General features: G+C 71.7%; 100 protein-coding genes and 4 tRNA genes (2 of these 104 cut by a window edge). 22 read left to right on the top strand and 82 right to left on the bottom strand.

Going from position 1 to position 113,434, the window contains the following annotated elements; translation table 11 throughout:
- Positions 1-498, top strand: partial view of a GH1 family beta-glucosidase gene (locus HEK131_RS05725; RefSeq protein WP_244333884.1) — the end only. 819 nt of this gene lie to the left of the window's left edge; 498 of the gene's 1,317 nt are visible here — the last part of the coding sequence; its start codon lies beyond the left edge, outside the window; its stop codon occupies positions 496-498.
- Between the two features lie 4 nt (positions 499-502).
- On the opposite strand, the gene era is transcribed toward HEK131_RS05725, so the two are convergent.
- Positions 503-1,456 (bottom strand): GTPase Era, encoded by a 954-nt coding sequence (era, locus tag HEK131_RS05720; protein WP_217463400.1) that lies wholly within the window; start codon positions 1,454-1,456, stop codon positions 503-505.
- Between the two features lie 181 nt (positions 1,457-1,637).
- On the opposite strand from era, the gene HEK131_RS05715 reads away from it, so the two are divergent.
- Both HEK131_RS05715 and HEK131_RS05710 read left to right on the top strand, forming a co-directional pair.
- Positions 1,638-2,930, top strand: a complete 1,293-nt coding sequence (locus HEK131_RS05715) for an ammonium transporter (RefSeq protein ID WP_244333883.1) — start codon at positions 1,638-1,640, stop codon at positions 2,928-2,930.
- Positions 2,927-3,265, top strand: a complete 339-nt coding sequence (locus HEK131_RS05710) for a P-II family nitrogen regulator (protein ID WP_161148726.1) — start codon at positions 2,927-2,929, stop codon at positions 3,263-3,265. Before HEK131_RS05715 ends, HEK131_RS05710 begins: the two co-directional genes overlap by 4 nt.
- Positions 3,266-3,286: 21 nt before the next feature.
- Here HEK131_RS05710 and HEK131_RS05705 read toward each other — a convergent pair whose 3' ends face one another.
- A complete protein-coding gene (locus HEK131_RS05705) occupies positions 3,287-3,637 on the bottom strand; it encodes a cytidine deaminase (protein WP_244333882.1) in 351 nt (116 codons plus the stop codon).
- Positions 3,634-4,449 (bottom strand): helix-turn-helix transcriptional regulator, encoded by an 816-nt coding sequence (locus HEK131_RS05700; protein ID WP_244451948.1) that lies wholly within the window; start codon positions 4,447-4,449, stop codon positions 3,634-3,636. The genes HEK131_RS05705 and HEK131_RS05700 overlap by 4 nt, the downstream gene beginning before the upstream one ends.
- A 154-nt stretch (positions 4,450-4,603) precedes the next feature.
- On the opposite strand from HEK131_RS05700, the gene HEK131_RS05695 reads away from it, so the two are divergent.
- The gene (locus tag HEK131_RS05695; RefSeq protein ID WP_244333881.1) at positions 4,604-6,019 is read left to right on the top strand and encodes an MFS transporter; all 1,416 of its coding nucleotides are present in this window, start codon (positions 4,604-4,606) and stop codon (positions 6,017-6,019) included.
- 2 nt (positions 6,020-6,021) lie between these two features.
- On the opposite strand, the gene HEK131_RS05690 is transcribed toward HEK131_RS05695, so the two are convergent.
- The 8 genes from HEK131_RS05690 to HEK131_RS05655 form a co-directional block, all read right to left on the bottom strand.
- The gene (locus tag HEK131_RS05690; protein WP_244333880.1) at positions 6,022-7,041 is read right to left on the bottom strand and encodes a S66 family peptidase; all 1,020 of its coding nucleotides are present in this window, start codon (positions 7,039-7,041) and stop codon (positions 6,022-6,024) included.
- A 44-nt stretch (positions 7,042-7,085) separates the two neighbouring features.
- Positions 7,086-7,445 (bottom strand): MmcQ/YjbR family DNA-binding protein, encoded by a 360-nt coding sequence (locus HEK131_RS05685; protein WP_217463395.1) that lies wholly within the window; start codon positions 7,443-7,445, stop codon positions 7,086-7,088.
- Positions 7,442-8,740: a hemolysin family protein gene (locus HEK131_RS05680; protein ID WP_217463394.1), complete on the bottom strand. Its 1,299-nt coding sequence runs from the start codon at positions 8,738-8,740 to the stop codon at positions 7,442-7,444. The genes HEK131_RS05685 and HEK131_RS05680 overlap by 4 nt, the downstream gene beginning before the upstream one ends.
- Positions 8,741-8,749: 9 nt before the next feature.
- Positions 8,750-9,247: an rRNA maturation RNase YbeY gene (ybeY, locus tag HEK131_RS05675; RefSeq protein WP_161148720.1), complete on the bottom strand. Its 498-nt coding sequence runs from the start codon at positions 9,245-9,247 to the stop codon at positions 8,750-8,752.
- 12 nt (positions 9,248-9,259) lie between these two features.
- Positions 9,260-10,339: a PhoH family protein gene (locus HEK131_RS05670; protein WP_244333879.1), complete on the bottom strand. Its 1,080-nt coding sequence runs from the start codon at positions 10,337-10,339 to the stop codon at positions 9,260-9,262.
- A gap of 252 nt (positions 10,340-10,591) precedes the next feature.
- Positions 10,592-11,746 (bottom strand): carbohydrate kinase family protein, encoded by a 1,155-nt coding sequence (locus HEK131_RS05665; RefSeq protein ID WP_374201487.1) that lies wholly within the window; start codon positions 11,744-11,746, stop codon positions 10,592-10,594.
- A gap of 116 nt (positions 11,747-11,862) precedes the next feature.
- Complete coding sequence (locus HEK131_RS05660) at positions 11,863-13,152, bottom strand: glucarate dehydratase family protein (RefSeq protein WP_244333877.1); 1,290 nt, start codon at positions 13,150-13,152, stop codon at positions 11,863-11,865.
- On the bottom strand, positions 13,149-14,099 hold the full coding sequence (locus HEK131_RS05655; RefSeq protein WP_244333876.1) for a 5-dehydro-4-deoxyglucarate dehydratase: 951 nt from the start codon (positions 14,097-14,099) through the stop codon (positions 13,149-13,151). The genes HEK131_RS05660 and HEK131_RS05655 overlap by 4 nt, the downstream gene beginning before the upstream one ends.
- 520 nt (positions 14,100-14,619) lie before the next feature.
- Between HEK131_RS05655 and HEK131_RS05650 the strand changes: the two genes are divergently transcribed.
- Complete coding sequence (locus HEK131_RS05650; RefSeq protein WP_244333875.1) at positions 14,620-16,104, top strand: MFS transporter; 1,485 nt, start codon at positions 14,620-14,622, stop codon at positions 16,102-16,104.
- A 73-nt stretch (positions 16,105-16,177) separates the two neighbouring features.
- Here HEK131_RS05650 and HEK131_RS05645 read toward each other — a convergent pair whose 3' ends face one another.
- The 5 genes from HEK131_RS05645 to HEK131_RS05625 all read right to left on the bottom strand — a co-directional run bounded on the left by HEK131_RS05645 (position 16,178) and on the right by HEK131_RS05625 (position 22,406).
- The gene (locus tag HEK131_RS05645; RefSeq protein ID WP_244333874.1) at positions 16,178-17,182 is read right to left on the bottom strand and encodes an adenosine deaminase; all 1,005 of its coding nucleotides are present in this window, start codon (positions 17,180-17,182) and stop codon (positions 16,178-16,180) included.
- A 29-nt stretch (positions 17,183-17,211) separates the two neighbouring features.
- Complete coding sequence (locus HEK131_RS05640) at positions 17,212-18,117, bottom strand: ribonuclease Z (protein ID WP_244333873.1); 906 nt, start codon at positions 18,115-18,117, stop codon at positions 17,212-17,214.
- A gap of 5 nt (positions 18,118-18,122) precedes the next feature.
- Positions 18,123-18,476 (bottom strand): histidine triad nucleotide-binding protein, encoded by a 354-nt coding sequence (locus HEK131_RS05635; RefSeq protein WP_244451947.1) that lies wholly within the window; start codon positions 18,474-18,476, stop codon positions 18,123-18,125.
- A 121-nt stretch (positions 18,477-18,597) separates the two neighbouring features.
- Positions 18,598-21,795 (bottom strand): S41 family peptidase, encoded by a 3,198-nt coding sequence (locus HEK131_RS05630; RefSeq protein ID WP_244333872.1) that lies wholly within the window; start codon positions 21,793-21,795, stop codon positions 18,598-18,600.
- 74 nt (positions 21,796-21,869) lie between these two features.
- Positions 21,870-22,406: a hypothetical protein gene (locus HEK131_RS05625; protein WP_244333871.1), complete on the bottom strand. Its 537-nt coding sequence runs from the start codon at positions 22,404-22,406 to the stop codon at positions 21,870-21,872.
- An 88-nt stretch (positions 22,407-22,494) separates the two neighbouring features.
- Between HEK131_RS05625 and HEK131_RS05620 the strand changes: the two genes are divergently transcribed.
- Positions 22,495-22,848, top strand: a complete 354-nt coding sequence (locus HEK131_RS05620) for a hypothetical protein (RefSeq protein WP_244333870.1) — start codon at positions 22,495-22,497, stop codon at positions 22,846-22,848.
- Positions 22,849-22,854: 6 nt separating this feature from the next.
- Here the strand turns inward: HEK131_RS05620 and HEK131_RS05615 are convergent, their stop codons facing one another.
- The 4 genes from HEK131_RS05615 to hrcA all read right to left on the bottom strand — a co-directional run bounded on the left by HEK131_RS05615 (position 22,855) and on the right by hrcA (position 26,931).
- Positions 22,855-23,601, bottom strand: a complete 747-nt coding sequence (locus tag HEK131_RS05615) for a 16S rRNA (uracil(1498)-N(3))-methyltransferase (RefSeq protein WP_244333869.1) — start codon at positions 23,599-23,601, stop codon at positions 22,855-22,857.
- A complete protein-coding gene (locus HEK131_RS05610) occupies positions 23,598-24,698 on the bottom strand; it encodes a nitronate monooxygenase (RefSeq protein WP_217463384.1) in 1,101 nt (366 codons plus the stop codon). Before HEK131_RS05610 ends, HEK131_RS05615 begins: the two co-directional genes overlap by 4 nt.
- A gap of 76 nt (positions 24,699-24,774) precedes the next feature.
- Positions 24,775-25,914, bottom strand: coding sequence for a molecular chaperone DnaJ (gene dnaJ / locus HEK131_RS05605; RefSeq protein ID WP_217463383.1), 1,140 nt, complete (start codon positions 25,912-25,914; stop codon positions 24,775-24,777).
- Positions 25,915-26,931, bottom strand: coding sequence for a heat-inducible transcriptional repressor HrcA (gene hrcA / locus HEK131_RS05600; RefSeq protein ID WP_217463382.1), 1,017 nt, complete (start codon positions 26,929-26,931; stop codon positions 25,915-25,917).
- Between the two features lie 158 nt (positions 26,932-27,089).
- Here hrcA and HEK131_RS05595 point away from each other — a divergent pair, with 158 nt between their 5' ends.
- Entirely contained in the window at positions 27,090-27,812 is a 723-nt protein-coding gene (locus HEK131_RS05595; protein WP_244333868.1) for an MBL fold metallo-hydrolase, read from the top strand.
- 34 nt (positions 27,813-27,846) lie between these two features.
- Positions 27,847-28,653: a DUF3097 domain-containing protein gene (locus HEK131_RS05590; RefSeq protein ID WP_244333867.1), complete on the top strand. Its 807-nt coding sequence runs from the start codon at positions 27,847-27,849 to the stop codon at positions 28,651-28,653.
- Between the two features lie 9 nt (positions 28,654-28,662).
- Here the strand turns inward: HEK131_RS05590 and hemW are convergent, their stop codons facing one another.
- The 4 genes from hemW to lepA all read right to left on the bottom strand — a co-directional run bounded on the left by hemW (position 28,663) and on the right by lepA (position 36,000).
- On the bottom strand, positions 28,663-29,895 hold the full coding sequence (gene hemW / locus HEK131_RS05585) for a radical SAM family heme chaperone HemW (protein WP_217463379.1): 1,233 nt from the start codon (positions 29,893-29,895) through the stop codon (positions 28,663-28,665).
- Positions 29,896-29,931: 36 nt separating this feature from the next.
- Entirely contained in the window at positions 29,932-31,797 is a 1,866-nt protein-coding gene (locus HEK131_RS05580) for a SpoIIE family protein phosphatase (protein WP_244451946.1), read from the bottom strand.
- A gap of 171 nt (positions 31,798-31,968) precedes the next feature.
- Positions 31,969-33,843 carry an AMP-dependent synthetase/ligase gene (locus tag HEK131_RS05575; RefSeq protein WP_244333866.1) on the bottom strand — a complete coding sequence of 625 codons (1,875 nt, stop codon included), beginning with the start codon at positions 33,841-33,843 and terminating at the stop codon, positions 31,969-31,971.
- Between the two features lie 279 nt (positions 33,844-34,122).
- On the bottom strand, positions 34,123-36,000 hold the full coding sequence (lepA, locus tag HEK131_RS05570) for a translation elongation factor 4 (RefSeq protein WP_217463377.1): 1,878 nt from the start codon (positions 35,998-36,000) through the stop codon (positions 34,123-34,125).
- A 228-nt stretch (positions 36,001-36,228) separates the two neighbouring features.
- On the opposite strand from lepA, the gene rpsT reads away from it, so the two are divergent.
- On the top strand, positions 36,229-36,495 hold the full coding sequence (gene rpsT / locus HEK131_RS05565; RefSeq protein WP_217463376.1) for a 30S ribosomal protein S20: 267 nt from the start codon (positions 36,229-36,231) through the stop codon (positions 36,493-36,495).
- 247 nt (positions 36,496-36,742) lie between these two features.
- Here the strand turns inward: rpsT and HEK131_RS05560 are convergent, their stop codons facing one another.
- From HEK131_RS05560 to HEK131_RS05525, 8 genes are all read right to left on the bottom strand, one after another.
- Positions 36,743-37,753 carry a CorA family divalent cation transporter gene (locus HEK131_RS05560; RefSeq protein ID WP_244333865.1) on the bottom strand — a complete coding sequence of 337 codons (1,011 nt, stop codon included), beginning with the start codon at positions 37,751-37,753 and terminating at the stop codon, positions 36,743-36,745.
- 320 nt (positions 37,754-38,073) lie between these two features.
- Entirely contained in the window at positions 38,074-39,063 is a 990-nt protein-coding gene (gene holA / locus HEK131_RS05555; protein WP_217463375.1) for a DNA polymerase III subunit delta, read from the bottom strand.
- Between the two features lie 176 nt (positions 39,064-39,239).
- Positions 39,240-39,485, bottom strand: a complete 246-nt coding sequence (locus tag HEK131_RS05550; RefSeq protein WP_161150010.1) for a hypothetical protein — start codon at positions 39,483-39,485, stop codon at positions 39,240-39,242.
- A gap of 72 nt (positions 39,486-39,557) precedes the next feature.
- Positions 39,558-40,448, bottom strand: a complete 891-nt coding sequence (locus HEK131_RS05545) for a YceI family protein (RefSeq protein ID WP_244333864.1) — start codon at positions 40,446-40,448, stop codon at positions 39,558-39,560.
- A gap of 117 nt (positions 40,449-40,565) precedes the next feature.
- Positions 40,566-41,357: an arylamine N-acetyltransferase family protein gene (locus HEK131_RS05540; protein WP_244333863.1), complete on the bottom strand. Its 792-nt coding sequence runs from the start codon at positions 41,355-41,357 to the stop codon at positions 40,566-40,568.
- Positions 41,358-41,438: 81 nt separating this feature from the next.
- Entirely contained in the window at positions 41,439-42,554 is a 1,116-nt protein-coding gene (locus tag HEK131_RS05535) for an FAD-dependent oxidoreductase (RefSeq protein ID WP_244333862.1), read from the bottom strand.
- A 231-nt stretch (positions 42,555-42,785) separates the two neighbouring features.
- The gene (locus HEK131_RS05530) at positions 42,786-43,313 is read right to left on the bottom strand and encodes a GNAT family N-acetyltransferase (RefSeq protein WP_432215613.1); all 528 of its coding nucleotides are present in this window, start codon (positions 43,311-43,313) and stop codon (positions 42,786-42,788) included.
- Positions 43,310-44,542 (bottom strand): XRE family transcriptional regulator, encoded by a 1,233-nt coding sequence (locus tag HEK131_RS05525; RefSeq protein WP_347881847.1) that lies wholly within the window; start codon positions 44,540-44,542, stop codon positions 43,310-43,312. The genes HEK131_RS05530 and HEK131_RS05525 overlap by 4 nt, the downstream gene beginning before the upstream one ends.
- Before the next feature lie 184 nt (positions 44,543-44,726).
- Here HEK131_RS05525 and HEK131_RS05520 point away from each other — a divergent pair, with 184 nt between their 5' ends.
- Both HEK131_RS05520 and HEK131_RS05515 read left to right on the top strand, forming a co-directional pair.
- The gene (locus HEK131_RS05520) at positions 44,727-45,176 is read left to right on the top strand and encodes an ATP-binding protein (protein WP_347881846.1); all 450 of its coding nucleotides are present in this window, start codon (positions 44,727-44,729) and stop codon (positions 45,174-45,176) included.
- Complete coding sequence (locus tag HEK131_RS05515) at positions 45,173-45,355, top strand: hypothetical protein (protein WP_244333858.1); 183 nt, start codon at positions 45,173-45,175, stop codon at positions 45,353-45,355. Before HEK131_RS05520 ends, HEK131_RS05515 begins: the two co-directional genes overlap by 4 nt.
- A 16-nt stretch (positions 45,356-45,371) precedes the next feature.
- On the opposite strand, the gene HEK131_RS05510 is transcribed toward HEK131_RS05515, so the two are convergent.
- From HEK131_RS05510 to leuS, 5 genes are all read right to left on the bottom strand, one after another.
- The gene (locus HEK131_RS05510; RefSeq protein ID WP_244333857.1) at positions 45,372-47,858 is read right to left on the bottom strand and encodes a ComEC/Rec2 family competence protein; all 2,487 of its coding nucleotides are present in this window, start codon (positions 47,856-47,858) and stop codon (positions 45,372-45,374) included.
- Positions 47,855-48,808 (bottom strand): ComEA family DNA-binding protein, encoded by a 954-nt coding sequence (locus tag HEK131_RS05505; RefSeq protein ID WP_244333856.1) that lies wholly within the window; start codon positions 48,806-48,808, stop codon positions 47,855-47,857. The genes HEK131_RS05510 and HEK131_RS05505 overlap by 4 nt, the downstream gene beginning before the upstream one ends.
- A 119-nt stretch (positions 48,809-48,927) precedes the next feature.
- On the bottom strand, positions 48,928-49,773 hold the full coding sequence (locus HEK131_RS05500) for a DegV family protein (RefSeq protein ID WP_244333855.1): 846 nt from the start codon (positions 49,771-49,773) through the stop codon (positions 48,928-48,930).
- A gap of 62 nt (positions 49,774-49,835) precedes the next feature.
- Positions 49,836-50,552, bottom strand: coding sequence for a hypothetical protein (locus tag HEK131_RS05495; RefSeq protein ID WP_244333854.1), 717 nt, complete (start codon positions 50,550-50,552; stop codon positions 49,836-49,838).
- 173 nt (positions 50,553-50,725) lie between these two features.
- Complete coding sequence (gene leuS, locus HEK131_RS05490) at positions 50,726-53,617, bottom strand: leucine--tRNA ligase (protein WP_217463367.1); 2,892 nt, start codon at positions 53,615-53,617, stop codon at positions 50,726-50,728.
- A gap of 402 nt (positions 53,618-54,019) precedes the next feature.
- Between leuS and HEK131_RS05485 the strand changes: the two genes are divergently transcribed.
- Both HEK131_RS05485 and HEK131_RS05480 read left to right on the top strand, forming a co-directional pair.
- Positions 54,020-55,270 (top strand): cytochrome b/b6 domain-containing protein, encoded by a 1,251-nt coding sequence (locus HEK131_RS05485; RefSeq protein ID WP_244333853.1) that lies wholly within the window; start codon positions 54,020-54,022, stop codon positions 55,268-55,270.
- Positions 55,267-56,877: an NADH-quinone oxidoreductase subunit NuoF family protein gene (locus HEK131_RS05480; protein WP_161145897.1), complete on the top strand. Its 1,611-nt coding sequence runs from the start codon at positions 55,267-55,269 to the stop codon at positions 56,875-56,877. The genes HEK131_RS05485 and HEK131_RS05480 overlap by 4 nt, the downstream gene beginning before the upstream one ends.
- A gap of 119 nt (positions 56,878-56,996) precedes the next feature.
- On the opposite strand, the gene HEK131_RS05475 is transcribed toward HEK131_RS05480, so the two are convergent.
- The 10 genes from HEK131_RS05475 to HEK131_RS05430 all read right to left on the bottom strand — a co-directional run bounded on the left by HEK131_RS05475 (position 56,997) and on the right by HEK131_RS05430 (position 62,210).
- Positions 56,997-57,069: transfer RNA gene (locus tag HEK131_RS05475), tRNA-Ala, on the bottom strand.
- A 108-nt stretch (positions 57,070-57,177) separates the two neighbouring features.
- Positions 57,178-57,411, bottom strand: coding sequence for a hypothetical protein (locus HEK131_RS05470; RefSeq protein ID WP_006136074.1), 234 nt, complete (start codon positions 57,409-57,411; stop codon positions 57,178-57,180).
- A gap of 3 nt (positions 57,412-57,414) precedes the next feature.
- Positions 57,415-57,588 carry a hypothetical protein gene (locus tag HEK131_RS05465; protein WP_202494484.1) on the bottom strand — a complete coding sequence of 58 codons (174 nt, stop codon included), beginning with the start codon at positions 57,586-57,588 and terminating at the stop codon, positions 57,415-57,417.
- Between the two features lie 247 nt (positions 57,589-57,835).
- Positions 57,836-57,908 (bottom strand) — tRNA-Ala (locus tag HEK131_RS05460).
- Between the two features lie 105 nt (positions 57,909-58,013).
- Positions 58,014-58,682, bottom strand: coding sequence for a histidine phosphatase family protein (locus HEK131_RS05455; RefSeq protein WP_244333852.1), 669 nt, complete (start codon positions 58,680-58,682; stop codon positions 58,014-58,016).
- A complete protein-coding gene (gene rsfS / locus HEK131_RS05450) occupies positions 58,682-59,125 on the bottom strand; it encodes a ribosome silencing factor (protein ID WP_217463364.1) in 444 nt (147 codons plus the stop codon). The genes HEK131_RS05455 and rsfS overlap by 1 nt, the downstream gene beginning before the upstream one ends.
- Positions 59,126-59,285: 160 nt before the next feature.
- Positions 59,286-61,001 carry a LytR C-terminal domain-containing protein gene (locus HEK131_RS05445; protein ID WP_244333851.1) on the bottom strand — a complete coding sequence of 572 codons (1,716 nt, stop codon included), beginning with the start codon at positions 60,999-61,001 and terminating at the stop codon, positions 59,286-59,288.
- 16 nt (positions 61,002-61,017) lie between these two features.
- Entirely contained in the window at positions 61,018-61,695 is a 678-nt protein-coding gene (gene nadD / locus HEK131_RS05440) for a nicotinate-nucleotide adenylyltransferase (RefSeq protein ID WP_217463362.1), read from the bottom strand.
- A 55-nt stretch (positions 61,696-61,750) separates the two neighbouring features.
- The gene (locus tag HEK131_RS05435) at positions 61,751-61,915 is read right to left on the bottom strand and encodes a hypothetical protein (RefSeq protein WP_217463361.1); all 165 of its coding nucleotides are present in this window, start codon (positions 61,913-61,915) and stop codon (positions 61,751-61,753) included.
- Positions 61,916-62,045: 130 nt separating this feature from the next.
- Positions 62,046-62,210: a hypothetical protein gene (locus tag HEK131_RS05430; protein WP_217463360.1), complete on the bottom strand. Its 165-nt coding sequence runs from the start codon at positions 62,208-62,210 to the stop codon at positions 62,046-62,048.
- Between the two features lie 98 nt (positions 62,211-62,308).
- Here HEK131_RS05430 and HEK131_RS05425 point away from each other — a divergent pair, with 98 nt between their 5' ends.
- Complete coding sequence (locus tag HEK131_RS05425; RefSeq protein ID WP_217463359.1) at positions 62,309-63,394, top strand: M48 family metallopeptidase; 1,086 nt, start codon at positions 62,309-62,311, stop codon at positions 63,392-63,394.
- Between the two features lie 11 nt (positions 63,395-63,405).
- Here the strand turns inward: HEK131_RS05425 and HEK131_RS05420 are convergent, their stop codons facing one another.
- The 5 genes from HEK131_RS05420 to proB all read right to left on the bottom strand — a co-directional run bounded on the left by HEK131_RS05420 (position 63,406) and on the right by proB (position 68,269).
- Positions 63,406-64,473 carry a hypothetical protein gene (locus HEK131_RS05420; protein ID WP_217463358.1) on the bottom strand — a complete coding sequence of 356 codons (1,068 nt, stop codon included), beginning with the start codon at positions 64,471-64,473 and terminating at the stop codon, positions 63,406-63,408.
- Between the two features lie 89 nt (positions 64,474-64,562).
- A complete protein-coding gene (locus HEK131_RS05415) occupies positions 64,563-65,129 on the bottom strand; it encodes a hypothetical protein (RefSeq protein ID WP_217463357.1) in 567 nt (188 codons plus the stop codon).
- 85 nt (positions 65,130-65,214) lie between these two features.
- The gene (locus HEK131_RS05410) at positions 65,215-66,501 is read right to left on the bottom strand and encodes a glutamate-5-semialdehyde dehydrogenase (protein ID WP_244333850.1); all 1,287 of its coding nucleotides are present in this window, start codon (positions 66,499-66,501) and stop codon (positions 65,215-65,217) included.
- 75 nt (positions 66,502-66,576) lie between these two features.
- On the bottom strand, positions 66,577-67,002 hold the full coding sequence (locus HEK131_RS05405) for a hypothetical protein (protein WP_217463355.1): 426 nt from the start codon (positions 67,000-67,002) through the stop codon (positions 66,577-66,579).
- Between the two features lie 160 nt (positions 67,003-67,162).
- Entirely contained in the window at positions 67,163-68,269 is a 1,107-nt protein-coding gene (gene proB, locus HEK131_RS05400) for a glutamate 5-kinase (RefSeq protein ID WP_244451945.1), read from the bottom strand.
- 174 nt (positions 68,270-68,443) lie between these two features.
- On the opposite strand from proB, the gene HEK131_RS05395 reads away from it, so the two are divergent.
- Both HEK131_RS05395 and HEK131_RS05390 read left to right on the top strand, forming a co-directional pair.
- Complete coding sequence (locus HEK131_RS05395) at positions 68,444-69,181, top strand: L,D-transpeptidase family protein (protein WP_244451944.1); 738 nt, start codon at positions 68,444-68,446, stop codon at positions 69,179-69,181.
- A gap of 583 nt (positions 69,182-69,764) precedes the next feature.
- The gene (locus tag HEK131_RS05390; protein WP_217463353.1) at positions 69,765-72,068 is read left to right on the top strand and encodes a bifunctional glycosyltransferase/CDP-glycerol:glycerophosphate glycerophosphotransferase; all 2,304 of its coding nucleotides are present in this window, start codon (positions 69,765-69,767) and stop codon (positions 72,066-72,068) included.
- A gap of 130 nt (positions 72,069-72,198) precedes the next feature.
- Here HEK131_RS05390 and obgE read toward each other — a convergent pair whose 3' ends face one another.
- From obgE to HEK131_RS05345, 9 genes are all read right to left on the bottom strand, one after another.
- Entirely contained in the window at positions 72,199-73,644 is a 1,446-nt protein-coding gene (gene obgE, locus HEK131_RS05385) for a GTPase ObgE (protein WP_161145908.1), read from the bottom strand.
- A 128-nt stretch (positions 73,645-73,772) separates the two neighbouring features.
- The gene (rpmA, locus tag HEK131_RS05380; protein WP_031183638.1) at positions 73,773-74,027 is read right to left on the bottom strand and encodes a 50S ribosomal protein L27; all 255 of its coding nucleotides are present in this window, start codon (positions 74,025-74,027) and stop codon (positions 73,773-73,775) included.
- 14 nt (positions 74,028-74,041) lie between these two features.
- Entirely contained in the window at positions 74,042-74,362 is a 321-nt protein-coding gene (gene rplU, locus HEK131_RS05375; protein ID WP_161145910.1) for a 50S ribosomal protein L21, read from the bottom strand.
- Positions 74,363-74,553: 191 nt separating this feature from the next.
- Complete coding sequence (locus HEK131_RS05370; protein ID WP_217463352.1) at positions 74,554-75,615, bottom strand: iron-containing alcohol dehydrogenase family protein; 1,062 nt, start codon at positions 75,613-75,615, stop codon at positions 74,554-74,556.
- Positions 75,603-76,355, bottom strand: coding sequence for a sugar phosphate nucleotidyltransferase (locus HEK131_RS05365; RefSeq protein WP_244333849.1), 753 nt, complete (start codon positions 76,353-76,355; stop codon positions 75,603-75,605). Before HEK131_RS05365 ends, HEK131_RS05370 begins: the two co-directional genes overlap by 13 nt.
- Before the next feature lie 94 nt (positions 76,356-76,449).
- Positions 76,450-80,718, bottom strand: coding sequence for an Rne/Rng family ribonuclease (locus tag HEK131_RS05360; protein ID WP_244333848.1), 4,269 nt, complete (start codon positions 80,716-80,718; stop codon positions 76,450-76,452).
- A gap of 263 nt (positions 80,719-80,981) precedes the next feature.
- Positions 80,982-81,800, bottom strand: coding sequence for a TIGR03936 family radical SAM-associated protein (locus tag HEK131_RS05355; RefSeq protein WP_244451943.1), 819 nt, complete (start codon positions 81,798-81,800; stop codon positions 80,982-80,984).
- 4 nt (positions 81,801-81,804) lie between these two features.
- The gene (locus tag HEK131_RS05350; protein ID WP_244333847.1) at positions 81,805-82,893 is read right to left on the bottom strand and encodes a hypothetical protein; all 1,089 of its coding nucleotides are present in this window, start codon (positions 82,891-82,893) and stop codon (positions 81,805-81,807) included.
- Positions 82,894-82,931: 38 nt separating this feature from the next.
- The gene (locus tag HEK131_RS05345) at positions 82,932-83,546 is read right to left on the bottom strand and encodes a hypothetical protein (protein ID WP_217465525.1); all 615 of its coding nucleotides are present in this window, start codon (positions 83,544-83,546) and stop codon (positions 82,932-82,934) included.
- Positions 83,547-83,733: 187 nt separating this feature from the next.
- On the opposite strand from HEK131_RS05345, the gene HEK131_RS05340 reads away from it, so the two are divergent.
- Positions 83,734-84,975: an alpha/beta hydrolase family protein gene (locus HEK131_RS05340; RefSeq protein WP_217465526.1), complete on the top strand. Its 1,242-nt coding sequence runs from the start codon at positions 83,734-83,736 to the stop codon at positions 84,973-84,975.
- Between the two features lie 131 nt (positions 84,976-85,106).
- Complete coding sequence (locus tag HEK131_RS05335; protein WP_217465527.1) at positions 85,107-85,460, top strand: DUF805 domain-containing protein; 354 nt, start codon at positions 85,107-85,109, stop codon at positions 85,458-85,460.
- Between the two features lie 109 nt (positions 85,461-85,569).
- Here HEK131_RS05335 and HEK131_RS05330 read toward each other — a convergent pair whose 3' ends face one another.
- The 11 genes from HEK131_RS05330 to HEK131_RS05280 form a co-directional block, all read right to left on the bottom strand.
- Entirely contained in the window at positions 85,570-87,525 is a 1,956-nt protein-coding gene (locus HEK131_RS05330) for a TIGR03960 family B12-binding radical SAM protein (protein ID WP_244333846.1), read from the bottom strand.
- Positions 87,526-87,631: 106 nt separating this feature from the next.
- On the bottom strand, positions 87,632-89,131 hold the full coding sequence (locus HEK131_RS05325; RefSeq protein WP_244333845.1) for a CYTH and CHAD domain-containing protein: 1,500 nt from the start codon (positions 89,129-89,131) through the stop codon (positions 87,632-87,634).
- A 110-nt stretch (positions 89,132-89,241) separates the two neighbouring features.
- Complete coding sequence (gene rodA, locus HEK131_RS05320) at positions 89,242-90,438, bottom strand: rod shape-determining protein RodA (RefSeq protein WP_217465530.1); 1,197 nt, start codon at positions 90,436-90,438, stop codon at positions 89,242-89,244.
- Positions 90,435-92,684: a penicillin-binding protein 2 gene (gene mrdA, locus HEK131_RS05315; RefSeq protein WP_217465531.1), complete on the bottom strand. Its 2,250-nt coding sequence runs from the start codon at positions 92,682-92,684 to the stop codon at positions 90,435-90,437. Before mrdA ends, rodA begins: the two co-directional genes overlap by 4 nt.
- Before the next feature lie 116 nt (positions 92,685-92,800).
- A complete protein-coding gene (mreD, locus tag HEK131_RS05310; RefSeq protein WP_030814149.1) occupies positions 92,801-93,475 on the bottom strand; it encodes a rod shape-determining protein MreD in 675 nt (224 codons plus the stop codon).
- 13 nt (positions 93,476-93,488) lie between these two features.
- The gene (gene mreC, locus HEK131_RS05305) at positions 93,489-94,445 is read right to left on the bottom strand and encodes a rod shape-determining protein MreC (RefSeq protein WP_217465532.1); all 957 of its coding nucleotides are present in this window, start codon (positions 94,443-94,445) and stop codon (positions 93,489-93,491) included.
- A 165-nt stretch (positions 94,446-94,610) separates the two neighbouring features.
- Complete coding sequence (locus tag HEK131_RS05300; protein WP_020940056.1) at positions 94,611-95,630, bottom strand: rod shape-determining protein; 1,020 nt, start codon at positions 95,628-95,630, stop codon at positions 94,611-94,613.
- Between the two features lie 339 nt (positions 95,631-95,969).
- The gene (gene ndk / locus HEK131_RS05295) at positions 95,970-96,383 is read right to left on the bottom strand and encodes a nucleoside-diphosphate kinase (RefSeq protein ID WP_244333844.1); all 414 of its coding nucleotides are present in this window, start codon (positions 96,381-96,383) and stop codon (positions 95,970-95,972) included.
- A gap of 61 nt (positions 96,384-96,444) precedes the next feature.
- Entirely contained in the window at positions 96,445-96,807 is a 363-nt protein-coding gene (locus tag HEK131_RS05290; RefSeq protein ID WP_217465534.1) for a DUF4233 domain-containing protein, read from the bottom strand.
- A gap of 12 nt (positions 96,808-96,819) precedes the next feature.
- Positions 96,820-98,337 (bottom strand): bifunctional tetrahydrofolate synthase/dihydrofolate synthase, encoded by a 1,518-nt coding sequence (gene folC, locus HEK131_RS05285; protein ID WP_217465535.1) that lies wholly within the window; start codon positions 98,335-98,337, stop codon positions 96,820-96,822.
- Between the two features lie 417 nt (positions 98,338-98,754).
- Positions 98,755-101,379 (bottom strand): valine--tRNA ligase, encoded by a 2,625-nt coding sequence (locus HEK131_RS05280; RefSeq protein WP_244333843.1) that lies wholly within the window; start codon positions 101,377-101,379, stop codon positions 98,755-98,757.
- A 137-nt stretch (positions 101,380-101,516) separates the two neighbouring features.
- Between HEK131_RS05280 and HEK131_RS05275 the strand changes: the two genes are divergently transcribed.
- A complete protein-coding gene (locus tag HEK131_RS05275) occupies positions 101,517-102,584 on the top strand; it encodes a hypothetical protein (RefSeq protein ID WP_244333842.1) in 1,068 nt (355 codons plus the stop codon).
- A gap of 64 nt (positions 102,585-102,648) precedes the next feature.
- On the opposite strand, the gene clpX is transcribed toward HEK131_RS05275, so the two are convergent.
- The 5 genes from clpX to HEK131_RS05250 form a co-directional block, all read right to left on the bottom strand.
- A complete protein-coding gene (clpX, locus tag HEK131_RS05270) occupies positions 102,649-103,935 on the bottom strand; it encodes an ATP-dependent Clp protease ATP-binding subunit ClpX (protein ID WP_217465538.1) in 1,287 nt (428 codons plus the stop codon).
- Positions 103,936-104,105: 170 nt separating this feature from the next.
- Positions 104,106-104,771, bottom strand: a complete 666-nt coding sequence (locus HEK131_RS05265; protein WP_161145967.1) for an ATP-dependent Clp protease proteolytic subunit — start codon at positions 104,769-104,771, stop codon at positions 104,106-104,108.
- A gap of 70 nt (positions 104,772-104,841) precedes the next feature.
- Positions 104,842-105,447, bottom strand: coding sequence for an ATP-dependent Clp protease proteolytic subunit (locus tag HEK131_RS05260; RefSeq protein WP_202494535.1), 606 nt, complete (start codon positions 105,445-105,447; stop codon positions 104,842-104,844).
- 255 nt (positions 105,448-105,702) lie between these two features.
- Complete coding sequence (gene tig, locus HEK131_RS05255; protein ID WP_161145965.1) at positions 105,703-107,076, bottom strand: trigger factor; 1,374 nt, start codon at positions 107,074-107,076, stop codon at positions 105,703-105,705.
- 175 nt (positions 107,077-107,251) lie between these two features.
- A tRNA-Pro gene (locus HEK131_RS05250) sits at positions 107,252-107,328 on the bottom strand.
- Positions 107,329-107,497: 169 nt separating this feature from the next.
- On the opposite strand from HEK131_RS05250, the gene HEK131_RS05245 reads away from it, so the two are divergent.
- Positions 107,498-107,568, top strand: a tRNA-Gly gene (locus tag HEK131_RS05245).
- Between the two features lie 101 nt (positions 107,569-107,669).
- Here HEK131_RS05245 and HEK131_RS05240 read toward each other — a convergent pair.
- Positions 107,670-107,864, bottom strand: a complete 195-nt coding sequence (locus HEK131_RS05240) for a hypothetical protein (protein WP_161145964.1) — start codon at positions 107,862-107,864, stop codon at positions 107,670-107,672.
- Positions 107,865-108,306: 442 nt separating this feature from the next.
- Between HEK131_RS05240 and HEK131_RS05235 the strand changes: the two genes are divergently transcribed.
- A complete protein-coding gene (locus HEK131_RS05235; RefSeq protein WP_244333841.1) occupies positions 108,307-109,509 on the top strand; it encodes an acyltransferase family protein in 1,203 nt (400 codons plus the stop codon).
- Positions 109,510-109,519: 10 nt separating this feature from the next.
- Here the strand turns inward: HEK131_RS05235 and HEK131_RS05230 are convergent, their stop codons facing one another.
- From HEK131_RS05230 to HEK131_RS05215, 4 genes are all read right to left on the bottom strand, one after another.
- Positions 109,520-109,978 carry an HD domain-containing protein gene (locus HEK131_RS05230; RefSeq protein WP_217465540.1) on the bottom strand — a complete coding sequence of 153 codons (459 nt, stop codon included), beginning with the start codon at positions 109,976-109,978 and terminating at the stop codon, positions 109,520-109,522.
- A gap of 23 nt (positions 109,979-110,001) precedes the next feature.
- Positions 110,002-111,174, bottom strand: coding sequence for a PP2C family protein-serine/threonine phosphatase (locus tag HEK131_RS05225; protein ID WP_161145961.1), 1,173 nt, complete (start codon positions 111,172-111,174; stop codon positions 110,002-110,004).
- 237 nt (positions 111,175-111,411) lie between these two features.
- A complete protein-coding gene (locus HEK131_RS05220; protein ID WP_244333840.1) occupies positions 111,412-112,221 on the bottom strand; it encodes an Fpg/Nei family DNA glycosylase in 810 nt (269 codons plus the stop codon).
- 70 nt (positions 112,222-112,291) lie between these two features.
- The gene (locus tag HEK131_RS05215; RefSeq protein WP_217465542.1) at positions 112,292-112,777 is read right to left on the bottom strand and encodes a ribose-5-phosphate isomerase; all 486 of its coding nucleotides are present in this window, start codon (positions 112,775-112,777) and stop codon (positions 112,292-112,294) included.
- 245 nt (positions 112,778-113,022) lie between these two features.
- On the opposite strand from HEK131_RS05215, the gene HEK131_RS05210 reads away from it, so the two are divergent.
- Positions 113,023-113,434, top strand: partial view of an amino acid permease gene (locus HEK131_RS05210; RefSeq protein ID WP_217465543.1) — the beginning only. Its footprint extends 1,013 nt past the window's final position; only the first 412 of its 1,425 coding nucleotides appear in the window; its start codon is at positions 113,023-113,025; the stop codon falls past the right edge of the window.

The following is a 113,434-nucleotide window of genomic DNA, read 5'->3' as shown; positions in this document are numbered from 1 at the left end:
GTGGACTGGTACGGCGTCAACTACTACGCGCCGGCCCGGGTGGGCGCCCCGCAGGGCACCGACACCGAGTTCGGCGGCGTCACGGTCCCGGCCGAACTCCCCTTCACGCTCAGGGAGATCGAGGGGTACCCGGTGACCGACTTCGGCTGGCCCGTCGTCCCCGAGGGCCTGACCGAGCTGCTCACCGGCTTCCGCGACCGCTACGGCGACCGGCTCCCGCCGGTCGTCATCACCGAGAACGGGTGCTCGTACGAGGGCCTGGACGACCAGGAGCGCATCGCCTACCTGGACGCCCATGTCCGCGCCCTGCACGGGGCGTCGACCGCCGGGGTCGACGTGCGCGGCTACTTCGTCTGGTCCCTGCTGGACAACTTCGAGTGGGCCGAGGGCTACGCCCGCCGCTTCGGCCTGGTCCACGTGGACTTCGCCACCGGGGAACGCACCCCGAAGGCGTCGTACCACTGGTACCGCGCGCTGCTGCGGGCGCAGCGGCGCTGAAGGCTCAGAACCCGAGCTTGCGGAGCTGCTTGGGGTCGCGCTGCCAGTCCTTGGCGACCTTCACATGGAGGTCGAGGAAGACGGGGGTGCCGAGCAGGGCCTCGATCTGCTTGCGGGACTTGATGCCCACGTCCTTCAGCCGCTTGCCCTTGGGGCCGATGATGATGCCCTTCTGGCTGGGCCGCTCGATGTAGACGTTGGCGTGGATGTCGAGCAGCGGCTTGTCGGCCGGGCGGTCCTCGCGCGGCAGCATCTCCTCGACGACCACGGCGATGGAGTGCGGCAGCTCGTCGCGCACACCCTCCAGCGCGGCCTCGCGGATCAGCTCCGCGATCATGACCTGCTCGGGCTCGTCGGTGAGGTCGCCCTCGGGGTAGAGCGCCGGGCCCTCGGGGAGCAGCGGGACGATCAGGTCGGCCAGCAGGCCCACCTGCTTGCCGCCGGTCGCCGACACCGGCACGATCTCGGCCCACTCGAAGCCCAGCTCCTTGCCGAGCTGGTCGATGGCGATGAGCTGCTCGGCGAGGGTCTTGGAGTCGACCAGGTCGGTCTTGGTGACGATGGCGACCTTGGGGGTCTTCTTGATCCCGGCCAGCTCCTTGGCGATGAAGCGGTCGCCGGGGCCGATCTTCTCGTTCGCCGGGAGGCAGAAGCCGATCACGTCGACCTCGGCCCAGGTGGTGCGCACCACGTCGTTCAGCCGCTCGCCGAGCAGCGTGCGCGGCTTGTGCAGGCCGGGGGTGTCGACCAGGATCAACTGGGCGTCGTCCCGGTGCACGATGCCGCGCACCGTGTGCCGGGTCGTCTGCGGCTGGTCGGCGGTGATGGCCACCTTCTGCCCGACCAGAGCGTTCGTGAGGGTGGACTTGCCCGCGTTGGGACGGCCCACGAAGCACGCGAAGCCTGCGCGGTGGGCATTGTCGCCCGACCGCTCGGATGACTGGGTACGAACGCTCATGCCGACCATTCTCCCTGATCCTCGGGCCCGCGCCGCACCGGCGTCCGAAGCACCCCCGTCACCTGCGTCTCCGCTCGACCGCGCGGGCCGAAACACCATGGAAACGCCCCTGTAGGCGCCCGGAAACGCACACCCGTGAACCTCTGACGAGCCCCGCTCCCCCGGACCGCTGGAGACGCCCGTGACCCTCGCCGCCGCGCACGCCGACTCCGGCGACACCGCCTGGCTGCTCGCCGCCACCGCGCTGGTGCTGCTGATGACACCGGGCCTGGCCCTGTTCTACGGCGGCATGGTCCGCGCGAAGAGCGTCCTCAACATGCTGATGATGAGCTTCGTGTCGATCGCCCTGGTCACGGTGGTGTGGCTGGCGGCCGGCTACTCCCTCGCCTTCACCGACGACCTCGGCGGCGGCCTGCTCGGCGGCCTGGGCAACGCCGGGATGGCGCATCTGACCCCGGACAGCGTGCACGGCACGGTGCCGACCCTGCTCTTCGCCACCTTCCAGCTCACCTTCGCGATCATCACGGCGGCCCTGATCAGCGGTGCGGTCGCGGACCGCACCCGGTTCGGGGCGTGGCTGGTGCTGGTCCCGGTGTGGACGCTGCTGGTATACGTTCCGGTCACCCACTGGGTGTGGGGGCCGGGCGGGTGGATCGGCGCGAAACTGGGGGCGCTGGACTTCGCGGGCGGTCTGCCGGTCGAGATCACGTCCGGCGCCTCGGGGCTCGCCCTGTGCCTGGTCCTCGGACCCCGGCTGGGCTTTAAGAAAGACGCCATGCGCCCGCACAGCCTGCCGATGGTGATGCTCGGCGCCGGGCTGCTGTGGTTCGGCTGGTTCGGCTTCAACGCGGGCTCCGCGCTCGGCGCGAACGGCCTCGCCGCCGCCGCCTTCCTCAACACCCTCACCGCCGGCTGCACCGGCCTGCTGGGCTGGCTCCTGGTCGAGCAGAGGCGCGGCCACCCCACCACCCTGGGCGCGGCCTCCGGCGCGGTCGCGGGCCTGGTCGCCATCACCCCGTCCTGCGGCACGGTCTCGCTGCTGGGCGCGCTGGTCGTCGGCCTGGCCGCGGGTGTCGTCTGCTCGTACGCCGTGGGGTGGAAGTTCAAGCTGAACTTCGACGACTCCCTCGACGTCGTCGGCGTCCACCTGGTCGGCGGGGTGATCGGCACCCTGCTGATCGGCCTGTTCGCGGACAAGGCCATGACCGGCGGCCCGGAGGGCCTGTTCCACGGCGGTGGGCTCGCGCTGCTGGGCCGACAGCTCGTCGCGGTCCTCGCGGTCGCCGGGTACGCCTTCGCGGTGACGTACGGGCTGGGCAAGCTGCTCGACCGGACGCTGGGGCTGCGCGCGAGCGAGGAGGAGGAACGCACCGGTCTGGACCTTACGGTGCACGCCGAGACGGCCTACGATCACGGGGTCCTGGGCCATGGCGCCCCCGTCGCCCCCGTCCGGAAGGCCGAGAGCCCCGCATGAAGCTCATCACCGCCGTCGTGAAGCCGTACCGACTGGACGAGGTGAAGTCCGCCCTGCGCGACCTCGGCATCGACGGCCTCACCGTCACCGAGGCCAGCGGCTACGGCCGCCAGCGCGGCCACACCGAGGTGTACCGGGGCGCGGAGTACCAGGTCGACCTGGTGCCGAAGGTCCGGCTGGAGCTGGTCGTGGAGGACGCGGTGGCCGAGCAGGCGATCGACGCCATCGTCGAGGCCGCGCGGACGGGCAAGATCGGCGACGGCAAGGTGTGGTCCGTGCCGGTGGAGACGGTGGTGAGGGTGAGGACCGGCGAGCGGGGGCCGGACGCGCTGTAGGAAGTCCCCACCCTCCCGGAATCAGCGGGTGGAGACGGTGAGCCGGACGACCCCGTCGGCCCCGGCGAGCAGCACCGGCGTGCCCGCGCCGCCGAGGTCACCGACCGCGGCCAGATCCTCGGCGGAGACCGACTCCGCCTCGCTGACGATCGCCGCCGCCTCCAGGGACTCCGCCCCCGAAGCCACCGCCATGGCCACGGCGGTACGCAGCGCGCTCAGCCGGAGCGAGGGGAGCGACACGGAGCCGGCCGTATAGGTCCGCCCCGTCGAGTCCCGTACGGCGGCGCCCTCCGGCACTCCGTTGCGTGCCCGCACGGACCGCGCCAGAGTCACGATCTTCCGGTCCTCAGGATCAAGTTCGTTCTCGCTCATGCCCCGAGCATACGAACCCGGTCCCCCGCCCCCGCCAGCCACTCCAGCTTCGCCGCGGTGTCCGCCTCCGCCAGCGGGGTGTGCAGCACGATCAGCAGGTCGGGCCGGGCGGGCACCCGCATCACCGTGGACTCCACGACCAGCAGCCCCACCCGCGGATGCATCAGCTCCTTGCGGATCTGCCCCTGGTCCTCGATGTCCCGCTCGGCCCACAGCGCGGTGAACTCCGGACTTGCGGCGCTCACTTCGGCCAGCACCGCCTGGAACCCCTCGTCCCCGGGGTCGGCCGCGCAGGCGGCCCGGAACTGCGCGACGACGGTGCGCGCGTTGGTCTCCCAGCTCAGGGTGCGGGTCCGGAACAGCGGGTCGGCGAAGAAGTCGACCAGGCAGTTGCGGGTGGTGGGCCCCTGCCCCATGGCGAACACCGCGGCCGCCGCGTCGTTGTACATCACGCAGTTGTAGTAGCGGTCCATGATGTGCGCCGGGTACGGCATCCAGGTGTCGATCAGCCGCCGCAGCCCGTCGCACATGTCCCGCCGGTCCGGCACGACTTCGGGCGCGGGAGGGTTGAGTCCCGCCAGCAGGTACAGGTGCCGCCGCTCGGCGTCGCTCAGCCGCAGCACCCGCGAGACCGCGTCGAGCACCTGCGGGGAGACGGAGATGTCCCGCCCCTGCTCCAGCCACTGGTACCAGGAGGCACCCACCCCGGCCAGCACGGCGACCTCCTCCCGGCGCAGGCCGGGCGTACGGCGCCGGGCTCCGCCGAGCGGCAAACCGGCCTCCTGCGGGGTGATCCGGGCGCGCCGGGTCATCAGGAACTCCCGCAGCTCGCTGCGCCGTTCACTTCTCGCCGTGCTCGCCGTCGCAGCCACGTCCCGCTCCCCCTCGTCGCCGTGTCTGGTGGTGCCACCACCACCATAAGTTCCGACTCCCCACGTTTCTTCCGGTCGCTGGAAGCTCTTTGCCATGGCGATCGACACCCCTGCCCCCGTAACTCCTCCCGCGTCCCCTCCCGTCGGCCCGGCCCGGCTGTCGGTGCGCGACCGGCTCGTCCTGTTCGTGCTGTGCGCGGCCCAGTTCATGGTCGCCCTCGACTTCTCGGTGCTGAACGTGGCGCTGCCCGACCTGGGCACCGGCCTCGGCATGAGCCGCTCGGCGCTGCAGTGGGCGGTCACCGCGTTCGCGCTGCCGTCGGGCGGGTTCCTGCTGCTCTTCGGCCGCGTCGGCGACCTCTACGGGCGCCGCAAGCTGTTCCTCTCGGGTCTCGCCCTCTTCGGCGCGGCCTCGCTGCTGGCGGCCCTGGCCTGGGACCCGGCTTCCTTCCTGACCGGCCGCGCCCTGCAGGGACTCGGCGCCGCGGCCATCGTGCCGACCGGCATGTCCCTGCTGACGACCACCTTCCCCGAGGGCCCGGCCCGCGACCGCGCGCTCGGCATCTCCGGCACCCTGCTGTCGCTGGGCTTCACCATCGGCATGGTCGCGGGCGGCGTGCTGACCGACACCTTCGGCTGGCGCTCCACGATGGCGCTGCTGGCGGTGTTCGCGCTGATCGTGCTGCCGCTCGCACCGGGCTTGCTGCCCGAGTCCCGCACCCCCGAACGCCCCCGGCTGGACGTGCCCGGCGCCGTCACCGTCACCGCCGGTCTGCTGTCCCTGATCTACGCCCTGTCCACCGCGGCCGAACAGGGCTTCGGCCGACTCGACGTGCCGGCCGCGCTGGTGGCCGGGCTCGCGCTGCTGACCGCGTTCGCCGTGATCGAGTCCCGGACGGCCGCGCCGCTGGTCTCGCTGCCGATGCTGCGCCGCCGGACGGTGGCGTGGGGCAACCTGGGCGGGCTGGTCACGTTCTCGATGATGTCGACCGTGGTGTTCGTGCTGACCCTGTACCTCCAGGAGGTGCTGCGGCTGTCGGCGTTCCTGACCGGGCTGGTCTTCGGGGTGCAGGGCGTGCTGTCGGCGGTGGCGGGCGTCTTCGCTCCCCGGGTGATCGGCCGGTTCGGCGCCCGGCGCACGCTGGTCGGTTCGCTGGCCGGACAGGGCCTCTTCGTCGCCGCCCTGCTGCCGCTGAGCACCCAGGGCTGGTCGGTGTGGCTCGCCACGGCGGCCGTGTCGCTGGCGAGCATGTGCCACCTCGGCGCGATCATCTCGTACGGCCTCACCGTCACCTCGGGTGTGCCGGACGGTGAACAGGGTCTGGCCACCGGGCTGGTGACCTCCACCCAGCAGGTCGGCCTCACGGTCGGCGTGCCCCTGCTGGGCGTACTGGCCACCACCTCCGGCGACCTGCTGGCCGGTGTCCACACGGTGATCGCGCTGGACGCGGTGCTCGTGCTCGGCGCGGCCGCCCTGATCGCCCTCGGGCTGCGCACCGCGCGGGCGTGACCTCAGTCCAGGGTCTGGGTGATCGCGCTGCGCGCGGCCGTGTGCTCCACGCGGCCGCGCGCGCCGTTGACCAGCGGCAGATACGGGGCGACATGCCCGCACTCGACGTCGGCGACGATCGGCACGCCGAGCGGCCCGAGCGCGTCGAGCACCGCCTCGTGCTGGGTCAGGGTCCGGCTGTCGGGGGCCTTGGTACGGCCGACGAGGATCGCGGCGGCCCGGTCGAAGAACCCGGCGAGCCGCATGCCGTGCAGGTTCCGGCAGATGGTGAACGCGCTGTCCTCGCAGGCTTCCACGTAGACGAGCAGCGGCTCACCGGGGGCGAGGGCGGCGGTGTCCAGGTACGGCGTCCCTGCGAGGGGGGCCAGGATCTCGGTGCAGCCGCCGATCAGCCGCCCGGTGACGTCCACGTCCCCGGTGCCGTCCAGCCGGGTCCACGTGCCCTCGGTGTCCAGCCTCGGGTCGCGGACCTCGGGGTGCCCGGCGAAGTCGTCCCAGCCGGCCGAGCGGTACCGGCCGGGCGGGGTCTGGGTGAACGGCTCCCCCTGCGGCGCCTCGACCACGTCCAGCCAGGACAGCAGGCCCTCGGGTGTCCCGTAGGGGGTGTCCATGAGGTTGTTGCCGTGCACGGTGGCGACGCCGGAGAGCAGGGTCAGCGGGGCGAGCAGGGTCGAGAGGTCGGAGTAGCCGACGACCCAGGTGGGTTCGGCCCGGCCGATCTCCGCGAAGTCCAGCAGCGGCAGCAGGTCGATGCCCGTCTCCCCGCCCCACGGGGGCACCACGGCCCGGATGCCGGGGTCGGTGAGCATCTCGGTGAGTTCGGCGGCGCGCTCGGCGGCCGGGGCGCTGAGGTGGCCCGAGCCGTCCATGCACCGGCCGACGGTCACCTCGTACCCACGCGCCTTCAGATCGCCCACGGCCACGTCGAGCCGGCCGCGCAGGGCGTCGGGCACCCCGCTGGAGGGCGAGGTGACCGCGATGCGGTCGCCGGGGCGCAGGGGGCGCGGGTACCGAAGGGTCATGCGGCGGATTCTGACACGGGGTCACCGCGGTCCCGTAAGGGTTTTCAGGGGCGGTCGAGCCGGAGCCGCTCCGCCCTGGGCAGGCCCGCGACGACCAGGTCGTAGGAGTCCTCGACCAGTTCCTCGACCAGGCCGTCGGACAGCGTGGAGTCCACCGTCACGGTGTTCCAGTGCCGCTTGTTCATGTGGTAGCCGGGGACGATCAGGCCCTCGTGGTCGGCCCGGAGCCGCTGGGCGTCCTCCGGGTCGCACTTGAGGTTGACCGTCAGGGGCCGCGCGTCCAGTGCCGCGAGGGCGAACATCTTGCCCAGCACCTTGAAGACCGAGGTCTCCGGGTTGAAGGGGAAGTCCTCCTCCACCGCGTTGAAGGACAGGCAGAGGGCGCGCAGCTCCTGGGGCTTCATTCCGTGCTCTCCTCCCGCGCCGGGACCCCGGCGGGCTCGACCAGTACCGTCACGATCTTGTTCCGGCGTCCGGCGGCGGCCTCGGCGGTCAGCTTCAGCCGTCGCTCGTCGGGCAGTTCGACCTCGGCACTCGCCCCGGCGATGGGCACGCGGCCCAGCGCCTTGGCGAGCAGTCCGCCTACGGTTTCCACGTCCTCGTCGTCGTACTCCTCCAGCCCGTACAGCTCGCCGAGATCGGTGATGTCCAGGCGGGCGGTGACCCGGTGGCGGCCCTCGCCGAGGTCCTCCACGGGCGGGAGTTCACGGTCGTACTCGTCGGTGATCTCGCCGACGATCTCCTCCAGGATGTCCTCGATGGTGACGATCCCGGCCGTGCCGCCGTACTCGTCGATGACGACGGCGACGTGGTTGCGTTCCTTCTGCATCTCGCGCAGCAGGTCGCCCGCGTTCTTGGTGTCGGGGACGAAGACGGCGGGGCGCATCGCGGTGGAGACCAGGTCGTTCTCGGCGTCGCGGTTGATGTGCGTCTTGCGGACCAGGTCCTTCAGATACACGATGCCGACGATGTCGTCCTCGCTCTCCCCGGTGACGGGGATGCGGGAGAACCCGGAGCGCAGGGCGAGGGTGAGGGCCTGCCGGATGGTCTTGTACCGCTCGATGACCACCAGGTCGGTGCGCGGCACCATCACCTCGCGGACCAGGGTGTCGCCCAGCTCGAAGACGGAGTGCACCATGCGGCGCTCGTCGTCCTCGATGAGCGACTCCTGCTCGGCGAGGTCGACCATGGCGCGCAGCTCCGCCTCGGAGGCGAAGGGGCCGCGCCGGAAGCCCTTGCCGGGGGTGAGCGCGTTGCCGATGAGGATCAGCAGCGAGGGCACCGGGCCCATCACACGGGCCAGCGGCAGCAGCACGTAGGCGGCCGCGGTGGCGGTGCTGAGCGGGTGCTGGCGGCCGATGGTGCGCGGCGAGACGCCGACGGCGACGTACGACACCAGCACCATCACGGCGATGGCGACCAGCAGGGCCTGCCAGGTGGCGTCGAAGGCGCGCAGGCAGCCGTAGGTGACCAGGGCGGCGGCGGCCATCTCGCAGGCGACGCGGAGCAGCAGCGCCACGTTGAGATAGCGGGTGGGGTCGGCGGCGATCTGCGCCAGCTTGGCGCTGCCGCGCCGCCCGGACTTGACGGCCTCCTCGGCCCGGAAGCTGGAGACACGGGCGAGGCCCGCCTCCGCGCAGGCGGCGAGCCAGGCCACGACGATCAGCGCGACCGCGCCGATCACGATCTGCGGACTCATGCGACCCGCTTACGAGACGGTCGGCGCCGGGGACGGCCCGGTCAGCCCGCGCTCGGCCCGCCAGCCGTCGACGATGGCGGCCTGGAGGCCGAACATCTCGGCCTTCTCGTCCGGCTCCTCGTGGTCGTAGCCGAGGAGGTGCAGCACACCGTGGACGGTGAGCAACTGCAGCTCCTCGTCCATGGAGTGCTTGGTCGGCGCGTCCTCGCCCTGCTTCGCCGCGACCTCCGGGCACAGGACGATGTCGCCGAGAAGGCCCTGCGGGGGCTCCTCGTCGTCCTTGCCCGGCGGGCGCAGCTCGTCCATCGGGAACGACATGACGTCCGTGGGGCCGGGCAGGTCCATCCACTGGATGTGCAGTTGCTCCATGGCGTCGGCGTCCACGACGATCACCGAGAGTTCGGAGAGCGGGTGGATGCGCATCCGCGCGAGCGCGTAGCGGGCGATGTCGAGGACCGCCTGCTCGTCCACCTCGGTGCCGGATTCGTTGTTGACGTCGATCGACATGGTCGTGCTGGTCTACTTCCCCTTGGAGCCCTTGGCGCCGGTCCTGCCCCGGCCCCCCTGGTGGGCGCCGCTCTCCGTGCCTTGGTGGCTGTCGTACTTCTCGTACGCGTCGACGATACGGCCCACCAGCTTGTGCCGGACGACGTCCTGGGACGAGAGCCGGGAGAAGTGGACGTCCTCGACGCCCTCCAGGATGTCCTGCACCTGCCGCAGACCGCTCTTGGTGCCGCCGGGCAGGTCGACCTGGGTCACGTCACCGGTGATGACGATCTTCGAGTCGAAGCCGAGCCGGGTGAGGAACATCTTCATCTGCTCGGGGCTCGTGTTCTGGGCCTCGTCCAGGATGATGAAGGCGTCGTTCAGGGTCCGGCCGCGCATGTACGCCAGCGGGGCGACCTCGATCGTGCCCGCCGCCATCAGACGCGGGATCGAGTCGGGGTCGAGCATGTCGTGCAGGGCGTCGTAGAGCGGGCGCAGGTACGGGTCGATCTTCTCGTACAGGGTGCCCGGGAGGAAGCCGAGGCGTTCGCCGGCCTCGACCGCGGGGCGGGTCAGGATGATGCGGTTGACCTGCTTGGACTGGAGCGCCTGTACGGCCTTCGCCATGGCCAGGTAGGTCTTGCCGGTGCCGGCGGGGCCGATGCCGAAGACGATGGTGTGCTTGTCGATCGCGTCGACGTAGCGCTTCTGGTTCAGGGTCTTCGGGCGGATCGTGCGGCCGCGCGAGGACAGGATGTTCTGCGTCAGGACCTCGGCCGGGGTCTCGGGACCGTCGCTCGTCCCGTTGTCGCTCGCCTTGAGCATGGCGATCGAGCGTTCCACTGCGTCCTCCGTCATCGGCTGACCGGTGCGGAGCACCAGCATCATCTCGTCGAACACGCGCTGGATCAGGGCGACTTCCGCCGGGTCACCGACCGCGCTGATCTCGTTGCCCCGGACGTGGATGTCGGCCGCCGGGAATGCCTTCTCGATCACGCGCAGGAGGGAGTCGCCCGAGCCCAGCACGGTCACCATGGGGTGCTGTGCCGGAACGCTGATCTCTGCTCTCGTCCGGTCCTGTGCGGAGGTGTGAGCTGTCGGTGTCTGAGTCATGGGCCGGCGCTGATGGCCTGCGTATCCTCCTCGTCCCGGCCGCCCCCCTTACGGCGGCCTCGCACGTCCAGAGTACGCCGGGGCGCCGTCAACCCCGCAGTGGTTTTCCCCCACAAGGGGGGTGGGGGTGGCGTGTGGGACGCGGAGGCCGCCTCCCCCCGGGCCGGCGCCAGGATGACGTCAAGCGCGGCCTCCGCAGGCCGGGGACCGACCGCGGACCGGGAGCTGACCGTCGATCCGCCGGAGGCACGTTCACGCGCTGCGGCCGAAGCCGATGGTGGGGACGGCTCGGCGCAGGGGCCAGGGGCGGTCCAGGCGGGCGGGGACGAGGGTGTCGAGGAAGGCGTAGCGGCGCAGGGCGGCGGGGTTCTGGGTCTCCAGGGACTGGACCCTGCGCCACCAGGCACCGATCTCCGACCAGCCGGGGGCGGAGAGGGAGCCGCCGAACTCCTGGACGGAGAGGGCGGCGGTGAGCCCGGCGAGGGCGAGGCGGTCGGCGAGCGGCCAGCCGGCGAGGGTGCCGGTGACGAAGCCGGCCACGAAGACGTCCCCGGCGCCGGTCGGGTCCAGGGCCTCCACCGCGATGGCGGGCACCTCGGCGGTCTCGCCGGTGCGCCGGTCCACCGCGTAGGCGCCCTCCGCGCCGAGGGTGACGACCGCGACCGGCACATGCTCGGTGAGGGCGTGCGCGGCCGCCTTGGGACAGGTCGAGCCGGTGTACCGCATCGCCTCCTCCGCGTTGGGCAGGAACGCCTCGCAGTGCTCCAGGTCGGCGAGTCCGGCCAGGTCCCAGGCACCGGTGTCGTCCCAGCCGACGTCGGCGAAGATCCGGGTGCCCTCACGGGCCGCCTGGGCGATCCAGGGGGCGCGCCGGCCAGGGGTGAGGGAGGCGACGGCGGCACGGGCGGGCGGCGGGCAGTCGGGCGCGAGTTCCTCCGGGGGCGGCTCGTGCCCGTGGGAGATCATCGTGCGCTCGCCCTCGTACGCCATGGAGACGGTGACCGGGGAGTGCCAGCCGGGCACCGTGCGCGAGGGGGTGAGGTCGATGCCCTCGCCCTGGGCCAGCGCGTCCCAGCAGTACTCCCCGTAGTGGTCGTCCCCGAAGGCCGCCGCGAGGGAGGTGCGCAGGCCGAGGCGGGCCAGGGCGGCGGCCATGTTGGCGACGCCGCCGGGGCTGGAGCCCATCCCGCGCGCCCAGGACTCGGTGCCGCGCACGGGTGCGGAGTCCAGGCCGGTGAAGACGATGTCGAGGAAGACGGGGCCGGTCAGATAGACGTCCCAGGGCGGGTCTCCGGGGGCGCGCAGGGCGGCCAGCGGGTCGACCTGGGCCTGGTGGCGCGCTGTCTGCGTGAGGTGCTCCGGGTCGCCTCCGGTTTCCTCTCCTGCGATCGCGTGAGACGGCATCAGTGCGGGCTCCCTGACGTGGTACGGATCTGGCCAGTGTGCACCACCCACCGGCGGGTGACCGAGGGTTCGGCGGCCGGAATCCGTCGGTCGCGGGGGGCTCGCGGGAGCGCGCGGGGTCACCAGCGGGGCATCACCGGGGTCCGCCAGGCGGGGTCCGCGGAGCGCATCGCCCGTGCGTCGTCCCGGTCGCGCAGGGCCCCGTCGTCCTCCGCCCAGCGCCGGTGCAGCCGGGCGAGGGCGTCGCGGTCGAGGTCGACGCCCAGGCCGGGGCGGTCGGAGACGGTGACGTGGCCGGCGGTGAAGGGCACGCGCTCGGTGAGGACGTCCTCGCTCTGCCAGGGGTAGTGGGAGTCGCAGGCGTGGTGGAGGTTCGGCACGGTGGCCGCGACCTGGGTCATCGCGGCGAGGCTGATGCCGAGGTGGGTGTTGGAGTGCATGGACACCCCGACCCCGAAGGCGGCGCAGATCGCGGCGAGGTGCCGGGTGTTGCGCAGCCCGCCCCAGTAGTGGTGGTCGGAGAGCACCACCTGCACGGCGTCCCTGGTGAACGCGTCCTTGATCTCCCCGAAGGTGGTCACGCACATGTTGGTGGCGAGCGGCACCCCGGTCCGCGCGGCCACCTCGGCCATGGCGTCGGTGCCCAGCACCGGGTCCTCCAGGTACTCCAGCAGGCCGGCGAGTTCCCCGGCCACCTTCAGCGCGGCCGGCACGGACCAGGCGCCGTTGGGGTCGAGCCGCAGCGGCCGGCCGGGGAACGCCTCGGCGAGCGCGTGCACGGCCGCGACCTCCTCCTCCGGCGGGAAGACCCCGCCCTTGAGCTTGAAGGAGGTGAAGCCGTGCCGCTCACTCAGCGCGCGGGCCTGGGCGACCACCCCGGCCGGGTCGAGCGCGGCACCCCACTCGTCCGGCTCGGCGGCGACCGTGTCGGGGTGGGCGGCCCACTTGTAGAAGAGGTAGGCGCTGTACTCGACGGAGTCCCGCAGCTTCCCGCCGAGCAGCGCGTGCACGGGGAGTCCGAGCGCCCGCCCCTGGGCGTCCAGGCAGGCGACCTCGAAGGCGGAGAGCACGGACAGCCGGAGCTTGTCGGCGCTCTGCACCCCGCGCAGCCCGCCCGCGTCGACGCCACCTTGGACCCGGCTCTCGTCCACCGCGAGGTCGAGGGCGAACAGCGCGTTCACATCCGTGACCGACCGTCCGGTGAGCCGGGCGGCCAGCGGCCGGGCCAGCTCCAGGTACCTGGTGTCGCCGTACGTCTCCCCGAGCCCGGTGGCACCGCCCGCCGTGACCACTTCCACGATCAGCCGGGGCGTGTACGGCTGGTGCACGCCCTGCGTGTTGAGCAGCGGCGGGTCGGCCACCAGGACCGGGGTCAGCCGGACCTCGGTGACGGTCAGGTCCGGGGTCACAGGGCGGCTCCCACGAGACCGAGTCCGGTGGCGAGGAGGTCCTTCAGCGCGGCGAGGTCGGCGGCACCGGGGTCCGTCAGGGGTGCCCGTACGGGTCCGACGCGCGCCCCCCTGAGCCGGGCGGCGGCCTTGACCAGGGAGACGGCGTATCCGGGTGTCCGGTCGCGGAGTTCGACGAAGGGGACGTAGAAGCCGCGCAGCAGCCGGTCGGCCGTGTCGTCGTCCCCGGCGCGCAGGGCGGTGCGGAAGGCTCCGGCGATCTCGGGGGCGAAGGCGTGCACGGCGGAGGAGTAGGCCGGTACGCCGACGGCGGTGTAGGCGCGGGCCTGGACCTCGGCGGTGGCGGCGCCGTTGAAGAAGAGGAAGTCCTCGGGGGCGGCGAGGGTGAGGCGCTGGAGCCGGTCGAGGTCGCTGTGGCCGTCCTTGAGCCCGATGACGTTCGGGATGCCGGCGATCCGCCGCAACGAGTCCACCGTGTAGGCGACTTGGTCGCGCTGGTAGGCGATGAGCGGGAGCCGGGTGCGGGCGGCGAGGTGTTCGAGCTGGGCGACGAGCCCGTCCTGCGGGGCGGCGACGAGGTAGTGCGGCAGCACCAGCAGGGCGTCGGCCCCGGCCTCCTCGGCGATGCGGGCGAAGCGGGCCGCCTGGGCCCAGCCGTAGCCGGCCCCGGCGACCACGGGGACGCGCCCGGCCGCCTCTTCGACGGCGATGGTGACGACCTGGCGGTACTCGTCCTCGTCCAGGGAGAAGAACTCCCCGGTGCCGCAGGCGGGGAAGAGGGCGCCGGGGCCGGCGGCGAGCCGGTCGGCCACATGGGCGCGGCAGCCGTCGGGGTCGAGGGTGCCGTCCTCGTGGAAGGCGGTGAGCGGGAAGGAGAGCACGCCCCGCGCCATCCCCTCCCGCAGCCGCCGGGCCACGTCCTGCGGAGCGCCGCTCACCCGCACCATCTCCTCTTGTGAATACCGTCCACGTATGAGAACCGAGGCTAGGTACACGTACGGAGGCAGTCAATGGGGCGCAGTTCAGGCGTGAAAGAAGCAGGGAGGCGCGGAGCGGGGGCGCGCAGCAAAGAGCCCCACCCCGCTCGAAGCGGGATGGGGCTCTGTTCGGAGCGCCGGGCAGGCCTTGCACCTGCATTTCCCCGCAGGAAGCGGGGCGTCTTTCCTTGGACCACCAACGCACTGTTCGCCACCGGGAGTTCCGGCGACCGCGACGTGAACAACCATAGCGCATCCCGGAGTTCTGTGCGATCACCGTCCGGGCGTTCGAGCGCGAAATCAACGGTGTCTACCCGGCCCGACAAAGAGCAAACATGATAGTGCTCTAGATCACATCGGCCGAATTTCTTCTCGAAACCGCGTGCTTGATACAACTTGCTCGCGCGCTCCCGTCGAACAGACGGCCGTCGCCCCTCCCCCCTCTTTTCTCCTCGTCGAGCTGTCGCTCTCGCCTGCCCTGGGAACGCCCGTGTCCGCCCCCCGCTCCACTCCCTGGCCCCTCGTCGCCCTTTTCACGGCCGGGTACCTCGCCTCGTATCTCCTGCCGACCACGGTCGGCCGTCTCGACAGCGCGCTGCCGCTGTCCGCCACCCAGGCCGGTGCCATCGGCAGCGCCCTGCTGCTGAGTTCGGCGTCCGCCGGGTTCACGCTGGCCGGCCGCGTCGACCGGTTCGGCGCCCGTGCGGTCGCCCGGCTGGGTCTCACCCTGGCCGTCCTCGGCTACGGCTGCGCCGCCCTCACCGACTCCGTGCCCGCCGTGGTGCTCGGCGCGGTCGTCGGGGGCCTCGGCTCCGGCACGATGACGGCGGTCGCCGCGAGCGGTATCGCCGCCGGGCGTGATCCGCACCGGGCCACCACGTCCGGGCTGCTCATGGTCTCCGCCCTGGCGGGTGCCCTCTATCTGACGATCCCCCGCCTCGGCCCCGGCCACGGGCTGCCGCTCGGCGCCATCGCGCTGACCGCGCTCGCCATATGGCCGTTCACCGGCCGGCTGCCCGCCCGTACCGCCCCGGCGGCCGGCCCCGCCGCCGTGCGCCGGCCGCTTCCCCACCGCCGGGCCGGGCTGCTGCTGGCCGCGACGATGCCGTGCTGGTCGCTGGCGCAGAACGCGCTGTGGGGCGTGAGCGGGCGCATCGGCCTCGGGCAGGCGCACCTCACCGAGATCACGGTCGGCGCGGTGTTCGCGGTCGCGCTGGGCGCCGGTCTGCTGGGCGTGGTCGGCGCGAGCGCGCTCGGCCCGCGCCTCGGCCGCGCACTGCCGATCGGGCTGGGTACGGCGCTGATCGCGGCCTGCATCGCGCTCAGCGCCTCGGCCACCGACCTGCCCTCCTTCGCGCTGGGCGAGATCGCGTGGAACCTCTGCTACCCGGTGGTGCTGTCCTACGTCATCAGCCTGGCCGCCGCCCTCGACACACGCGGCCGCTGGGCGGTGCTGGTCGGCTCGGCGGCGTCCCTCGGGACCGCGGCCGGCCCCCTGACCGGCAGCCTGCTGTCGGACCGCGCGGGCTTCCCGGCGATGGGCGGGATCCTGGCGGCGGCACTGCTGCTGGCGGCCGTCCCGATGACCGCGGTCGCCCTGCGCACGGCACCCCGCCGCCTGCGGATCGTGGAGATCCCGATCGCGGCCGGCCCGCTCGCCGAGGCCCCCCTCGCGGAACCGGTCTCCGGCGTCGAGGTCGCGGCGGTCCAGTTCAAGGACCTCCCCGTCGTGGAGATCTCCCTGCGGGAGGCCCCCGTCACCGATCCGGCCGCCGGGGACACCCGGACCGGAGAGATCCTGGCCGGGGAGATCCTGGCCGGGGAGATCCTGGTCGGCGGAGCCACCGTGCTGGACCTGCCCGCCAAGGGCATCCCGGTCGTGCAGATCCCGCTCACGGACCTCTCCGTTGGGGAGCTCCGGGCCATGGGCACCTCCCACGCCGGGAAGACCCCCGGCGCGACCATCCCGGCCTGAGCCCCCGGCACCCCGGAAACGCGACGAGGCCCCCCTGATCCACAGGGGGGCCTCGCCCGCATGCGGAGGGCTGCTACGACTCCCGGCCGGGGAACTCGTACGCCTCGACCTCCGCCAGGTACCGCGCCCGGCGGTCCTCGTCGTCCTCCAGGAAGGAGGCGAGGAAGGAGTTGCGGGCCAGCTCGCGCATCTGGTCCTCGGAGAGACCGAGGGTGTCGCGGACGGCGTGGAAGTTGTCGCCCGCGTAGCCGCCGAAGTAGGCCGGGTCGTCGGAGTTCACCGTGCACATCAGCCCCGCGTCCAGCATCGCCGGGAGCGGGTGGTCGGCCAGCGTGTCGACCGTGCGCAGGCGGACGTTGGACAGCGGGCACAGGGTCAGCGGGACACGGTCCCGGACCAGCCGCTCGACCAGCGCCGGGTCCTCCATGGACCGCAGCCCGTGGTCCACCCGCTCCACCCCGAGCAGGTCCAGAGCCTGGACGACGTACTCCGGCGGCCCCTCCTCACCGGCGTGCGCGACGCGGCGCAGGCCGAGCGCGGCGGCGGCGTCGTAGACCTCGCGGAACTTCACCGGCGGGTGGCCCACCTCGGCGGAGTCCAGGCCGACCCCGGTGATCCGGTCCAGATACGGCCTCGCCGCGTCCAGCGTGGCGAGCGCCGACTCGGCGGACTCGTCGCGCAGGAAGCACATGATCAGCTTGGTGGAGACGCCGTGGGTCTCCTCGCTGCGGCCCAGCGCCCGCCACAGGCCCTCGATCACGGTCCCCATCTCCACCCCGCGCGCGAGGTGGGCCTGCGGGTCGAAGAAGATCTCCGCGTGCCGGACACCCTGCGCGGCGGCGCGGGCGAGGTAGGCGTCGGCCAGCTCCTCGAAGTCCCGCTCGGTGCGCAGGACGGCCATCAGCTCGTAGTACAGGTTCAGGAAGGACTGGAGGTCCTCGAACCGGTACGCCTCGCGCAGGGACTCGGTGTCGGCGTAAGGAAGCTCGACGCCATTGCGCTCGGCCAGCCGGAACGCAAGCTCCGGCTCCAGTGTGCCTTCGATGTGCAGGTGCAGTTCAGCTTTGGGGAGGGGCATCGAAATATCGTACGCCCGCCCCCGCACGCTCAGCGGCGCTTGGGCAGCGGCACGAGGTCCAGGTCGCGGGCCACGGTCAGCTCGCCCTCGAACCCCGCCGCGCGGGCCTGGCGCTCGAATTCGGCCGGGTCGGGGTAGCGCTGGCTGAAGTGGGTGAGGACGAGGTTGCGCACTCCGGCGTCACGGGCCGCGCGCGCCGCCTGTCCGGCCGTCAGGTGACCGTGCTCCTCGGCGAGCGTCACGTCCTCGTCGAGGAAGGTGGACTCGATGACCAGCAGGTCGCAGCCGTCGGCGAGGGCGTGCACACCGGGGCACAGCCGGGTGTCCATGACGAACGCGAACCGCTGCCCGCGCCGCGCCTCGCTGACCTCCTCCAGCGTGACCCCGCCGAGCGAGCCCTCCCGCTGGATGCGGCCCACGTCGGGACCGGAGATGCCGTGCGCGGCCAGCTTGTCGGGGAGCATGCGCAGCCCGTCGGGCTCGGTCAGCCGGTAGCCGTAGGACTCCACCGGGTGGGAGAGCCGGTGCGCCTCCAGCGTGTAGGAGGCGGTGGTGGCGAGGGGGCCGTCCGCGTCGACGGGGGCCTCGGTGAGGCCGACCGTCTCCCGGTAGGCGGTGGAGTACCGCAGCCGGTCGAAGAAGCGCTGACCCGAGCGCGGGTAGTGGGCGGTGACCTCGTGCGGCACCCGGTCCAGGTTGATGCGCTGGATCACCCCGGCCAGGCCCAGGCTGTGGTCGCCGTGGAAGTGGGTGACGCAGATCCGGTTCAGGTCGTGCGCGGCGACCCCCGCGCGCAGCATCTGGCGCTGGGTGCCCTCGCCGGGGTCGAAGAGGATGCCCTCGCCGTCCCAGCGCAGCAGGTAGCCGTTGTGGTTGCGGTGCCGGGTCGGGACCTGGCTGGCGGTGCCGAGGACCACCAGTTCGCGTACGGACATCGGGGTTATCCGGGGGGCCAGTTCAGGCCGCGGCCGCCGAGGACGTGCGCGTGGGCGTGCCACACGGTCTGGCCCGCGCCGCTGCCGGTGTTGAAGACGGTGCGGTAGCTCTCCAGGGACTCGCCCTCGGCGACTCCGCGGGTCTCCGCGAGGACGTCGGCGGCGAGCTGCGGGGCCTGCGCGGCCAGTTCGGCGGCGTTCTTGTAGTGGGCCTTGGGGATCACCAGGATGTGGGTGGGGGCCTGGGGGTTGATGTCCCTGAAGGCGAGCGTGGTGTCGGTCTCCCTGACCACGTCCGCGGGGATCTTGCCCGCGATGATGTTGCAGAAGAGGCAGTCTTCCTGGGGTTCGCCGGCCATGTGGCTGCGCTCGCTTTCGCCGTCCGGGGTTGCCCTCGGCATCCTAGTTGTTCCTGTGCGGGTGCGTGGGGGCCGGTCGCGCCCCGGCGGCGGAGCCGCAGATCGACACGGCCCCGCGCCTCTAGACGGTCGGCAGGGTGGGCGGAGTCTTGGCCGGCTGCCTCTCCAGTGCTTCCGATGCCAGCCTTATCGCTTCGTCCAGTTGGGGGTCCTCGTCCCGTGCCCAGTCCTGGGGGCGCATCGGGATTTCCACGTCCGGGTCCACACCGTGGTTCTCCACGGCCCAGCCCGCGCCCTCCAGCCAGAAGGCGTACTTGGGCTGGGTGATGGTCGTGCCGTCCACCAAGGTGTAGCGGCTGTCGATGCCGATCACTCCGCCCCAGGTGCGGGTGCCGACGACAGGGCCGATGCCCAGGGCGCGGATCGCGGCGTTGACGATGTCGCCGTCGGAGCCGGAGAACTCGTCGGCCACGGCCACCACCGGGCCGCGCGGCGCGTCCTGGGGGTAGCTCTCGGGGCGCATGCCCCGGGGGAGGTCCCAGCCGACGACGCGGCGGGCGAGTTTCTCGACGATGAGCTGGGAGGTGTTGCCGCCGCGGTTCTCGCGGACGTCCACGACCAGGCCCTCGCGGGCCACCTCCACGCGCAGGTCGCGGTGGATCTGGGCCCAGCCGGGGGCCTGCATGTCGGGGACGTGGAGATAGCCGAGGCGGCCGCCGGAGCGCTCGTGGACGTGGGCGCGGCGCCCGGCGACCCAGGCGTGGTAGCGCAGCGGCTCCTCGTCGGCGAGGGGGACGACGACAGCGTGCCGCGGCTCCCCGCCGCCGGCGGGGGCGACGGTCAGCTCGACGGGCTTCCCGGCCGTGCCGAGCAGCAGCGGGCCGGGCCCGGTGACCGGGTCGACGGGGCGGCCGCCGACGGCGAGGAGGGTGTCACCGGGGCGTACGGCGACACCGGGCGCGGCGAGCGGGGAGCGTGCCTCCGGGTCGGAGGTCTCCGAGGGCAGCACCCGGTCGATCCGCCAACTGCCGTCCTCGTGGCGGGATATGTCAGCGCCGAGCAGACCCTGACGGGCGCCGCCGCCCCAGCCGCCGGACGGGATGACATAGGCGTGGGAGGTGCCGAGTTCACCGTGCACCTCCCAGAGGAGGTCCACGAGGTCGTCGTGGGTGGCGAGGCGGTCGAGGACGGGACGGTAGCGGTCCAGCACGCCGTCCCAGTCGACACCGCCCATGTCGGGGCGCCAGAAGTTGTCCCGCATGAGCCGGCCCGTCTCGTCGTACATCTGCCGCCATTCGGCGACCGGGTCGACGGTGTGCCGGACGCGGCCGAGGTCGACGGTGATGTGGGCGTCGCCGTCCTCGTCGTCCGGGGCGCGGCGGTCGGCGGGGACGACGCGGAGCCTGCCGTCGCTCCACAGCAGTACGCGGCGGCCGTCGCCGCTCACCTCGAAGTGGTCGGCGTCGGCGGCGAGGTGCTCCAGCCGGTGCTGGGCCAGGTCGTAGCGCTCCAGCTCGGTCTTGGGGTCGGGGGCGTCGGGGGTGGCGCGGGAGGCGCCTAGGACACCGCGCACCGGGTGGCGCAGCCAGAGCACGCCGTCCTTGGCGGCACGCAGGTCGCTGTACCGGGCGGCCTCGACGGGGAAGGGCACGATGCGGTCGGCGAGCCCGTCGAGGTCGACGCGGGTGGCGGGGGCGCCCTCTGCGCCGGGGGTTTCGTCCCGGTCGGGGGTGCCGAAGGGGCGGCCGTGGCGCTGGGGGCCGAAGGGGGAGGGTGTGGTGGCGGCGAGGGTGATGAGGTGCGGGCGGACCCCCTCGACGAAGGCCAGGTCGAAGACGTGCTGGTCGAAGACCGGGTCGAAGGCGCGGTTGGAGAGGAAGGCGAGGTGGCGGCCGTCGAGGGTGAAGACGGGCTCGTGGTCGGCGAAGCGCAGCGGGGTGGCCTCGGTGACGGTGAGGTCGGTGGTGGCCGCGATCCGGATCTGGGAGAGCGGGCGGGGGCCGGGGTGCGCCCAGGCGAGCCAGCCGGAGTCGGGCGAGAAGGCCAGGCCGTGCGGGTCGCCGTGGTCGCTGCGGTCCACCTCGCGGATCTCGCCGGTCTCCCGCTCGACGAGCAGCAGCCGTCCGTCGTGGGAGGCGACGGCGGCGCGGGTGCCGTCCGGGGACATGGCGAGTTCGAGCACGCGGCCGAGCCGGCCGGCGGCGAGCCTGCGCGGGGCGGTGCCGGGGGCGAGGCCGGTGGCGGGGGCGAACTCCAGCGCGTCGTCGCCCTCGGCGTCGGTCACCCACACCACCCACTCCTCGCCGCCCGCGCGGAAGGTGCGCGGCAGCCGGGCGCGTACGCCGGGCCGGGCGGCGAGGGCTCGGGCGGGTCCGGCGCGGTGGGTGACCCAGTGGACGGTGCCGCGTACGGCGACCGCGCTGCCGCGCGCGGTGTGGTCCGGGGCGGCGGAGTCGAGCCAGCGGGCGGCGTCCAGGACGAAGGGCTGGAGGTCGGCGCGGGCGCCGCCGAGCCGGATACCAGGGCGGCGCGGCTCGGCACCGTCCAGGTCGTCCAGCACCCACAGTTGCCCGGCGCTGACGTAGACGACCCGGGCGCCGTCGCTCGCGGCGTGCCGGGCGTAGAAGCCGCCGAGCGGGGTGTGGCGGCGCAGGTCGGAGCCGTCGGCGAGGGAGGAGTACAGGGCGCCGGTGCCCTCGTGGTCGGAGAGGAACGCGATGCGGTCGCCTACCCAGGAGGGGTACTCGATGTTGCCGTCCAGCTCCTCGTGCAGCCGGACGAACTCGCCGTCGCCGTCCCGGTCGATCCACAGCTTGCCCGCGGTGCCGCCCCGGTACCGCTTCCACGCGGAGGCGTCCCGGTTCATCTGGGCGGACAGCAGCACGGTGTGCGGGCCTTGGGCCACGGCGCCGACGGGGCCGTAGGGCAGCGTGGCGGCCGGGCCTCCGTCGAGCGGGACGGCGCGGGCCCAGCTGTGGCGGGTGCTGTGCCGTCCGGACGCGCTGATCGCCAGGACCTCGCCGTCGGGGGTCCAGTCGCGGACCTGGGTACGGCGGCTGCCCCAGTGGGTCAGGCGCCGGGAGGGTCCGCCGTCGACGGGGGCGGTGTGCACCTCGGGGGCGCCGTCGCGGGTGGAGGTCCAGGCGAGGGTGGTGCCGTCCGGGGAGATACGGGGGTGGTTCACCGGGACGTTGTCGGCGCTGACCCGCCAGGCCCGGCCGCCGTCCAGCGGGGCGACCCAGACGTCGTCCTCGGCGGTGAAGGTGACCAAGTCGCCCCGCACATGCGGGAATCGGAGGTACGAGGCAGCGTTTTCCATGGCAGCACCCTGAGTCACGCGGTCACCCTACGCGCGAACGGGCGGCCGCGGACCCGGAATTGATCACTCCTGCGCTACTTGCCCTCGACGGGCCTGCACGAGGGGTCGTTCTCGCACCACAGGGTGCGGGTGACGGTGACGGTCACCGTGGGATTCGGCTGCCCGGGCGGCCGGTACGTGGCGGGCGGAGTGGCGTCGCAGTTGCCGAGCCCGCTGACCCGGAAGACCTGCCGTCCACCGACCTCGGCGACGAGATTCCCGCGCACACACGCCCCGTTCACCGCGCGGGTCACCTTGCCCGTGACGGTGATGTCCCGCCCGTCCTTGGTCTTCCCCTGACAGTCCACGGTGACCACGGTGGACTCGCTCGGCGACCCACTGGCCGACGAACCGCCGTCCTGCCGCCCGGTACAGGTCAGCCAACTCACGTCCACATCACGCTTCTTCAGCGCGTCGGTCGCCGTCGAGTCGGTGGTGTACGCGACCGAGGCCGCCCCCAGCTCACCGGGCTGACATCCCGTCACCCCGGCGGCGACCAGCGCCACGAGCCCGGTCACGGCCAGCAGCCGCACGGGACGCGGACCACGGCGTATCCACCTCGATGCCCCCATACGACCCAGCGTCCCACCGACTCCCCCACGGCGGAAGGCCGCATAAAGCCAGTCACCCGAACGTGCGGCCCTCGCTACGCTGCCCCCCGTGCGCAACGACGAACGACGGCTCAGACATCTGACCCTGCCGGACGGCACCGCGTACCGGTGGTCGGTCAGGCACCGGCGCCTCGCGGATGGTCGGCACCGGGAGACGCTGACCCTGCACCGGGACGGCGCCGCCGTACGCGTCGTCTTCGACGAGGGGCCCGGCCGTCTCACGGGCATCGGGTTCTACCGTCACACCGGGCTCGTGAGCGACGAGCACGGGAACGGGGTGAACCTGCACGAGCCCGCCGTCGTCAGGGCCTTCGTGGACGAGATCCGTCGGCGCGGGGGCGCGGTCGGCGAGGTGGACGGGTGGGAGCTGCTGCCGGCCGTCGCTGCCGGCAACCAGACCTGAGTCCGGTCAGGACCAGCGTCCCGTGCGGCCCAGGAGGAGGGCGGCCGCCGCGGTGCCCGCCGTGGAGGTGCGCAGTACCGAGGGGCCGAGCACGCAGGCACGGGCGCCCGCCTCCTCGAAGAGCGCCAACTCGTCGCGGGAGACGCCCCCTTCGGGTCCGACCACGAGCACGATCTCGCCCCCGGCGGGAAGTTCGGCGGTGGCCAGCGGGACGGACTCGTGGTCGAAGTCGGAGTGCAGCACGGCGGCGAAGTCGGCCTCGGCGAGGAGGGCGGCGACCTGCTTGGTGGAGGCGGTGTCCGCGACCTCGGGGAAGCGGACCCGGCGGGACTGCTTGCCCGCCTCGCGGGCGGTGGAGCGCCACTTGCCGAGCGCCTTCAGCCCGCGCTCGCCCTTCCACTGGGTGATGCAGCGCGACGCCTGCCAGGGCACGATCCGGTCGACCCCGGTCTCCGTCATGGTCTCCACGGCGAGTTCACCCCGGTCGCCCTTGGGCAGCGCCTGGACGACGGTGATGCGCGGCCGGGGCTCCGGCTCCTCGCGCACCTCGGGCAGGTCGACGATCAGCCGGTCCTTGCCCTCGGTGCCGGTGACCCGGCACACCGCGTAGCGTCCGGCGCCGTCGGTGAGGACGACCTCCTCGCCGGGCTCCAGCCGCTTCACGGAGACGGCGTGCCGTCCCTCGGGGCCGTCCAGTACATAGCGGGTGCCGTCCGCGCGGAAGTGCTCGACGACGAAGACGGGCGCGGTCATCGCGCGTCTCCTCCTTGGGCTCGGATGGGTCGGTGCTGCCGCCCCGACTCGCCGCGCACGAGGTTGAGTTCGGCGGCGAGGGTGCGGACGAGTTCGGCTGCGGGCAGCGGCCGGGCCAGCCGGTGGCCCTGGCCCGCCCACAGCGACATGCCCTGGGCGTCCCCGGCCGCGGTGGCGGCCTTGCGCAGCGGGGATGTCAGGTGGTGCACGTCGGGATAGGCGGCCGGGGCGTACGGCCCGTGCTCGCGCAGGAAACGGTTGGTCAGGGCGCGGGCCGGGCGCCCGGAGAAGGCGCGGGTCAGCTCGGTGCGCGGGAAGACCGGGTCGGTCAGCGCCCGCTTGTGGGCCTCGGGGGCGCCGGACTCGGGGGTGGCGAGGAAGGCGGTGCCCATCTGGGCGGCGGTGGCCCCCGCGTCGAGGACGGCGGCGATCTGCGCGCCCCGCATGACTCCTCCGGCGGCGACGACCGGTATCCGCACGGCCTCGGCGACCTGGGTGACCAGGGACAGCAGGCCGAGCCCGGTGCCGTCGTTCTCCGCGAGGTCGCGGTGGGTGCCCTGGTGGCCGCCGGCCTCGATGCCCTGCGCGATCACCGCGTCCGCACCGGCCCGCTCGACCGCGCGGGCCTCCTCGACGGTGGTGGCGGTGACCAGGGTGACGGTCCCGGCCCGGCGCAGCGAGGCCAGCACCTCCGGGTCGGGCACGCCGAAGTGGAAGGAGACGGCGGCGACGGGATCGTCCAGCAGGACGGCGAGCTTGGCGTCGTAGCCGTCGTCGCGGCCGCCGTCGGGGTCACCGGTCTCGGTCTCGTACCAGGCGGCCTCACCGGCCAGTTGCTGCGCGTACAGCTCGACGGCGCCGGACTCGGCGTGGGCGGGCTGGGGCAGGAAGACGTTGACGCCGAAGGGGCGGCTGGTCAGCCCGCGCAGGCGTTTGATCTCGCGGTACATGCCGTCGGCGGTCTTGTAACCGGCGGCGAGGAAGCCGAGCCCTCCGGCCTCGGAGACGGCGGCGGCCAGTTCCGGCACGGCGACACCGCCCGCCATGGGGGCCTGCACGATCGGATGCACGACGAGATCGGCCAGTGCGGAGGACATGCCCGCATGGTGTCATGTCCGCCTGACAAGTCCGAATCGGACCGGAGCCGGGGGGCGCGGCAGGCGCCCCCCGACCTCAGCGTCCGTTGAACGCGTCCTTCAGCCGGGAGAACAGGCCCTGCTGGCCGGGCTGGAACTGCCCCGTGGGCCGCTCCTCGCCGCGCAGCTTGGACAGCTCCCGCAGCACCCGCTCCTGCTCGGCGTCGAGCTTGGTCGGGGTGGTGACCTCGACGTGCACGATGAGGTCGCCCCGGCCGCCGCCGCGCAGATGCGTGACGCCCCGGCCGTGCAGCGGGATCGACTGGCCGGACTGGGTACCGGGCCGGATGTCGACCTCCTCCATGCCGTCCAGCGTCTCCAGCGGCACCTTGGTGCCGAGGGCCGCGGCCGTCATCGGGAGGGTGACCGTGCAGTGCAGGTCGTCGCCGCGCCGCTGGAAGGTGGAGTGCGGCAGCTCGTGGATCTCGACGTACAGGTCGCCGGCGGGGCCGCCACCGGGGCCGACCTCGCCCTCGCCCGCGAGCTGGATGCGGGTGCCGTTGTCGACACCGGCGGGGATCTTCACCGTCAGGGTGCGCCGGGAGCGGACCCGGCCGTCGCCCGCGCACTCGGGGCACGGGGTCGGGACCACGGTGCCGAAGCCCTGGCACTGGGGGCAGGGGCGGGAGGTCATGACCTGGCCCAGGAAGGACCGGGTGACCTGCGAGACCTCGCCACGGCCGCGGCACATGTCACAGGTCTGCGCGGAGGTGCCGGGGGCCGCGCCCTCGCCGCTGCAGGTGTTGCAGACGACCGCCGTGTCGACCTGGATGTCCTTGGTCGTGCCGAAGGCCGCCTCGTCCAGCTCGACCTCGATCCGGATCATGGCGTCCTGGCCGCGACGGGTGCGCGAGCGCGGGCCGCGCTGCGACGCCGTGCCGAAGAACGCGTCCATGATGTCGGAGAAGTTGCCGAAGCCGCCGGCCCCGAAGCCGCCCGCGCCACCGGCGCCGCCGGCCTGCGAGAGCGGGTCGCCGCCGAGGTCGTAGACCTGCTTCTTCTGCGGGTCCGACAGCACCTCGTAAGCGGCGTTGATCTCCTTGAACCGCTCCTGGGTCTTCGGATCGGGATTGACGTCCGGATGCAGCTCGCGTGCGAGCCTGCGGAACGCCTTCTTGATCTCATCCTGCGACGCGTCGCGGCGCACGCCGAGAACGGCGTAGTAATCCGTGGCCACTTACGACTCCGCCAGGATCTGTCCGACGTACCGTGCCACTGCGCGTACCGCTCCCATCGTTCCCGGATAGTCCATGCGGGTCGGTCCGACCACGCCGAGCTTGGCAACCGCCTCGCCGCCCGAACCGTAGCCGACCGACACGACGGACGTGGAGTTGAGTCCCTCATGAGCGTTCTCGTGCCCGATACGCACGGTCACGCCCGGATCTTTGGCTTCGCCGAGGAGCTTGAGGAGCACGACCTGCTCCTCCAGGGCCTCCAGCACGGGCCGGATCACCAGGGGGAAGTCATGTCCGAAACGGGTGAGATTGGCGGTTCCGCCGATCATCAGCCGTTCCTCGTTCTCCTCGACCAGTGTCTCCAGCAGAGTGGAGAGCACTGTGGAGACCGTACCGCGATCCTCCGCCTCGAAGGCATCGGGGAGGTCCTCGACCAGTCGCGGTACGTCGGTGAACCGGCGTCCGGCCACCTTGCTGTTGAGCCGCGCGCGCAGATCCGCGAGCGACGCCTCGCCGAACGGGGCGGGGCAGTCGACCATCCGCTGCTCGACCCGGCCGGTGTCCGTGATCAGCACGAGCATCACGCGCGCGGGGGCGAGTGAGAGCAGTTCCACATGCCGCACGGTGGACCGGGTCAGCGAGGGGTACTGCACGACGGCGACCTGCCGGGTGAGCTGCGCGAGCAGCCGCACCGTGCGGGCCACGACGTCGTCCAGGTCGACCGCGCCCTCCAGGAAGTTCTGGATCGCGCGCCGCTCGGGCGCCGTCATCGGCTTCACACCGGCGAGCTTGTCGACGAAGAGCCGGTAGCCCTTGTCGGTGGGGATGCGCCCGGCGCTGGTGTGCGGCTGGGCGATGAACCCCTCCTCCTCCAGCGCGGCCATGTCGTTGCGCACGGTCGCCGGGGAGACGCCGAGGCTGTGCCGTTCGGTCAGCGCCTTGGAGCCGACGGGCTCCTCGGTGCCGACGTAGTCCTGCACGATGGCGCGCAGTACCTGCAGCCTGCGTTCGCTCAGCATGCGCACCTCCATCACGTCGCCCCACGGTCCTTACGGTGTACCGCCTGGCACTCTGCGCTTGCGAGTGCCAGACTTCCCCGGCCAGTGTACGGCCGTGGGGTGCTCACCGGGCAAGGTCGGTGCGGTCCGCACGGCTTGTGCACCGTTAGCGTCCGGGTATGACGGTGACTTGGGAAGACCTCGGATGGGAGCGGCTGGCCGAAGGGGTGGGCCGGTGCCGGCTGCCGGGCTGGGACTGCACCGTGGGGCTGGTGGTGGGCTCGGGCACGGCACTGGTGGTGGACGCGGGGTCGAGCCTGGCCGAGGGGGCGGGGCTGCGGGCGGCGGCGCGGACGCTGGCGGGCCGGGATGTGACCCATCTCGCGCTGACCCACCCGCATTTCGATCATGTCCTGGGCGCATCCGCCTTCGCCGGGGCGGAGGTCTACGGCGCGGTCGGGCTGGACGTGGTCTTCACGCACGAGCGCGCGGCGCTGCGGCTGGACGCGGTCGACCACGGGCTCCCGGCCGGGGAGGCGGAGGCCGCCACGCGGGCCCTGGTGCCGCCCGCGCACGCGGTGTCCGGCGAGTGGACGCTCGACCTCGGCGGCGGCCGCCAGGCGCTGCTGGCGAACGTCGGCCCCGGCCACACCGGCCACGACCTGGCGGTGCTGGTGCCCGGCTCCCCCGAGGTCGTCTTCTGCGGTGATCTGGTGGAGGAGTCCGGTGAGCCGCAGGCGGGCCCGGACGCGCTGCCCGCCCGCTGGCCGGCCGCGCTGGACCGGCTGCTGGAGCTGGGCGGCGAGGACGCCCTGTACGTGCCCGGTCACGGAGCGGTGGTCGACGCGGCCTTCGTACGACGCCAACGGGACGCCCTGGCAGCGCGTTTCGGCGTGTCCTGAGTACCGGGCCGCGACTTCTCCTATCGTCATCGGAATGCGCGACTACTCCCCCGACCTCACCGCTCCCTGGAAGAAGCCGAAGCCGGTGCCCGAGGTCGCGGCGGAGGCGGGGCTGGTGGTGGAGGAGCCCGGTACCGGGTTCTGCGGGGCGGTGATCCGCTGCGAGGCGGGCACGGTCACGCTGGAGGACCGCTTCGGCAAGCACCGGGTGTTCCCGCTGGAGCCGCGCGGCTTCCTGCTGGAGGGCCGGCCGGTCACCCTGGTCCGCCCGGCCGCCGCGTCCCCAGCGAAGCCCGCCCGCACCGCCTCCGGCTCCGTCGCCGTCCCCGGCGCCCGCGCCCGGGTGGCCCGCGCCGGCCGGATCTACGTCGAGGGCAGGCACGACGCCGAGCTGGTGGAGAAGGTCTGGGGCGACGACCTGCGCATCGAGGGCGTCGTCGTGGAGTACCTGGAGGGCGTGGACGACCTGCCCGCCATCGTGGCCGAGTTCGCCCCGGACGCCGACGCCCGGCTGGGCGTCCTGGTGGACCACCTCCTGCCCGGCACCAAGGAGTGGCGCATCGCGCGGTCGGTGACCAGCGAGCACGCCCTGGTCGTCGGCCACCCGTACATCGACATCTGGGAGGCCGTGAAGCCCTCGGCCCTCGGCATCCCCGCCTGGCCCCGCGTCCCCCGTGGCCAGGACTGGAAGAAGGGCGTCTGCAAGGCGCTGGGTTGGCCGGAAAACACCGGTGCGGTGTGGCAGGCGATCCTGGCGAGGGTGACGTCCTACCGGGACCTGGAGCCGGAACTCCTCGGCCGGGTCGAGGAGCTGATCGATTTCGTCACGGCCGAGGCGTAGCGGCCCGGTTCAGTCCACCAGGTCCCGCACCACCGCGTCCGCCAGCAGGCGGCCCCGGAGGGTGAGGGTCGCGCGGCCCTCGGCGTAGGGCCCGGGGTTCAGCAGGCCGTCGGTGAGGGCCTGGCGGGAGGCGGCGAGACCGGCCGGCTTGAGCAGGGAGAGCGGGACGCCGTCGCGCAGGCGGAGTTCCAGGAGGATGCGCTCCACCCGGCGGTCCTCCTCGGACAGCAGCTCGCGGCCCGCGCCGGGGGTGCGGCCGGCGGCGAGGGCGGCGGCGTAGGCGCCGGGGTGCTTGACGTTCCACCAGCGCACCCCGCCGACGTGGCTGTGGGCTCCGGGGCCCGCGCCCCACCAGTCGGCGCCGCGCCAGTACAGCTCGTTGTGCAGGCAGCGGGCGGCCTCGGAGGTGGCCCAGTTGGAGACCTCGTACCAGTGCAGGCCCGCCGCGGTGAGCATCTCCTCGGCGATGAGATAGCGGTCCGCGTGGACGTCGTCGTCGGTCATCGGGACCTCGCCGCGCCGGATGCGCCGGGCGAGCTGGGTGCCCTCCTCGACGATCAGGGCGTAGGCGCTGATGTGGTCGGGACCCGCGCCGAGGGCCGCCTCCAGGGAGGCGCGCCAGTCGTCGTCGGACTCGCCGGGGGTGCCGTAGATCAGGTCGAGGTTGACGTGCTCGAAACCGGCCGCGCGCGCTTCCGCCACGCATGCCTCGGGGCGGCCGGGGGTGTGGGTGCGGTCGAGGATCTGCAGCACGTGCGGCTTCGCGCTCTGCATGCCGAAGGAGAGCCGGTTGAAGCCGCCCTCGCGCAGGGTGGCGAGGTAGGCCGGGTCGACGGAGTCCGGATTGGCCTCGGTGGTGATCTCCGCGTCCGGTGCGAGACCGAACTCGTCCCGGACGGCGCCGAGCATCCGCACCAGGTCCTCGGCGGCCAGCAGGGTGGGCGTGCCGCCGCCGACGAAGACCGTACGGACCTCGCGCGGGTCGTCGCCGAGCACCTTGCGGGCGAGCCGGACCTCGTCGACGAGGGTGTCCGCGTAGTTGTCCCGCGAGGCGAGCACCCCGCCCGTGCCGCGCAGCTCGGTGGCGGTGTAGGTGTTGAAGTCGCAGTAGCCGCAGCGGGTCGCGCAGTACGGGACGTGGAGATAGAACCCGAGGGGCCGCTCGGCGGCACCGGCGAGCGCGGCGGCGGGCAGCGCGCCGTCGTCGGGGACGGACTCGCCGTCGGGGAGTGCGGAAGGCATGTCCTCCATTGTCCCGTACCGCGAGCGGGACCCCGCTCACTGCGCCTGGAGCACCAGCAGGGCGAGATCGTCCTCGGGCTCGTCCGCGCCGAAGCCGTGGACCAGGTCGCGGATGCGGTCCGCGATGTCCTCGGCGCTCAGGCCCGCGCAGCCGGACAGGGCCCGGGCGAGCCCGTCGCCGTCGTCGAACTGGTCGGTGCCAGACCGGCGCTCGGTCACCCCGTCGGTGACGCACAGCAGGCTGTCGCCGGGGCGCAGCTCGATGGTCTCGCTGGTGTAGGTCTCGTCCTCGACGACGCCGAGCAGGGTCTGCGGGCGGGCGGCGGTGCACACCTGGCCGTCGGGGCGCAGCACCAGCGGCAGCGGGTGCCCGGCGGAGGCGAGGGTGCAGCGGACACCGCCCTCGACGGGGGTCAGCTCGCCGTAGAGCAGCGACAGGAAGCGGGTCTGCGGGCCGTCTCCGGGGGCGAAGGGGCCGCCTCCGGCGGCGATCAGGGCGCGGGCGGCGGCGTCGGCGGCCTCGGTGGCGTCGTCGAGGAGGAGCTGGTTGAGGCGGTCGAGGACGTCCGCGACGCCGTACCCCTCGCGGGCGAGCAGTCGCAGCCAGGGCCGGGCGAGCCCGATGACCACGGCGGCCTCGGGCCCCTTGCCCTGGACGTCGCCGACGGCGAAGCACCAGCGGCCGTGCCCGGCCGGGAACAGGTCGTAGAAGTCGCCGCTGGGGCCGCCCTGGTCGCGGGGTTCGTAGACGAGGGCGCTGGTCATGCCGGGGATCTCGGCGACCGCGCCGGGCAGCAGTCCGCGCTGCAGGATGGCGCTGATGGTGGCCTGGCGGGCGTACTGGCGGGCGGCGCCGATGGCGAGGGCGACCCGGCGGCCGAGGTCCTCGACCAGGCCGGTGACCTCGTCGGGGAAGCCGAGCAGTCCGCAGCGGCCGATGAGGAGGGTGCCCAGCGGGCGGCCCCCGGCGATCAGCCGGTAGGCCAGCGCGGTGCCGTGGGCGCCCTCGGGGCCGAGCGCGGTGCCGGGCCAGGGGTAGGTCTCGGGGCCGGAGCGCAGGCCGTGGGCGGAGCGCGGCGGCTCCTTCTCCAGGGCCCGCTGGAGCTCCTCGATGCGGCTCTCGCTGGCGTGCCAGACGCGGGCGGGCCCTTCGCCGCCTCCGCGTACGGTCGCCTCGTCCTCCAGCCAGACGGCGCACCAGTCCGCGAGCCGGGGCACGATGAGCTGGCCGGTGAGGGCGGCGACCAGGTTCTCGTCGAGCTGTCCGGCCAGGAGGTCGGAGGCTTCGGCGAGGAAGGACAGCGCACCCCGGCCGAGCCAGTCCCGGTCGCCGGCGGCGCGCTGCGGCTGCGGGGCGAGGGCCTCGGCGGCCACGAGGGCGGGAGCGGGCGCGGGGCCGTCGGGTTCCTCGGCGCCGCCGGGCGGCAGCCGGGCCCAGACGGTCTTGCGGCCGGTGCGGTAGGTGACGCCCCAGGACTCGGCGAGGGTGGCGACCAGCCGCAGTCCACGCCCGTGCTCGGGGGTCTCGTACGGGGTGTCGTCGGCCGGGTCGCGCGGGGCGCGGGCGGGGTGGTGGTCGTGGACCTCCACGACGAACGCGCCGCTCTCCTCCAGCCGCCAGCCGACCTCGACCCCGGTTCCGGCGTGGACGACGGCGTTGGTGACGAGTTCGCTGACGACGGCGGTGGCGTCGTCGCCGAGCCGGGCGGCGCCGTCCGGGGCGGTGAGGCCGCGGCCGGACCAGTCGGCGAAGGCGGCGCGCACCAGGGCGCGGGCCGTGCCGGGCGCGGCGGGGCTGCCGGGGAGGGTGGCGCCGCCCTCGGCGAGGGTGCGCGTGCCGAGGGGCGCCGGTGCGTCGTCCGCTCCGGCGCCGCCCGCCCGTTGCACGGGTATGGCCGCCATGTCCATGCGGCCAGGGTGACAGAAAGGCGGGACTCATAAGCACCGAGTCACCGAAGTGAACGATCGTGACGGCCGACTCGGCCATCGCCGCGCCACAAGGCGGTCATTTTCGGACGCGGCCGAAACCCAACCCTGCCGGAGCGGCCCGAGGACCGCCCCGGCGGGCGTTTCTCACGCCTCGCGGGCCCCGTTGTACATCTCGTCGATCAGGCCCTTGTACTCCCGCTCGACCACGGGCCGCTTCAGCTTCAGGCTGGGCGTGATCTCCCCGTGCTCCACGTCGAGGTCGCGCGGCAGCAGCCGGAACTTCTTGATGGTCTGCCAGCGCTGGAGCCCCTCGTTGAGCTGCTTCACGAAGCCGTCGACCAGCTCGACGGTCTGCGGCGCGGCGACCACCTCGGCGTACGACCTGCCCTCCAGGCCGTTGTCGGCGGCCCACTGGAGGATGGCGGCCTCGTCGAGGGCGATGAGGGCGGTGCAGTAGTTCCGGTCGGCGCCGTGCACCAGGATGTTGGAGACGTAGGGGCACACCGCCTTGAACTGGCCCTCGACCTCGGCGGGCGCCACGTACTTGCCGCCCGAGGTCTTGATGAGGTCCTTCTTGCGGTCGGTGATGCGCAGGTAGCCGTCGGCCGACAGCTCCCCGATGTCACCGGTGTGGAACCAGCCGTCGGACTCCAGCACCTCGGCGGTCTTCTCGGGCTGCTGGTGGTAGCCCTCCATGACGCCGGGGCCGCGCAGCAGGATCTCGCCGTCGTCGGCGATGCGCACCTCGCAGCCGGGCATCGGCTTGCCGACCGTGCCGGTGCGGTACGCCTCGCCGGGGTTGACGAAGGAGGCGGCGGAGGTCTCGGTCAGGCCGTAGCCCTCCAGGATGTGGATGCCGGCGCCGGAGAAGAAGTAGCCGATCTCGGGGGCGAGGGCGGAGGCACCGGAGACGCAGGCACGCAGCCGGCCGCCGAACGCCTCGCGCAGCTTGCCGTAGACGAGGGCGTCGGCGGCCTTGTGCTTGGCTGCCAGCGCGAACGGCACGGAGGCGGTGCCGGTGCGCCGGAAGCTGTCCTGGGACGCCTTGGCGTACTCGCGGGCGACCTCGGCGGCCCACTGGAAGATCTTGTACTTGGCCGCGCCGCCCTCGCGGGCCTTGGCGGCGACGCCGTTGTAGACCTTCTCGAAGATGCGCGGCACGGCGGCCATGTAGGTCGGCCGGACCACCGGCAGGTTCTCGATGATCTTGTCCACGCGGCCGTCGACCGCGGTGACGTGGCCGACCTCGATCTGGCCGGAGGTGAGCACCTTGCCGAAGACATGGGCGAGCGGCAGCCAGAGGTACTGCACGTCCTCGGCGGTGCACAGGCCGGTCGCCGCGATGGCCCGCGCCATGTAGGACCAGTTGTCGTGCGGCAGCCGCACGCCCTTGGGGCGGCCGGTGGTGCCGGAGGTGTAGATGAGGGTGGCGAGCTGGTCGCGGGTGATCGCGCCGACCCGCTCCTTGATCAGCTCGGGGTGCTGCTGCAGGTAGGCGGCGCCGCGCCGCTCCAGCTCGGCGAGGGTGATCACCCAGTCGCCGGTCTCGGCGCCCTCCGGGTCGATCACGACGACCTTGGCCAGCGCGGGCAGCTCCGCGCGCCGCTCCAGCGCCTTGGCGACCTGGGCCGCGTCCTCGGCGATCAGCACCCGGCTCTCGGAGTCGGACAGGATGAACGACGACTCGTCGGCGTTGGTCTGCGGATAGACGGTGGTGGTGGCGCCGCCCGCGCACATGATGCCGAGGTCGGCGAGGATCCACTCCACGCGGGTCGAGGAGGCAAGCGCCACCCGCTGCTCGGGCTCGATCCCCAGCTCGATGAGGCCGGCCGCGATCGCGTGCACCCGCTCCGCCGCCTGGCTCCAGCTCAGTGAGCGCCACTCGTCGGGACCCTCGCCGGTGGCCGACGGGACGGGGTAGCGGTAGGCCTCGGCGTCCGGTGTGGCGGCCACGCGCTCCAGGAAGAGGGCGGCCACGGACGGCGGACGGTTCTCGATCAGGGTCTGTGTGTCGCTCACGACATCCTCCGGGGCCCGCGACGGTGCGGCTGACTCGGTGCGGCTGGGTGGACTCACGCTGGTTCGAAGCTGTTGTTTAACCCGCGAGTAACTAGCGAGCAGGGATCAGGGTAAGGGGCGACCGGCCACCGCGTAAGAGGCCACGGCCTGTCACTTCGCACCGGCACCCCATCGAGAACACCGCCGGTACGACCCCCCGTACGAGCGGGGGCCCGCCGCACATGTGTACGGCGGGCCCCGCTTTGCCCGTTTCGCTCCGACGACTCGGTGCCGGTGCGGTTACTTCTTGCCCTTGCCCGAGCTTCCGGCGCTGTCGTCGCTGGAGAGCACGGCGATGAACGCCTCCTGGGGAACTTCCACGGAACCCACCATCTTCATCCGCTTCTTGCCCTCCTTCTGCTTCTCCAGCAGCTTCCGCTTACGCGAGATGTCACCGCCGTAGCACTTGGCGAGGACGTCCTTGCGGATGGCGCGGATGGTCTCGCGGGCGATGACCCGCGAACCGATGGCCGCCTGGATCGGCACCTCGAAGGCCTGGCGCGGGATCAGCTCGCGCAGCTTGGCGACGAGCCGGACGCCGTAGGCGTACGCCTGGTCCTTGTGGGTGACCGCCGAGAAGGCGTCCACCTTGTCGCCGTGCAGCAGGATGTCGACCTTGACCAGGGAACTGCTCTGCTCGCCCGTGGGCTCGTAGTCCAGGGAGGCGTAGCCGCGGGTCTTGGACTTGAGCTGGTCGAAGAAGTCGAAGACGATCTCCGCGAGCGGCAGCGTGTAGCGGATCTCGACCCGGTCCTCGGAGAGGTAGTCCATGCCGAGCAGGGTGCCGCGCCGGGTCTGGCACAGCTCCATGATCGAGCCGATGAACTCGGACGGCGCGAGGATCGTGGCGCGCACGACCGGCTCGAACACGTCGCTGATCTTGCCCTCGGGGAACTCGCTGGGGTTGGTCACCGTGTGCTCGGTGCCGTCCTCCATGACCACGCGGTACACCACGTTCGGCGCGGTGGCGATGAGGTCGAGGCCGAACTCGCGCTCCAGCCGCTCCCGGATCACGTCCAGGTGCAGCAGACCGAGGAAGCCGACGCGGAAACCGAAGCCGAGGGCGGCGGAGGTCTCCGGCTCGTAGACCAGCGCGGCGTCGTTGAGCTGGAGCTTGTCCAGCGCCTCGCGCAGCTCGGGGTAGTCCGAGCCGTCCAGCGGGTACAGGCCCGAGAAGACCATCGGCTTCGGGTCCTTGTAGCCGCCGAGCGCCTCGGTGGCGCCCTTGGCCTGGCTGGTGACGGTGTCACCGACCTTGGACTGGCGGACGTCCTTCACACCGGTGATCAGGTAGCCCACCTCACCGACGCCCAGGCCGTCGGCCGGGAGCATCTCCGGCGAGCTGACGCCGATCTCCAGCAGCTCGTGGGTGGCGCCGGTGGACATCATCCGGATGCGCTCACGCTTGCTGAGCTGGCCGTCGATGACACGCACGTACGTCACGACACCGCGGTAGGAGTCGTAGACCGAGTCGAAGATCATCGCGCGGGCCGGGGCGTCGGCGTTCCCGACCGGGGGCGGGATCTCCTTGACCACCTTGTCCAGCAGCGCTTCGACACCGAGGCCGGTCTTGGCGGAGACCTTGAGCACGTCGTCGGGGTCGCAGCCGATCAGGTTCGCCAGCTCCTCGGCGAACTTCTCCGGCTGCGCAGCCGGCAGGTCGATCTTGTTCAGGACCGGGATGATCTTGAGGTCGTTCTCCATCGCCAGGTACAGGTTGGCGAGGGTCTGCGCCTCGATGCCCTGGGCGGCGTCGACGAGGAGGACGGTCCCCTCGCAGGCGGCCAGCGAACGCGAGACCTCATAGGTGAAGTCGACGTGGCCCGGCGTGTCGATCATGTTGAGGATGTGCGTCGTGCCCTGGTCCGGGCCCTCGGTCGGGGCCCAGGGCAGTCGCACCGCCTGGGACTTGATCGTGATGCCGCGCTCGCGCTCGATGTCCATCCGGTCGAGGTACTGAGCACGCATCTGCCGCTGCTCGACCACACCGGTCAACTGGAGCATCCGGTCGGCGAGCGTGGACTTGCCGTGGTCGATGTGCGCGATGATGCAGAAGTTGCGGATCAGAGCCGGGGCGGTACGGCTCGGCTCGGGCACATTGTTAGGGGTCGCGGGCACGCAGGGTCCTGTCTCTTGAGGCGCCTTATGCCTCGGGTCGGATCTATACGTAGACACCATGGTCCCACGGAGAGCGACCGGGGAGCGTTTTGGGCCGCCGCCGGGGCCGCTGGTACTGTAGAGCGCTGTGCCTCATGCCCTCTCAGCACGAGGCGCGACGATAAATTTCTGGATCACCGGTACGGGACCGACAACGGGCCCGGACCTGAACCTGTAAAGGCTTCTTTCGTGGCGAACATCAAGTCCCAGATCAAGCGGATCAAGACCAACGAGAAGGCTCGGCTGCGCAACAAGGCCGTCAAGTCCTCCCTGAAGACCGCGATCCGCAAGGCCCGCGAGGCCGCTGCCGCGGGTGACGTCGAGAAGGCCACCGAGTACCAGCGCGCTGCCGCGCGTCAGCTCGACAAGGCCGTCTCGAAGGGCGTCATCCACAAGAACCAGGCCGCCAACAAGAAGTCGGCGCTCTCGTCCAAGGTCGCGGACCTCAAGGGCTGAACCTCCTTCTGATCTGACCGCCGGAAGGACCCAGAGCGGGCCCTCTCTATCCGCTCCCGTCCGGCATCCCGGAGCCACACGCGGCCTGCGTTCGCCACGCGGGTGTGGCTCCAGCAAGCTTCACCGAGAACCCCGTCACCCTCCTTACCGGGAGGGGGCGGGGTTCTCTGCATGTCCGGTTCTCCGCATGTCCGGTTCTCCGCATGTCCGGGGGCCGGGTCGCGGGGCCTGCTCCTGGCAGACCGGCTCAGTCGTGCTCGCGGAGTCTGCGCCAGATGCGGGTGCGGTGCAGCACGTAGAGGGAGACGCCCAGGACCAGCGCCTGCAGTCCCACCGCCAGCAGCCAGAACTCGTCCCGGCTGGCCAGCTTGTCGGTCAGGAAGGTGAAGTTCATCCCGAAGAACCCGGTGAGGAACGACAGCGGCAGGAAGATCACGGACACGATGGCCAGCCGGTTGATCACGCCGTTCTGCTCGCCCGCGACCAGCGAGGAGTAGCTGGCGAAGGCCCGCCGGGTCGCCTCCTGAAGCGATTCGATGTCCGCGAGCACCAGTCGTCCGCTGGTCTGGAACTCCCGGGCGAGCCGCTGCCGCTGCTCGGGGAACGAGGGGTTCATCATCCGCCGGGTGAGCACCTCGTCGGTCAGCTCCAGGAAGGGCCGCAGGAAGTGGTGGAGGAGTGCGGAGCGGCGGCGCAGCGACGACAGGCGGGCGACCTGTTCGGGATTCCGCTCCTCGAACATGTCGTCCTCCAGCTCCTCGGTCTCCAGCAGCGCCTCCACGGCCGCCCGGCGGAAGCTGCCCAGCGCCTCCCCGAGCAGGAGAAAGAGCACGGCCACGGGGTCGGCGGGCCGTTCGTGACGCAGCGCGAGGGGCAGCAGGTGCCCCAGGCCCGCCTGTCCCCGGTGCACGGAGGCGAGGAAGGTCTCCGTGACCACCGCGTGGATGTGCACGATCCGCTCCCCGTTCACCACGGGGATGACGAACCCGGCCCGGTCGCCCAGGTAGTCGGCCCTCGGGGGCTCGTCCGCCCGTCCGAACCAGTCCAGGCTCTCGGTGTCGAGGCCCAGCCGGTCGGCGACCGACCGCTCCTCGGCCTCGTTCTCCTCCGCCGCCCGCACGTCCGCCCCCGGCTCCGGAACCTCGGGGAGTTCGACGTCGACGAGCACGAAGGGGTCCAGGGCCAGCCGGTCGCGCGCCTGAGCGGCATCGGTCCGGGTGAGGGTCGCCTCCGGCATCGACACCACCGTTACGATCATCGCCCCTCGCTCCTCGTCCCGAAGCCCGCGGTCCCGAAGCCGGAGGTCCCGAAGCCGGAGGTCCCGAAGCCGGGGTCCCGAAGCCCGCGGCCTCAAGCCTCCGCGCGCTCCACCGCACCCGCACGCGCAGGCACTCGTATGCGCGCGCGGACGAGCCGAACGGATGACGGAGCGGGGCGGGGTGGGGTGGGGCGGGTGGAGCTGGGTGGGTGAAGCGGGGCGGGTGGAGCTGGGCGGGTGGAGCGGGGCGGGTGGAGCGGGGCGGGTGGAGCGGAAGTCCGCCGGCCCGACGGGGTACGACCCCGGCCCGCCGTCCTTCGTTACGCCCGGCCCCGCGACCGGGCCGCCCTGGCGATGGTCACGACCGCCTTCTCCAGCGCGTACTCCGGGTCGTCGCCGCCGCCCTTCACGCCCGCGTCGGCCTCCGCGACCGCGCGCAGCGCCACGGACACCCCGTCCGGGGTCCAGCCCCGCATCTGCTGGCGGACCCGGTCGATCTTCCAGGGCGGCATCCCCAGCTCACGGGCGAGGTCGGCCGGACGCCCGCCGCGCGCCGAGGACAGCTTGCCGATGGCCCGCACTCCCTGGGCCAGCGCGCTGGTGATCAGCACCGGTGCCACCCCGGTCGACAGGGACCAGCGCAGCGCCTCCAGCGCCTCGGCCGTGCGCCCCTCCACCGCCCGGTCGGCGACGGTGAAACTCGATGCCTCGGCCCGCCCGGTGTAGTACCGGCCGACCACGGCCTCGTCGATCGTGCCCTCGACGTCGGCCACGAGCTGGGCCACCGCCGAGGCCAGTTCGCGCAGGTCGCTGCCGATCGCGTCGACCAGCGTCTGGCACGCCTCGGGCGTCGCGGAACGCCCGAACTCCCGGAACTCACCTCGCGTGAACGCCAGCCGGTCGGCCGGCTTGGTCATCTTCGGGCAGGCGACCTCGCGGGCGCCCGCTTTACGGGCCGCGTCCAGCAGCCCCTTGCCCTTCGCACCACCCGCGTGCAGCAGGACGAGCGTGATCTCCTCGGCGGGCGAGCCGAGGTACGCCTTGACGTCCTTGATCGTGTCGGCCGAGAGATCCTGGGCATTGCGTACGACCACGACTTTGCGCTCGGCGAAGAGCGAGGGACTGGTCAGCTCGGCGAGGGTGCCGGGCTGCAACTGGTCCGGGGTGAGGTCGCGTACGTCCGTGTCGGCGTCGGCGGCCCGGGCGGCGGCCACCACCTCCCGCACGGCACGGTCGAGCAGGAGGTCCTCCTGGCCCACGGCAAGGGTCACCGGGGCGAGAGGGTCGTCATTCGCAGTCTTTCTTGCCATCACTCACAGCATCCCACGCGGCACCGACAACGAAGCGGCCCGCGCACCCCGACCGGCCCCTGAGCGGCCCCTGAGACGGGGGTCAGGGGCGCGGGGGCGCGAAACGCGGGCGCGGAGGCGCGGACGGGCATGGGCGGGCGGGTAGGCAGGCAGGGACGGGCAGGCAGAGCGCGGGCTCACGGCTCCTCGCGCCAGCCGTCCCACTCGGCCGCGAAGGCGTCCAGTTCGGCGGGGTCCAGCCGCTCCGCCTCGTCGCGCAGGACCACCAGCCACTGGGCGTCCTCCGCGTCGTCCTCGCCGGCCAGCGCGTCGCGGACGAGCCGGGGCTCCTCGTCGACTCCGAACCGCGCTCCGAGCGCCTCGGCCGCCTCCTCGGCGGCGTCACGGTCGGGGAGCACCAGCACATGTCTCACATCACTCACGCGGCCATTCTCCGGTACGGCTCGGCGGCGGGGACGCGGGGTGGGTGTCGCGGAGGTCGGCCGCCGGGAGGCTCAGCCCGTGAACACGCGCGGCACGATCTGCACGTCCAGGTCGATCCGGATGCTCGGCCCGATCGCCGCGATGCCGCGCGTCAGCAGGGTCTGCCAGTTGATCGTGTAGTCGTCGCGGTGGAGTTCGGTGGTGGCGCGGCAGGCGGCGCGCGTCTCGCCCTCCATGCCGTTACCGAGACCGAGGTACTCGGTGTCGAGGGTGACGGTACGCGTCACGCCGTGCAGCGAGAGCCCGCCGGTGACGGCCCAGCGGTTGCCGCCTCGGCGGACGAACCGCTCGCTGTAGAACTCCAGCGTCGGGTACCGCCCCACGTCCAGGAAGTCGGGCGAACGCAGGTGGTCGTCGCGCATCCGGACCCCGGTGTCGATGGAGGCCGCGTCAATCACCACGTGCATCGCCGAGTGCTCCACCCGGTCCGCGATCCGCACGGCGCCCGCGAAGGAGTTGAACCGGCCGTGGATACGGGCCAGTCCGATGTGCCGTGCGGTGAAGGCGATGGAGGAGTGGGCGGGGTCGACGTCCCAGTCACCCCGCTCGGGAGCCTGGGGCGGGGGCGCCACCTGGAGGGTCACGTCACCGAGCGAGGCGAGGGCGCTCTCCGCGACCATGGCCGTGGCGCGGTAGGGCGTGAACCCCTCGGCGGACACCGCGAGCCGGTACTCGCCGGCCGGGACCGTCGCCATGAAGGAGCCGTAGGGGTCGGTGCCGCCGGTGACCACCCTGCGGCCCAGGCTGTCGCTGACGGTGAACTCGGCTGAGGCGACCGGCTGGTTGGCCGGATCGAGCACCCGGCAGCTCAGCACCCCCGCGTCGGCCGGGGTGCGGAGCGCCGCCAGGGGGCTCGTCCGGTGGACCCGGTCCGTTCGTTTCTCCAGCCACCGGCCGAACATGTACGCCACTCCTGTGCGCCTCGACATCCTGCGTTTGCCGAAGGGTCATTCGATCACCGATGCGACTTTCGAGCAAAACGGGGCTACATCACAGCAGTCCGACCCATGCGCCGGAACTCACCCGAATTGGCCGCTCCGGACGGTGGGCACCTGACTCAGCCCGATCCCGAACCCGTCCCGGTACACGGCGAGCACCTCCTCGTCCGTCCCCAGCTCGCGCACCTCCTTCCGCCCGTCCGGGTCCGTGGTCGTCAACGTCCGCCCGCTGAGCGTGATCCGCCCACCGTCCTCCGTGATCCGCGAGCACACCAGGGACCGCGTGAAGTGCGACGTCGGTGAAGTCGAGTGCCACCAGGCTCCGGCGCGGAAGTCGGGGAGCGAGCGGGGGCGCGTCTCCAGGCGGTACTGCGGCGTGCCGTCCCGGAGGACGTCCAGGTCCCCGTCACCCGCCTCCACCACCCGGAACGTCCCGCCGGGGTCCGCCTGATCCCCGCGCTCACCGAAGACCAGCGGACCGTGGCTGTGGGCGCCGAACCCGACGTCGGCGAGCAGGTCGCCACCGTCCACCGTCCGCACCCGCAGGGCGAGATGGTCGTACGGGATACCGAGCCCGTCGTCCCCGTGCACCCGGCCCGCGAGGAGCTGGACCTCGTAGCCGAGCAAGGCCAGCAACAGGCCGAAGGTGCCGTTGAGTTCGTAGCAGAAGCCGCCCCGGCGGGCGCCGACCACCTTGTGCAGCAGCGCTTCCTCCTCCAGGACGACCGGCTCGCCCAGGTGGATCGACAGGTTCTCGAAGGGGACCGTCTGGAGGTGGCGCAGGTGCAGGTCCCGCAGGGCGTCGGTGGTGGCCCGCGCGGGGCGCTCCGCGCCGAGGCGTCGGAGGTAGGCGTCGGCCTGGGTGGGGTTCATGGGCCCAGTGTGGTGGGCTGTGCGGCGTATGGGCCCGCGTCGCCACGTACGCGTACCCCGGAAGGCCCGCGGAGTGACCCGCTACTCCGTGAACAGGCTGATCAGGTGGTACGGCGTGTCGTCGCCCAGCATCTCGCGGAGATCGACCCCCTCCAGCGCGGCCGCGGCACTGCGCGGGAACATCTCCCGCTCGTACGCGGTGAGTGCGGCCTCCACGTCGCCCGGGTGTGCGGCGATGGCCTTGCCGAGTTCGGCGCCGTCGTAGAGGGCGAGGTTGGCGCCCTCGCCGTTCGGAGCCGTGAGGTGGGCGGCGTCACCGAGGAGCGTCACGCCAGGTTGGCGGTCCCAGCGGTGCTCGGCGGGCAGCGCGTGGATGTGGCGCGGCACCGGCGCGGTGTCTCCGTCAGCGATCAGCGAGGTGAGCTGCGGAACCCAGTCGTCGAACTCGTGCGCGATCCGCACGAGCGTGGCGGCTGAGTCGGAGAAGTCGATCCCGTCGAACCACTCGCGCGGCCGGACGAGCATCACCCAGGTGTGCAGGTTCCCGCCCCGCTCCCGGTGCACCAGCACCCCCTTGCCCGGGGCGAGGATCATCGTGGAGCCGTCGCAGACGAGCTTCGCGCTCTCCGGGTGCCGGGTGTCGGCGTCGAGCAGATGGGTTTCCACGAAGGAGACGCCGGTGTACTCGGGCGTCGCGCCGGACAGCAGCGGCCGGACCCGGGACCACGCGCCGTCCGCGCCCACCAGCAGCTCCGTCTCGACCGTGGCGCCGTCGGCGAAGGCGACCTCGTGACGGCCGCCGCCGAGCCCGCGGACCCCGGTGACCTTGTGGCCCCACCGCACGGTGCCGGCGGGCAGCGAGTCGAGCAGCATCTGCCGCAGTTCGCCGCGCGGGACCTCGGGGTTGGTGCCCGTACCGTCGTCGGGCAGGTCCAGCAGCACCTCGCCCTCCCGGCTCAGGACGCGTGTCGCCTGGCGCCCTTCGAGGATGAGGGCGCGGAACTCGTCGTAGAGACCGGCGTCCCGCAGCGCGGGCTGGCCGTTGTAGTCCCGGATGTCGAGAAGCCCGCCCTGCGCGCGCGCCGTGGGAGAGGTCTCCGCCTCGTAGACCGTGGCCCGGATGCCGTGGACGTGCAGAACGCGGGCCAGCGTGAGGCCACCGAGTCCCGCACCGATGATCGTGACGTGAATGCTCATGGGGCCACGCTCACAAGGGGGGCCGACAAAGCCCCGACAGAGGGCCGACAGCCGGAAGGCCTGACCGACAGGGCGGCGACAGCAGCGGTGAAGGGCCGGGGCTGCCCTGGGACTTGGAGCGCCCGATGACCGTGGGCGCACCCCCACCACTGTCGCCGAACCTGAGCGTGGAGGCGGACCAGGTCCGGTCCGGCCTCTTCTCCGGCGACGGCGCCTTCGTCGGCCAGGGGGCTACCGCAAGGGCAGCTCGGCGAGCATGACGGCGTAGACCGGGGAGTCCGGGAAGGGCCGGCGCTCGCCGATCTTCTTGAAGCCCCAGTCCTCGTACAGGGATTGGACGCGCGGGTGGGTCACGTCGACCAGGAGGACCGCGAGGTCTTCGGGGCGGTTCTCGAAGAGGGCGCGGGTGAGCGTGTCCGAGACACCCTGCTTGCGCTTGGAGGGGTGCACGGCCAGCTCTGAGAAGGCGAACGTCCGGTGCTTCTCGGGGACTTCTCGCACGTACTCCCGCCACCACTCCCGGCCCTCGTCCAACGGGGCGCCGTAGGCGAAGCCCACCGGCGTCCCGTCGTCGTACGCGATCACGCAGACGTACCCCTCCTTGCCGCCCCAGTGGTCCACGAACCAGGGGAACTTCTTCTTGAAGTCGTCGTCCCGGTCCGGTCCGGCCGCTGCGGCGTGCAGGTCGATGATCGTCCGACGGATCTCCGTCAGGTCCTCGGTCCCGAAGTGTCGGATGTCCAGCCCAGCGGCGGTCACAGGCGACTCCATTCCGTGCGGTAGCGGTCGCCCCACTCTCGGGCGATCGTGGCGTCGGGCGCAAGGGTGATCAAGTCTCGGTAGTAGTCGCCGAGGAGAGACCTCATGCGCCCAGGAATCGGATGCCCTGACATCAAGGTGAACACCGTGGAGGCCGTGGAACACGCCTGGTCGACGTCGCGCTGGTGAAGCTGGGCCAGGGCAAGGCGGCCCGTGGCCAGAGCCCGGTTCCTGCGGAACTCCTCCGGGAACGTGCTCAGGGCCTTGTGAGATGCCGCTTCGGACTCGGCGGCATCTCCGATACGGTCCCGGACGATCGCCGTCATGGCCATCAGCTCGGCCGGCCCGTAGAAGGCGATCCAGCTCGGGGTGGGCTCGGAGGCGTCCGCCTTGCCCAGAGCGTCCTGCGCGTACTCGAGGGAACGGATGGCAGCCTGCCGGTTGCCGAGGTTGGCATGTCCGATGGCCGTACGAGCGTGGGCCAGGGAGGCGAAAAGGGGAGCCCTCCGGGCAATGGCCGTTCCCTGCGCCGCGTATCCGGCATCGACTGCTTCGGTGAACTCGTCCCGGTGGTGGGCGAGCATCGCGTACGAGTTCCAGACCCTCATTTCGGCGACCGGGTCCTTGCCCATGCCGGCCAGGTACAGGGCTCGGCCGAGGAGCTGTGAGGCCCGGTCCATCCGGCGGGCGTCGATAGCGCTCCAGGCGGCTGTGGCGGTGTAGTCGGCGGCCACGGAGAAGAGCCGCTGGCGGATGCGCTGGGTGGCCCCGAGCTTCTGCTTCGCCAGTGCCTCTGCGGCTCCGGAGAGTGCGGCTCGTTCCAGACCTTCGTGGCCGCCTCTGCTGCGGTCCACCTCCATCAGGGCGTCCAGCCCCCGGCGGAGACGGATGACGTCAGAGGTGCCGACGTGTGGAGGTGCTCCAGTGAAGGGGGCGACCACCGAGGCCGTCGTTCCGGTCGCGGCACTGAGGAAATTCCTACGGTCCACGGGGTCCTCCGGAGAGTTCGAGGGGGGCCGTCGCGCCGGCGGCCTGAAGCCCAGCGCCCCGGCCGCACACCCGAATACTGCCTCTATGGCTTCCCGTTGGCGGGGGTGGGGCCAGCGGGTTTTTCCGGTCAGCCAGTTCCGAACGGTCCTGTCGCTGACCGTGCCTTCGTGCCCGGCGCGGATCAGGTGGTCGTTGACCCGCTCGGCCAACCCGGTCTGCGTGAGGCCCAGCTCGACCATGGCGCTGATGAGGCTCCCGTTCCCCTCCACATACTCACGGTAGTGAATGAGTGCCTTTCAGTGAGCCGGAACCACATGAAATTTCCGGTCCTCCCGCATACGCGTGGGGGCGATTTTTCCTGCTGCCCCAGATCAGGCGGCCGTTGACTGGAGCGACGACACAGCCGCTCCGGAGTGACCCGGTATGCGGTTCCCATACCTGTTCGAGGTCCCCATGACAGTGACCGTCACACCCCACCCCACGGGGCATCCCGGATACTCCCAGACCCTTCCCCGGAAGCCGGAGAGCGCCGGCGAGGCGCGCAGGCTCGTTCGGACCGCTCTCGCGGCGTGGCGTATGGACATGCTGATCGAGGACGCCGTCACCGTCGCGTCGGAGCTGGTCGCCAACTCCGTCGAGCACGCCCGGTCCGCTTCGATCCGGGTGGTCGTCGGGCGACCCACACCGAACACGGTCCGGCTGGGTGTGGTCGACCGGTCGAAGGTTCTGCCTGTACTTCGTACCGAGTTCACCGGCGTCCCGTTACGGGGTCGTGGCCTCCTGATCGTGGACAGGCTGACGGCCCGGTGGGGCACCGAGCTGTACCCGTGGGGCAAGCAGGTGTGGGGCGAGCTGCGGGTGGAGGGGCGATGAAGGACGGCAAGCCCTGGGTGGGTGACGCGGTACGCGACGGGGCCACCGGCAGGAAGGCCATCGTGACCGACGTCCAGCGCGGTTCCCGGTACATCCTTCGGCCTCACGCGGGCGGCGGCCCGACCTGGGTGGCCGAGGAGCCCGAGAGGCTGACCGTAGTAACGCGCGAGCAGGAGTAGGTCAGCCGTCGTGCCCTCAATCCCTCATCACCTTCATCCCGCCGCGTGGCCCGCCCGACCCCGTGAGGGCTAGGGCGCCGTCGCGGTCGGTGCGGAGCACCGTGGCTCCGCCGGAGCGGAGGGCGGCCAGGGTGGAGGGGGCCGGGTGGCCGTAGGGGTTGTCCGTACCGCAGGAGATGAGGGCCACGCGGGGTGCGGCGAGGCGTATCAGGTCGGGGTCCTGGTAGGCCGAGCCGTGGTGGGCGACCTTCAGTACGTCCACGTGGGCCAGGTCGGCGGCCTGCGGTGTGCGGAGCAGCTCCCGTTGGGCGGGGGGTTCGAGGTCGCCGAGGAGGAGCAGGCGGAGGCCGGCGGTGTGGACGAGGAGGGTGATGCTGGCGTCGTTCGGGCCGTCCGGGGTCACGTGGTCGGCCGCCGGCCAGAGCACCTGCCAGGCGAGGGGGCCCGCGCGGCGCGCCTCGCCCGCAGCGGCCGTCGTGAGCGGGATGTGCCGGGCCGCGGCCTCCCGGCGCACGGATTCGGCCTGGTCGGCGGGTTCGGCCAGACCCGTGGTCTCGATCGCGCCGACCGAACGGCCCCGCAGCACTCCGGAGAGCCCTCCCACGTGGTCGGCGTGGAAGTGGGTGAGGACCACGAGGGGGATGCGGGTGATGCCCAGCTCGCGCAGACAGCGGTCGACCGGTGCCGGGTCGGGTCCGGCGTCCACCACGACCCCGGCGCCCGCTCCGGCCGACAGCACGGTGGCGTCGCCCTGCCCCACGTCGCACATGGCGAACCGCCAGTCCGGCGGGGGCCAGCCGGTGACCGCGCGGGTCAGCGGGGCGGGACGTACGACCGCCAGCAGCAGGAGCAGGGCGAGCGCGCCGCACCACCAGGGGTGCCGGAGCAGGCGCCGCCCGGCCAGGACGAGGATCACGGTGACGGCGGCCAGCAGCAGCGCCCCCGGCCAGCTTCCCGGCCAGTCCACGCCCGCGCCGGGCTGGGCCGCGCCGGTACGGGCCACGGTGGCGATCCATCCGGCGGGCCAACCCGCGCACCAGGCCAGCACCTTGGCCAACGGCATCGACACCGGTGCCGCCGCCAGCGCCGCGAACCCGAGCACGGTCGCGGGAGCCACGGCCAGCTCCACCAGCAGGTTGCACGGCACCGCCACCAGGCTCACCCGGGCCGACAGCACCGCCACGACCGGCGCGCACGCGGCCTGCGCCGCCGCGGCCGCCGCCAGCGCCTCGGCGAGCCGGGCGGGCACCCCGCGCCGCAGCAGGGCCTCGCTCCAGCGCGGCGCCAGCAGAAGCAGCGCACCGGTCGCCAGCACCGAGAGGACGAAGCCGTAACTCCGGCTCAGCCAGGGGTCGTACAGGACGAGGAGAAGTACGGCCGTGGCAAGCGCAGGTACGAGCGATCTGCGGCGGCCGGTCGCCAGGGCCAGCAGGGCGACCGAGCCGCACGCCGCCGCACGCAGCACGCTGGGGTCGGGGCGGCACACGATCACGAAGGCGAGGGTCAGCGCTCCCGCGAGCAGGGCGGTGGTGCGTAGGGACAGGCCCAGGAAGGGTGCGATGCCCCGGCGTTCGGCCAGCCCCGCCATTCCCGGCGGGCCGATGAGGAGGGCGAGCAGGATCGTCAGGTTGCTCCCGGAGACGGCCAGGGTGTGCGCGAGGTCGGTCGCCTTGAAGGCGTCGTCCAGCTCGGGGGTGATCCGCGAGGTGTCTCCGACGACCAGCCCCGGCAGCAACGCCCGTGCGTCCGGCGACAGTTCCTCGGTCGCCTCCCGCAGCCCCGCCCGTAGCCGACCCGCCAGCCGTTGCGGCGCACTCGGTCCCGCGACGACCTCCGGCGGCGGCCAGCTCCTTACGCGCAGCACGGCCGCCGTACGGTCACCTGCCGAGGTGGGCGGCGCCAGCCTGCCGGTCACGCGCAGCCGGGTGGAGGGGAGCAGCCGGAGCCACGCCACACGCGCGTCGGCCCTGTCCCCGCGTGCTCCGGGGGCCGGTACATCGGCGTCGACGACCAGGAGTACGGGACTTCGGGTGCGGGCCCCCTCCCCGCCCCCCGCCCCCTCCCCCACCCACCGCACCTCACCCCGCGCCAACACCCCCACCGGCGCCGCGTGATCCCCGCGCACCCGGGGCACGCTCAACCAGGGGTCGCCGGTCAGCTCCACCTCCGCCGCCACGGTCCCGAACCGCCGCGCCGCCTCCGGCACCGGTCCGCGCCGTACATCGGCCCCGTGCAGCCCCGCCGAGACGGCGGACGCGGCGACACAGAGCAGCACCGCCGCGACCGGAACGCGATACCGGCCGGGCCGGACCCGGAGCAGCGCGGCCCCGACCACGAGACCGGCGCCCGCGATCCCCAGACTCCACCCCGGCGGGACGTCCAGGACCAGCGCCGCCGTCGCCCACGCGGCGAGCGCGGGCCCTACGAGCCGCAGGTCTACCGGGCCCTCCTGCCGAGGATGGGAGTCACCCTTCCAGGCAGGGTCGTCCACATCGGCCCTCACGGCCCCACCCGTGCCCGGAGGTCCGAGAAGCGCCGGTCACCGATGCCGTCCACCTGGCGCAGCTCGTCCACCGAGCGGAAACCGCCGTGCCGGGTGCGGTAGTCGATGATGCGCTGAGCCAGCACCGGGCCCACGCCGGGCAGCGTGTCGAGCTGTTCCACAGTCGCCGTGCCGAGCGACACCGGCGCCGTGGGAGCCCCACCGGCCAACCCCGCCACACCCGGCCCGACCGGAGCCGGGACCCCCGGAACCGGCACACCCGACGCCCCCACCACGATCTGCTCCCCGTCCACCAGGAAGCGGGCCCGGTTCAGCCCCTCGGCCCGCACCCCCGGCCGCACTCCCCCCGCAGCCTTCAGCGCGTCCGCCACCCGCGACCCCGACGGCAGCCGCCGAATCCCCGGATCACGCACCTTGCCCCCGACGTCCACCACGATCTGCGCACCCGGCGAACCAGGCGTGACCACGGAGCCCGCGCCGTCGCCCGCCTCCCGCGCCTTCAACCGCACCGGAGCCTCGCGCACCACCTGAGGGGCGCTCACATTCTGTGTACGCCCGCTCCAGAAGTGCTGGGCGGCCAGAGCGGCGGCCAGCACCAGCAGCACCGCGAGTGCGAGCACGCTCCGCCGCTCGACCCCGCACCGCGCCTGCACCCACATGGGCACCCGGTCCCGCAGCGCGAGCCCGGCCCGCTCCCGTCGGCCGGAGTCAGCGAGTGGCGCCTCGGAGGGCAGCTCCACGCCCACCGGTGGCCCGCTCCCCGACTCCACCCCCGGTTCGCCGAACAGCCGCTCGGCGCGGCGGCGCAGCTCCTCCGCCGGGACGGGTGAGCGGTGCCGGGCACGACCGCGCTCGGGCGGGCGGCGATGGCGGACCCGGCTGTCGGAGTCGGGGCCCCGGCCGGGACCGCTGGTCGGAGTGGATACACGGGACAGTGATCGAAGTGCCATGGCACGAGGATCGGACATCCCGTCACGGAAAGTGGATCTTGCTCAATTTCCGTGGAAAAGGCCGCCGTTGTGGATAACTCCGCCACCCCGAGGAGTGAGGGGCAGGCGCGAAGAGCACCTCAACGCGGCGAAACCACGACCCCCAGCAACCCGGGCCCGGTATGCGCCCCGATCACCGCCCCCACCTCGCTGACATGCAACTCCGCTAGTCCAGGCACCCGTTCACGCAGCCGCTCCGCCAACGCCCCCGCCCGCTCGGGGGCGGAGAGATGGTGGACGGCGATGTCGACCTCGGCCCCGCCCGCCCGGTCCACCACGATCTCCTCCAGCCGGGCGATCGCCTTGGACGCCGTGCGCACCTTCTCCAGCAGCTCGATGCGCCCGTTCTCCAGCCGGAGCAGCGGCTTGACGGCGAGCGCGGAGCCGAGCAGGGCCTGGGCGGTGCCGATGCGGCCGCCCCGGCGCAGATAGTCGAGGGTGTCGACGTAGAAGTGGGCGGTGGTGCCCGCGGCTCGTTTCTCGGCGGCCGTCACCGCCTCGTCCACCGTGCCCTCCGCCTCGGCGGCCTCGGCGGCGGACAGCGCGCAGAAGCCGAGCGCCATGGCGACCATGCCGGTGTCCACGACCCGGACCGGTACCGGGGCCTCACGGGCCGCCAGCACGGCCGCGTCGTAGGTGCCGGACAGTTCGGCGGACAGGTGCAGGGAGACGATGCCGTCCACACCCGTCTCCGCGATCTCGCGGTAGGTCCGCGCGAACTGCTCCGGGCCGGGGCGGGAGGTGGTGACCGGGCGACGCTTCTGCAGGGCCTGGGCCAGGGAGCGGGTGGAGATCTCGGTGCCCTCTTCGAGCGCCTGGTCGCCGAGGACCACGGTCAGCGGCACCGAGGTGATGCCGTGGCGCTCCATCAGCCCCGGCGGCAAGTAGGCCGTTGAATCGGTGACGATAGCGACATGGCGGGACATGAGCTGGAGGTTACCTGCCGTAGCGCCCGCACGGCAGCCCGGCCCCGGAGGGCTGCCGGCGGTCAGGCGGTGCTCTCCGGGCGCGGCTTCTTCTGCCAGGGGTAGGCGGGTCGCGCGGCGGGCGGGGTGATGGCGGACCGGGCTTCCGGTTCCTGGGGCCAGGTCTGGCCTCGGGTCGCCGCTTCGTCGGCCGCGGCCGGGGCCTCGGGCCAGGGAGCGGCGGCCGGTGCCTGCACGCTGGTCCAGTGCCGCAGGGCGCCCGCCTCGATGTCGATCTGGCTGCTGAGAGCGTCCAGGTCGTCCTCGGCGAAGCGGCTCGCGCGGTCGCGAGCGGCCCAGCGCAGGGAGTCGGCGGAGGCGGTGATGCGCTCGGTGCGGGTGCGCAGGTCGGGCAGCCGGGCGGTGAGGGTGGCGCGGTCCGGCTCGGACTCCAGGTGCTTGAGGACGGCGTCCAGCTCGCGGCCGTGCGCGCTGAGGCGCTCGAAGAGGCCGAGGGACTCCTTCAGCGACGCGTCCTCGGCCGGGCCCGCGTACAGGGCGTCCTGGGTGGCGCGCATCGAGGTGCGCAGGGTGAGCCGGAGCTGGGCGATCTCCCCGGCCGGGCCGGGGCGGGTGAGCGACTTGGCGCGCAGGGTGTGGTCCTCGACCGTGCGGCGGCCCTGAGCGATGGTGCGGTCCACGCTGCGCTTGGCGGCGCCGACCGCCTTCACCGTGGCGTAGGTGCCGAGGACGAACAGCAGCACGAAGAGCACGGCGAACACGGTGATCACTGCTTCCATGACCGTTCCTCCTCAGGGCGCGGGCCGCGAGCCACCTCGCTCTCCACCGTCTCCACGGTAAACGCAGCGGGCAGGCCCCGGGTTCCATCGGAACCCGGAACCTGCCCGTAGGGGATCACCCCGACACCCGGTCCGGCACCTGAGGCACCGGCCGCTCAGCGAGGCACGCCCCCTCAGCCGCTGACGATGTTCACCAGCTTCGGCGCCCGCACGATCACCTTGCGGATCGGCGCGCCGGCCAGCGCGGCGACGACCTTCTCGTCGGCCAGCGCGGCCTTCTCCAGCTCCTCGTCGGAGATGCCCGGCGGCACCTCCAGGCGGGCCTTGACCTTGCCCTTGATCTGCACGACGCAGGTCACGGTGTCGTCGACCAGGTACCGGGGGTCCGCCACCGGGAAGTCACGGTGGACGACGGAGTCGGTGTGGCCCAGCTTGCGCCACAGCTCCTCGGCGATGTGCGGGGCCAGCGGCGCGATCATCAGCACCAGCGGCTCGGCGACCGTGCGGGGCAGCGCGCCACCGCTGCCGTACGCCTTGGTCAGGTGGTTGTTCAGCTCGGTGACCTTGGCGATGGCCGTGTTGAAGCGCAGGCCCTCCAGGTCCTGGCCCACGCCGTCGACCGCCTTGTTCAGGGCACGCAGCGTGTCCTCGTCGGGCTCGGCGTCGGTGACGGTGAGGTCGCCGGTGTTCTCGTCGACGATGTTGCGCCACAGCCGCTGCAGCAGCCGGAACTGGCCGACCACCGCGCGCGTGTCCCAGGGGCGGGAGACGTCCAGCGGGCCCATGGCCATCTCGTACAGGCGCAGGGTGTCGGCGCCGTACTCGGCGGAGATCTCGTCCGGGGTGACCGCGTTCTTCAGGGACTTGCCCATCTTGCCCAGCAGCCGGGAGACCTTCTCGCCCTCGTGGTAGAAGGCGCCGTCGCGCTCCTCGACCTCGGCGGCGGGGACGGCGATGCCCCGGCTGTCGCGGTAGACGTAGGCCTGGATCATGCCCTGGTTGAACAGCTTGTGGAACGGCTCGGCGGACGAGACGTGCCCCAGGTCGAACAGGACCTTGGACCAGAAGCGGGCGTACAGCAGGTGCAGCACGGCGTGCTCGGCGCCGCCGACGTACAGGTCGACACCGCCGTGCGGCATGCCCTCGCGCGGGCCCATCCAGTAGCGCTCGTTCTCGGGGTCGACCATCTGCCGGTCGTTGTGCGGGTCCAGGTAGCGGAACTCGTACCAGCAGGAACCCGCCCAGTTGGGCATGGTGTTGGTCTCGCGGCGGTACTTCTTGGGGCCGTCGCCCAGGTCCAGGGTGACGTGGACCCAGTCCTCGTTGCGCGACAGCGGGGTCTCGGGCCGGGTGTCGGCGTCGTCCGCGTCGAAGGTGCGCGGGCTGTAGTCCTCGACCTCGGGCAGCTCCAGCGGCAGCATCGACTCGGGCAGCGCGTGGGCGATGCCGTCCTCGTCGTAGACGATCGGGAAGGGCTCGCCCCAGTAGCGCTGACGGCTGAACAGCCAGTCGCGCAGCCGGAAGTTGACGGTGCCCTCGCCGATGCCGGCCTCGGCCAGCCAGTCGGTGATGCGGGCCTTGGCCTCGGGGACGGCCAGGCCGTCCAGGGTGATGCCCTCGCCGGCGGAGTTGACCAGCTTCGCGTCATAGGAGGCGAAGGCGTCGTCCCAGGCGTCGGTGTCGGTGCCGCGGCCGTCGGTCGGCTCGACCACGCAGCGGATCGGCAGCTCGAAGGCGCGGGCGAAGGCGAAGTCACGCGTGTCGTGGGCGGGGACGGCCATGATGGCGCCGGTGCCGTAGCCCATCAGGACGTAGTCGGCGATGAAGACCGGGACCTGCTCGCCGTTGACCGGGTTCACCGCGAACACGCCGGTGAAGACGCCGGTCTTGTCCTTGGCCTCGGCCTGGCGCTCCACGTCGGACTTGGCGGCGGCCTGCGCGCGGTAGGCGGCGACGGCCTCGGCCGGGGTGGCGTGTCCGCCGGTCCACGCCTCGTGGGTGCCCTCGGGCCACGCCTCGGGGGTGAACTTCTCCACCAGCGGGTGCTCGGGGGCCAGCACCATGTAGGTCGCGCCGAACAGGGTGTCGGGGCGGGTGGTGAAGACGGTGATGCGCTCGCCGTCGACGGGGAAGTCGACGCGGGCGCCCTCGCTGCGGCCGATCCAGTTGCGCTGCTGCAGCTTGATGGCCTCGGGCCAGTCCAGGCCGTCCAGGTCCTCGATCAGACGGTCGGCGTAGGCGGTGATGCGCATGTTCCACTGGCGCAGCTTGGCCTTGAAGACCGGGTAGTTGCCGCGCTCGGAGCGGCCGTCGGCGGTGACCTCCTCGTTGGCCAGCACGGTGCCCAGGCCGGGGCACCAGTTGACCGGCGCGTCGGAGGCGTAGGCCAGCCGGAACTCGCCCAGGACGTCGGCGCGCTCGGCGGCGGTCAGCTCGCTCCACGCGCGCGTGTGGCCCGGTACGGGACGCTCACCGGACTCGAACAGGGCGACCAGCTCGGAGATCGGGCGGGCCTTCTTCGCCTCGTCGTCGTACCAGGAGTTGAAGATCTGGACGAAGATCCACTGGGTCCACTTGTAGTACTCGGGGTCGATCGTGGCGAACGAGCGGCGCCTGTCGTGGCCCAGGCCCAGCCGGCGGAGCTGGGCCTTCATGTTCTCCATGTTGGCCTCGGTGGACACGCGCGGGTGCGTGCCGGTCTGCACCGCGTACTGCTCGGCGGGCAGGCCGAAGGCGTCGAAGCCCAGGGTGTGCAGGACGTTGTGCCCGGTCATGCGCTGGAAGCGGGCGTAGACGTCGGTGGCGATGTACCCCAGCGGGTGGCCGACGTGCAGGCCCGCGCCGGAGGGGTAGGGGAACATGTCCATGATGAACTTCTTGGGCTTCGCCACCAGCGCGGCATCGCCCGCCAGGTCGCCGGTGGGGTTCGGCGCGGCGTAGGTGCCGTCGACGTCCCAGAAGTCCTGCCAGCGTGCCTCGATCTCGGCCGCCAGTGCGGCCGTGTAGCGGTGCGGCGCGGCCTCCGCCGACGCGGCGGCGGTGGCGGCGGGGTTCGTCTCGCTCATGATCCTCAAAGCTCCATCGATCGTCTCTGCCCGCGGAAACGAAAAAACCCCTCGCACAGGAGGGGAAGCCGCGCCGATGCCGACCCGCCGGGGCGACCGGTGGTCGGGACTGATCAGCGCGGCTCGCTAAGCAGAAGGCGTACAGCACGCATGGCGCTAGGGTACCGCAGCCCTTGAGCAAGCCGCGACGCGCTTGCGTATGCAGGTGAGACATGTCCGTACGGCCGCCAGATCTGAATCCGGGTCAAGGATTACTTCGCGTAACAGTCACTAAGGGACGACGCCGCAGGTGATTCGTCCTTTGATAACAACGCAATAACTCAAACCTCGTACTGATCGGTATGGCTCCACCTAGAGTTCGGCAGCGGGACCGCCTTCCCGAAACTGCTCGGAGTTGCCCCCATGAACCCTCGTCGTAGTAACAGCTCGCTCCCCAAGCCAGGCCGGTCGGCCTATGGGGTGGCGTCCGCTGTCTTCCTGCTGCTCATACCCGTGGTCGTGCTGGTGGGAGGCAGCCAGTTCCAGGAGTTCCTGAACTTCGGCGCTGGCGTGCTGTCCCTCGTCTCGCTCAGCTGCTCGGTCATCTGGGGCCTGGTCGCCCAGGACCGGGTCCTGCTGAACACCCGCCAGCGGATCATCGGCCAGGCCGTGCACCGGACGATGGCGGTCGGCTCGATCGCGTTCCTGCTGCTGCACATCACCACCAAGATCGCGCTGGACCACACCAAGCTGGTCGCGGCCCTGATCCCCTTCTCCCTCGGCGTCACCGGCAGCGGCGGCCTGATCGGCCTGGGCTCCCTGGCCGGACTGCTGATGGTCTTCGTGGGCGTCACCGGCGCCCTGCGCAGCAATTTCGCCACCCCGGCCCCCGTGGCCGCCCGCTGGCGCGCGATGCACATGCTCGCCTACCCGGCGTGGTGCGCGGCCCTGGTGCACGGCCTCTACGCGGGCCGCCAGGCCAAGCCGGTCTTCGTGATCCTCTACGGCCTCTCCCTGCTCGGCGTGATGGCCGGGCTCGCGCTGCGTTCCGCCCCGCGCCCGGTCAAGCGCAAGCTCGCCGACCGCCTGGTCGGCCTCTTCGGCAACGGCGAGCGCCCCGACCTGGACCGCCTGGAGGCGAGCCGCAGCCGGATGTCCGAGCCGGGCTTCGACAACCGCCGCGAGCCCCGCCGCGCCCCCTCCGGCGGCAGCCCGCTGTTCCAGGCCCCGGCCGCCCCGGCACCGGACCCCGGCTTCGCCGCCGCCTACCGCACCGCGAACAGTCCGGGCGTCCCCCAGCAGCCCTACGGCGCCGACCAGGGCAGGCGGGACGCGCAGCCGACCGAGGCGATGCCCCGCGTGCCCAACCCCTCCGGCCCGGGGGGTCCCGGCTGGCCGGTGCCGTCCCCGCCCCCGGTCGGCGAGGCCCCGCCCTCTTCCTACGACCCGCTCCAGGACACCGGATACAACATCCCCGCCTATGGCAATCCGGGCACCCCGGGATACGGCGGAAGTGATGTGTACAACACCGGTGAGACGAACGCCCGCTACGGGACGTACAACTCCTCCGACACGTTCAACAGCGGTCCCGCCTCGCAAGCGACCCCCGGCGCCGGTTACGACGCGCCGGGTTCGGGCGAACCCTGGAACACGCCTTCCGGAGGCCATAGGTGAACGAGGCCCTGCCCGACGTCCCCGAAGTCCGCGTGGTCGGACTTCCCCAGCTCACGTCGGGTTTCGACCTTGTGGAGCGGCTCGATCTGCCCATGCATCTGAAGGTGCACGGGCCGCTCGAGCCGCTCGGCGGCGAACAGCTCGCGCAACTCGCCGAGAGCATCAATCTCAAGGGCCGCGGCGGCGCGGGCTTCCCCTTCCACAAGAAACTCCGCTCGGTCGCCGAGTCGGCGATCAAGAAGGGCGTACGGCCGGTCGTCGTCGTCAACGGCAGCGAGGACGAGCCGGCCTGCCGCAAGGACACGGTGCTGATCAACCGTGCCCCGCACCTCATCCTGGACGGCGCGCTGCTGTGCGCCGAGGCGATGGGCGCGCGCACGCTGGTGATCGGCGTGACCCGTGAGTCCACCCAGCGCTCCATGGAGGCGGCCCTCGCCGAGCGCGGCCTGAGCAACTCCCGCCGCTCGGCCCTGCGCGCCTGGGTGCAGCGCAACCCGGTCCGCATGGTCACGGGCGCCGCCGCCTCCCTGATCCGCTCGGTGGACGGCGGCCCGGCGATCCCGCCCGGCCGCAAGATCAGCGCCTCCCAGAGCGGCGTGGGCGGGGTGCCGACCCTGCTGTCGAACGCGGAGACCTTCGCCCAGCTCGCCATCGCCGCCCGCATCGGCCCCGAGCGCTACGGCAACACCGGTCTGTACGACGAGCCGGGCACGGTCATGCTGACGGTGTCCGGCGCGGTCGCCCGCCCGATGGTGATCGAGGCCCCCACCGGCGTGCCGCTGCGCTACATCCTCCAGCTCGCCGGCGCCCCGCCGGTGCCGCAGGGCGTGCTGACCGGCGGCTACCACGGCAAGTGGATCGACGCGGCGACGGTGAACGAGGCGGTCGTCTCGCGCAACTCGCTGGACGCGGTGGGCGGCGCGCTGGGCGCGGGCGCGATCCTGCCGATCAGTCAGGAGACCTGTCCGCTGGGCGAGTCGCTGCGGGTGGCGCAGTGGCTGGCCGACGAGAGCGCCGGGCAGTGCGGCCCGTGCTACCTCGGACTGCCGGCCGCCGCGCGGGGCCTGGAGGACATCATCAACGGCGGCGGCCCGGCCGCGCTGGAGGCGCTGAAGCAGGTCGCCAAGAACGTGAAGCGGCGCGGGGCGTGTTCGCACCCGGACGGCTCGGCGATGTTCCTCGAGTCGACCATCAAGGCGTTCACCGACGACTTGGCCGCGCACGTGCTGGGCAACGGCTGCGGACGGCCCGTGGAGGGCGTCCTGCCGCTCTTCGAGGACGGCAAGCTCCCCGCCGGCATCACGAGCGGCGCGGCGCCGGAGGAGGCCGGCGGCAGCCGCCAGAAGATCTACGTCGACTGGACGCTGTGCCGGGGCCACGGCCTGTGCGCGGACATCCTCCCGGAGGTCTTCGAGCTGGGCGCGGACGGCTTCCCGACGGTCGCCCAGGCCCAGGTGCCGCGCTACGCGGAGGCGAAGGCGCTGCGCGCGGTGCGCCGCTGCCCGGCGCTCGCCCTGCGGATCGAGGAGGACACCCGCGGCCAGGCGCCCGCGCGGAACCTTCCGGTGGTCTCCCAGGGCCGGGGTCGGCGCGCGCTGGGACGCTGACGCACTCGCGGCGGGTCGTCCGGGAACGGGTGGCCCGCCGCGGACGGCCCGGTGCGGGCATCGGGCGCGCAACACGACGAAGGCGGACCGTCTTTACGACGGTCCGCCTTCGTTTTCTGTGGAGCTAAGGAGAATTGAACTCCTGACCTCCTGCATGCCATGCAGGCGCTCTACCAACTGAGCTATAGCCCCTTGTTGCTTTCCGCCCGGTTTCCCCGGCGGCGATGCCAACATTACACGGCCCTGGGGGTGGAACACCAAATCGGTTTCCGCTCCGACCCGGTGTAGGCAAAATGTCCGTTATGCCGTGACGAAGGAGTAGAACCGCTTGAGCGTGCAGTGCTCCTCGAGCAGCCGCCCGTAGATCGGCTCGCCCTCCAGCTCGCGGTACGTCTCGATGGGGTCGCCTTTTATGATCAGCGCCCGCGCGCATTCCTCGCACCAGTACTGGTAGTCGGGGTTGATCGGCTCCATGTCGCGGACGATCGGGGTGCCGCTCCCGCACCAGTCGCACTTCCGCCTGTGTGCACCCATCGCTCAGCTCCAGCTATGGCCGCAGGCCGTGCACACGTAGGAGATTCCGCCGTTGTCGCCGAGGACTTGGGCCACGTGCGCGGAACCGCAGGAAGGGCAGTCGAGCCGGGTGGCCGTGTCCCGTATCCACGCCGCCCCGAGGAGGTCGCCGACCTCCCCAAGGATGCTCGCAGACATCGCCACTCCCTCCCGTCGGGCCGAGCCCCCTTCCGGCCGTCTGATTCTGCCACGGCCGGGCCTGCACGGTCAGCGACGCCTCAGTACCGGTCCGGACACGGTCGCCTCCGCGCGAACACCGTTCACAGAGGTATACGACCATGGAACGCGAACGACTCAAGCAGGGGGACAAGCAGAAGATCCCGCCCCTCGAAGGGACGGGATCTTCATCACCGATCTCTGATCACTCGGTACGAGTGTCGATCTGTGGAGCTAAGGAGAATTGAACTCCTGACCTCCTGCATGCCATGCAGGCGCTCTACCAACTGAGCTATAGCCCCTTGCGTTCTTCCCGCTCGGCGGGGCGAACAAGAAGAACTTTAGCCTGTGACCTGCCGGAAAGTGAAATCCGGGTCCCGGGGCCCCGTGCGGGGGCTCCGAGCGGCTCAGTCGTCGTCGCCGAGGACCGGCTCGGGCAGGCTGCCCGCGTTGTGCTCCAGCAGCCGCCAGCCGCAGGCGCCCTCGCCGAGGACGGACCAGCAGCAGTTGGTCAGCCCGCCGAGGCTCTCCCAGTGGCGGGACTCCAGACCGAGCAGCCGGCCGATGGTGGTGCGGATGGTGCCGCCGTGGCTGACCACCACGAGGGTGCCGTCGTCGGGCAGCTTCTCGGCGTGCCGCAGCACGACGGGAGCGGCCCGGTCGGCGACCTCGGTCTCCAGCTCGCCACCGCCGCGCCGGACCGGCTCACCGCGCTTCCAGGCGGCGTAGTCGTCCCCGAACCTGGCGATGATCTCCTCGTGCGTCAGGCCCTGCCAGGCACCCGCGTAGGTCTCCCGCAGGGCCTCGTCGCGGGCCACGTCGAGGCCCGTGAGGGCGGCCAGCTCGTCGGCCGTGTCGGAGGCGCGCTTGAGGTCCGAGGCGACGATGGCGTCGGGCCGCAGCGAGGCCAGTTGCCGGGCGGCCCGGCGGGCCTGGGCGACACCGGTCGCGGTCAGCTCCACGTCCGTGGTGCCCTGGAAGCGGCGTTCCACGTTCCACGCGGTCTGGCCGTGCCGCCAGAGGATGACGCGGCGGCCCCGGCCGGGCCGGTCGGTCACCTCACCCGTGGCGTTCATCAGCGCTCCTGGCCGGACTCGTCACCGGCCTCGTCCGCGTTCAGCTTGGCGTGCTCCTCGGCCTTGCCGCGGGTGGCACGGGCCTCCTCGGGCAGCTCCAGCTCGGGGCAGTCCTTCCACAGGCGCTCCAGGGCGTAGAAGACGCGCTCCTCGCTGTGCTGGACGTGGACGACGATGTCGACGTAGTCGAGCAGGATCCAGCGGGACTCGCGGTCGCCCTCGCGGCGGACGGGCTTGGCGCCGAGCTCCTTCAGCAGGCGCTCCTCGATCTCGTCGACGATCGCCCGGACCTGGCGGTCGTTCGGCGCGGAGGCCAGCAGGAACGCGTCCGTGATCGACAGCACGTCGCTGACGTCGTAGGCGATGACGTCGTGGGCGAGCTTGTCGGCTGCCGCCTGGGCGGCGGTGTTGATGAGGTCGAGAGAACGGTCGGTGGCGGTCACTGTGCGGCTTTCGTTCGAGGACGGGGTGCGGATGCGAAGAGTTCGGGGCGGGCCGGCCGGGCGCGGGGCGCATCCGGAAGGCACCGGGACTCCAAGGGTCTCACGCGCGGCCCGGCACACCCCACGTGTTCCGGTGCTCACGTGGGGTGTGCCGCGGGTGTCAGGAGGTGCCGGGCCGGTAGTCCTGGCCGAGGACGACGAGGACGTCGGCGCCGGAGGAGACCGCGCCCTTGGTCACCGAGCCGGCGGGAAGGCCCAGGGTCTTGGCGACGTCGGCGGCGTCCTGCTTGTCGGCGGCGTCGGAGTAGACCACCTCGGAGGCGGCCTCGGCACTGGAGGCGGTGCCGCCCTCGATGAAGCCGAAGCCACCGCCCAGCAGGGTCACGCGGGCCTTCTCGGTGTCGTCCTTGGCGCCGGTGGCGTTCTGCACCGCGACCCGGACCGCGGAGCCGGCGTCGGGGCTCTTGGCGGTGCCGCCCAGGACGTCCTTGACCACGCTGTCGCTGGTGCCGGCGCTCAGCGTGCCGTCGGTCTGCACCGGCAGCGGGACGGTTCGGTACTTGCCGCCCTTGGCGAGGTCGGCCAGCTTGGCCAGGAAGGTGCCCAGGTCCTTGTCGGTCAGCGGCGGGTCGAGGATCTGCGCGAGGGTCTGCACGGTGGTCGTCGCGGCCGACGGGTCGGAGGACAGCTTGCGCAATGCGCCCTGCATGACCTGCCCGAAGCGCGCCAACTGGGCGTTCTCGGTCTCGCCGGGCCCCCGGTAGGTGGCGTAGGCGACGGCCATCTTGCCGCTGAGCGTCTGCGCCTTGCCCTGGTGGACCAGCGGGGCCGAGCCCTTCTTCTTCGCGTCCGGGTCGGGCACGTCGGTGTCGGTGTCGATCTCGATGTTGCCGACCAGCTCGACGAGGTTCTGCAGATACGGCGTGTCCAGCCGCCAGGTGCCCTGGATGTCGGTGCCGAGGACGGTGTCGAGCTGGTCGCGGGTGCCGGAGGACCCGTCGTCGTCCACCGACTTGGCGAGCGTGGTGGTGGTGCCCGAATCGTCGGTCAGCGCCAGGGAGTTGGGGAGCAGGACGGTGGTGCCGCGCTTGGTGGTGGCGTTGTCGACCAGCAGCACGGTGGAGGTGTCGCGCTTGCCGGTGTTGTGCAGGTGGACCACGATCACGTCGCGCTTCTGGGCGCCCGCGGCGACGGTGGTGCCGGTGGCGGAGCCGGGCGAGGAGACGCCGGGCAGCTTCCCGGCGTACCAGAGGTAGCCGACGCCGCCGGTCACGACCAGGGCGAGGGCGACACCGAGGGCGATGATCCGGCCGCGGGCGCGGCGGCGGGCCTCCTCGCGGCGCTCGGTGCGGTTCTCGGTGAACTTCAACCAGTCGATGACGTCCTCGGACTCGCCGTCCGGCTCCTCGACGAACGCGAACTGCTCTTCCTCACCCCCCTCTTGGCGCTCGGGACCGGCCGGGGGTGCCTGTGCGTCGGGCTCCTCGGGCGGCTGCGGCCGCCGCTGCGGCTGGGCGTCGGGGCCGGTCTGCTGCGGGATGTAGGCCGTCTGCTCGGTGCCCCTCGGCTGCTGCTGGCCGCCGGCCGCCGCCTGCCCGTAGGGGTCGTGGCCGCCCGTGCCGTACGGGTCGTAGGGCGCGCCCTGTTGCCCGTAGGGGTCGTAGGCAGGGGGTATCGGCTGTTGCTGGCCGGTGTCGTAGCCGCCCTGGGCGTAGCCCTGCTGCTGCCCGTAGGGGTCGTAGGTCTGCTGCCGCGGTGGGCGGGACGGGACCTGCTGGTACATGGGGCGCCCGTAGTCGTCGTAGCCGACGATCTCGTACTGGTCCTCCCCTCCGTACTGGTCGTCGCCGTACCCAGCTTCGTATCGGTCGTTCACCGGTGCCCCTCTCGGCTCACTCGCCGCGGTACAGCTCACGCTTGTCGATGTAGCGGACGACCCCGTCCGGGACCATGTACCAGATGGGGTCACCCTTGGCGACTCTCGCCCGGCACTCCGTGGAGGAGATGGCCAGCGCGGGCACCTCGACCAGGGAGACACCGCCCTCGGGCAGCCCGGCGTCGGTCAGTTGGTGTCCGGGACGGGTGACGCCGACGAAGTGGGCGAGGGAGAAGAGTTCCTCGGAGTCGCGCCAGGTCAGCAGTTGGGCGAGGGCGTCGGCACCGGTGATGAAGAACAGGTCGGTGTCCGGGTTGAGGGCGCGCAGGTCGCGCAGCGTGTCCACGGTGTAGGTGGGGCCGCCGCGGTCGATGTCGATGCGGCTGACGGAGAACTGCGGGTTCTCGGCGGTCGCGATGACCGTCATCAGATAGCGGTCCTCGGCCGGAGAGACGTTTCGGTGCGACTTCTGCCAGGGCTGGCCGGTGGGTACGAACACCACCTCGTCCAGGTGGAACCGGGCCGCCACCTCACTTGCCGCCACGAGGTGCCCGTGGTGGATCGGGTCGAAGGTGCCACCCATGACACCGAGCCTGCGCCGGCCCGTACGCGCGGGCCCGTGGTCCGCCGCGTCCCGTGCCGGATCGTTCACGGTGCCCTCCGCCGGACCGGTAGGCATGTCCTGCTCTCCCATGCGTGCAGACCCTACCGGCCCGGCCTGCGGCTTCTCGCCGGGGACCGGCCGGTGATCAGCGGTCGCGGTTGAAGCGGGTGGTGATCCACAGCAGGAGCAGCAGGATGACCAGGGCGCCGCCGCCGGTGATGGCGGGGTTCAGGCTGTTGTGGTTGCCGCCGTGCTCTGAGCCCTCGGCGGCGAGAGTGACCAACTGGGCAGCGGTGCTGTGGAAGCTCATCTTCGGCAGGACCTATCGCGTGTGGGCGGGATAAAGACGTCGGCTCATCGTAAGCGGGCGCCCCCGGGACGATCACGCCGACTCCGGCAAAGGGCCCCTGACGATCGCGCGCGGGAACCTCCGCCCGGCGTCAGTCGTCCTTCTGCTTGTAGCCGCGCAGGAGGAACCAGGCGGTCAGCGCGCAGCCCAGGACCATCACGATCAGCACGATCCGGAGCAGGTTTCCCGGCCCCTGCTGCTGGACGGCGCTCGCGGCGGCCTCGGTCAGCCGGGCGGCTGCGGGGTGATGCTCCATGACGTGACTCCTTAAGGGTGCTGCCCGTCACGGTATCTCCGCCTAGGCTGGGCCCGGTCCGGGGGGCGCAGCGGGTTTCCGAGACGCAGGGGGAAGACATGTCCGACGACCGCCACGAGCAGGCCGGGCGCGAGCGCGTGCCGGGCAGGCAGCGCAGCCGCTTCCCGGGGATCTCCTCGCGCGCCTACGAGCATCCGGCCGACCGGTCCGCGCTGGTGGCCCTGCGCAAACTGACCGGGTTCGACACGGTGTTCAAGGCGCTGAGCGGGCTGCTGCCCGAGCGGAGCCTGAGGCTGCTGTTCCTGTCCGACTCGGTGCGGGTCTCCGACCGCCAGTTCGCGCATCTGAACGACATGCTCCGCGACGCCTGCTACATCCTGGACCTGGAGAAGGTCCCGGCGATGTACGTCACCCAGGACCCGAAGCCGAACGCGATGTGCATCGGCCTGGACGAGCCGGTCATCGTGGTGACCACCGCTCTGGTGGAGCTGCTGGACGAGGAGGAGATGCGGGCGGTCGTCGGCCACGAGGTGGGCCACGCACTGTCCGGTCACTCCGTCTACCGCACGGTGCTGCTGTTCCTGACCACGCTGGCGCTGAAGGTGGCGTGGATCCCGCTGGGCAACGTGGCGATCATGGCGATCGTGACGGCGCTGCGGGAGTGGTTCCGTAAGTCGGAGCTGTCGGCCGACCGGGCCGGGCTGCTGGTGGGCCAGGACCTCCAGGCGTCGATGCGCGGCCTGATGAAGATCGCGGGCGGCAACCACCTCCACGAGATGAACGTGGACGCCTTCCTGGAGCAGGCCGAGGAGTACGAGTCCGGGGGCGACCTGCGGGACTCGGTGCTGAAGATCCTGAACGTGCTGCCGCGCTCGCACCCCTTCACCACGATCCGGGCGGCCGAGCTGAAGAGGTGGGCGGCCTCCCGCGACCACCAGCGGATCATGGACGGCCACTACCCGCGCCGCGAGGAGGACAAGGAGGCCAGGGTCGGCGAGTCCTTCCGGCAGTCGGCCGCGAGCTACGCGAGCGACGTGCGGACCAGCAAGGACCCGCTGATGAAGCTGGTCTCGGATCTCGCGGGCGGCGCGGGCGACCTGGGCGGCCGGGTCCGCCGGGGCTTCAACGGCTTCGCCGGCCAGGCCCCGCCGAAGGACGCCCCGCCCGGGGACACCCCGGCCTAGGCCGTGCGGGCTCAGCCGCGGGGCTGGGCGGAGTCGGCGAGGGTGCCGCACAGGGCGGCGGCGCCGGTCCCGTAGGGGTCGGTGCCGGGCGGTCCGCCCGCCTTGGCCCGCTCACCGGCGAGGAGGGGGCGCAGATAGGCGCTGGTGTCCTCGGCGCAGGACAGCGGACCCGCCTGGGTGCTGGAGGAGGTCAGCCGGGTCTGGCCGACGCGCAGGGTGTCCCGGTCGAAGCGGAGGACCAGCTCACGGCGCACGGTGAACAGCGAGACGGGGGTCCGCCCTTCGGTGCCGGCGGCGCGCAGGGCGTAGACGAAGGTGCCGTCGGCCACGACCTGGAGGGTGGCCGCGTCGGTCTCGCTCACCCGCAGGGCGCCCCGGACGCGGATGTCGTCGCCCGCGAGGGCCGTGCGGGCCGGGTCGAAGCGGATCATCCAGCCGGTGGGGGCGTTGCGGCCGTCGGCGACGGGGTCGCGCAGGCCGCGGTCGAACTGGTCGAGCTGGTCGGCGTCCAGCAGGGCCCGTACGGGGCGGACCTGGCGGCCGGTGAGCACGTCGGGGTCGAGCGCGGAGTGCAGGACGTACTTACGGGCGGTGTCGAGGGCCGCCAGGATCTGGCTGTCGGAGAAGTGCGCGGTGGGGCGGGAGGGGGGCAGCGGGATCCCCGCGAGGCCGACCGCGAAGCGGGCGGCGGGGCTGCGCGCGAACAGGGTCCGGGCGTCGGGGGCGCCGGGCACCTTGCCGCGCGGGGCGAGCGGGACGACGGTCATCCGGGCCGGCTCGGCGGAGCGTCTGGGGGGCGTTGAGCCGTACGGGTGACGGAAGCCCATGAAGATGGCGGTGCCGAAGGCGACGGCGAGCAGCAGGATGAGGATCAGCGCCTGCCGGGTGAGCCCCCGGCGCAGGGGCGGGCGGCGGCGTACGGCGGGGGCGTGGTCGCTGACGCGTTCGTGCGCGGAGGACTCCTGCAGGCGGGCAGCGCGGACGAACGACTCGTCGAACACGACGGATCGGTACTCGTCCTCGGCACCTCCGGGGCCGCCCTCGGGTGTCCCCTCCGGTGGGTCTCCAGGCCCGCCCATACCTTCAGAGTAGGTCGCGAGGGGCTCGGGTAAACGCGCTGGTACGCGACAACTTCTGACAGGTTCCCACCAAAAACGCCGGGTGGGCGTCAGGGGGTGCGCGGGATCGCGGAGACGGCAGGCCTGGGGTGCTCGGCGGAGACCGACGGGGCGGCCACACCACCCCGGTCGAGGCCGGTGGAGGCGGGGGCGGGGACCTGGTCGCGGCTGCCGGAGGATGCGCCCCGGTAGACGGCGGCGAAGGCCAGCGCGACCATGCCGACGCCCATCACCACGGCGAGCACCCAGGCCACGGGCCGGTGCCAGCGGATCTTGCCGTAGGCGCCGAACGGGCCGTCGTGGCCGTCGTAGGCGTAGCGGCCGTCCGGGTCGTCGTCCAGGTCGTGGCCGAACCCGTTGCCGTCGGGGCCGTACCCCTCGTCGTAGGGGTCGGCGGGGGCGTGGGTGCGGCGGGGGTCGGTCTCGGACGCCTCGGCCCGCGCCTCGGCGGCGGCGAGGAGGCGTTCGACGGCGGACGGCTCGTGGACGGTGGCCGCGGCCACGAAGGCCGCGTCGAGTACCACGGAGGCGAACTCTTCGTCCGACACCCCGCGGTCGTGGTCGTCGTCGGGCTCCCAGCCGTCCGGGAACGGCGTGCCCCCCACGTCCTCCGGCACGGGTCCAGAGTAGACCTGGGGGGTCAATTTGGGCAGACGGTACGGAAATTCGTCCGTCGCCCCTCGGCCGTTTCCGCCGGGGCGCTCAGGGGCGCACGTGGCCGTCGCCGGTGACGATGTACTTGGTGCTGGTCAGCTCCGGAAGGCCCATGGGGCCCCGGGCGTGCAGCTTCTGGGTGGAGATGCCGATCTCCGCGCCGAAGCCGAACTGGCCGCCGTCGGTGAAGCGGGTGGAGGCATTCACGGCGACGGTGGTGGAGTCCACCAGTCGGGTGAAGCGCCGGGCGGCCTGCTGACTGGTGGTGACGATCGCCTCGGTGTGGCCGGAGCTCCACCGCCGGATGTGCTCGACGGCCTTGTCGAGGGAGTCCACGACGGCGGCGGCGATGTCGTACGACAGGTACTCCGTCTCCCAGTCCTCGGGGACGGCCTCGACCACGGTGGCCTTGGTGCCCTCGGCGTGAGCGAGGACGCGCGGGTCGGCGTGCACGGTGACCCCGGCCTCGGCCAGCGCGTCCAGGGCGCGGGGCAGGAAGTCGGCGGCGATGTCCTGGTGGACCAGGAGGGTCTCGGCGGCGTTGCAGACGCTGACCCGCTGGGCCTTGGAGTTGACCAGGATGTCGACGGCCATGTCGATGTCGGCGTCGGCGTCCACGTAGACGTGGCAGTTGCCGGTGCCGGTCTCGATGACGGGGACGGTGGACTCGCTGACCACGGTCCTGATCAGGGAGGCGCCGCCACGCGGGATGAGGACGTCGACGAGCCCCCGGGCGCGCATCAGCTCGCGCACGCTCTCCCGGCTCTCCCCCGGCACGAGCTGCACGGCGTCGGCGGGCAGTCCGGCGCCCCCGACGGCGTCCCGGATCACCCGGACGAGGGCGGTGTTGGACTCGTAGGCGGAGGCCGAGCCGCGCAGCAGGACGGCGTTGCCGGACTTCAGGCAGAGCGCGGCGGCGTCGACGGTGACGTTGGGGCGGGCCTCGTAGATGATGCCGACGACACCGAGCGGTACGCGGACCTGGCGCAGGTCGATGCCGTTGGGCAGCGTGTTGCCCCGGACGACCTCGCCGACCGGGTCGGGCAGCTTCGCCACGTCACGCACGTCGGCGGCGATGGCGCGGACCCGCTCCGGGGTGAGGGCGAGCCGGTCCACGATCGACTCGCTGGTGCCGTTCTCCCGCGCCTTGGCCACGTCACGGGCGTTGGCGGCCACGATCTCGGCGGTCCGGACCTCCAGCGCGTCCGCGACGGCGAGCAGCGCGTCGTCCTTGTCGGCACGCGGGAGCGGCGCGAGGTCGGCGGCGGCCGCCTTGGCCCGGTGGGCGGCCTGGGTGACCGGCGAGAGGGAGTCGTACGGGGAGAGCGTGGTCATGGGGGAAGGGTAGTGCGGGGCGCGAGGCTCTCCGGAGGCTGTTCCACACCGCGAGACGGGACGAAACCCCGCATCTCAGAACGGGTGGACCCCCACAGGAGTGGCCGGTGCGGGGCCGTAGCCCTCGGCGATGCGCTGGTGGTAGGTCTCGCGGTCGATGACCTCCAGGCCGACGATCTCCCAGGGCGGCAGCCCGGCGGTCTGCCGGTGCTCGCCCCACAGGCGCAGCGCGACGGCTGCCGCGTCGTGCAGGTCGCGGGCCTCCTCCCAGTACCGGATCTCCGCGTGGTCGCCGGCGTATCTGCTGGTCAGCAGGAAGGGGTGGTCGTGGGCGAGCTGTTCCAGGGCCCGCCGCAGGTCCTGCAGGGGGACGCGTTCCCCGGAGACGCTGAGGGTGACGTGCCACAGGCGGGGCAGGTCCTTGGGCTCCTCGTAGGTGTCCCCGGCCGCGACGCTCGTCAGAGCACCGCGGGACGCCGCCCCAGGACGGACTCGTCTCACGACGGCCTCCTTCACGCATGGCCCCTTGACGGAACGTGTCCCTTCAACATGTCCCCGCGACAAAGTTGAGCAGGCCGCAGGGCTCCGCGTGGCGGTTTTACGGAACGTCCCCCACCGGGGTCCCCCGGCGTGCCCGGCTTCCGGGGCGCCCGGCCGGCGGTCAGGGGTGCAGGAGTACCAGGTCGTCCCGGTGCACGACCTCGCGTTCGTAGGCCGGGCCCAGCTCGCGTGCCAGCTCGCGGGTCGAACGCCCGAGCAACTGGGGCAGCTCCTTGGCGTCGAAGTTGACGAGCCCGCGCGCCACCGCGCGCCCGGCGCGGTCCCGCAGCTCGACCGGGTCCCCGGCGCCGAACTCGCCGGTGACGGCGGCGATCCCGGCCGGCAGCAGCGAGGTGCGCCGCTCGACCACCGCGCGCACGGCGCCGTCGTCCAGGGTGAGCGAGCCCTGCGGGGTGGAGGCGTGCTGGAGCCAGAGCAGCCGGTCGGCGGAGCGCTTGCCGGTGGGGTGGAAGCAGGTGCCGGTGTCGCCGCCCGCGAGGGCGTCGGCGGCGTGCACGGCGTTGGTGAGCACCACGGGGATACCGGCGGCGGCCGCGATCCGGGCGGCCTCGACCTTGGTGACCATGCCCCCGGTGCCGACGCCCGCCTTGCCCGCGCTGCCGATCTCGACACCGCTGAGGTCGGCCGGGCCACGCACCTCGGCGATGCGGGCGGTGCCGGGGCGGGCGGGGTCGCCGTCGTAGACGCCGTCGATGTCGGAGAGGAGCACCAGCAGGTCGGCGTGGACGAGGTGGGCGACAAGGGCGGCGAGGCGGTCGTTGTCGCCGAAGCGGATCTCGTCGGTGGCGACGGTGTCGTTCTCGTTGACGATCGGGAAGGCGCCCATCGCGAGCAGCTTGTCCAGGGTGCGGGAGGCGTTGCGGTGGTGGGCGCGGCGGCTCATGTCGTCGCTGGTGAGCAGGACTTGGCCGACGCGGACGCCGTAGCGGGCGAAGGAGGCGGTGTAGCGGGCGACCAGCAGGCCCTGGCCGACGCTGGCGGCGGCCTGCTGGCGGGCGAGGTCCTTGGGGCGGCGCTCCAGGCCGAGCGGGGCGAGTCCGGCGGCGATGGCGCCGGAGGAGACGAGCACGATCTCCCGCTCCCCGCCACCGCGCACCTTCGCCAGCACGTCGACCAGTGCGTCCACGCGGTCCGCGTCGAGCCCTCCGGCGGCGGTGGTCAGTGAGGAGGACCCCACCTTGACGACGATCCGCCGGGCCTCGCCCACGGTCTGCCTTGCGCTTGCCACCTTGCCCGCTTTCCTCTCGCACCGGTCCGGCTGCGTGTGCCCGCAATCTACGTGAATGGGAGCGGGCGGTGCAGCCGGGTTTCAGCAGGCGGACGACCCGGTCCGGCGACGGCGGAAAGTGCGGACGGGGCACGTTCTGCGACCATGGAGCCCATGCGAAACGGCGGTGCGGTGCGAGCGGTAGCGGCTGCGGTGGGCGGGGCGTTGCTCGTCCTCGGTGCGGCGGGGTGCGGGGGTCCGGGGCACCCGGAGCGCGGGGACCAGGGTGCCGTGCAGGGCCGCGACGACAGAAAGCCGGCCGAGGCGGCGCTGAAGCGGGTGCCCGGCGTCGGGGACCGGCTGTGGAACCGCGTGCCCGGTGAGTCCCGGCAGGTGCTGCTGGTCTCCGGCAAGGGGCGCGACTCGGCGGACTCACGCGCGGCGCTGTACTCGAAGAAGGGCTCCACCTGGACGCGGGAGCGTTCCTGGGCCACGCACAACGGCCGCAAGGGCTGGGCGACCGACCATCACGAGGACGATCTGCGCAGCCCGGTCGGGGTGTTCACGCTGAGCGACGCCGGCGGGGTGCTGGCCGCGCCCGAGGCCAGGCTGCCGTACACCGAGTCGGCCGCCTTCCAGGCACCGCACTTCTGGAAGAAGTCGTACTGGCACGACTTCGATCTCGTCATCGCCATCGACTACAACCGGGTCAGGGGCACCGCGCCCAACGACCAGACCCGGCCGCAGGGGCAGTCCAAGGGCGGCGGCATCTGGCTGCACATGGACCACGGCAGCGGTACTTCGGCGTGCGTGAGCCAGTCCAAGGCGGACATGGAGTACCTGCTGCGCACGCTCGACCCGAAGAGGCATCCGGTCGTGGTGATGGGTGACGAGGCGGACCTGAAGGCGTGAAAGCCACGGCGGACTGAACGGCGAATCCCGTGTGCGCCGTCAATTCGCCGCCCGTGACGGCGGCGCACATCAATTCAGGCCGCCTTCATGCCGTCACCGGAAAACGCCGGTGCGGGAATTCCACACCGGTGCTCTCACGCCATGACGCGTGACGTGGATATATCCGCGCAATATATCCACGCAACTCGGACATCACACACAAACAACAGTCGGCTTTCCGTCACGGATGGCCGGATGTGGGCCGAAGCACAACATCCGCACACTCATCCCCCGCGGTCCACTTCGCCTCACCGATCGGCAACACTTGCGTCACGACTGTGGAACCGGTCCGCCCTGGGGGCCGCCCGCGCCTTGGCCCTCGTGGCCGGGTCTTCGCCGTTCCCTCACGAGCGGCGACGTGGACCGCGAGGGGACGGCCGGCTCCCGTGAGGCAGGCCACCCGTCGGCAACGGCCGTCTCAGGGGGGCGTAGGCTACGATTATCCGCACGTTTACCTTGCCCTCCCTGTACCTCTCGCGCCTCGCCGCGGTTCACGCGACGGGGCGCAGTTGAGTTTGATCGACAGTCTCAGGAGCCCCGAAGCATGCCAATTGCGAATGGAAACGCTTCGCCGAAAATCAGCGTTGTCGTCCCCGTTTACAAAGTCCAGGGATACCTGCGCGCATGCTTGGATTCCATCCTCTCGCAGTCGTTCGGCGATTTCGAGGTCATAGCCATCGATGACCACTCGCCCGACTCCTGCGGTCGCATACTCGACGAGTACGCCGCCCTCGACAGCCGCGTCGTACCGGTGCACCTCGAGGTGAACCAGGGCATCGGCAAGGCGCGCGACGCCGGCGCGCTGAAGGCGCGGGGCGAGTACATCCTGTTCCTGGACAGCGACGACACCCTCGCCGAGGGCGCGCTGCAGGCGATAGCCGAGCGGCTCGACGTCACGGGCGACCCGGACATCCTGCTGCTCAACCACGTCCGCACCTACTGGAACAACCGGGTCCAGGCGAGCGCGGCCGGTGAACTGCTCAGCAGCGCCGGCACGGACGTCTTCACCGCGCTGGAGCGTCCCGAGTTCCTCACCATGTTCGCCGTCGTGTGGAACCGTGTGTACCGGCGTGACTTCTACGTCACCGACCACAACTTCACCTTCACCGACGGCATCTACGAAGACGCCCTCATGGTCTACAAGACCATGCTGACCGCGGAGACCATCGCCGCGCTCGACCACGTCTGCGTCGAGTACCGCCAGCGCCGCCAGGGCAACTCCATGCGCACGCCCGGCCGCAAGCACTTCGGCATCTTCGAGCAGTACGCCCGGCTCTTCGAGTTCCTCGACGAGCACCCCGACACGAAGCCGGTGCGCGCCCTGCTCTTCGAGCGCATGGCCAGCCACTTCCTGTTCACCCTCATGCGTGAGGACCGCATCGTCCCCAAGGACCGCGCGGAGTTCTTCAAGCTGTCGGCCGCCCAGTACAAGCGGTACCGGCCCCGTGACTTCGTCCTCCCCGAGGGCTCGCAGGGCGTCAGGTTCCAGTTGCTCGAGCGCGGTTCCTACGCGGCGTACGCGGCCGTGACGTTCGCCGCCGACACCCGCCGCCAGGTCGTCCAGCGGGCCACGAAGGCCAAGCACAAGCTCGGCAAGACCGCCTACAACCGGCTCTACCGGCTGCACCTGCGCCGCCCCGTCGACGAGAACCTCGCCGTCTACGCCGCCTACTGGAACCGCGGCGTCGCCTGCAACCCCGCCGCCATCTACGAGAAGGCGAAGGAACTGGCGCCGAACGTCCACGGCGTCTGGGTCATCAAGAAGGACGCGGTGGACACCGTCCCGGCGGGCGTCGACTACGTCGTGGCGAACTCGCCGCGGTACTGGGAGGTCATGGCTCGCGCCAAGTACCTCGTCAACAACGTCAACTTCCCGAACGACATCGTGAAGCGCCCGGACCAGGTCCACCTGCAGACGCACCACGGCACCCCGCTCAAGCAGATGGGCATCGACCAGCAGAAGTACCCGGCGGCGGCCAAGAACATGAGCTTCGGCAAGATGCTGGAGCGGGCCGACAAGTGGGACCTGAGCCTGACCTCGAACCGGCACTCCTCGGAGATCTGGGAGCGGGTCTACCCCTGCGCGTTCGAGGGCGTCGAGTACGGCTACCCGCGCAACGACGTCTACTACCGCGCCACCGCCGAGGACGTCGTCCGCATCCGCGCCGAGCTGGGCATCGAGCCGGGCAAGACCGCCATCCTGTACTGCCCGACGGTGCGCGACTACCAGAAGGGCTACGTGCCCCGCATCGACCTGGAGCGGTTCTGCCGTGAACTCGGCCCCGACCACGTCGTGCTGGTCCGTACCCACTACTTCTACGGCAGCGACCCCCGCCTGGAGGCGCTCCAGGAGCGCGGCCTGATCAAGGACGTGTCGAAGTACCCGGTGGTGGAGGACCTCTGCCTGGCCGCCGACGCGCTGATCACCGACTACTCCTCCATCATGTTCGACTACGCGTGCCTGGACCGCCCGATCGTCACGTACGCGGACGACTGGGAGGTCTACAGCCGGGCCCGCGGCGTCTACTTCGACATCCTCTCCGGGAAGCCGGGTGAGACCCCGGGCGCGACCGCGACCAGCGAGGACGAGCTGATCGAGGTCTTCCGTTCCGGCGAGTGGAAGAGCGACAAGGCGACCGAGCTGCGCTCGGCGTTCCGCGAGCGGTTCGTGCAGTTCGACGACGGCAACGCGGCGGAGCGTGTGGTGCGCCGCCTGTTCCTCGACCAGGAGGCCACCCCCGAGGTGCTGCCGCTGGACGAGCGGACCCCGGCGCCGGCGCCTTCCACCCTGGCCAAGGCCCGCATCCCGCGTCAGCCGTCCGGCGAGTCCGGTCTGATCAACGTCTGATCAACGTCTGACACCCGACGCGAAAGAGGGCGGGCCGGAGAGATTCTCTCCGGCCCGCCCTCTTTCGCGTATCCGTCAGCCTTCAGCCGTCAACCGCCGGCCGGCGCCGGGCGCCGGCCGGGTGACCGCCTCAGAAGGGCTCGAAGTCGTCGAACTCCCGCTGGGCCTCGTCGCGTTCGGCCTGGCGGTCCCTGCGGCGCTGGGCCGCCGGACGCTCCTCCTCCAGGCGGTGGTCCTCGCCACGACGGCCGAGCATCTCGGCGCCGGCGGTGACCGTGGGCTCCCAGTCGAAGACGACCGCGTTCTCCTCGGGGCCGATGGCGACGCCGTCGCCCGTGCGGGCGCCCGCCTTCATCAGCCTGTCCTCGACACCGAGGCGGTTGAGGCGGTCGGCCAGGTAGCCGACGGCCTCGTCGTTGTTGAAGTCGGTCTGGCGCACCCAGCGCTCCGGCTTCTCGCCGCGCACCCGGAACAGCGGCTCGCCGTCGATCTCCTCGCGGGTGACGGTGAAGCCCGCGTCGTCCACGGCCTTGGGCCGGATGACGATCCGCGTCGCCTCCTCCTGAGGCTTGGCGGCACGCGCCTGGCCGACCAGGTCACCGAGGGCGAACGTCAGCTCGCGCAGGCCGGTGTGGGCCACCGCGGAGACCTCATAGACGCGGTAGCCGCGCTCCTCCAGCTCGGGGCGGACCATCTCGGCGAGGTCCTTGCCGTCGGGCACGTCGATCTTGTTGAGGACGACGATGCGGGGCCGGTCGTCCAGGCCGCCGTACTGACGCAGCTCCTCCTCGATGATGTCGAGGTCGGAGAGCGGGTCGCGGTCGGACTCCAGCGTGGCGGTGTCCAGCACGTGCACCAGCACCGAGCAGCGCTCCACGTGGCGCAGGAACTCCAGGCCCAGGCCCTTGCCCTGGCTGGCGCCGGGGATCAGACCGGGCACGTCGGCGATGGTGTAGACGGTCGAGCCGGCCGTCACCACGCCGAGGTTGGGCACCAGGGTGGTGAAGGGGTAGTCCGCGATCTTCGGCTTGGCGGCGCTGAGCACCGAGATCAGCGAGGACTTGCCCGCGCTCGGGTAGCCGACCAGGGCCACGTCGGCGACGGTCTTCAGCTCCAGGACCACGTCCTGGAGGTCACCGGGCTCACCGAGCAGCGCGAAGCCGGGGGCCTTGCGGCGGGCGCTGGCGAGCGCCGAGTTGCCGAGGCCGCCCCGGCCGCCCTGCGCGGCGATGAAGGAGGTGCCGTGGCCGATGAGGTCGGCCAGCACGTTGCCCTCCTTGTCCAGGACGACCGTGCCGTCCGGGACGGGGAGGACCAGGTCCTGGCCGTCCTTGCCGGAGCGGTGGCCGCCCTCACCGGGCTTGCCGTTGGTGGCCTTGCGGTGCGGGGAGTGGTGGTAGTCGAGCAGCGTGGTCACGGACTGGTCGACGGTGAGGATGATGTCGCCGCCCCGCCCGCCGTTGCCGCCGTCCGGACCGCCGAGCGGCTTGAACTTCTCACGGTGGACGGAGGCACAGCCGTGGCCCCCGTTACCCGCGGCGACGTGCAGTTCGACGCGGTCCACGAAGGTGGTCATGGTTCGGTGCCTCCAGAAAAGTACGGGTAATACCTATGTCAACACGCGAAAGGCGGACCCGCCTTCCCGACCGGGAAGTGAGGTCCGCCTCGCGCAGCTTTTACGCTCGCGGCCGTGAATCAGAGGATTCAGGCGACCGGAACGATGTTCACGACCTTGCGGCCGCGGTGGGTACCGAACTCCACCGCACCGGGCAGCAGCGCGAACAGCGTGTCGTCGCCGCCACGGCCGACGCCGGCGCCCGGGTGGAAGTGGGTGCCGCGCTGGCGGATGAGGATCTCACCAGCGCTGACGACCTGACCGCCGAAGCGCTTCACGCCGAGCCGCTGGGCATTGGAGTCGCGACCGTTCCGGGTGGACGATGCGCCCTTCTTGTGTGCCATGTCTTCTCAGTCCCTTACTTCGCAGCCGCGGGGATCTCAGTGACCTTGATCGCCGTGTACTGCTGGCGGTGGCCCTGACGACGGCGGTAGCCGGTCTTGTTCTTGTAGCGCAGAATGTCGATCTTCTGGCCCTTGTGGTGGTCCACGATCTCGGCCTGGACCTTGATGCCGGCCAGCACCCACGGGTCGCTGGTCACGGAGTCGCCGTCGACAACGAGCAGGGTCGAAAGCTCGACCGTGTCGCCAACATTGGCGGTGGAAATCTTGTCAACCTCAACGATGTCGCCGACAGCAACCTTGTGCTGGCGACCACCGCTGCGCACGATGGCGTACACGCGGATCTCACTTTCGCTCGAAGAACGGCACCCCCGCAGGCCAGCCGGACCGGCAGAACACCATGCACGACCTCTCCCGACCGCCCAGGGCGACCGGGAGGAGAAGGTTTACGGGGATGTGGCATGTTCAGATGACACGCCGACGGCCAAGGGTACGGGCGCGTCCACGTACGGGTCAAACCGGGCCCTGGTCAGCGGTTCAGCGAGGCCGTGTAATCGGCGTACGACTGCCGGATCCGGTCCGCGGACAGGTCCAGGTGCTCCAGGATCGTGTAGCGGCCAGGCCGGGTCTCCGGCGCGAACTCCACGGCCCGCACGAACTCGTCCACGCTGAACCCCATCTCCTCGGCCAGCACCGGCAGCCCGTGCCTGCGCAGCGAGGCGGCCATGAGGAACGAGCCCTCGTGGTCGCCGCGCAGGTGCATGGCGAAGGCCGCGCCGAAGCCGCACTGCTCACCGTGACTGGCCGCGCGCTTGGGGTAGAGCAGGTCGAACGCGTGGCTGATCTTGTGGCAGGCGCCCGAGGCGGGACGCGTGTGACCGGCGATCGACATGGCGATGCCGGACATCACGAGGCCCTCGGCGAGCACGGTGAGGAAGGGGTCGTCGCCGCAGCCGCCGGGGTGCCTGAGCACCGCCTCGCCGGCCTGGCGGGCCATGGCGGCGGCGAGACCGTCGATCTTCTCGCCGTTGACCCGGTTGGCCAGCTCCCAGTCCGCGACCGCCGAGATGTTCGACACGGCGTCCCCGATGCCGGAGCGCACGAAGCGCACCGGCGTCTCCCGGATGATGTCCAGGTCGATCAGCAGCGCGATGGGCGAGGGCACGCCGTACGAGCCCCGGCCCGCGTCGTTGTCCAGGATGGACACCGGCGAGCAGATGCCGTCGTGGGAGAGGTTGGTGGCGACCGCGACCAGCGGCAGGCCGATGCGGGCCGCCGCGTACTTGGCGCAGTCGATGACCTTCCCGCCGCCCAGGCCGACCACGGCGTCGTAGCGGCCCGACTTCATCTCGTCGGCGAGCCGTACGGCGTCGTCCAGCGTGCCGCCGCCGACCTCGTACCAGGTGGCACCCGGCAACTGCGGCGCGACCCGCTCCCGCAGCCGGGCGCCGGAACCGCCGCTGACCGCGACGGCGAGGCGGCCGGAGTGCGAGATGCGCTGGTCGGCGAGGATGCTGGCCAGGTCCGCGAGGGCACCCGGCCGGACATCCACGACCACCGGCGAGGGGATGAGCCGGGTCAGTATCGGCACGCGATCTCCCGTCCCCGTGCGAGGTCGTCGTGGTTGTCGATCTCGACCCAGGAGACGTCGCCGATGGGCTGGACGTCGACCTTGAAGCCGCGGTTCACCAGCTCCTGGTAACCGTCCTCGTAGTAGAGCTGCGGGTCACGCTCGAAGGTCGCACGCAGCGCGTCGGCCAGCTCCTCCGCCGCGTCGCCCTCGATGAGGGTCACGCCGATGTACTCGCCGGTCGCCTCGGCCGGGTCCATCAGCTTGGTGATCTTCTGGACACCCTTCTCGGGGTCCACGACGACCTTCATCTCCTCGTCCGCCAGGGACTTCACCGTGTCCAGCGCGAGGATGATCTTCTTGCCCTCACCGCGCGCGGCGAGCAGCGTCTTCTCGACCGAGACCGGGTGCACGGTGTCGCCGTTGGCGAGGATCACGCCGTCCTTCAGCGCGTCCCGGCCGCACCACAGGGAGTAGGCGTTGTTCCACTCCTCGGCCTTGTCGTTGTCGATCAGCGTGATCTTCAGACCGTACTTGGCCTCCAGGGCCGCCTTACGGTCGTAGACGGCTTCCTTGCGGTAGCCGACGATCACACCGACCTCCGTCAGACCGACCTCCGCGAAGTTCCCCAGCGTCAGGTCCAGCACCGTCAGCGACTCCTCGTCGCCTTCCGGGCCCACCGGCACCAGAGCCTTGGGCAGCGTGTCGGTGTAGGGGCGCAGACGCCGTCCGGCGCCGGCCGCCAGCACGAGACCTATCATCGCGGGTTCTCCTTACTTCCCCGGTTTCCGGGGTGTGGGGGGACAGCCGTGTGGCCCTGCCGCGAGCGACAGGACCACACAGGGGTTGTTCGGTTCAGCTCTCGTCGTCCGACGCGGAGACCGTGGCGGTCTTCTTCGCCGTCGACTTGGCGGCCGTCTTGGCGGTCTTGGTGGCCGCCTTCTTGGCCGTCGTCTTCTTCGCCGTAGTCGTCTTGGCAGCCGTCTTCTTGGCGGCCGTCGTCTTCTTGGCGGCGGTGGCCTTCTTCGCGGCCGTCTTCTTCGCCGGTGCCTTCTTGGCCGCCTTGCGGGCGGTCTTCTTGGCGGGCGCGGCCTCCTCGGCCTCCGCCTCGGCGGCGGGCGCCTCAGCGGCCGGCTCCGGCGCGGACGACGGGACGACCAGGACGGCCGTCTCCTCCGACGCGGTCGGCGCGGTGGCCTTGCGGACCGCGCGGCGGCGCGGACGGGCCGGGGCGGCGCTCTCGGCGGGCGCCTCCGCGGCCGCCGGGGCGGCCTCCGGCTCCGGCTCGGCCACCGGCGCGGGCTCGGCGACGGTCACCACGGCGGCCTCGGACCCGGCCGGCGAACCGGCGGGCGCGGACACCTTGCGGGTGACCCGGCGACGGGCACGGCCCTTGGGCGCGGCCTCCTCGGCGGCGGGCTCGGGCGCGACCACCGGGTCCTCGGCGGCCATGGGCTCGGCCTGCGCCTCGGCGGCGGGCTCGGGCTGGACGGGACGGGCGGCGGCCTCGTCGGCGGTGACCGACGCGGCGGTCGGCGCCTCCTCGGCGGCCCGCTCGAAGCGTTCGGCCTGCGCGGCGCTGCGGCGGCTGCCCTCCTTCGGCGCACCGGCCGGGCTCGAGGCCCGACGGCCGGCCCGGCGGCGCGAGCGGCCACGGCCCGCGGCCGCCTCCGCCTCGGCGACGGAGCTGTACAGCTCCTCGTCCGGGTTGTACTCCGGCGAGGTCAGCGCGAGCGGCTCGGCGGCTTCGGCGGCCACCTCGGCGGCCGTCTCGAAGTCCGCGTCGGGCGCCTCGGCCACGGCCGTCTCCACCGTCACGACGTCGTCGCCCTCGTGGGTGTGGCCGTCGCCGCCGCGGCCGCGCTTCTTGCGCTTGCCGCCACCGCCGCCGCCGGCGGACGTGGGCTGCTCCATGTGGACGATGACACCGCGGCCGTTGCAGTGGACGCAGTTCTCGGAGAAGGACTCCAGCAGACCCTGGCCGACCCGCTTACGGGTCATCTGCACCAGGCCCAGCGAGGTCACCTCGGCCACCTGGTGCTTGGTCCGGTCCCGGCCCAGGCACTCCAGCAGACGGCGCATGACCAGGTCCCGGTTGGACTCCAGCACCATGTCGATGAAGTCGATGACGATGATGCCGCCGAGGTCGCGCAGCCGGAGCTGGCGCACGATCTCCTCGGCCGCCTCCAGGTTGTTCCTGGTGACCGTCTCCTCGAGGTTGCCGCCCTGACCGGTGAACTTGCCGGTGTTGACGTCGATGACGACCATCGCCTCGGTCCGGTCGATCACCAGCGAACCGCCGCTGGGCAGCCAGACCTTGCGGTCCAGCGCCTTGGCGAGCTGCTCGTCGATCCGGTACGTGGCGAAGACATCGACCTCGCTGGTCCACTTCTGGAGCCGGTCGGTGAGGTCCGGGGCGACGTGGGAGACGTAGCCGTGGATGGTCTGCCACGCCTCGTCACCGCTGACGATGACCTTGGAGAAGTCCTCGTTGAAGATGTCGCGCACGACGCGGACGGTCATGTCCGGCTCGCCGTACAGCAGCGTCGGGGCGTTGCCCGTCTTCGCCTTCTTCTTGATCTCCTCCCACTGCGCCTGGAGCCGCTCGACGTCACGGCGCAGCTCGTCCTCGCTCGCGCCCTCGGCGGCGGTGCGCACGATCACGCCCGCGTCCTCGGGGACGATCTTCTTGAGGATGGTCTTCAGCCGGGCGCGCTCGGTGTCGGGCAGCTTGCGGCTGATGCCGGTCATCGAGCCCTCGGGGACGTACACGAGGTAGCGGCCCGGCAGGGAGACCTGGCTGGTGAGGCGGGCGCCCTTGTGGCCGATCGGGTCCTTGGTCACCTGGACCAGGACCGGCTGGCCGGACTTGAGCGCGACCTCGATACGGCGCGGCCCGTTGGCCATGCCGAGCGCCTCGAAGTTGACCTCACCGGCGTACAGGACGGCGTTGCGGCCCTTGCCGATGTCGATGAAGGCGGCCTCCATGGACGGCAGCACGTTCTGGACCTTGCCCAGGTAGACGTTGCCGACGTACGAGGTGGCCTGCTCCTTGTTGACGTAGTGCTCGACGAGCACGCCGTCCTCCAGGACGCCGATCTGGGTGCGCTCGCCGTGCTGGCGCACGACCATCACCCGCTCGACGGCCTCGCGCCGGGCCAGGAACTCGGCCTCGGTGATGATCGGCACGCGGCGGCGGCCCTGCTCGCGGCCCTCGCGGCGGCGCTGCTTCTTGGCCTCCAGGCGGGTCGAGCCCTTGATGGACTGGACCTCGTCGGACGGCTCGGCGGCCTTGCGGGGCTCGCGGACCTTGACGACGGTGCGCTCGGGGTCGTCACCGGCCTCGGCCTCGCCCCCGGAGTCACCGGCGCGGCGGCGACGGCGCCGACGGCGGCGGCTGGAGCTGGAGCCACCGGACTCCTCGCCCCGCGCGTCCTCGGCGTCCTCGGCGTCCTCCTCGGCCTGCTCGGCGGTGTCCTCGGCGTCCTGCTCGGCCTGCTCGGCGGCCAGGTCGCCGGACTCGCCGTCCGTGCCCTCGCCGTTCTCGTCACCGTCGTAGGCGTCACCACGGCGGCGGCGGCGGCCGCCCCGGCGGCGACGGCGGCGCGAACCGGAGTCGTCCGAGCCCTCGGCGTCGTCGGAGTCGTCGGAGTCGTCGCCCTCGGCGAGGTCCTCGGCCGGCTCCGGCTTCTCCTCGACGGCGCGGGTCTCCTCGGCGGGGGCGCCACGGCGGCGACGGCGACGGCGGCCGTTGTCGGCGCGCTCGTCGGCGAAGTTCTCGGTGGCGGCGGTGTCCTCGGGCTTCGCGGTCTCCTCGGGCTCCTCGGTCTCACGCGCACCGGCGGCCTGGGCCGCGGCCTCGGCGGCGGCGCGCTGCGGGGTCTGGAACCTCGGCTCGGTGAAGACCGGCGCCTGGAAGGTGGCCACGGCGGGACGCGCGGTGCGGCGCGGGGCGTCGCCCTCGGCGGGGGCGGGCGCGGAGAACCCGCCCGCGGCCTTCACGGCGCGGCGACGGCGGCGCGGGCCACCCTCGGCCTCGGTCGTCTCGGGCGCGCTCTGCGTCGCCTTGCGGGCGGCGCGCGGCTCGGCCTCGACGGCCTCGGGCTTCTCCTCGGCGGCGGCCGGGGCACCGGCGGGCGCGGAGGCACGGCGGGTGGCACGACGGCGCGCGCGGCCGGCGGGAGCGGCCTCGGTCTCGGTCTCCGCCTCGGCGGCGGGGGCCGGCTCGGCGACCGGCTCGGCCTCGGGGGTCTCCTCGGCGGCGGCCGGGGTCTCGGCGGGCGCGGACACCCGGCGGGTGGCACGGCGGCGCGTACGACCGGCGGGAGCTGCCTCGGTCCGGGTCTCGGGCTCGGCCTCGGCCTCGGGCTCGGCGGCCTGGGCCGGGGCCGGCTCGGCCTCGGTGGCGGCGGCTTCGGCGGCGGGCGCGGAGGCACGGCGCGTCGCACGGCGGCGCGGGCGGGCGGCCGGGGCGGCCTCGGTCTCGGGCTGGGCGTCCGCCTCGGCGGCCGGCGCCGGTTCGGCGGGCGTCTCGGCGGCGGGCGCGGTCTCGGGCGCCTCGGCGGCCTTCGGCGCACCGGCCGGGGCGGAGGCGCGGCGGGTGGCGCGGCGGCGCGGACGCGCGGCCGGGGTCTCGGTGGCGGACTCGGCGGCCGCGGCGGCCTTCTGGTCCTCGGTGTCCTGGGCCACGTCGGCCTCCTCGGGCTTGTTGTCCTCGGCGGCGACCGGAGCGGGCGAACCGGCGGGCGCGGAGGCCCGGCGGCGGGAACGGCGCGGTGCGGGCGCGGTGGAGGTCTCGGCGGACTCGGCCTGCTCGGCGGCGGACGCGGCCGGTACGGCCGTCTCGGTGACGGTGGCGGCCTCCGCCGTCGCCGGTGACCCGGCGGGCGCGGCGGCGCGGCGGGTGGTGCGGCGGCGCGGCCGGGCGGCCGGCTCGGCGGGGGCCTCGGGGGTCTCGGCCTCGGCCGCCGGGGCGGCGGCCTCCGGCTGTGCGGTGGTCTCGGTGCCGGTGGCGCCGGGCGAACCCGCCGGGCGGGAAGCGGCGCGGCGACGCCTGCGCGGAGGCAGGGTGTCGCTGGGGGTGTTCAGTTCGGAGCCCTCGTTGGGCTCGGTCGGTTCGAGCATGCGGGCATTTCTCCCGTCGGAGCTCCCGGTCGCCGCGCCTGGTCCGGGGCCGGTCTCGTAAGACCGGCCACCGCTGACGTCCGCGGCCCGCGCTGAGCGCGATGGCCGCCGTCCGGGGCGCGGGCGCCGCACGGGAGCACTCTGTGTCCTGTCTCACCGGTTCCGTACGCCTTGTCGGTACGGCCTGGCGAAAGTCTTCTGGTCGGTGCGCTGCCCGACCCAGGTGGCTCCCGAGTACGAGGGCGGCGCTACGGCGTCCGTCCCTACGCGGAACCTTCCGGCATCGGCGCCGTCGCGGTGGCAGTTGGTTCGGCCTTCGGGGCCGGGGCTGCCTCGCGGTCGGGCGCGAGCGGGTCGGTCACCGTGCCGGTCTCTTCATCGAACAGCCCCTGCGCCAGCCTGGTCACCGCTGCGGGGACCGGCGGCGCCAGGTCGGCCACGGCGCGAAGACCGGACAGGACGTCGTCGGGTCGTACGGCAGGCGTCACGTGCCGAACAACCAGGCGCAGTATCGCACAGGGCTGGTCGCTGGGCCTATCAGCCGACTCGTCCCGCGTTTCCAGGGTGACGACGGCGGAGCGGGCGTCGAAGGTGCGGACGCCGTTCTTGGCCATGCGCTGCACCTCGACCGTCTCCGCCGCCATGAAGGCCGCGGTGGCGGTTTCGGCGGCCTCGGGGGTCACGCCGTCCAGCCGCAGCTCCCACACGGAGGCGGTGAGCCGGTCGGCGAGCCCCGAGGTGCGGCCCTCGACGGCGTCGACGATGTCGAGCCCGGTGGGCATCGAGTCGTCGAGCAGGGCGCGCAGGGTCTCGGGATCGCGCGCCGCGGTCAGCGCGATCTCCAGGTACTCCGCCTCACTGCCCGTGCCGGTGGGTGCGGCATTGGCGTACGACACCTTCGGGTGCGGCGTGAACCCCGCCGAGTACGCCATGGGTACGTCGGCGCGGCGCAGCGCACGCTCGAAAGCGCGCTGGAAGTCACGGTGGCTGGTGAACCGGAGGCGGCCGCGCTTGGTGTAACGCAGTCGGATGCGCTGTACCGCGGGTGCGGGCGGCGGGCCTTCGGGCTGTCGCTTGCCCAGTGTCCTAGTCCTTCGTGAGAACGGTCGTGCTGCCACCAAGAGTACGTGGATCGGGCTGCTGAGGTTCCCGCCGGTCCACCACGACCGGCCGGCGGGGGTCGCCGAAGAGTGCTCGGCGCAGGTCCCGGCGGGTCTCGCGGAGGGTGTCGCGGGCGGTGGCGAGGGTCTGCCGGGTGACCCGTCGGACCTCGCGCGCGGCTTGGGCGGCGGGCCGCAGGACCGCGTCGCGCACGAGGTGGCCGACGGGCGTGAGGAGGGTCCGGTACACCCAGCGAGCGGGCTCCACGAAGATCCACCGGAAGAGGGTCCCCAAGGCCCGGCCGACGACACGGGAGAGGCGCCCGGCGATCCGCCAGGCGTGTCCGAGCGCGTCGGCGACCTCGCGCCCGACGACGGCGAGCACCCGGCCGACGGGGGCGAGGACCCAGCGCCACAGGGCCAGGGCGGGCAGCACGAACAGGATGCGGAGCGTCCAGTACAGGACCGCGCCCACCCCGGTGACCAGGGCGTCCGCGAGCCATGTCAGCGCACGCCCGACCGGCGCCAGCACCCAGGCGTACATGAGGCGGGCCGGGACGACGAGCAGGTACCGGACGAGCCAGGCGGCACCGGCGTACACGCCGAGCCCGGCGGCGGCCAGCAGCGCGCCCACGCCCCGCGCGAGCCACGCCAGGCCCCGGCCGACCGGTGCGAGCAGGTGCGCGCCGACCCACACCAGGCCCGCGCCCACGCCCAGCGCGGCCCACCGGAAGGCATGGCCTAGCGGGGTCAGGACATGGACGTACACCCAGCTCAGCGGCGTCACGACCAGCACACGGCCGAGCCAGCCCAGCGCCTGGGCCACCGGGACGAGCACCCAGCGCCACAGGGCCACGAAGGGCCATACGAAGAGGGCCCGGCCGACCCACAGCAGCGCGCGTCCGAGGGGTCGCAGCACGGTGGCGTGCAGGAACCGGGCGGCGACGACCAGCGCGTCCCACACCAGCCGAACCGGCACCACGAGCACCAGCACGACGATCCGCACGGGCAGCCGGACGGCGACGACGAGGCAGCCCTCCGGGGGCTGCGGGGCGGACGGCTTGTCGAGGTCCATACCGGCATAGACGCCACCGGACCGGTTTCGGATGCCTGTCAGACCGCCGGGGTCACCCGCGCCTTGTACGTCTCCGGGTAGCGCTGGGTGAACTTGACCGCGATCACCAGCAGGGCGATGGGGATGACCCAGTTGAACCAGTCGTCCTGGCCGGGGAAGTGGATGGCGAGCCAGGTGGAGGCCGTCATCAGGGCGAAGGTGACGCCCCAGAACGTGGTGAGGACCCGGTTGATGTGCCGGAAGACGGGCGAGTCCCAGAACTGACGCGGGGTCGACTCGCGGGCGTACTGCGCGGTGAAGGGGTCGTACAGCAGCGAGGCGAACGCCACGACGGCGACCAGGCCGTTGGAGATGACCTGGGCGTAGGTCTCCAGCCAGATCAGCTCCGAGCGGTTCAGGGCGAGGGCGAGGACGGAGAGGACGGCGAAGAACACGATGCCGACCGCGTCGAGGATGCGGATCTTCCCGTGCAACAGGTCCTGACTGGCCAGCACGAGGGAGGCGACCAGCGCGGCGAGGGCGGCGTACTCCCAGGTACTGGGACTGGCCACCACGCCGAAGATGATCCATGGGGCGAACGAGAGGAACACGCTGCCGGTACCGACGGGCTTCTTGGCCGCCGAGGTCTGTTCCGTGGTCGCCTGCTGCACCATGAGGACGTCCTCCCGTGCGGTGTGCCGTCGTCGTCGTGGGATGTCGCGGGCCCGCCCCCTCCCCCATCGTCGCGCCGCGCGCCCCGGCCCGCACTCCACCCGTGGTGCGGTCCGGCGGCCGGGCACCTACCGTGAGAGGTGCGGTCCGGACGAGCGAGGGGTTCCCCCGGCATGTCCTGGAGCCGTCATGAGGTTTCGCTTCAGCGAGAACGACCAGTTCGACTACGAGATCCTGCTCGCCCTCGGTTCGGTGTGGCGGCAGGGAGCGGACGCGGGCGAAGTGCTCAGCACCGCCGCGTCGGTGGCGGACGGGGATGGTCAGGCGTGGTTCGACGCCTGGCTGGACCTGGGCCGCCGCGTCCGGGTGGAGGCGGAGGAGTGCGCGGCGGCCGGCCACCTGGTGAGCGCGCGCGAGGGCTGGCTGCGCGCGGCCGGCTACCTCGGCACCGCGATGGTGGGCGTGGACGCGGTCCCGGACGCGGGCAAACGCGCGGCGGAGGCTTTCGCCGAGCACCGTGCCTGCCTGGACCGGTTCCTGCTGGCCTGCGACCCGCCCGCGGAACCGGTGTCGATCCCCTACGAGGACACCACGCTGCCCGGTTATCTGGTGAGCCCGCCCGGCGCGGAGGGGCCGCTGCCGACGCTGATCGCCAACAACGGCAGCGACGGCCCGCTCAGTTCCGCCTGGACCCTGCTCGGCGCCCCGGCGGTGGAGCGGGGCTACCGCGTGCTCCTCTTCGACGGTCCCGGCCAGCAGTCGATGCTCTTCGAGCGCGGGGTGACCTTCCGGCCGGACTGGGAGAACGTCATCACCCCGGTCGTGGACTTCCTCCTCGCCCGCCCCGACGTGGACCCGCGCCGGATCGCGCTGGCCGGGATCAGCCAGGCCGGGTACTGGGTGCCGCGCGCGCTGGCCTTCGAGCACCGGATCGCGGCGGCGGTCGCCGATCCGGGGGTGGTGCGGGTGGCGGAGAGCTGGTGGCACAACCTCGGCCCCGATCTGCGGGCCCTGTGGGAGTCGGGGGACCGGGACGCCTTCGACGCGATCATCGAGGAGGCGCTGGAGCAGAACCCGGCGCTGGCCGCGACCTGGCGCTGGCGGGCCAAGCCGTACGGTGTAGACGCGCCCTACGACCTGCTCTGCGAGGTCTCGCGGTACGACCTGCTGACCGAGGTCTCCCGCGACGACCTCACCCGTGTCGTGGACCGGATCACCACACCGCTGCTGATCACCGACCCGGAGGGCGAGCACTTCTGGCCCGGCGCCTCGCGGCAGTTGTACGACACGCTGCCCGGCCCGAAGGAACTGGTCCCCTTCACCGAGGAGGAGGGGGCGCATCTGCACTGCGAGCCGCTGGGGCGGGCCCTGTTCGAGGAACGGGTCTTCGACTGGCTGGACGCCAGGCTCGCCGTCGCCGGGACGATATGATCAGCGGCTTTGATCACCGTCCGGACGCGGCCGCGTAACGCATTGACTTGGGCACGCCAAAGCTATGGATTCCGGCCACCGCTGCTGCTTCCATGGGAGGCCAGACACGCACTTCCCTGGGGGGACGAGAGATGCACTGGTACGTGGACGTACTCAAGAAGTACGCGGTGTTCAGCGGTCGCGCGCGGCGGCAGGAATACTGGATGTTCTTCCTGTTCAACCTGATCATCAGCATCGTGCTGGCGATCGTGGACGCGGCCCTGGACACCCAGGTTCTCCAGCTCGTCTACGCGCTCGCCGTGCTGCTGCCGTCCCTCGCCGTCGGTGTCCGCCGCCTGCACGACACCGGCCGCTCCGGCTGGATGATGCTGATCGGTCTGATCCCGCTGGTCGGCCCGATCATCCTGATCGTCTTCCTCGCCTCCGAGGGCAAGCCGGAGGTCAACCAGCACGGCCCCAACCCGAAGTACGCCCCGGCGGTCTGACACCGACCCGCCACCACGAAGAAGGGCCCACCGGACACTCCCGGTGGGCCCTTCTTCGTGCGCGGTCCCCGATGGGAGGGGCCGGTGGTGTTCACCGGCCCCCCTCCGGTCAGTGCGAGTGGCCGCTCGGGGCCGGCGCCGCGTTCTTCACGGCCAGCGGCAGGAGCTTCTTGCCCGTCGGGCCGATCTGGATGTGGGTGTCCATCTGCGGGCAGACGCCGCAGTCGAAGCAGGGGGTCCAGCGGCAGTCCTCGACCTCGGTCTCGTCGAGGGCGTCCTGCCAGTCCTCCCAGAGCCAGTCCTTGTCGAGGCCCGAGTCCAGGTGGTCCCAGGGCAGGACCTCCTCGTAGGAGCGCTCGCGGGTGGTGTACCAGTCGACGTCCACACCGAACTCGGCCAGCGCCTTGTCCGCGCAGCCCATCCAGCGGTCGTAGGAGAAGTGCTCACGCCAGCCGTCGAAGCGGCCGCCGTCCTCGTAGACCGCGCGGATCACCGCGCCGACGCGCCGGTCGCCGCGCGAGAGCAGGCCCTCGATGATGCCGGGCTTGCCGTCGTGGTAGCGGAAACCGATCGAGCGGCCGTACTTCTTGTCGCCCCGGATCTTGTCGCGGAGCTTCTGCAGACGCGCGTCGGTCTCCTCGGCGGAGAGCTGCGGCGCCCACTGGAAGGGGGTGTGCGGCTTGGGCACGAAGCCGCCGATGGAGACCGTGCAGCGGATGTCGCCCGAGCCGGAGACCTCGCGGCCCTTCTGGATGACGTGCGTGGCCATGTCGGCGATCTGCAGGACGTCTTCGTCCGTCTCGGTGGGCAGGCCGCACATGAAGTACAGCTTCACCTGGCGCCAGCCGTTGCCGTAGGCGGTGGCGACCGTGCGGATCAGGTCCTCTTCCGAGACCATCTTGTTGATGACCTTGCGCATCCGCTCCGACCCGCCCTCGGGGGCGAAGGTCAGGCCCGAGCGCCGGCCGTTGCGGGTCAGCTCGTTGGCCAGGTCGACGTTGAACGCGTCGACACGGGTGGACGGCAGGGAGAGGCCGATCTTGTCGTCGGTGTAGCGGTCAGCCAGGCCCTTGGCGATCTCACCGATCTCGCTGTGGTCGGCGGAGGACAGCGAGAGCAGGCCGACCTCCTCGAAGCCGGTCGCGTTCAGGCCCTTCTCGACCATGTCGCCGATGCCGGTGATCGAGCGCTCGCGCACCGGGCGGGTGATCATGCCCGCCTGGCAGAAGCGGCAGCCGCGCGTGCAGCCGCGGAAGATCTCCACCGACATCCGCTCGTGCACCGTCTCGGCGAGCGGCACGAGGGGCTGCTTCGGGTAGGGCCACTCGTCCAGGTCCATCACCGTGTGCTTGGAGACGCGCCACGGCACACCGGAACGGTTGGGGACGACACGGCCGATCCGGCCGTCGGGCAGGTACTCCACGTCGTAGAACGCCGGGATGTACACCGCGCCCGTCTTCGCCAGCCGGAGCAGGACCTCCTCGCGGCCACCGGGACGGCCCTCCGCCTTCCAGCGGCGGATGATCTCCGTCATGTCCAGCACGGCCTGCTCGCCGTCGCCGATGATCGCCGCGTCGATGAAGTCCGCGATCGGCTCGGGGTTGAACGCCGCGTGCCCGCCGGCCAGGACGATCGGGTCGTCGACCGTACGGTCCTCGGACCGCAGCGGGATGCCCGCCAGGTCCAGCGCCGTGAGCATGTTGGTGTAGCCCAGCTCCGTGGAGAAGGACAGGCCGAACACGTCGAACGCCTTCACCGGGCGGTGGCTGTCGACCGTGAACTGCGGGACGGCGTGCTCCCGCATCAGCGCCTCCAGGTCCGGCCACACGCTGTACGTGCGCTCGGCGAGGACGCCCTGCTGCTCGTTGAGCACCTCGTAGAGGATCATGACGCCCTGGTTGGGCAGACCCACCTCGTACGCGTCCGGGTACATCAGCGCCCAGCGGACCTCGGCCTCGTCCCAGGGCTTGACCGTGGAGTTCAGTTCTCCGCCGACGTACTGGATCGGCTTCTGCACATGCGGGAGCAAGGCTTCGAGCTGCGGGAAGACCGACTCGACAGACATCGCGGCATTACCTTCGTGAGCTGACGGGGGGGCGCCTCCCCGCCGGAGGCTGGGAGGGTGACCATCAAGCCTAACCCGCCCGGACGCCTCCTCCGCACGCCCGGCCTCAGCCCGGGAACGCGGACCGGGCCTTGCGCCACCGCCCGGGCAGCTCGGCCTCCGTACGCCGGGCCGCCTGCTCCTGCCGCTCGTACAGCACCCCGTAGGTGAACGCGCTCTCCCCCGCCGCGTGCGCCACGGCGGCGAGCTCCCGCAGGGCCTGGCGGGCCAGCACGCTGTCCTGGTGCTCGCCGAGCAGGCTGGTCAGCTTCTTCGCCCTGCGGGCCAGGACGCGGGCCGGGCCGCCGAGCGCGGGTACGGCCGCCTCGGCGGCGTAGCGGGCGCGCTTGGCGCGCTTACGGGCCTCGTGCAGGGCGTGGTCGCGGTCCTCGCCGGGCGGCAGCTCCAGCGCGGCCACGATCAGCCGGGACAGCTTCCCGCCCTCCTTCTCCAGCGCGCGGGTGAGCACCTCGCGCGGCTTCCCCGCCGCCTTCCTCCGCAGCGGCGGGTCCGCGAGGAGGACGTCGAGGCTGTCCAGCAGGGCGAGGTAACGGGCGGAGTCCAGCACCCCCAGCAGATGGCCGCGGGTGCTGCCGTGCCGGGCGGTGGCCCAGGAGGCCAGGCGCTCGCGGACGGGACCGGTGACCTGGCCGGGCGGCAGGGCGTGAAGGGCCTCGGTCAGCCGGTCCGCCAGCACCTCCTGGTCCCGGTCGACCCCGAGTTCGCGCGCCAGCCACTTCAGTTCGGCGGCGACTGGGGCGGTGGCGTCCGGGTCCAGGACGGAGCGGAAGCTGCGGAAGGCGGAACGCATCCGGCGGGTGGCCACCCGCATCTGGTGCACGGAGTCCGGCAGGTCCCGGCGGACACCGGGGTCGCGGGCGAGGATCGCCTCGCGCTGCTCGCGCAGATGGGCGAGGACATGGTCCCCGGCCGTCACCGGCCCGGCCGCGCGCCCCGGCCGGGCACGGGAGCCGCCGGTCCGGCGCAGCGCCTCGGCCACCTTGGACGACGCCTTCGAGGGCCGCACCCCCGCCGCGCCGAGCCGCTCCTCCACGGCGTCCAGCAGGGCCGGGTCCGCGCCGTCGGCCAGCTCCACCTCGATCTCGGTCCACCGGGCGGTGCCGCCCGCGCGGTTGAGCCGCTCGGCCGTCACGGTGTCCACGCTCGCCTCGGCCAGCAGGGCGCCGTCCGCGTCGAGGAGGTGCCGCACATCGCGGGCGGAACGGAGCCGGACCACGGGGACCAGCTCCGCGCCCCGGACCCGTGAGCGGACCAGCGCGGCGATCTCCTCGGGGACGGTGTCGGCGAGCGGCGCCCGGATCTCGTCCCGGACACCCGGCGCGACCGGGAACTTCAGATGCCACCCGGCGTCCGACCCCCCGGTGCGGCGGCGCAGCGTGAGCGAGGCGGCCCCCAGCCGTTCGTCGGCGGTGTCGTAGTAGGTGGCGTCCAGCTCGACCACCCCTCGGTCGACGACCTCCGCCACCCCGCCGGCCCCCACCAGCCCGGGCAGCTCCCCGTCCGCACCCTCGTACTTCCGCTCGATCTCCCGCTTCACGTCCGCCATGAACCGAATCTAGAACGCCCCCGCGCTCTCAACCAGTCCCCGGTACGGGTGAGGGCCGGGAGATCCACTCCCGGCCCTCGTCGATCAGCCTGCGCCGAACCTCAGGAGGGTCACGCGGACATGGGCCGTTGTGCCCTGATGGACTGCAGCAGCCCCACTGCCACCCAGACCGCGAACATCGAGGAGCCTCCGTAGGAGACGAAGGGCAGCGGCAGGCCCGTCACCGGCATGATGCCCAGCGTCATGCCGATGTTCTCGAACGCCTGGAAGGCGAACCAGGCGACGATCCCGGCGGCGACGATCGTGCCGTACAGCTCGGTCGAGTCGCGGGCGATGCGGCAGGCGCGCCACAGGATGACGCCGAGGAGGACGATTATCAGGCCGGCGCCCAGGAAGCCCAGCTCCTCCCCCGCGACCGTGAAGACGAAGTCGGTCTGCTGCTCGGGCACGAACTGGCCCGTGGTCTGCGAGCCGTGGAACAGCCCGGAGCCGGTCAGTCCGCCGGAGCCGATGGCGATGCGGGCCTGGTTGGTGTTGTAGCCGACGCCGGCCGGGTCCAGCTCCGGGTTGGCGAAGGCGGCGAACCGGTTGATCTGGTAGTCGTCCAGGATGTGCAGTTGCCACACCGCGATGGCACCGGTGGCACCGGCCGTGATGAGGCCGAACACCCAGCGGTTGGAGGCGCCGGAGGCGAGCAGCACGCCCAGGATGATGATCACCATCACCATGACCGATCCGAGGTCGGGCATGAGCAGCACGATGAGGATCGGCACGGCGGCCAGCCCGAGCGCCTGGAGCACGGTGCGGTGGTCGGGGTACGCCTTGTCGCCCGCGTCCACCCGCGCGGCCAGCAGCATCGCCATGCCCAGGATGATCGTGATCTTCACGAACTCGGAGGGCTGGAGCGAGAAGCCGCCGCCGAGGACGATCCAGGAGTGGGCGCCGTTGACGGTGGAGCCGAGCGGGGTGAGCACCGCGAGGATGCCGGCCACCGAGAGGCCGTAGAGGATCGGCACCGCGTTGCGCAGGCCGCGGTGGCCGAGCCAGAGGGTGGCGATCATCAGGGCGAGCCCGATGCCGGTGTTCATGAAGTGCCGGAGCAGGAAGTAGTACGGGTCGCCCTGGTTGATCTCGGTGCGGTTGCGGGTCGCCGAGAACACCAGCAGGGAGCCGATCATCGACAGCGCGAGGGCCGCCAGCAGTATCGGCCAGTCGAGTCTGCGGGCCAGCGAGTCGCGGGCGAAGATCCTGGTCCAGCCGGCCCGCTCCGGGCCGTACCCGGAGACGGAGAAGGTGTTGCCGGTCATGTGCGTGTCCTCCGGCTCCCCCTCCGGCGGGGCCGCCTGCGGGTGTTGCTGTTGGTGTTGTCCGTGGGCGCCGTGGCGGCGGGCTGGTCCGCTTCCCCGTTGGCGGGGTTGTTCTTCTGCGCGGCCTCCACGTCCTTGGCCGGGTCCTTGCTGACCTTGGGCGAGGCGACCGTGCCGTCGGGGCGGACCTTCGGCAGGGTCTTCTGGGGCGTCGGCAGCATCGCCTTGTTCTTGTCGATGGAGCCGTCGCCCTGCACGCCGTACAGCGCGCTGTAGATGTTGCGCACGGCCTCACCGGAGGCTCCGGAACCCGTACCGGCCTGGGCGATCGTCATGATCACCGTGTAGTCCTTGGAGTAGGTCGCCAGCCAGGAGGTGGTCTGCTTGCCGTAGACCTCCGCCGTACCCGTCTTGCCGTGCAGCGGGATCTTGTTCTGCGGCCAGCCGTTGAACTTCCACGCGGCGGTGCCTCGGGTGATGACGCCCGCGAAGGCGTCGTCCATGCCCTTGAGGGTGGCCTTGCTGACCGGCAGCTTGCCGGACTTCCTCGGCTCCAGCTCGCGCACCGACTTGCCGTCCGCGCTGATGACCGCCTTGCCGATGCTCGGGTGGTACATCGTGCCGCCGTTGGCGACCGCGCCGTAGATCACGGCCTCCTGGATCGGCGTGACGAGGGTGTCGCCCTGGCCGATGGAGTAGTTGATCGAGTCGCCCTCACGCATCTTGTTGCCTTCGAGGCAGTTCTCGTAGGCGATCTTCTCGACGTACGAGCCGTCCTTCTTCCCGTACTTGCACCAGGCGTCCTTGTTGGCCTTCCAGTAGTCCAGCTTCCACTGGCGGTCGGGGACGCGGCCGGTGACCTCGTTGGGCAGGTCGACGCCGGTCTCCTTGCCGAGGCCGAACTGGTGGGCGGCCTTGTAGAAGAAGTCCTTGGGCTGGCCCTTCTTCGGGTTGATGCCGCCGTCCCGCTTCCACTCCTGGTCGGAGAGGTAGTAGAAGACGGTGTCGCAGGAGACCTCCAGCGCACGGCCCAGCGGGATCGGGCCGAAGCTCTCGCCCTCGAAGTTCTTGAAGACCTGGCCACCGACCGAGTAGGAACTCGTGCACGGGTAGCGGCCGTCGAAGTCGTATCCCGCCTCGACCGCCGCGGCGGTGGAGACCACCTTGAAGGTCGAACCCGGTGCGGCCTGGCCCTGGATGGCGCGGTTGAGCAGCGGGTAGTCGGAGTTCTTGCCGGTGAGGGCCTGGTAGTCCTTGGCGGAGATGCCGCCGACCCAGACGTTCGGGTCGTAGTCCGGCGCGGAGGCCATGGCGACGATGCGGCCCGTCTTCGCCTCCATCACCACGGCGGCACCGGAGTCGGCCTTGTAGTTGGTGCCGGTGATCTTGTCGAACTGCTGACGGGCGATCTTCATCGCCTTGTCCAGCTCGTACTCGGTGACCCGCTGGACCCGGGAGTCGATGCTGGTGACCAGGTTGGAGCCGGACTCCGCCGGGTCGGCCTGGGCCTTGCCGATGACCCGGCCGAGGTTGTCCACCTCGTAGCGCGTGACGCCCGCCTTGCCGCGCAGCTCCTTGTCGTACTGCCGCTCCAGGCCGGAGCGGCCGACCATGTCGGAGCGCAGGTACGGCGAGTCGGTGTCCTTGGCCTTCTGGATCTCCTCGTCGGTGACCGGCGAGAGGTAGCCGAGGACCTGGGAGGTGTGGGCCTTGCCGGGCGCGCCGTAGCGGCGGACGGCCTCGGGCTCGGCGGTGATGCCGGGGAAGTCCTCGGCACGCTCACGGATCTGGAGGGCCTGCTTGGGCGTGGCCTCGTCGGTGATGGGGATCGGCTGGTAAGGCGAGCCGTTCCAGCAGGGCTGGGGGGTCTTGGCGTCGCACAGCCGGACCTTCTGCTGGACCTCCTCGGGCTTCAGGCCGAGGACAGCGGCGAGCTTGGCCAGCACGCCCTTGCCGTCGTCCTCCTGCTTGAGCAGGTCGGTGCGCGAGGCGGAGACGACGAGACGGGTCTCGTTGTCCGCGAGCGAGACTCCGCGCGCGTCCAGGATGTCACCGCGCACGGCGGGGTCCACGACTTGCTGGACGTGGTTGCCCGACGCCTCCTTCTGGTACTCGGCGCCCTCGCGGATCTGGAGGTACCACAGGCGGCCGCCGAGGGTGCCGAGCAGGGAGAGGACGAGGATCTGGATGACGACCAGCCGGATCTGGACCCGTGGGGTCCGCCCGGTCTCCGGAATGTTGGTCACTGCTGCTGACTCCCCCTCTCAGCGCGGGAACTGGTGTGCGCGTACGGATGATGAACGTGCGGCCGGCGCGATCACGTTCCGCCGTTTCTTCCCCGTTCGGGTGAATTCGCGGGCTTTCACAGCCGCTTGACCCCCTTGATGCGGCCGACGCGGGCCGAGCGGGTGCGGGCCTTGGCCTTCAGGGCGCCGAAGCCCCGCTGGGAGCCGATGCGCAGGCCGGTGCCGGAGGAGAGCCAGCCGGAGGAGATGTTCCCGGCCTTGGCGGCGGGCCCGGACTCGGCCAGCGGGTCGTTGTCCGCGCGGCGGGCCAGCCACATCACGCCGGGCACCACGAACGGGGCCAGCAGCAGGTCGTACAGCGCGGCCGAGAACAGCAGGCCGGGCAGGCCGACATGGCGGGCGGCGGTGTCGCCGACGAGGGCGCCGACGCCCGCGTAGAGCAGGGTGGAGCCGATCGCGGCGGCGACCACGACGGCCATCGGGCCGGTCGCGGACTTCAGACGGCCGGTCTCGGGCTTGACCAGCCCGGCGAAGTAACCGATGACGCACAGCACCAGGGCGTAGCGGCCGGCCGCGTGGTCGGCGGGCGGCGCGAGGTCCGCGAGGAGTCCGGCGCCGAAGCCGACGAGGGCACCGCCGACATGGCCGTACACCAGGGCGAGCCCGAGGACGGTGAGGAGCAGCAGGTCAGGGACCGCACCGGGCAGGTGGAGGCGGGCGAGGACACTCACCTGGATCACCAGGGCGACGACGACCAGCACGGTGGAGAGCAGGACGCGGTTGAGGCGCATGGGGGTTCAGCTCCTACTGCTGCTGGCCGTTGGTGTCGGAGTCGTCCGGCGCGGAGCCGTCCGCCGAAGGAGTGACCGTGACGGTCACCGTGGGCGTCGGAACCGGCTTGGGCTTGGCCGGGAGGACCTCGTCGCGCGGGTCCTTCTTCGGTCCCGCGACGACCACGCCGACGATGTCGAGCTTGCTGAAGCCGACGTAGGGCGTGACGTAGAGGGTGCGGGTCAGGCCGCCGCCGGAGGGGTCGACGCGGGAGACGACGCCCACGGGCACACCGGGCACGAACGGCTTGTCGGCCTGCGAGCCGAAGGTGACGAGCCGGTCGCCCTTGTTCACCTCGGCCTTGCCGTTGAGGAGTTCGACGCGCAGCGGGCGGTCGCCCTGCCCGGAGGCGAAGCCGAGTTCGTCGTTGCCCTCCATACGGGTGCCGACGGTGAAGTCGGGGTCGTTGGCGAGCAGCACGGTGGCGGTCTGGGGGCCGACCGTGGTGACGCGGCCGACCAGGCCGTCGCCGTTGAGCACGGTCATGTCGCGCTTGATGCCGTCATCGGCGCCCGCGTCGATGGTGATGGTCCAGGAGAAGCCCTGGGCCGCTCCTATGGCGATGACCTGGGCGCCCTTGATGCCGTACTGCCCCTGGCCGGCGACCTTCAGCATCCGGTCGAGCTGGTTGAGGCGGCTGCGGTTGCGGTCGTCGCTGCCGAGCTCGGCCTTGAGCGCCGCGTTCTCCTTCTCCATGACGGCGAGCCGGTCGTGGCGGCTGCCGGAGTCCCGGACGGCGGAGACGGCGTTGCCGACGGGGTCCACCGCCGAGGACAGTCCGTTCTCGATCGGGCCGAAGGCCGCGGCCGCGGCCTGCCGGGCACCGTCGACCGGGGAGTTCCGGCCTCCGCGGATGTCCACCGTGATCAGTGCGAACGCGATGGCGATCAGCAGGACCAGGAGCAGCCGGCTCTCTTTCGTGTCCCTCACGTGCGGCGGCCGTGCCCTTCCTCTATAGGAATTCGGGGACCCCCGATAAAGCGCCGTTGCCGATGCGCGAATCGAAGGGGGTCCGTTGGGGGAGCTTATGCCTCTATATCAACGATCCGCCGCACGAGAGCAGAACGTCTCGTACGGCGGAATCGAAGTGTCGTGTCATCTGCGCGGCTGGGCGTCAAGTACCTGCTGCAGTGCCTCGAACTCCTCGACGCACTTGCCGGAACCGAGCGCGACACTGTCGAGCGGGTCCTCGGCGATGTGGATCGGCATACCGGTCTCCCGGCGCAGCCGCTCGTCGAGGCCGCGCAGCAGGGCGCCGCCGCCGGTCAGCACGATGCCCCGGTCCATGATGTCGCCGGACAGCTCCGGCGGGCACTTGTCCAGGGTCGTCTTGACGGCGTCGACGATCGCGTTGACCGGTTCCTCGATCGCCTTGCGCACCTCCGCTGCGGAGATGACGACGGTCTTGGGCAGCCCGGACACCAGGTCCCGGCCGCGGACTTCGGTGTGCTCGTCGGAGTCGAGGTCGTACGCCGAACCGATCGTGATCTTGATCTGTTCGGCCGTCCGCTCACCCAGCAGAAGGCTGTACTCCTTCTTGATGTACTGGATGATCGCGTTGTCCAGTTCGTCACCCGCGACGCGGATGGACTGGGCGGTGACGATGCCGCCGAGGGAGATGACCGCGACCTCCGTGGTGCCGCCGCCGATGTCCACCACCATGTTGCCCGTGGCCTCGTGGACCGGCAGGCCGGAGCCGATGGCCGCGGCCATGGGCTCCTCGATGATGTGCACCTGGCGGGCGCCCGCCTGGGAGGAGGCTTCGATGACGGCGCGCCGCTCGACACCTGTGATGCCCGAGGGGACACAGACGACGACCCGAGGCCGGGCCAGATACCGCCGCTTGTGGATCTTCAGGATGAAGTAGCGGAGCATCCGCTCGGTGATCTCGAAGTCGGCGATCACGCCGTCCTTCAGCGGTCGCACGGCCACGATGTTGCCGGGCGTGCGGCCGATCATCTTCTTCGCTTCGGCGCCGACCGCGAGGATGCCACCGGTGTTGGTGTTGATCGCCACGACGGACGGCTCGTTGAGTACGATCCCGCGACCCCTGACGTACACCAGCGTGTTGGCGGTCCCGAGGTCGACAGCCATGTCACGGCCGATGAACGACATTGAGTTCCCCATCAGGATTCGACGGGCCTTCCCTGGAAGCTTTTGAGGGCTTTTCAGGTCGGCGAGGTGGGTGCGGTGACGTGAAGGCTTCCATCGTAGACGCGCCTGCACGAACACCGCGCGAGGGTCTTCGCCAATTGTCAGCAGATGGCGTGCCGCCTCGCTCGTGGAGACGGTCCATCGGGGGCGCGCGTTCCCCCGAACGGCAACGCATATGCCGAGGGACGGCCGAAATGGTACGGCCGTCCGGGGGCGGGATATCCGAAGGGGCTGACGAACCCTCAGAAAAATTCCCTGAAACTCCGCATGGCGTGGCCCGTGCGGGCCGCACCGCACCGGTCAGTCACGGCCCGGGAAGAAAATCTTCACCTCGCGCTCGGCGGACTCCTCCGAGTCCGAGGCGTGGATCAGGTTCTCCCGCACGATGACACCGAAGTCCCCGCGGATGGAGCCGGGAGACGCGGCGATCGGGTCGGTCGGACCGGCGAGCTGCCGCACGCCCTCGATGACCCGCTCACCCTCGACGATCATGGCGACGACGGGGCCGGAGGACATGAACTGCACCAGCGGCTCGTAGAACGGCTTGCCCTCGTGCTCGCCGTAGTGCTGCTCCAGCGTGCCCCGGTCCAGGGTGCGCAGCTCCAGCGCGGCGATCCGCCAGTCGGCCTTGCGCTCGATACGGCCGATGATCTCGCCGATCAGGCCACGACGGACGGCGTCGGGCTTGAGCAGGACGAGGGTGCGCTGGGTCACGGAAGGCTCCTTACGACTGACGTGCGGTGGCACGAGGTTACAGGGCGTGTCCACGCCCTCGTCACGCAGCGTCAGCCGTAGGGGAGGACCCGGCGGCGGCCGCCGCGAAGCGGGCCTTGGCCTCGTCGACCTTGCGGCCGTAGTGCACCGACGCCCACCACAGGGCCGCGAACACCGCGCCCATGAAGTACATCATCGGCACGAAGAAGCCCGAGGCGATCAGAGCGAGCTGGAGCGCCCAGCCGAGGACGACACCGCCCGGCCGGGTCACCATGCCGCACAGCAGCACGGACAGCACCATGGCGACCCCGCAGACCCACCACACCGTGGACATGGCCAGCGAGGGGTCCTTCATGGCGACCAGACCGGCGAACCCGATGACGAAGAACTCGCCGATCAGCGTCGATGAACAGAGCGTACGCACGAGCGGTTTACCTCAGCCCTTCCGAAGCAGCAGGCGGGCCTCGCCCACCGTGATGACCGAACCGGTGACCAGGACGCCGCCGCCGGCGAACTCGCCCTCCTCCTCGGCCAGCGTGATCGCGGCCTCCAGCGCCTCCGGCAGCCGGGGCTCGACCTGGACCCGCTCCTCGCCGAACACCTCGACGGCGATGGCGGCCAGCTCGTCCGCGTCCATCGCGCGGTGGCTGGTGTTCTGCGTGATGACGACCTCGGCGAAGATCGGTTCGAACGCCTCCAGCACGCCGCGCACGTTCTTGTCCGCGCTCGCGCCGACCACACCGATCAGCCGGCTGAAGTCGAACGCCTCCCGCACCGCCTCGGCGGTGGCCTCGGCGCCCGCCGGGTTGTGCGCGGCGTCCAGCACGACGGTCGGGGAACGCCGGACGATCTCCAGCCGGCCCGGCGAGGAGACGGCGGCGAACGCCTTGCGCACGGTGTCGATGTCCAGCGGCTCGGCGCGCTCGGCGCCGACGCCGAAGAACGCCTCCACGGCGGCGAGGGCGACGGCCGCGTTGTGCGCCTGGTGGGCGCCGTGCAGCGGGAGGTAGACCTCGGGGTACTCGCCGCCGAGGCCGCGCAGGGTGACCAACTGGCCGCCGACGGCGACCTGGCGGTCCACGACGCCGAACTCCATGCCCTCGCGGGCCACGGTGGCGTTCTCCTCGACGGCCTTCTTCAGCAGCACCTGGGCCGCGTCCACCGGCTGCTGGGCCATGATCACGGTCGAGTCCGGCTTGATGATCCCGGCCTTCTCGGTGGCGATCTGCTCGGGCGTCTCGCCCAGGCGGTCGGTGTGGTCCAGCGAGATCGGCATGACCACGGCCACGTCGCCGTCGATCACGTTGGTCGCGTCCCAGCTTCCGCCCATGCCGACCTCGACGACCGCGACGTCCGCGGGGGCGTCGGCGAAGGCCGCGTACGCCATGCCGGTCAGCACCTCGAAGAAGGAGAGCCGGTGCTCCTGCGCGGTGTCGACCATCTCGATGTACGGCTTGATGTCCTCGTACGTCTCGATGAACCGCTCGGCGCTGATCGGGGCGCCGTCCAGGCTGATGCGCTCGGTCACCGACTGCACGTGCGGGCTGGTGTAGCGGCCGGTGCGCAGCTCGAAGGCGCCGAGCAGGGCCTCGATCATGCGGGCGGTGGAGGTCTTGCCGTTGGTGCCGGTGATGTGGATGGAGGGGTACGCGCGCTGGGGGTCGCCCAGTACGTCCATCAGGGCGGCGATCCGGGTGACGGAGGGTTCGAGCTTGGTCTCGCCCCAGCGGGTGGCGAGCTCGGTCTCCACCTCGCGCAGGGCGCGGTCCACCTCGGGGTCCTCGGGCCGGGCCGGTACGTCGGCCTCCGGCGGGCCGCCCTGGGTGCGCAGGGTGCGGCTGCCCGCCTCGATCACGGCGAGGTCGGGGTCGCGGTCCGTCTCCTCGGCGATGATCTCGTCGAAGGGGTCCAGGGGGTCGGGGGTGTCGTTGGTGCCGGGGTGCTCGTCGCTCACGGGGCCAGTCTACGGAGGGGGCGCGTTGTCGCGCGTGGTGGTCCGGCCGCGGGTCCGTCGTGGCTGGTCGCGCAGTTCCCCGCGGCCCTGGGTGTCGCAGCCCAGGCTCGCCGGATGGCTCACGTGTGCGCCCTGTGGCTCCGGTGCCGGTCCGTCGTGGCCGGTCGCGCAGTTCCCCGCGCCCCTAGGTGTCCGCAGCACAGGCTCGCCGGATGGCTCACGTGTGCGCCCTGTGGCTCCGGTGCCGGTCCGTCGTGGCCGGTCGCGCAGTTCCCCGCGCCCCTGGGTGGGGGCGGCCCAGGGGGCTGGACAGTTGCCCGGCTGGCTGTGGGCAGTCGGCCTAAGGGCCTGGGGCGCGGGTGGGTAAGCAGCAGCCCCCGGTGCTCGTACGGAGCGCCGGGGGCTGTCTGCGTTCGCTTACGCCTGCGGCAAGCGGTCGAGCTGGGACTGGAGGCGGGTCATGTCCTCCTCCGCCTTGGCCAGGCGGCCGCGGATCTTGTCGACGACCGCGTCCGGGGCCTTCGCCAGGAACGCCTCGTTGCCGAGCTTGGCCGTGGCCTGGGCCTTCTCCTTCTCCGCGGCGGCGAGGTCCTTGGCGAGGCGCTTCCGCTCCGCCGCGACGTCGATCGTGCCGGAGAGGTCGAGGGCGACCTCGGCACCGGCGACCGGCAGGGTGGCCGTGGCCGTGAAGGACTCCCCCTCCGGCTGGAGGCGCAGGAGCTGCCGGATGGCCGCCTCGTGCGGAGCGAGCGCCGTACCGGTCAGGGTGAGCCGCGCCGGAACCCGCTGACCCGGCTGGAGGCCCTGGTCGGCGCGGAAGCGGCGGACCTCGGTGATGACGGACTGGAGGGACTCGATCTCCCGCTCGGCCGAGGCGTCACGGAATCCGGAGTCGGTGGGCCAGTCGGCGATGACGAGCGACTCACCACCCGTCAGCGTGGTCCACAGCGTCTCCGTGACGAACGGGACCACCGGGTGCAGCAGCTTCAGCGTGACGTCGAGGACCTCGCCCAGGACCCGCTTGGAGACCTCGGCCGCCTCCCCGCCCGCCTGGAACGTGGTCTTGGACAGCTCGACGTACCAGTCGAAGACCTCGTCCCACGCGAAGTGGAACAGCGCGTCGGACAGCTTGGCGAACTGGTAGTCCTCGTAGTACGCGTCGACCTCGGCCACGACCGAGTTGAGGCGGGAGAGGATCCAGCGGTCCGTGGCGGACATCGCGGACGCGTCCGGCAGCGGCCCCTCGATCGTCGCGCCGTTCATCAGCGCGAACCGGGTGGCGTTCCAGATCTTGTTGGCGAAGTTCCGCGAGCCCTGGACCCAGTCCTCGCCGATCGGCACGTCGACGCCGGGGTTGGCGCCGCGCGCGAGGGTGAAGCGCAGGGCGTCGGAGCCGTACTTGTCCATCCAGTCCAGCGGGTTGACCGCGTTGCCGAAGGACTTCGACATCTTCTTGCCGAACTGGTCGCGGACCATGCCGTGCAGGGCGATGGTGTGGAACGGCGGGGTGCCGTCCATCGCGTAGAGGCCGAACATCATCATCCGGGCGACCCAGAAGAAGAGGATGTCGTAGCCGGTGACCAGGACGGAGTTCGGGTAGAACTTCGCCAGCGACTCGGTCTGCTCGGGCCAGCCCAGGGTGGAGAAGGGCCACAGGCCGGAGGAGAACCAGGTGTCGAGGACGTCGGTGTCCTGGTGCCAGCCCTCGCCGGCGGGCGGCTGCTCGTCGGGGCCGACGCAGACGACCTCGCCCTCGGGGCCGTACCAGACCGGGATGCGGTGGCCCCACCAGAGCTGGCGCGAGATACACCAGTCGTGGAGGTTGTCGACCCAGTCGAAGTACCGCTTCTCCATCTCCTGCGGGTGGATCTTGACCTTGCCGTCGCGGACCGCGTCACCGGCGGCCTTGGCGAGCGGGCCGACCTTGACCCACCACTGCATCGACAGGCGCGGCTCGATGGTGGTCTTGCAGCGCGAGCAGTGGCCGACCGAGTGGACGTAGGGCCGCTTCTCGGCGACGATCCGGCCCTCGGCGCGCAGCGCGGCGACGATGGCGGAGCGGGCCTCCAGGCGGTCCAGGCCCTGGAAGGGGCCGTGGGCGGTGATGACGGCGTGCTCGTCCATCACGGTGATGGACGGCAGGTCGTGGCGCTGGCCGATCTCGAAGTCGTTCGGGTCGTGCGCGGGCGTCACCTTGACGGCACCGGTGCCGAACTCGGGGTCGACGTGCGTGTCGGCGACGACCGGGATGGAGCGGTCGGTCAGCGGCAGCTTGATGAGCTTGCCGACGAGGTGCTTGTAGCGCTCGTCGTCGGGGTGGACGGCGACGGCCGTGTCACCGAGCATCGTCTCGGCGCGGGTGGTGGCGACGACGATGGTCTCGTCACCCTCGCCGTACGTCATGGAGACGAGCTCGCCGTCGTCGTCCTGGTACTCGACCTCGATGTCCGAGATCGCGGTCAGGCAGCGCGGGCACCAGTTGATGATGCGCTCGGCGCGGTAGATCAGCTCGTCGTCGTAGAGGCGCTTGAAGATGGTCTGGACGGCCTGGGAGAGGCCCTCGTCCATGGTGAAGCGCTCACGGGACCAGGCGACGCCGTCGCCGAGGCGGCGCATCTGGCCGGAGATCTGGCCGCCGGACTCGGACTTCCACTGCCAGACGCGGTCGACGAACGCCTCGCGGCCCAGGTCGTGGCGGGACTTGCCCTCCTTGCCGAGCTCGCGCTCGACGACGTTCTGGGTGGCGATGCCGGCGTGGTCCATGCCGGGCTGCCACAGGGTCTCGAAGCCCTGCATGCGCTTGCGGCGGGTCAGGGCGTCGATGATCGTGTGCTCGAAGGCGTGGCCCAGGTGGAGGCTGCCGGTGACGTTGGGCGGGGGGATGACGACGGTGAAGGGCGGCTTGTCGCTCTTCTCGTCCGCCTCGAAATAACCCCGCTCCACCCAGCGCTCGTACAGCGGCCCCTCTACGTCGGCCGGCGCGTACTGGGTCGGCAGTTCGGTCTCGGGCGCTGATGGCTGCTGCTGAGCGTTCTCGGTCACGGGGGTCAGTTTAGAGGTGCCGCGGGGTGCTCCCGAAACGCGTTTGTTCTGTAACGGTGCGGCCCCCGGTGGCACCTGTCCCCGGCCGCTGGGCAAGGATGGCGGCAACACCTGAACATCTGGAGGGGAACCCAGCCATGAGCAGCAACCAGCCGGGCCCGTACGGCGGACAGCCCCCGCAGCCGGGTCCTTACGGTCAGGCTGGTCAGCCCGGCCCCTACGGGCAGCAGCCCCCGGCCCAGCCCGGCCCCTACGGCGCCCCCGGACCGTACGGCGGGCCCCCGCAGCCCCCGCAGGCCCCTCAGCCCGGCTACGGCTACCCGCCGTCCCCGCCGCCCCCGCCCGCTCCCCCGGCCCCGCCCGGCGCCCCCTACGGCTACCCGCAGCAGCAGGGCGTCCCCCAGCAGCCGGGCCCCTACGCCCAGCCCCAGCAGAACCCCTACGGGCAGCAGCCCCCGTACGGCCAGCCCCCGCAGGCCCCCTACGGGCAGGCTCCCTACGGCGCTCCGCAGCCCCCGGTGCAGGGCCGCAACAACGGCAAGCGCAACGGGCTGATCATCGGTGCGGTGGCCGTGGTCGCCGCCGTGGCGGTGGGCGTGTACTTCCTGACCAGCGGCGGCAGCGGCGGCGACGTGGCCGACGACGGCCCGCACAAGCTCACCGCGCCCTCGACCGTGCTCTCGGAGTACAAGAAGGGCAAGAGCGGGAACGGCGCGATGACCGAGGACGACCTCAAGGACGCCGAGAACTGGGGCGTGAGCGACCCGAAGGACGTCAGCGCCGAGTACGCGGCGGGCGACGTGAACAACCCGCTGAGCAAGAAGGTGATCGAGTTCGGCGGGGTGTACGGCACGATCGCCGACCCGGAGAAGACGGTCGACGCGCTCTTCGCCTACATGAAGGACCAGAGCAGCAAGGACGCCGAGCACAAGTACACGCTGATCGGCGAGCCGAAGCGGTACGAGCCGGATTCGCTCGGGGACGCGATCCTCAAGTGCCAGCAGGCCAAGGGTGATACGTCGGGCAGCGGTGAGGGCGTGCCCAAGGAGATGACGTTCTCCTTCTGCGTGTGGGGCGACCACAGCACCGTCGGTTTCGTGATGCCGATGGACATCGCCACGCTGGCCGCGGGCCGCAGCAGCGACCCGGCGGCGGACGCCGAGCTGACCGCCAAGTTCCGTGCGGCGGTGCGGGTCAAGGCCTGACCCGGACATGCGCGAAGGGCCCCGGCCGGTCGGCCGGGGCCCTTCGCGCGTACGAACCGGAGGGTTACGCGGTCTTCTGCTCGCCCTGGCCCCGGCCGCGGGAGTCCCTCGGGATCAGGGTCGGGTTGACGTTGGAGTGGACGACGTCGGCCGTGATGACGACGCGGGCCACGTCCTTGCGGGACGGCACCTCGTACATCACCGACATCAGCACCTCCTCCATGATGGCGCGCAGGCCGCGCGCGCCGGTCTGGCGGAGGATGGCCTGGTCGGCGATGGCCTCCAGCGCCTCGCGCTCGAAGTCCAGCTCCACGCCGTCGAGTTCGAAGAGGCGCTGGTACTGCTTGACCAGGGCGTTGCGCGGCTCGACGAGGATCTTGAGCAGGGCCTCGCGGTCGAGGTTGTGCACCGAGGTGATGACCGGGAGACGGCCGATGAACTCGGGGATCATCCCGAACTTCACCAGGTCCTCGGGCATGATGTCCTCGAAGATGTCCTTGGCGGCCAGCTCGCGCTTGGAGCGGATGGTGGCGCCGAAGCCGATGCCCTTGGCGCCGGCCCGCGACTCGATGATCTTCTCCAGACCGGAGAACGCACCGCCCACGATGAACAGCACGTTCGTCGTGTCGATCTGGATGAACTCCTGGTGCGGGTGCTTGCGTCCGCCCTGCGGCGGCACCGAGGCGGTGGTGCCCTCCAGGATCTTCAGCAGGGCCTGCTGGACGCCCTCGCCGCTCACATCGCGGGTGATCGACGGGTTCTCGCTCTTGCGGGCGACCTTGTCGATCTCGTCGATGTAGATGATGCCCGTCTCGGCCTTCTTGACGTCGTAGTCGGCGGCCTGGATGAGCTTCAGCAGGATGTTCTCGACGTCCTCGCCGACGTATCCCGCCTCGGTGAGCGCGGTGGCGTCCGCGATGGCGAAGGGGACGTTGAGCATGCGGGCCAGGGTCTGCGCCAGCAGGGTCTTGCCGGAGCCCGTGGGGCCGAGCAGGAGGATGTTGGACTTGGCCAACTCGATGGCGTCCTCGCGGCTCTGGCCGCCGCCGTTCTCACCGGCCTGGACCCGCTTGTAGTGGTTGTACACCGCGACGGAGAGGGCCTTCTTGGCCGCTTCCTGGCCGACCACGTAGCTCTCGAGGAACTCGTAGATCTCGCGGGGCTTGGGGAGTTCCTCCCAGCGCACCTCGCTCGTCTCGGCGAGCTCTTCCTCGATGATCTCGTTGCACAGGTCGATGCACTCGTCGCAGATGTACACACCGGGACCTGCGATGAGCTTCTTGACCTGCTTCTGGCTCTTGCCGCAGAACGAGCACTTGAGCAGATCGCCGCCGTCACCGATGCGTGCCACGGTGTGCTTCCCCTTCGCCTGGGAGACGACTGGACACAGATGAGGTCCAACGACTCCTGGTGCTGCCTTATGTCGACGGTACCTTGCCGGGCCCCGTGTTCGGGCCCCCCTTGGCAGGGTTCACTTTGACGTGCACCCTGCCAAGAGAGCCCGGAAGTGCGCAACCGCGGTCAGCGGACCGCTTCGTTGTTCATCTTGCGGGTGGAGATGATCTGGTCGACCAGACCGTACTCCAGCGCCTCCTCGGCCGTGAGGATCTTGTCGCGCTCGATGTCCTCGCGGATCTTGTCCAGCGGCTGGTTGGAGTGCTTGGCCAGCATGTCCTCGAGCTGGTCGCGCATCCGGGTGAACTCCTTGGCGATGATCTCCAGGTCGGAGAGCTGACCGCGCCCGGTGGAGCCCGCCGGCTGGTGGATCAGCACGCGCGAGTTCGGCAGCGCCATGCGCTTGCCGGGGGTGCCCGCGGCGAGCAGGATGGCCGCGGCCGAGGCGGCCTGGCCCATGCACACCGTCTGGATGTCGGGCTTCACGAACTGCATGGTGTCGTAGATGGCCGTCAGGGCCGTCATGTCACCACCGGGGCTGTTGATGTAGATCGAGATGTCCCGGTCGGGGTCCATCGACTCCAGGCACAGGAGCTGCGCCATGACGTCGTTGGCGGAGGCGTCGTCGATCTGGACGCCCAGGAAGATCACGCGCTCCTCGAAGAGCTTCGCGTAGGGGTCGTACTCGCGGACGCCCTGGGAAGTGCGCTCGACGAAGCGCGGGATGATGTAACGGCTGTCGGGGCGGGGGCCCTCGTACATGCCGCTGGCGGCGCCGGGGAAGTTGCTCATGGGGTGTTCACCGTCCTGGTGGCGTTCTGGGAGCTGTCGGTGGTGGCGGTGCGTGGCGCGGCCGGGCCGGTCAGGCACCGGTGCCGCCGCCTCCCGGGACACCCGAGGCGTGCGTGATGATCTCGTCGATGAGACCGTACTCCTTGGCCTCTTCCGGCGTGAACCAGCGGTCGCGGTCGCCGTCGCGGATGATCGCCTCCACCGTCTGGCCGGAGTGCTGGGCGGTCAGCTCGGACATGCGCTTCTTGGTACGCAGCAGGTACTCGGCCTGGATCTTGATGTCCGAGACCGTACCGCCGAGGCCCGCGGAGCCCTGGTGCATCATGATGTCCGCGTGCGGCAGCGCGAAGCGCTTGCCCGCGGCGCCGCCGGTGAGCAGGAACTGGCCCATCGAGGCCGCCATGCCCATGGCGATCGTGACCACGTCGTTCGGGATGTACTGCATGGTGTCGTAGATCGCCATGCCGGCCGTCACCGAGCCGCCGGGGCTGTTGATGTAGAGGTAGATGTCCTTCTCGGGGTCGGCCGCGAGGAGGAGCAACTGCGCGGTGATCTTGTTGGCGATGTCGTCGTCGACCTGCTGGCCGAGGAAGATGATCCGCTCGTTGAGCAGCCGGTTGTAGACCTGGTCGCCGAGGCCACCACCGATGGAGGGCTCGCCGGCGGCGGAGGGCATCAGATTCGTCACGTATCCACCTGCTCGTCTTACGACGGCGCCGGGCCGTCTCACGTCGTCCTGCCGGGGGCTTGGCGGGGTCGGCTGACTCCCCTGCCCCCCGTATTCATGGACCCTAACGCTCTGGTCCCCCCGGTGAATCCCGCAGAAGCAGGTGTTCGCCGGGGGCGTAGTGCTCCGCCCCCGCACCAAAGACAGCAGGCCCCCGGAAGACTCGCTTCCGGGGGCCTGCTGTCAGGTCGAGATGCCTCGGGCTCAGCCCTCGGTCTTCTCCTCGGCGGCCTCGGTGACCTCGGCCGTGGCCTCGGTCTCCTCGTCCTCGTCGTCCAGGTCGACGATCTCGCCGTTGGTGTCCTTCACCGTGGCGGCCTCGACGACGACGGCCAGAGCCTTGCCGCGGGCGACCTCGCCGACGAGGAGGGGCACCTGGCCACCCTCGACGACGGCCTGGGCGAACTGGTCGGGGGACATGCCGGAGGAGGCGGCGCGGCGCATGAGGTGCTCGGTGAGCTCCTCCTGGTTGACGCCCAGGTTCTCCTTCTTCACCAGCTCGTCCAGGACGAACTGGGTCTTGATGCCCTTGACCGCGGCCTCACGGGTCTCGGTGTCGAACTCCTCGGCGGTCTTGCCCTGGATCTCCAGGTACTTGTCGAGGGTCAGGCCCATCTGGCCGAGCTGGTGGTGCTCCAGGTTGTGCTTGCGGGTGTTGACCTCGTCCTCGAGGAGCTTCTCGGGGACGGGGACCTCGACCAGCTCGAGGAGCTTGTCGAGCACACGCTCCTGGGCCTGGGTGGCCTGGTCGTACTGCTTCATGCCGGCCAGGCGCTTGGTGCTGTCGGCCTTGAGCTCGTCCAGGGTGTCGAACTCGGAGGCGAGCTGCGCGAAGTCGTCGTCCAGCTCGGGCAGTTCGCGGGCGGCGACCTGGGTGACCTTGACGGTGACCTCGGCCTCGCGGCCGGCGGCGGAGCCACCCTTCAGCTCGGAGGTGAAGGTGCCCTCCTCGCCGGCGGACAGGCCCTTGACGGCCTCGTCGATGCCGTCGAGCAGCTCGCCGGAGCCGATGGTGTAGGAGACGCCGCTGGCGACGCCGTCCTCCAGGACCTCACCGTCGACCTTGGCCTCCAGGTCGATCGTGACGACGTCTCCGTCCTCGGCGGCACGCTCGACCGGGGAGGTGGAGGCGAAGCGCTCACGGAGCTGCTCGACCGACTTCTCGACGTCCTCGTCGCTGACCTCGATGGCGTCGACCTCGACCTCGATGCCGGAGTAGTCCGGGATCTCGAGGGACGGGCGGATGTCGACCTCGGCGGTGAAGTTCAGCGTCTCGCCGTCCTTCAGCTCGGTGATGTCGACCTCGGGCTGGCCCAGCGGGGTCAGCTCGGCCTCGTTGACCGCCTCGGTGTAGAACTTCGGGAGCGCGTCGTTGACGGCCTCTTCGAGCACCGCACCGCGACCGAACCGCTGGTCGATGACCCGGGCCGGGATCTTGCCCTTACGGAAGCCCTTCACCGTGACCTGCTGGTTGATCTTCTGGTACGCCGCGTCGAGGCTGTCCTTGAGCTCCTCGAAGGGCACCTCGACAGTGAGCCGAACCCGAGTCGGGTTCAGGGTCTCCACGGCGCTCTTCACGGTTCGGTCTCCTTGTGGCTGACTTCTTGGGTTCTGCCGGAGCCAGAGGGCACCGACGGATAGCCGCCCGGAGGGAGTAGCAGGCCATGAGGCCGGACACACGGGCGCGCAACCTGCATAGTAACCGCAGCCGGACAGCGCCCCAAAAGGCGATCATCACGACACCGTGAGCCAGTGGTCGGGGTGGCGGGATTTGAACCCACGGCCTTCCGCTCCCAAAGCGGACGCGCTACCAAGCTGCGCCACACCCCGTCTGGTGCGAGTCGTAGGGTACATGCCCCGGCCGGGCCCGTCGCCGCGTCGCGCGCGGCACCGTGTGCCGCGCCGCGGGCACCCCGTGGCACCACCACGTTCGCCTGCGCGCCGGGGGACCCGCTACGATGCCTGATGTGCCGCCGTCACCGACGCGCGGTGCGCTCTCGCGGGCGTAGCTCAATGGTAGAGCCCTAGTCTTCCAAACTAGCTACGCGGGTTCGATTCCCGTCGCCCGCTCTTCATGACTCAGGGGCCCGGCAGCCGTTTCGGCGGCGCCGGGCCCCTGAGTCGTTCCCCGGGGCGTTCGGACCCGGCCGCAAGCCGATGCCCGGAACCCGTCAGAAGCTGATGGAGTTGACCATCTCCGCTATCGACTGCATGAAGCGGCTGATGGAGGGCGCCATCCCGGTGGAGGCGAGGAAGAAGCCGAAGAGGATCGCCACGATCGCCGGGCCGGCCTTGATGTTCCCCCCTCGCATCAACACCACCAGGATGATCGCCAACAGCAACACCACGGACAGTGAAATGGCCACAACTGATCACACCCTCGGTCGGTTCGCTCTCCCGGCCTGGAGGCACCGTGCAGCACACCTCCGCCAGAACCATCGTGCCACCAACCAGCCCTCTGTATGCGGCTCGTGACACATCGTCGGTGAACCGGTCCGTCGGGGCCCGCGCCCGGTGCGGCAATTCGACACCTCACCAGCGTTGACGGTGACGGGAATTGCTCAACATCATTTCCATACCCACACATCACCACTGCGGGTAATTCGAATTGAGCGGGCGCCGGTGGGCTATGACCCAATTCGCATGGATGAATCAGGACATCACGGGGCAGAAGGCGGCCCATATTGTGTCCGCGATCACCCTGTTCCGACAGGCAAGTTGTGCGAATAAGTGGGTATCCGAAGCCGATAAACGGGAGCGACCTGGATGGTTTTACGGACTCCCACGCTCGACGCTAGGGTGCCTGAGATGTTCGATGCCTCCCCGTCCCCCGGCCAGACCCGCGCGCCCGCGCCACCGGCAGCCCAGCCGGACGCCGTGGTGCCCTCCCCTCGAGTCCCGCCCAGCGGTGAGGGCGGGCTCCGGAGCGGGGAAGCACGGGAGGCCGGAGCCGCGAAGCCCGCCAAACAGCGCGACTCGTTCTTCGACAACGCGAAGTACCTGGCGATCGTGCTCGTGGCGATGGGGCACTCGTGGGCGCCGGTCAAGGGCGACAGTCGCATCCTCGAAGGTCTGTACGACGTCGTCTACACCTTCCACATGCCGGCGTTCATCATCATCTCCGGCTTCTTCTCGCGCAGTTTCGACATGCGCCCGGACCGGCTGAAGCGCCTGGTCACCGGTGTCCTGGTGCCGTACGTCGTGTTCCAGACGGCCTACCTGATCTTCCGGCGGTACGTCGGCCACTCCGGCGACCCGTTCGACCTGTTCTCCCCCTGGTACCTGACGTGGTTCCTGTGCGCGCTGTTCGTCTGGCGGCTGACCAGCCCGCTGTGGAAGCTGGTGCGCAACCCGCTGCCCATCGCACTGGCCCTCGCCATGCTCGGCTCGGTCTCCCCCGTCGCGGGCGGCGGGTTCGCCCTGGGCCGCGTGCTGCAGTTCATGCCCTGCTTCGTCCTGGGCCTGTGCCTGAAGCCCGAGCACTTCGTGGCGCTGCGCCGCCCGTGGGTGCGGATCGCCTCCGTGCCGGTCTTCGCCACCGCGCTGGTCGTCGGCTGGTGGGCCGCCCCGCGCATGGACGACAACTGGTTCTACCGGGAGAGCGCGGCGCAGAACCTGGGCGCGCCCTGGTGGACCGGCCCGCTGATGACCCTCGCGCTGTTCGTCGGCGCGGTGGTGCTGACCGCCTGCTTCTTCGCCTGGGTGCCGGGGCGCCGGACCTGGTTCACCGCGCTGGGCTGCGGCACCATGTACGGCTATCTGCTGCACGGCTTCGTGATCAAGTTCGCCACCTTCCAGGGCTGGTTCGACCACCCCTGGCTGCACGGCCCGCTCGGCGAGATCCTGGTGACCACGCTCGCGGCCGCCACCGTCACCGTGCTGTGCACGACCCCGTTCCAGCGCGTCTTCCGCTTCGCGATGGAACCGAAGATGGAGTGGGCGTTCAAGCAGGACGCCGCCGAACTGGCCCGCGCACGGCAGCAGCGGCCGCTCGAGAAGACCTCCGCCTGACCCGCCGCCGCTAGTCGGGCCGCCCCTGACCGAGGAGCGCACGCATCCGCGTGTACTTCTCGGTCAGTCGTTTCCGGGTCGCCTCGTCGAGGACGGCCAGCCGGGCCGGGTCGGCGTTGTGCGCGAGGTCGGAGCGCTTGACCAGCTCGGCTCCCGGTGTGGCGAGGATGCGGCGCGCGTACTCCTCGGGCGGCTCGCCGGGTCGCTTGGTGAGGGCGAGCACGATGGCCTTGGTGCGCGGGGTGAGGGCGGCGCCGGCCAGCCACTCCTCGCTGAGCGCGTCGTCCTCGACGGCGTCGTGCAGCCAGGCCGCCGCGATCTGCTCCTCGTCGCCGCCGCGCACGCGTACCCCCTCGGCGACGGCCGCGAGGTGTTCGGCGTAGGGGCGGCCCGCCTTGTCGGTCTGTCCGGCGTGGGCGTCGCGGGCGAGGTCCTCGACCTGGGCCAGGGTGAGCGGGGTCGGTGTCATCGCCCCAGTGTTCCACCGGGAGTTCAGCGCACGGGCGCGGACGCCTCACGGCAGATCAACAGCAGCGCGCGGTCGTCGTTGACGTCCTTGGCGACAGCCTCGATGAGGTGCCAGGCGGCGCCGTGGAAGCCGCCCGCGACATAGCGGTCGGCCTCGCCGGTGAGGCGGTCGATGCCCTCGACCATGTCCCGGTCGGAGGCCTCCACCAGGCCGTCGGTGAAGAGCATCAGCACGTCTCCGGGCCGCAGGGTGCCCTTCATGGAGTCGAACTGGCCGCCGTCGTACACCCCGAGGAGCGGGCCCTCGGCGGCCTTCTCCTCCCAGCGGCCGGTGCCCGCGCTGAGCTGGAGGCCCGGCGGGTGGCCCGCGGAGTACAACTCGTAGTCGCCGGAGTCGAGGTCGAGCACCAGGTGGATGGAGGTGGCGAAGCCCTCGTCCCAGTCCTGGCGGAGCAGATAGCCGTTGGCGGCGGGCAGGAAGGAGTGCGGGGGCAGCGAGCCGAGCAGGCCGCCGAAGGCGCCGGACAGCAGCAGGGCGCGGGAACCGGCGTCCATGCCCTTGCCGGAGACGTCGGTCAGGACGACTTCCAGGGTGCGGCCGCCGTTGGTGCGGGCGGCGACGACGAAGTCACCGGAGAAGGACTGGCCGCCCGCCGGGCGCAGCGCCATCTCGTGGTGCCAGCCCCTGGGCAGCTTGGGCAGTTCGCTCTGGGCGCGGATGCGCTCGCGCAGGTCGAACAGCATGGTGCCGCCGCGACGCCAGGGCACGCCGACCCGGCTGCGGAACTGCGCGGTCAGCAGCCCGAAGAGACCGCAGGCGGCGACGACCAGGACGACGCCCGGGGTGACCCTGGAGGGTCCCTCGGTGTACGGGCCGAGCCGCACCGATTCCACGATGAGGGCGGTGGCGGCGGCCGCGTACAGACCGAGCAGGCTGGCGGGGCGCAGCAGCAGGCCGCCCGCGACGATCGGGATGACGAGGGTGGCCGGGGAACACCAGACGGAGTTGGCCAGTGTGAGGGCCATGAGCGCGGGAATGGTGAGGAGCAGGCCGACCAGGGCGATCCAGTCGGGGCCGTCGCCGCGGAAGTAGTCCACGGCACTTCTGCGCAGCGCGACGCGGACCCGGTGCCACTGCATCTTCCACCGGGCCGTGAACGTCTCGGCCTTCGCGCGCCGTTCTCGTCCTGCTGCCATCAGTTCGGGACCCTATCCATCCAGCCGGCCGCATGGCACGGGAGGTCCCACTTGTCCCCCGTGCGAGGCTCCACTTCGCGTTTCGACCACGCGGTTCGACTACACAGTGAACGGCACTCGGGGCCGTCGCGCTGCCACCCGGCGGAAATTTCCCGCCTCTTCGGGCGGCAGGCTGCGGGCCTGGCACGACAGAACGGGGCGCACGACCGGTTCACCGATGCGTACGGGGCGCACGGGTCAGGCGGGCTGGCAGCCGGGACACCAGAAGAGATTGCGGGCGGCCAGGTCGGCGGTGCGGATCTCGGTGCCGCAGACGTGGCAGGGCATGTGGGCCCGGCGGTAGACGTAGACCTCGCCGCCGTGGTCGTCGACGCGGGGCGGTCGGCCCATCGCCTCGGGGGTGTGCTGGGGGCGGACGGTGTCGATGCGGTTGTCGCGCACGCCGTCCCGCATCAGGGCCACCAGGTCGGCCCAGATCGCGTCCCACTCGGCCGGGGTGACGTCACGGCCGGCGCGGTAGGGGTCGATGCCGTGCCGGAAGAGGACCTCGGCGCGGTAGACGTTGCCGACGCCGGCGATGGTCTTCTGGTCCATCAGCAGCGCGGCGATGGAGGTGCGGCTGCGTCTGATCCGCTCCTGGGCGGCGGCCGGTTCGGCGTCGGGGCGCAGCGGGTCGGGGCCGAGGCGGTCGTGGACGGCCCGCTTCTCGGTGTCGGTGATCAGCGCGCAGGTCGTCGGGCCCCGCAGGTCTACGTACGCGGTGTCGTTCGCGAGCCGGAGCCGGACGGTGTCGGTCGGCGGCGGCGCGGGAGCCGGGCCGAAGGCGACCTTGCCGAAGAGGCCGAGGTGGATGTGGACCCAGTCGCTGTCGCGGAAGCCCAGGAAGAGGTGTTTGCCGTGGGCGTCGGTGGCGGTCAGCTCGGCGCCGTCCAGCAGCTCGGCGGCGTCGGTGAACTTGCCCTGGGGGCTGGTCACCAGCGGGGCGGTGCCGCGGAAGCGCTCGGCGTAGTCCCGCGCCAGCCGGTGGATCGTGTGCCCTTCTGGCAAGGCCGGGGCGTCCTTCCTGAAAAAGGGCCGCGGGGCCCCCGCCGCATCGGGCGGCGGGGGCGGCGCGGCGTTACTGCTGGGGGTGGTGCGCCGGGATGGGCGGGAGCTCGCCGGTGTTCTCGTACCGCGCCAGCATCTCGATGCGGCGGGCGTGGCGCTCCTCGCCGGTGAACGGGGTGTTCAGGAAAATCTCGACGAACTTGGTCGCCTCGTCCTCGGTGTGCTGCCGGGCGCCCACGGCGATGACGTTGGCGTCGTTGTGCTCGCGGCCGAGCGCTGCGGTCGCCTCGCTCCAGGCGAGGACGGCACGCACCCCCTTGACCTTGTTCGCGGCGATCTGCTCGCCGTTGCCGGAGCCGCCGATGACGACGCCGAGGGAGCCGGGGTCGGCCACCGTGCGCTCAGCCGCCCGGAGGCAGAAGGGCGGGTAGTCGTCCTGGGCGTCGTAGATGTGCGGCCCGCAGTCGACGGGCTCGTGCCCCGCCGCCTTGAGCCACTCGACGAGGTGGTTCTTGAGTTCGTAGCCCGCATGGTCGGAGCCGAGATACACGCGCATGGACCGAGTGTGTCACGCCCGATTCCGGGCAGCAGCTCCGGGTTCGATAGGGGATATGTGAGACGGGCCATAGAACCTCAAGGAAACCTCAAGTAACAATCCGGATTCAGAGGTTCCCGAATTCGTTCCCCTCAGATTCACTGGACCGCCTCGTACACCGCTCGTGCGAGGCCCCGTACGACGTCGTACGACTGCACCGCCGCTCGTACGGGAACCGCTCCACCTGGCGCAAAGGAATTCCGTCCATGACCCAAGGTTCCGGGCTGCAAGCAGGTCTCAAGAACCGTCACCTGTCGATGATCGCCATCGGTGGTGTGATCGGTGCCGGCCTTTTCGTCGGCTCCAGTACGGGTATCGCCACGGCGGGCCCCGGCATCCTGCTGTCCTACGCCCTCGTCGGCACGCTCGTCGTCCTCGTGATGCGCATGCTGGGTGAGATGTCCGCGGCCAACCCGACCTCCGGCTCCTTCTCCGCCCACGCCGACCGCGCGCTGGGCCGCTGGGCCGGCTTCTCCATCGGCTGGCTGTACTGGTTCTTCTGGGTCGTGGTGCTCGCCGTCGAGGCGACGGCCGGCGCGAAGATCCTGGAGGGCTGGATACCGGCCGTCCCGCAATGGGGCTGGGCGCTGATCGTGATGCTGGTGCTCACGGCGACCA

This window comes from Streptomyces seoulensis (genome assembly GCF_022846655.1).
Classification (GTDB): Bacteria; Actinomycetota; Actinomycetes; order Streptomycetales; family Streptomycetaceae; genus Streptomyces.
The sequence above is the reverse complement of the archived record's forward strand: the minus strand, read 5'-3'. Positions and strand labels throughout refer to the sequence as shown.

Excerpts from the sequence above, each read along its gene's own strand:
- obgE (WP_161145908.1), bottom strand. The coding sequence starts at position 73,644 with ATGACCACCTTCGTGGACCGCGTCGAACTGCACGTCGCCGCGGGTAAC.
- HEK131_RS05395 (WP_244451944.1), top strand. The coding sequence starts at position 68,444 with ATGCGAAACGGCGGTGCGGTGCGAGCGGTAGCGGCTGCGGTGGGCGGG.
- HEK131_RS05275 (WP_244333842.1), top strand. The coding sequence starts at position 101,517 with ATGAGCAGCAACCAGCCGGGCCCGTACGGCGGACAGCCCCCGCAGCCG.
- HEK131_RS05680 (WP_217463394.1), bottom strand. The coding sequence starts at position 8,740 with ATGAGTCCGCAGATCGTGATCGGCGCGGTCGCGCTGATCGTCGTGGCC.
- HEK131_RS05580 (WP_244451946.1), bottom strand. The coding sequence starts at position 31,797 with ATGGCGGCCATACCCGTGCAACGGGCGGGCGGCGCCGGAGCGGACGAC.
- HEK131_RS05335 (WP_217465527.1), top strand. The coding sequence starts at position 85,107 with ATGCACTGGTACGTGGACGTACTCAAGAAGTACGCGGTGTTCAGCGGT.
- HEK131_RS05420 (WP_217463358.1), bottom strand. The coding sequence starts at position 64,473 with ATGGGCGGGCCTGGAGACCCACCGGAGGGGACACCCGAGGGCGGCCCC.
- HEK131_RS05515 (WP_244333858.1), top strand. The coding sequence starts at position 45,173 with ATGAAGGACGGCAAGCCCTGGGTGGGTGACGCGGTACGCGACGGGGCC.
- rpmA (WP_031183638.1), bottom strand. The coding sequence starts at position 74,027 with ATGGCACACAAGAAGGGCGCATCGTCCACCCGGAACGGTCGCGACTCC.
- holA (WP_217463375.1), bottom strand. The coding sequence starts at position 39,063 with ATGGCAAGAAAGACTGCGAATGACGACCCTCTCGCCCCGGTGACCCTT.
- HEK131_RS05350 (WP_244333847.1), bottom strand. The coding sequence starts at position 82,893 with ATGGACCTCGACAAGCCGTCCGCCCCGCAGCCCCCGGAGGGCTGCCTC.
- HEK131_RS05455 (WP_244333852.1), bottom strand. The coding sequence starts at position 58,682 with ATGAACGCCACGGGTGAGGTGACCGACCGGCCCGGCCGGGGCCGCCGC.
- HEK131_RS05545 (WP_244333864.1), bottom strand. The coding sequence starts at position 40,448 with ATGTTCGGCCGGTGGCTGGAGAAACGAACGGACCGGGTCCACCGGACG.
- HEK131_RS05595 (WP_244333868.1), top strand. The coding sequence starts at position 27,090 with ATGACGGTGACTTGGGAAGACCTCGGATGGGAGCGGCTGGCCGAAGGG.
- HEK131_RS05260 (WP_202494535.1), bottom strand. The coding sequence starts at position 105,447 with ATGCCCTCCGCCGCCGGCGAGCCCTCCATCGGTGGTGGCCTCGGCGAC.
- leuS (WP_217463367.1), bottom strand. The coding sequence starts at position 53,617 with ATGAGCGAGACGAACCCCGCCGCCACCGCCGCCGCGTCGGCGGAGGCC.
- HEK131_RS05525 (WP_347881847.1), bottom strand. The coding sequence starts at position 44,542 with ATGGTCGAGCTGGGCCTCACGCAGACCGGGTTGGCCGAGCGGGTCAAC.
- hemW (WP_217463379.1), bottom strand. The coding sequence starts at position 29,895 with ATGCCTTCCGCACTCCCCGACGGCGAGTCCGTCCCCGACGACGGCGCG.
- HEK131_RS05345 (WP_217465525.1), bottom strand. The coding sequence starts at position 83,546 with ATGGTGCAGCAGGCGACCACGGAACAGACCTCGGCGGCCAAGAAGCCC.
- HEK131_RS05485 (WP_244333853.1), top strand. The coding sequence starts at position 54,020 with ATGAACCCTCGTCGTAGTAACAGCTCGCTCCCCAAGCCAGGCCGGTCG.
- HEK131_RS05435 (WP_217463361.1), bottom strand. The coding sequence starts at position 61,915 with ATGAGCTTCCACAGCACCGCTGCCCAGTTGGTCACTCTCGCCGCCGAG.
- hrcA (WP_217463382.1), bottom strand. The coding sequence starts at position 26,931 with ATGCTGAGCGAACGCAGGCTGCAGGTACTGCGCGCCATCGTGCAGGAC.
- HEK131_RS05410 (WP_244333850.1), bottom strand. The coding sequence starts at position 66,501 with ATGACCACGCTCTCCCCGTACGACTCCCTCTCGCCGGTCACCCAGGCC.
- HEK131_RS05470 (WP_006136074.1), bottom strand. The coding sequence starts at position 57,411 with ATGGGTGCACACAGGCGGAAGTGCGACTGGTGCGGGAGCGGCACCCCG.
- HEK131_RS05695 (WP_244333881.1), top strand. The coding sequence starts at position 4,604 with ATGGCGATCGACACCCCTGCCCCCGTAACTCCTCCCGCGTCCCCTCCC.
- HEK131_RS05700 (WP_244451948.1), bottom strand. The coding sequence starts at position 4,449 with ATGACCCGGCGCGCCCGGATCACCCCGCAGGAGGCCGGTTTGCCGCTC.
- HEK131_RS05235 (WP_244333841.1), top strand. The coding sequence starts at position 108,307 with ATGTTCGATGCCTCCCCGTCCCCCGGCCAGACCCGCGCGCCCGCGCCA.
- HEK131_RS05640 (WP_244333873.1), bottom strand. The coding sequence starts at position 18,117 with ATGTCCGTACGCGAACTGGTGGTCCTCGGCACCGCCAGCCAGGTCCCG.
- HEK131_RS05505 (WP_244333856.1), bottom strand. The coding sequence starts at position 48,808 with ATGGCACTTCGATCACTGTCCCGTGTATCCACTCCGACCAGCGGTCCC.
- HEK131_RS05590 (WP_244333867.1), top strand. The coding sequence starts at position 27,847 with ATGCGCGACTACTCCCCCGACCTCACCGCTCCCTGGAAGAAGCCGAAG.
- HEK131_RS05610 (WP_217463384.1), bottom strand. The coding sequence starts at position 24,698 with ATGTCCTCCGCACTGGCCGATCTCGTCGTGCATCCGATCGTGCAGGCC.
- HEK131_RS05340 (WP_217465526.1), top strand. The coding sequence starts at position 83,734 with ATGAGGTTTCGCTTCAGCGAGAACGACCAGTTCGACTACGAGATCCTG.
- nadD (WP_217463362.1), bottom strand. The coding sequence starts at position 61,695 with ATGGGAGAGCAGGACATGCCTACCGGTCCGGCGGAGGGCACCGTGAAC.
- rodA (WP_217465530.1), bottom strand. The coding sequence starts at position 90,438 with ATGACCGGCAACACCTTCTCCGTCTCCGGGTACGGCCCGGAGCGGGCC.
- HEK131_RS05655 (WP_244333876.1), bottom strand. The coding sequence starts at position 14,099 with ATGGTGCGGGTGAGCGGCGCTCCGCAGGACGTGGCCCGGCGGCTGCGG.
- HEK131_RS05495 (WP_244333854.1), bottom strand. The coding sequence starts at position 50,552 with ATGGAAGCAGTGATCACCGTGTTCGCCGTGCTCTTCGTGCTGCTGTTC.
- HEK131_RS05560 (WP_244333865.1), bottom strand. The coding sequence starts at position 37,753 with ATGATCGTAACGGTGGTGTCGATGCCGGAGGCGACCCTCACCCGGACC.
- HEK131_RS05230 (WP_217465540.1), bottom strand. The coding sequence starts at position 109,978 with ATGACACCGACCCCGCTCACCCTGGCCCAGGTCGAGGACCTCGCCCGC.
- HEK131_RS05225 (WP_161145961.1), bottom strand. The coding sequence starts at position 111,174 with ATGGCAGCAGGACGAGAACGGCGCGCGAAGGCCGAGACGTTCACGGCC.
- HEK131_RS05365 (WP_244333849.1), bottom strand. The coding sequence starts at position 76,355 with ATGATAGGTCTCGTGCTGGCGGCCGGCGCCGGACGGCGTCTGCGCCCC.
- HEK131_RS05360 (WP_244333848.1), bottom strand. The coding sequence starts at position 80,718 with ATGCTCGAACCGACCGAGCCCAACGAGGGCTCCGAACTGAACACCCCC.
- HEK131_RS05685 (WP_217463395.1), bottom strand. The coding sequence starts at position 7,445 with ATGAAGCCCCAGGAGCTGCGCGCCCTCTGCCTGTCCTTCAACGCGGTG.
- mreD (WP_030814149.1), bottom strand. The coding sequence starts at position 93,475 with ATGCGCCTCAACCGCGTCCTGCTCTCCACCGTGCTGGTCGTCGTCGCC.
- HEK131_RS05425 (WP_217463359.1), top strand. The coding sequence starts at position 62,309 with ATGTCCGACGACCGCCACGAGCAGGCCGGGCGCGAGCGCGTGCCGGGC.
- HEK131_RS05540 (WP_244333863.1), bottom strand. The coding sequence starts at position 41,357 with ATGAACCCCACCCAGGCCGACGCCTACCTCCGACGCCTCGGCGCGGAG.
- HEK131_RS05635 (WP_244451947.1), bottom strand. The coding sequence starts at position 18,476 with ATGGCCGGCGAACCCCAGGAAGACTGCCTCTTCTGCAACATCATCGCG.
- HEK131_RS05705 (WP_244333882.1), bottom strand. The coding sequence starts at position 3,637 with ATGAGCGAGAACGAACTTGATCCTGAGGACCGGAAGATCGTGACTCTG.
- HEK131_RS05300 (WP_020940056.1), bottom strand. The coding sequence starts at position 95,630 with ATGTCGTTCATCGGCCGTGACATGGCTGTCGACCTCGGGACCGCCAAC.
- HEK131_RS05690 (WP_244333880.1), bottom strand. The coding sequence starts at position 7,041 with ATGACCCTTCGGTACCCGCGCCCCCTGCGCCCCGGCGACCGCATCGCG.
- HEK131_RS05625 (WP_244333871.1), bottom strand. The coding sequence starts at position 22,406 with ATGGGGGCATCGAGGTGGATACGCCGTGGTCCGCGTCCCGTGCGGCTG.
- HEK131_RS05645 (WP_244333874.1), bottom strand. The coding sequence starts at position 17,182 with ATGCCCCTCCCCAAAGCTGAACTGCACCTGCACATCGAAGGCACACTG.
- HEK131_RS05465 (WP_202494484.1), bottom strand. The coding sequence starts at position 57,588 with ATGTCTGCGAGCATCCTTGGGGAGGTCGGCGACCTCCTCGGGGCGGCG.
- HEK131_RS05390 (WP_217463353.1), top strand. The coding sequence starts at position 69,765 with ATGCCAATTGCGAATGGAAACGCTTCGCCGAAAATCAGCGTTGTCGTC.
- HEK131_RS05500 (WP_244333855.1), bottom strand. The coding sequence starts at position 49,773 with ATGTCCCGCCATGTCGCTATCGTCACCGATTCAACGGCCTACTTGCCG.
- HEK131_RS05325 (WP_244333845.1), bottom strand. The coding sequence starts at position 89,131 with ATGGCGGACGTGAAGCGGGAGATCGAGCGGAAGTACGAGGGTGCGGAC.
- HEK131_RS05215 (WP_217465542.1), bottom strand. The coding sequence starts at position 112,777 with ATGCGCGTGTATCTCGGCTCCGACCATGCGGGCTACGAACTCAAGAAC.
- ybeY (WP_161148720.1), bottom strand. The coding sequence starts at position 9,247 with ATGTCGATCGACGTCAACAACGAATCCGGCACCGAGGTGGACGAGCAG.
- HEK131_RS05535 (WP_244333862.1), bottom strand. The coding sequence starts at position 42,554 with ATGAGCATTCACGTCACGATCATCGGTGCGGGACTCGGTGGCCTCACG.
- HEK131_RS05710 (WP_161148726.1), top strand. The coding sequence starts at position 2,927 with ATGAAGCTCATCACCGCCGTCGTGAAGCCGTACCGACTGGACGAGGTG.
- HEK131_RS05265 (WP_161145967.1), bottom strand. The coding sequence starts at position 104,771 with ATGAGCAACTTCCCCGGCGCCGCCAGCGGCATGTACGAGGGCCCCCGC.
- era (WP_217463400.1), bottom strand. The coding sequence starts at position 1,456 with ATGAGCGTTCGTACCCAGTCATCCGAGCGGTCGGGCGACAATGCCCAC.
- HEK131_RS05630 (WP_244333872.1), bottom strand. The coding sequence starts at position 21,795 with ATGGAAAACGCTGCCTCGTACCTCCGATTCCCGCATGTGCGGGGCGAC.
- HEK131_RS05615 (WP_244333869.1), bottom strand. The coding sequence starts at position 23,601 with ATGACCGCGCCCGTCTTCGTCGTCGAGCACTTCCGCGCGGACGGCACC.
- HEK131_RS05670 (WP_244333879.1), bottom strand. The coding sequence starts at position 10,339 with ATGACTCAGACACCGACAGCTCACACCTCCGCACAGGACCGGACGAGA.
- HEK131_RS05520 (WP_347881846.1), top strand. The coding sequence starts at position 44,727 with ATGCGGTTCCCATACCTGTTCGAGGTCCCCATGACAGTGACCGTCACA.
- HEK131_RS05330 (WP_244333846.1), bottom strand. The coding sequence starts at position 87,525 with ATGTCTGTCGAGTCGGTCTTCCCGCAGCTCGAAGCCTTGCTCCCGCAT.
- HEK131_RS05430 (WP_217463360.1), bottom strand. The coding sequence starts at position 62,210 with ATGGAGCATCACCCCGCAGCCGCCCGGCTGACCGAGGCCGCCGCGAGC.